This is a genomic window from Agrobacterium sp. 22-3639C2, assembly GCF_053522105.1.
Genome location: NZ_JBNWDB010000001.1, coordinates 1,293,834 through 1,406,267, shown reverse-complemented (window position 1 = coordinate 1,406,267; position 112,434 = coordinate 1,293,834). Strand labels below are relative to the sequence as shown.

Below are 112,434 nucleotides of genomic sequence, written 5' to 3'. Positions count from 1 at the left end.
GCGTTGCTGGTGATGCCGCGCGCACCATATTCGACAGCGATTGCGCGCATCAGCCCGGTCAGCCCCTGCTTGGCAACGGGATAGATCGCATCGCCCGGCCTGACGATGTGGCCGAGAATGGAGGTGATGGTGATGATGCGGCCGTAACCGTTGGTATTCATGGCTTGCGCGGCATCTCGCGACAGCGAGACGGAGGAGGTGAGGTCGGTGCGGATAAGCTCCAGCACGTCCTCGTCGCTGAATTCGGAAAGTGGGCGGCGGTCGCGTGCGCCGACATTGTTGACGAGGATATCGAGATGGCCGAATTCGTCCATGATGCGGTGGACGAGGGCAGTTCCGGCGGCGGTATCGGCAATGTCGAAAGCGGCATAATCGGCTTTTCCGCCGGCTTGTCGAAGTGTGCCTGCTGCCTGTTCCAGCGCCTCGGCGTTACGGCCGGTCAGCCACACATGGGCCCCAGCCTCGGCAAAGGCCCTGGCGATTTCGAAACCGAGGCCGCGGCCGCTGCCTGTGATGATGGCGATGCGGTTTTCGAGAGAGAATTTTTTGAGAATGCCCATCGCTCACCTTCTTGCTTTAGAGCATCGGACCGAAAACCGTGTCGCGGTTTCGGAAAAGCCGATGCGGTTGGTCAAAGCCACGCAACGTCTTCGAGTTTGCGCATAGGCAAGAATATTCCACGCAGGGCAGAGGGCGAAAGGTCGCCTGTCCGGTCCGGCTGTTCGGTGGACATAAAAAAGGCGTCGCCCGGTTGCGGGCGACGCCATTTCTTGGGTTATCAGGCAGCAGCCGACTTTGCGAGCGGCACTTCTGCAATCGTCTTCAGAACGACGGAAGCGATCTGGTAAGGGCAGCCCTGCGAGTTCGGACGACGGTCTTCGAGGTAACCACGGTAACCGTTGTTGACGAAGGAGTGCGGAACGCGGATCGAGGCGCCACGGTCGGCAACGCCGTAGGAGAACTTGTTCCACGGAGCGGTTTCGTGCTTGCCGGTCAGGCGCAGGTGGTTGTCCGGACCGTAAACGTCGATGTGCTCCTGCCAGTTCTTGGCGAAAGCGGCCATGAGGGCTTCGAAATACTCCTTGCCGCCAACTTCACGCATGAACTTGGTGGAGAAGTTGCAATGCATGCCCGAACCGTTCCAGTCGGTATCGCCGAGCGGCTTGCAATGGAATTCGACGTCGATGCCGTACTGTTCGCAAAGACGCAGCAGCAGGTAACGGGCGATCCAGATCTGGTCGGCGGCGCGCTTGGAGCCCTTGCCGAATACCTGGAATTCCCACTGGCCCTTGGCCACTTCGGCATTGATGCCTTCGTGGTTGATGCCGGCTTCGAGGCAGAGGTCGAGATGTTCTTCAACGATTTCGCGGGCAACCGAGCCGACGTTCTTAAAGCCGACGCCGGTGTAATACGGACCCTGCGGAGCCGGGTAACCCTGCTCGGGGAAGCCGAGCGGGCGGCCGTCCTGGTAGAAGAAATATTCCTGTTCGAAGCCGAACCATGCGTCCTCGTCGTCGAGGATGGTCGCGCGGCTGTTCGATGCATGCGGGGTGACGCCGTCAGGCATCATGACTTCGCACATGACCAGCACGCCGTTGGTGCGGGCCGGATCGGGGTAAATCGCGACGGGCTTCAGCACGCAATCCGAAGAGTGGCCTTCGGCCTGCTGCGTGGACGAGCCATCAAAACCCCAAAGCGGCAGCTGCTCGAGCGTCGGGAATTCATCGAATTCCTTGACCTGTGTCTTGCCGCGCAGGTTGGGGACCGGCTTATAACCGTCAAGCCAGATGTACTCGAGTTTGAACTTAGTCATTACGAACCTCTCATAGGTAACAATGCGAAGCCTTGAGGCTTGCCGTGGCTTTCGCCACCGGAAGCACATTCGCGTTCAAGGGCTGGCCATATAGATGCATGCCGCGTGCCAGATTGGCGATGTTTTGCGAATTCTTCGAAAAATCTTTCAGGCATGCTCAGGGCCGAGGGGGCTGATATGGCCATTAACCGCTCATGCTGCACTGCGGCAGGTAAATCGAACCCTAATGTTTCGTCAGTGATTCCTAACAGATAGCGGGTGGCGTCGCTCAAAATGCCCTGTTGCGATGCAATGTTTTCGATTGCGAACGACGGATCGGCATTTGCCCCAAAAACCGGCGCTTCCGGAATGGTTTTTCTTGCTGAATGACCATTTAATGCCTATATTTTTCGCAACGTGATTTTTTTTTAATCAGATGGAGCTAAACCAGAGCTAATGGGTTTGCTTCACAACCAAAGTGCTTCGATGCAAACAAAGTGAGATGTTCGATATGGCAACTGGCTTTCATCGTGAAACGGCAACGATCTTTCAATTTCCGGTCGGCGGACGCGCGGGGCTCTCAAAGTTCCGTAATATCGGGCTGAGCGATCTGGAGCGCGAGGCACGTCAGCCGCATGTCGATTTCGGCTCCTGGTATCATGACGATGCGATCCGCGACGAAGAGCGGGACGACAAGCCGCACGCCTGATGTGAAGCGTCGCTGATCGTTTCTTCTCCCCTGCCGGGGAGAAGATGGCGCGAAGCGCCGGATGAAGGGACGACTTCTCAGTCTGTCTCCGACCTCGCACCCTCGACCCGCTGCCGCTCGAGTCTTCCCTGCCGGAGAAGAAGCATGTTGAAACGCCAGGTTTCACATCGGTTGCCCCGGCCAGGATTTCCCTCTCCCCAACACCCCCTGCAGCTTTCGCCACCCCGCCTACGTCAATTGACGTATACGGTTTCTCGCCCGCGAGATCGATAGTCCCTTCCAGCAGCGGTCAACGATGCCGCTGAAGCCCCATGAGGGCTAAACAAGGAGAGGGGTTCTTCCGATGACATTCCGCAAGACGCTTAGCGCCGCGCTGCTCGGCGCAATCATGTCCACCACCGCCTTCCATGGCGCATTTGCCGCCGACGATACGATCAAGGTAGGCGTGCTGCATTCTCTTTCCGGCACCATGGCGATTTCAGAGACGACGCTGAAGGACGCCATGCTGATGCTCATCGACGAGCAGAACAAGAAGGGCGGCGTTCTCGGCAAGAAGCTCGAAGCCGTCGTGGTCGACCCGGCCTCCGACTGGCCGCTGTTTGCCGAAAAGGCCCGCCAGCTGATTTCGCAGGACAAGGTCGCCGCCGTTTTCGGTTGCTGGACATCTTCGTCGCGCAAATCCGTGCTGCCGGTTTTCGAAGAGCTGAATTCCCTGCTGTTCTACCCGGTGCAGTATGAGGGTGAAGAATCCTCCCGCAACATCGTCTACACGGGTGCAGCGCCCAACCAGCAGGCCATTCCGGCCGTCGATTATCTCGCCAAGACCGAAGGCGTCGAGCGCTGGGTTCTGGCAGGTACCGACTATGTCTACCCGCAGACCACAAACAAGATCCTGAAGGCCTACCTGATGTCGAAAGGCGTCAAGGAAGAAGACATCATGATCAACTACACCCCGTTCGGCCAGTCCGACTGGCAGACGATCGTGTCCGACATCAAGAAGTTCGGCTCGGCCGGCAAGAAGACCGCCGTTGTCTCCACCATCAATGGTGACGCCAACGTGCCCTTCTACAAGGAGCTTGCGAACCAGGGCATCAAGGCCGAGGACATTCCGGTCGTCGCCTTCTCGGTCGGTGAAGAAGAGCTTGCCGGTCTCGATACCGCGCCGCTGGTCGGCCACCTTGCCGCCTGGAACTACTTCCAGTCTGTCGATACCGAGGTCAACGCCGAATTCATCAAAACCTGGCATGCGTTTACCAAGAACGACAAGCGCGTGACGAACGACCCGATGGAAGCCGCCTATATCGGTTTCAACGCCTGGGTTAAGGCCGTCGAAACCGCAGGTACGACCGATACGGACGCAGTTCTTGACAGCATCATCGGCGTTTCCGTGCCGAACCTTTCTGGCGGTTACTCCACCGTCATGCCGAACCACCACATCACCAAGCCGGTGCTGATCGGTGAAATCCAGGCCGATGGGCAGTTCGAAATCGTGCAGCAGACGCCACAGGTCGTGGGTGACGAATGGTCGGATTACCTGCCTGACTCGAAGGATCTGATTTCGGATTGGCGCAAGCCGATGTCCTGCGGCAACTTCAACGTTGCAACCGGCAAGTGCGGCGGCAAGGGCAGCTGATAAGGAAACGAACGCCGCCCCTCTTTGGAGGGGCGGATTGTTTACAAACTGAGCCAGAATTACCCCCCTCTGTCCTGCCGGACATCTCCCCCTCAAGGGGGGAGATCGGCAAGATGCTCTCCCGCCATTTCATCCTTGAACGTCGAGATGGACGGGACCTTGCCACGGGTCGATCTCACCCCTTGAGGGGGAGATGCCCGGCAGGGCAGAGGGGGGGTGAAGCCGCATATTCAGGTCGTGCCACACGCAACCGCAGAGTCGCAAACCGCTCCAAGGAACCCGACATGACGATCCGATCTTTTCTCGGAGCCATCTTCCTCTGGCTCACCCTGGGGATCGCCGCCCAGTCCCTCGCGCAGAGCGATCCGAAGGCGCTGATCGACCAGCTCGGCACGGCTGACTTCAAGCAGGCCGAAACATTGATCGGCCAGATTGCTGCCACCGGCGACGCGCGGGTGGTGCCGGCGCTTGAGGCTTTTGCATCAGGCGATCTTTACGTGCGCAAGGCCGACAATCTGGTGTTCATGACCAAGCCGTCGGGTTCCAATTTCACACTCATCGATCCGCTGACCGGCGAAAGTGCTGGCGAAGCCCCGAAGGCGGCGGTTACCAAGATCAGGGTCAACAACAATCTGCGTCGCGTCATCCGCGCCGCGATGGGCGGCCTGACGTTGCTCAGTCCGGAACGCTCGGTGCGGCTTTCCGCCGCCGATGCGGTTCTGAAAGCCCCCAGTGCCGAAAATCTGGAATTGCTGGAAGCGGCCATATCCAAGGAAACCGACAAAGAGGTGCGGACGCGGATGGAGGAGGCGCGGGCTGTCTCGCTGCTTTCCTCCGACCGCCCCCTTGAGGTGAAGAAAGAAGCGATCGCCACCATCAAGGCGCTTGGCGGGCGCGATGCGATCAGCATTCTGATGGCGGCGACGCCCACGGTTGATCCGAGCCTGAAGCCGGATGTGGACGAGGCGATTTCGAGCATCGAGAGTTCCCTTGCCTTCTGGGATTACGCACAGAATGTCTGGTACGGCCTGTCGCTCGGCTCGGTGCTGCTGCTCGCCGCCATCGGTCTTGCCATCACCTTCGGCGTCATGGGCATCATCAATATGGCGCATGGCGAGATGGTGATGATCGGCGCTTACTCCACCTTCATGGTGCAGGAGTTGATCCGCAGCCATTTCCCCGGCCTGTTCGACTGGTCACTGGCGATTGCCCTGCCGGCCGCCTTTCTGGTCACAGCCTGCGTCGGCCTCATCATGGAGCGCGGCGTCATCCGCTATCTCTACGGGCGACCGCTGGAAACGCTGCTCGCCACCTGGGGTATCTCGCTGATCCTGCAACAGGGCGTGCGTTCCATCTTCGGCCCGACCAACCGTGAGGTCGGCAGCCCGAGCTGGATGTCCGGCTCGTTCAGCGTCGGTTACCTCAATTTCACCTGGAACCGGGTGTGGATCGTCTGTTTCTCGCTTTCCGTCTTCTTCGCGCTGCTGGTGCTTTTGAAGCGCTCCGCCTTCGGCTTGCAGATGCGCGCTGTGACCCAGAACCGCCGCATGGCCTCTTCCATGGGCATCCGCACGCCCTGGGTGGATGCCTTCACCTTCGCGCTCGGTTCCGGCGTTGCCGGCCTTGCCGGGGTAGCGCTGTCGCAGATCGACAATGTCTCGCCCAATCTCGGCCAGAGCTACATCATCGACAGTTTCATGGTGGTGGTATTCGGCGGGGTCGGCAATCTCTGGGGAACGCTCGTGGGTGCGCTGTCGCTCGGCGTGCTCAACAAGTTCCTTGAGCCGACGGTGGGCGCCGTGCTCGGCAAGATCCTCGTGCTCGTTCTCATCATCCTGTTCATCCAGAAGCGGCCGCGTGGTCTCTTCGCACTCAAGGGAAGGGCGATCGAAGCATGATTACCGGCTTCCTCCTGCGCGCGCTCGATCGCCGCATTTCCATCGCCATCGGCATCATCCTGGCCATCGCCGTGCTGGTGCCCGCCTCCAATCTGCTGTTGCCGGCTGACAGCGCGTTCCGCATCCCGACCTACATCATGTCGATGCTCGGCAAATATCTGGCCTATGCGCTGCTGGCGCTGGCGCTTGATCTGGTCTGGGGATATTGCGGCATTCTCTCGCTCGGCCACGCCGCCTTCTTCGCGCTCGGCGGTTATGCCATGGGCATGTATCTGATGCGGCAGATCGGCACGCGCGGTGTTTACGGCCATCCCGTGCTGCCTGACTTCATGGTGTTCCTCAACTGGAAGGAACTGCCGTGGTTCTGGCATGGCTTCGACATGTTCTGGTTTGCAGCACTGATGGTGCTGGTGGTGCCCGGCCTGCTCGCCTTCGTGTTCGGCTGGTTCGCCTTCCGCTCGCGCGTCAACGGCGTTTACCTCTCCATCATCACGCAGGCCATGACCTACGCCCTGCTGCTTGCCTTCTTCCGCAACGACATGGGTTTCGGCGGCAATAATGGTCTCACCGATTTCAAGGATATTCTCGGCTTTTCCGTGCAGGCGGATGGCACCCGTGCCGTGCTGTTTGCGATGACGGCCGTGATGCTGGCGCTTTCGCTGCTGATTGCATCTGGCATCGTCAATTCCAAATTCGGCAAGGTGCTGGTGGGCGTGCGCGATGCCGAAAGCCGGGTGCGCTTCCTCGGTTTCCGGGTGGAAAACATCAAGCTCTTTACCTTCGTCGTCTCGGCCATGATGGCGGGCATTGCCGGTGCGCTGTTCGTGCCGCAGGTGGGCATCATCAATCCCGGCGAATTCTCCCCCGCCAACTCCATCGAGGTGGTGGTTTGGACCGCAGTCGGCGGGCGCGGCACGCTGATCGGGCCGATCATCGGCGCGCTGCTGGTCAATGGCGGCAAGAGCTATTTCACTGGCGCTTTCCCCGAATTCTGGCTGTTTGCGCTGGGTGGGCTGTTCATCGCGGTGACGCTGTTCTTCCCCAAGGGCATCGTTGGCACCGTGCAGCATTATCTGGTCGGCCGGCGCGAAAAGCGTGTTGCGCGGGCGGCAAGTGCGGCCGGACAACCGGGCAATGACAGTGCTGCAACAGCGGCGCAACAGGCGGCGGAGTGAGGCTGATATGAACACGGTTTCCGAAAACAGAACCAAAAGCCTGCTTTATCTCGACGGTGTTTCCGTTTCCTTCGACGGGTTCAGGGCGCTCAATTCCCTGTCCTTCGTGGTGGAGCCGGGCGAGCTGCGGGCCATCATCGGTCCGAATGGCGCCGGCAAGACGACGATGATGGATATCATCACCGGCAAGACCCGGCCGGATACGGGCACGGTGCTGTTCGAAGACAGCATCGACCTCACGAAAAAGGACGAGGCGGACATTGCCCAGCTGGGCATCGGGCGTAAATTCCAGAAGCCAACGGTGTTTGAAAGCCATACCGTCTGGGACAATCTGGAACTGGCGTTGAACCGCAAACGCGGCGTCTTCGCCACGCTGTTCTACAGGCTGACAGCGGAGGACAAGGCGCGTATCGAGGAAATCCTCGCCACCGTGCGTCTCAGCCACCGCCGCGGCGATCTCGCGGCCAACCTCTCGCACGGCCAGAAACAGTGGCTGGAAATCGGCATGCTGCTCGCGCAGGAGCCGAAGCTGCTTCTGGTGGACGAGCCGGTGGCGGGCATGACGGATGCGGAGACGGCGGAAACTGCCGTACTCCTGAAGGAAATCGCCAAGACCCGCTCGGTCGTGGTGGTGGAGCACGACATGGGCTTCATCCGCGAGCTGGGCGTGAAGGTGACGTGTCTTGCCGAGGGCTCGGTGCTGGCCGAAGGGTCGATCGATTTTGTGTCCAGCGATCCGAAGGTGATCGAGAATTATCTGGGGCGGTGATGGAAGCGTCTGCGGCTTCACCCCCCTCTGCCCTGCCGGGCATCTCCCCCACAAGGGGGGAGATCGGCAAGCGGCTAACACCCTGCCCCAAGACCAGTAGGCGATGGGACGAGCGGGAACGGCATCTGATTTCCCTCCGTGTGGGGGAGATGCCCGGCAGGGCAGAGGGGGTAGCGCCGCCCACCAAAGCATCAATGGAGTTGCACCATGCTGAACGTCGAAAACATCAACCTCCACTATGGCGCAGCCCAAGCCCTGCGGGGCGTGTCTCTGAAAGCGGAGATGGGCAAGATCACCTGTGTTCTCGGCCGAAACGGCGTAGGCAAAAGCTCGTTGTTGCGCGCGGTCACCGGCCAGCATGCCATCAGTGGCGGGTCGATCAGCTTTGAAGGGGCAGCACTGGATGGGCTGGCACCTTACCACCGGGCCAAGCGCGGTGTCGGCTACGTGCCACAGGGGCGTGAAATCTTTCCGCTGCTCAGCGTGCAGGAAAACCTTGAAAGCGGTTATGCGCCGCTCCCGCGCAAGGAGCGTTTCATTCCCGACGATATTTTCAGCCTGTTTCCTGTGCTGCAATCCATGCTGGGCAGACGCGGCGGCGACCTGTCCGGTGGCCAGCAGCAGCAGCTCGCCATCGGCCGGGCGCTGGTGACGAGGCCGAAAATCCTCGTTCTCGATGAGCCGACCGAAGGCATTCAGCCGTCGATCATCAAGGATATTGGCCGCGCAATCAAATATCTCAGGGATTCAACCGGTATGGCGATCCTGCTGGTCGAGCAATATCTGGATTTCTGCCGTGAGCTTGCCGACTATGTCTACATCATGGACCGGGGCGAAATTGTGCATGAGGGGCTTGCCGAAACGCTGGATACGCCCGAGGCGCGTCGCCATCTGACAGTATAAATCGAGACTAGAAGCCACGCACGCCGATCACGGTGTGCAAACGGCCGATTAATATTTTGAAAGTCTATGCGTGTCTGCATGGCTTTTATGCGCAATTTTAGCATTTCATTGAATAAACGCCTGTGATATTGGCAGCGAAAATGCTGCATGCGAGACACAGACGAAGTCTATTCGCACGCCGCGACAGTTGATCCCTTACATTCCACGCGCGTCCGACGTATCGTCGGGGAAACCGTGCCCAATAAAGGCGTGTCAATGCATCAAGACTTTGCCCTTGGCCGGGCTGCCCGGCTGTTCCGCTCCGCCCGTACCCTGTTTCTGGGTCTTGCGATCTGCGCGAGCGCGAGTGTCGCAGCGTCGGCCTCGACCTGCGGTCAGCTTGCTCAACCCGGCGTGGAACCGGGCAGGCATGATTTTTCCATTCTTTCCAGTGGTCAGAAACGCGAAGGCGTTTATTTCGTTCCATCCGCCTATGACGGAAAAAAACCGGTGCCTGTGGTGTTCGATTTCCACGGCTCCAACAGCAATCCGCACGGACAGCTGAACCGCAGCGGCTGGGACAAGCTTGCCGAGCGCGACGGCCTGATGGTGGTGGCGCTGGCGGGCAGCCTCAATGGCGAATTGCCCGGCACCCATGCCTGGAATGTTCCTGGTGTTACCACCCGTCCCGACGGGCTGGATGAGGTGAGCTTCATTCGCGATGCAATTGCCATGGTGAAAGGCAAGTTCTGCGTGGATGAGGAGCGCTTTTACGGTTCCGGGTATTCCGGCGGCGGGCGCATGCTGTCGCAATTCATCTGCAATGGCAGCGCGGATTTCACCGCTGCCGGCTTCGTTGCATCGTTGCGCGCGGGTTATCCGCTGGAGACCGAGGGCAAATGGGGACCGGATGCGGCAAGCTGCAAGCCGGCGCGGCCGATGTCGATCATCGCCTTTGCGGGTCTGAAGGATCCGGCCAATCCCTATCAGGGTGGTGGCAAGTCCTACTGGCAATATGGCGGCGAGACGGCGCTGAAACGCTGGGCGGAAATGGACGGCTGCAAGGGCGGCGCGAAAACCAGACCGGGCGAGAGCTTCACCGTTAATTCCTATGACGTCTGCAAGGGCGGGGCACGTATCCAGTCCTATGTCATTGACAATTGGGACCATGCCTGGCCGCGCGCCACCATGAAGGCGGAAGTGCTGGCAGCGTCGGCGGTCCTTACCCGCAAGCCGGGTGGCGAGCAGACGCCGAAGGCGGAACCTGCCGTGGAGCGCAAGATGCCCACAGGCGAAGTGACGCGCACGGTTGATGCGGCGGAAAGAATGTGGGATTTCTTCCGCAACACGGAAGGACAGATGGTAGTGGATGCCGTCGTCAAAAAAGATTGCGGCGCCAAGGCCGGGTCCGCTTCCGCAACCGTTTCGGAGACCGCGTGCAGCCAGAACAGCAAGCCATCCGCCCTTCCGGTCTCGAAGACGGCGAACCTGCCCGGCAGCAGCGCGCCCGTGGCAGAGGACGCATTGTAACCAAGGCTGTCGAAGGTCGCAGCCGGCTGGACCAATTGTTCCAGGAAGGTTGCGCCAAGATCCGCCTGCCGGATACGTTTTCCAACGAGATTGAGGCCATCCTCATCAACTCCTCCGGCGGATTGACCGGCGGAGATGAAATGGAATGGCAGGCTGTTGCCGGAGCCGGCACCTCGCTGGTGGTGACGACGCAGGCCTGCGAGAAGGTCTACAAGGCATCCTCCGGAACCGCCACCGTCACCGCCCGCGTTTCCGCAGGGCCGGGCGCCCGGTTGCACTGGCTGCCGCAGGAAACCATTCTTTTCGACCGGGCGTCGCTGACCCGCAGGCTGGAAGCCGATCTCGACGCAACCTCCGAATTCATCGCCGTCGAAGCCGTGCTGCTCGGGCGTCAGGCCATGGGCGAAGCGATGCAGCATGGCCTGTTCCGGGATCGCTGGCGCATTCGCCATGGCGGCCGGCTGGTACATGCCGAAGAGCTGCTGCTTGCGGGAGAAGTGGCGGAGCTGACTGCAAAACCGGCGGTGCTTGCCGGGCAGGTGGCCTTTGCCACGCTTCTTTATATCGGGCCTCTGGCCGAGGCGCTTTTGCCTAAAATCCGGGCTATTGCCGGGGAAAGCGGCGGCGCCAGCGAATGGCAGGGCAAGCTTGTCGTGCGCGTGTCCGCCGCGGACGGCTTCTCCCTTAGAAAAATACTTTTTCCGATCATTTCGCTCTTGCGAAACGGCGCGCCAGTGCCGAAAGTCTGGAATCTGTAAAGCTCCGGATCGCCCGCGACATGCGACCTTCCGGGGTCTGTCAAACAAGTCGGATCAGCCCCCGAAACACTGTGTTTTGCGGGACAGGTGCGAAAGCTGCGGGACGACGATGAACCTTACTCCGAGAGAAAAAGACAAGCTGCTGATTTCCATGGCCGCCATGGTGGCGCGCCGCCGGCTGGAGCGTGGCGTGAAGCTGAATTACCCGGAAGCGATTGCGCTGATTACCGATTTCGTTGTCGAGGGCGCCCGCGATGGTCGCGCGGTGGCCGACCTGATGGAAGCCGGCGCGCATGTCATTTCCCGCGATCAGGTTATGGAAGGCATCGCCGACATGATCCATGATGTGCAGGTGGAAGCAACATTTCCCGACGGCACCAAGCTTGTGACCGTTCACGAACCGATACGCTGAGGGGGACGATATGGCGCTGGAGCTTCGGCCCAATTGCGAATGCTGCGACCGTGATCTTGCCCCCGACAGCCGGGTTGCGATGATCTGCTCGTTCGAATGCACCTTTTGCGCCGATTGCGCGACCGATGTGCTCAAAGGCGCCTGCCCGAATTGCGGCGGCGAGCTGGTTCGCAGGCCCATCCGCCCGGCGGCCAAACTCGTCAACAATCCGGCATCGACGACACGGGTGCTGAAGGCTGAAGGCTGCGCGGCAGCCACCGCTGCTTGAGAGAGACAAAGGGGAGCACCATGAAACCAGGCGAAATCATTGCCGCAGAGGGCACCATCGAACTCAATGCCGGCCAGCCAACGGTGACGATCGAGGTGGCCAATACCGGCGACCGGCCGGTGCAGGTGGGCAGCCACTACCATTTCTTTGAGACCAATGCGGGTCTTGTCTTCGACCGCGACAAGGTGCGCGGCATGCGTCTCGACATTCCGGCTGGTACTGCGGTTCGTTTTGAACCCGGCCAGAAACGGGAAGTGACGCTGGTGCCGCTTTCCGGCAAGCGTGAGGTTTACGGGTTTCGTCAACAGATCATGGGGAGGTTATGAGATGGCGACGGCACATTATCACGGAAGTTGCCAGTGCGGCGACGTGAGCTTCGAGGTCGATGCCGATCTCGACCACACGGTTGTGTGCAATTGCTCGCGCTGCAAGCGCTTGGGCTCGACGCTTGCCTTTGCGCCGCGCGAAAAATTCACCCTGCTTTCCGGCGACGACAAGCTGACGGAATATCTCTTCAACAAGCACAAGATCCATCATCTGTTCTGCGCCACCTGCGGCATTGAGAGTTTTGCCTATGCCGATGGGCCGGATGGGACGCCGATGGTGGCGGTGAATACCAATTGCCTTGATGGTGTCGATCCGCGTGCGCTGAAGCCGCAGGCTTTCGATGGCGCGGCTGCCTGAGTGATGGCCATGACTTTGAAAAAATTCTGTTTCGGTGCGGCTGTCCTGCTGTCTCTTGCGGCGTCTTCCGCATTTGCCGATGACGCGCCCGATTGCACCTCGCCGCAAACGCAGGCCGATATGACAATCTGCGCCGGCAAGGATTACGAAAAGGCCGACAAGCAGTTGAACGCCGCCTACCAGAAGGTTCGCAAGCAGCTTGCGGAGCGTGACAAGACGGCAGACGAAAGCGGCAAGGGTGCCGTGGATGCATTGGTTGCCGCCCAGCGTGCCTGGGTGGCGTTTCGCGATGCCAATTGTGATGCCTTCGGGTTTCAGGCGCGTGGCGGCACGATGGAGCCGATGCTGGTTTCCTCATGCCTGGCCGATATGAGCAACAAGCGCGCTGACGAACTGCGCCAGTTGTCCGAAGGTTTCTGAACGGTATGGGGCGGCGGATCATGATTGTCGGAAACGGAGAAATGCCGCAGGGCGTGGCTGATCTCATCGACCTTTCCGACATTGTCATCCGCTTCAACGATTGCCGTTCGCTGGGCGCTGGCGGCAGCCGCACGGATGTGGTGGCCGTTTGTAACACCGGCCGGCCGGGCCGCGAGATGAGCGAAGGGGCCGCGTGGCGCGACAATGAGGGGGTGCAGCAGGCTTCCGCTATCTGGTCGGTGCGCGATCCCGCGAAATTTTCGCAGATGGAGCCGGATATCCGCGCTCGCTGGCCCGAACTGACCGATTTTTGTGCCGATTATACCGCCGGTTTCGTAGCATTAGCCGAAGAGACCGGCAAGAGCCACCTCGTCATTCCGCGCGGGGTGCATGAGCGGCTTGATCACGCATTGCAGGTCTATGCGCCGGCCCCTTACGTCTGCCCGAGCACCGGGCTTCTTGCCATCGCCCATGTTCTGGAGACCGTGAGCGGCGGTGATGACGAGGTGGCGATTGCGGGCTTTGGTCATCACGGCTGGAACGGGCATCCGTTTGCCGCCGAAAAACAGCTTGTAGAGGCCCTCACACACGAGGGCCGGCTGACACGAATTTCTCCCATATCGATTTTCTCCGCGTCCGAAGGAGCCTGAACCCATGCCTTACAAGATTTCCCGCGCCGCCTATGCCGGCATGTTCGGCCCGACCGTCGGCGACAAGGTGCGTCTTGCCGATACCGAACTCTTCATCGAGATCGAGAAGGACTACACGACCTATGGCGAGGAAGTGAAATTCGGCGGTGGCAAGGTCATTCGCGACGGCATGGGCCAGAGCCAGGCGACGCGGGCCGAGGGCGCTGTCGATACCGTCATCACCAACGTCGTCATCGTCGACCATAGCGGCATCTACAAAGCGGATGTGGGCCTGAAGAACGGGCGCATCCACGCCATCGGCAAGGCGGGCAACCCCGATACGCAGCCGGGCGTGACAATCATTGTCGGCCCTTCGACAGAGGCGATTGCCGGCGAAGGCAAGATTCTGACTGCCGGTGGCATGGATGCACATATCCACTTCATCTGCCCGCAGCAGATCGAAGAAGCGCTGATGAGCGGCGTTACCTGCATGCTGGGCGGCGGTTCCGGCCCCGCGCATGGCACGCTTGCCACCACCTGCACCGGCGCGTGGCACATCGAGCGGATGATCGAGAGCTTCGATGCTTTCCCGATGAACCTCGCATTGGCGGGCAAGGGCAATGCTTCGTTGCCCGCGCCGCTGGAAGAGATGATCCTTGCCGGTGCCTCATCGCTGAAGTTGCACGAGGACTGGGGCACGACGCCCGCCGCCATTGACAATTGCCTGACGGTGGCTGACGAATATGACGTGCAGGTGATGATCCACACCGATACGCTGAATGAGAGCGGTTTCGTGGAAGACACGGTTGCCGCCATCAAGGGCCGCACCATCCATGCCTTCCACACCGAAGGGGCAGGCGGCGGCCATGCGCCTGATATCATCAAGGTCTGCGGCAATCCGAACGTCATCCCGTCTTCCACCAACCCGACGCGGCCCTACACCATCAATACGCTGGCCGAACATCTGGATATGCTGATGGTGTGCCACCACCTGTCGTCGTCCATCCCTGAGGATATCGCGTTCGCCGAAAGCCGCATCCGCAAGGAAACCATCGCGGCGGAGGATATTCTCCACGATATCGGCGCGTTCTCGATCATTTCCTCCGACAGCCAGGCCATGGGCCGTGTCGGCGAAGTGGCGATTCGCACCTGGCAGACGGCTGACAAGATGAAGCGCCAGCGCGGCCGTCTGAAGGAAGAGACCGGCGAAAACGACAATTTCCGCGTCCGCCGTTACATCGCCAAGTATACCATCAACCCGGCCATCGCGCAGGGCGTCAGCCATGAGATCGGCTCCATCGAAGTCGGCAAGCGTGCCGATCTGGTGTTGTGGAACCCGGCATTCTTCGGCGTGAAGCCTGAGATGGTGTTGCTTGGCGGTTCCATCGCCGCGGCACCCATGGGCGATCCGAATGCCTCCATTCCCACGCCGCAGCCGATGCATTACCGCCCGATGTTTGCCGCCTATGGCAAGCTGCGCACCAATTCCTCGGTTACATTTGTCAGTCAGGCGTCGCTGGATGCCGGCCTTGCAGGGCGTCTTGGTGTTGCCAAGAAGCTGATGGCGGTGAAGAACGTGCGCGGCGGTATTTCCAAGGCCTCGATGATCCACAATTCGCTGACCCCGCATATCGAGGTTGACCCGGAAACGTATGAGGTGCGCGCCGATGGCGAGCTTCTGACCTGTGAACCGGCGACGGTGCTGCCGATGGCGCAGCGTTATTTCCTGTTCTGACGGCGTTTCGTGGTGAGATTTATCACAAGGTGGATCGGCGGTGGCCTGCTGCTGACCATCCTGCTTCTTGTGCTCGGCACCGTCGTGCCGCGACCCTTTTTTGCCGATGAAACAAGCGGCGTGAGGGATCGCGAGATATTGCTATTGTCCAATCCGATACATACCGATATCGCCCTGCCTGTTGATGACGATCTGCGGCGGGTCTTTTCCGAATTGCAGGAGGGCGGTATCGCTGTCAACCATCCGGCTGCTGCCTATCTGGTGTTCGGCTGGGGTGGCCGGTCGTTTTACATACAGACGCCGACATGGGCCGACCTGAGGCCGATGCCGGTCGTGCGCTCTCTGACACTCGACCAGTCGGTGATGCATGTGGATGTGACGGGGGATTTTCCCGCCGACCTTGCCGGGGTGAAGCGCCTTCGCATTTCCGAAGCTGGATATCAGCGACTCGTGGCGGGCATTCGTGCGAGCTTCCTGCGGGACAATAACAAAGTTCAGCTTATACCCGGAGCTTCCTACAGCCTGACGGATGGATTTTTCGAGGCTAATGGCTGGTTCAATGCGCTGGCCGGCTGCAACACGTGGTCTGCCGCCATGCTGCGGCAAGCCGGCATTCGCACCGGCTGGTGGACACCGTTGCCGCCACTGTTGCGCTGGTCGGTAGCGCTGCACAATTGATCTTCCCGCGGTGCGACGTTTCGTTGATTTGACGTCTGGTAATCCGATTTTTATGCTGCACCGCAGCGCATCTTGCGCTAAAGAAACGGCAAAAGAATTCCGTGCGGATCGGTCCCAAGCGATCCGTGCAAAACGCCAGAAAATTGAAGACAGATCAGGAGACAAGACATGCTCGGCAAAAAAGTGCCCGCCGTTACCTTCCGCACGCGTGTTCGCGACGAGGCCGTTGGTGGCCCCAACCCTTTCCGTTGGCAGGACATGACCTCCGACGATTACTTCAAGGGCAAAAAGGTCGTTCTTTTCTCGTTGCCCGGCGCTTTCACGCCGACTTGCTCGACCTACCAGCTTCCCGATTTCGAAAAGCTCGCGGGCGAATTCCGCGCGCTCGGCGTCGATGAAATCTATTGCCTGTCGGTCAACGATGCCTTCGTGATGAACGCCTGGGCAAAAGGCCAGAACCTCGAAAACGTCAAGGTCATTCCTGACGGTTCGGGCGAGTTCACCCGCAAGATGGGCATGCTGGTCGCCAAGGACAATCTCGGTTTCGGCATGCGCTCCTGGCGTTACGCCGCCGTCATCAACGACGGTCTGGTGGAGCAGTGGTTCGAGGAAGAGGGCTATTGCGACAATAGCGATACCGACCCTTACGGCGTTTCCTCGCCGCAGAACATTCTGGAAAACCTGAAAAGCCGCGCTGCGGCCTGATTGCGGTTTGCTTTTTTTGACAAGGCCCGGCAGCGATGCCGGGCTTTTTCGTTTTCCGAGACGCGTTCGACCTGAAAACACGCCTTGAAATCGGCCGGGCTATCCGTCAACAATCGGAACCCCAAGACTGTTTCTGAAATGGATCATCCCATGCTGCGCGTCACGTCCTATCACCCCGCCGGAACTCCAGCCGACGAACCTTCCGGTTATGTCACTCTCGCGCATGACCAGCGGCATCTGCGCCGAAAACTTCTGCATTTGCAGAATGACGAGATGGTGATGTTGGATTTGAAGGAAGCTGTGCTGTTTGCCCATGGCGACCTGCTGGTGGTGGAGAACGGTGATCTGGTGGAGGTTCGCGCTGCGGACGAAAAGCTGTTCGAAATCAAGGCGAAGGATCGTCTTCACCTGATCGAGCTTGCCTGGCATCTGGGCAACCGGCACCTTTCGGCGCAGATCGAGGAGGAGCGTATTCTCATCCTGCGTGACCACGTGATCCGCGCGATGCTGGAAGGCCTTGGCGCAACAGTGCGTGATGTGGAAGAACCTTTCCAGCCGGCGCGCGGTGCTTACCACGCCCATGGCGGCCATTCCCACGGTCACGGGCATGACCATGGTCACCATCACGACCATGGCTGAGGCATGAGCGAAGATCGCGGCGTTGCCGCGCTGCTGCGGCTCATGGCCTGGATGTCGCCGGCCTTTCCTGTCGGCGGCTTTTCCTATTCTGGCGGACTTGAAAAGGCGGTGGAGGACCGGCGCGTCAGTGATGCCGCCGGCCTTTACGGCTGGGTGGAGGTGCTTCTGCGTTCCGGCAGTCTGTGGAACGATGCGGTATTTCTGGCTGATGCCTGGCGCAATGGAACGGACGCCGTCGCCCTGAGTGAAGCGGCGGATCTGGCTCGCGCGCTCGCCGGTTCTGCGGAGCGCTACCGCGAGACGGTGCTCCTCGGCGATGCCTTCGTTGCCGCCGCCGGCGCCTGGCCGAACGCGGTTCTTGAGCTGTTGCCGAAAGAGGTTCCTTATCCTGTTGCCATAGGTGCGGTGGCGGCAGGGCATGGCGTGCCGCTTCTGGAAACGGTTGCCGCATTCCTGCATGCCGGTGTCTCGCAGATCGTCTCCGCCGGTATCCGCCTCGGCGTCGCGGGGCAGAAGGATGGCGTTGCCATTCTCGCCGAAAGCGAGGCGTCGATCGGCGAAATGGCGGCACGGGCCGTGCAATCCACGCTCAACGATCTCGGCAGCGCCACTGTTATCGCCGACACCGCGACCATGCGGCACGAGATGCAGGGAACGCGGCTTTTCCGCTCCTGAATATCTCGCCGCGATGCAGCATTGCCGCCCTTGAAGCGGTCGTGCGAAGCGTTATGGTGGGACAACATCAAAGCATATTGAAGGGAACATGGTTGTGACATCGGGCATGAAATCGGGCAACGGTCCACTGCGCGTCGGCATTGGCGGGCCGGTCGGTTCCGGCAAGACCGCGCTGACGGAAAAGCTTTGCAAGGCGATGAGCGCCGATTACTCCGTCGCCGTCGTTACCAACGATATCTACACCAAGGAGGATGCGGAAGCGCTGGTGCGCATGCAGGCGCTGCCGTCCGAGCGTATCGTTGGAGTGGAGACGGGCGGATGTCCGCATACCGCCATCCGTGAGGATGCGACGATCAATCTGCAGGCGATTGCCGGTCTCAATGCGCGCTTTCCCGATCTCGATGTTGTCTTCATCGAATCCGGTGGCGACAATCTTGCGGCGACTTTCTCGCCCGATCTTGCCGATATCACCATCTATGTGATCTCCGTCTGTCAGGGCGAGGAAATTCCGCGCAAGGGCGGGCCGGGCATCACCCGCTCGGACCTGCTGGTCATCAACAAGAAAGACCTTGCCCCTTACGTCGGCGCTGATCTGATGGTGATGGACAGTGACGCCACCCGCATGCGCAATGCCATGCCTTTCGTCTTTACCGACATGAAGCGCGGCGAGGGTGTCGATCGCATCGTCGGTTTCCTGAAAGAGCAGGGCGGTCTCTGAGATATGACCACGCCCCTCCGTTTTGGTTCCTGTGACGTTTCCCGCTTTGTCGATGGTGTCTACAAGGCGCCTGTCGGCCACCTCATCCACCGGCAGGGCGCGGATGCGCTGGCGGCGGCGCTTGCCGGGCATGAGGGCGAAACGGTGGATATGGACGTCAACTGTTTTGTGCTGTCAGGGCCTGATGGTATTTCGCTGATAGACACCGGTTGCGGCACGGCCTGGGGGCCGACCTACGGCCATGCCCGTGCGGGGATGATTGCCGCTGGGATCCAGCCTGATGATGTCAGCCGTGTTATCCTCACCCATATTCACGGCGACCATGCGCTGGGACTTATCGAAGGCGACCAGCCTTATTTTCCCAATGCGGACATATGGGTGCCCGAGGCCGATCTTGCCTTTTTCACCAGCGAGGATGCACGCAAGAGATTGCCGCCTGCGAGGCAGGGCGCCTTCGATATTGCCGACCGGCTGCTCGACATTTGTGGTGCCATGCTGCGGCCAATCCCCACGGGCAGGATTGCCGAGGGTATGGAGGCCATCGCCATGCCCGGCCATACGCCTGGCCATACCGGCTATCTCATCGGTAACGGCGATGACCGGCTGTTATTGTGGGGCGATGTGCTGCATGTGAGCGCGTTGCAGGCGGACGATCCGGGTATCGGTTTCGTCTATGATATCGATTCCGAAACTGCCTATTCGACACGTCTCGATGCGCTGACCCAGGTTGCCGATCACGGCTGGCTGGTTTCCGGCGGCCATCTTGGCGGGTTTTTCCGCGTCGAGCGAGAGGGCGATCGCTTCCGCTTCGTGCCGCAGCCGGTCTGATGTCCTGCTCGACAAAAGATTAGAGGACGGGATACCCGTAGGCGTCCCGTCCTCTTCCTCTCCCCGGTACTTCTTCAAATCTGTTTCAGCGCCGCGACATCATTGACCTGCACGATGCGGCCGCGAACGGTGACGCCCGCCTTTTTCAGTGCGGAGAAAGCGCGCGACAGCGCTTCCGGCGCAAGGCCGAGCTTGCCGGCGAGCAGGCTTTTCTGGAACGGCAGACGCAGCGAAAAGGACGTAGCGTCGCGCGGCCCCTGATTGATCAGGTAATGGGCAACGCGTTGCGGCGCGGTTTGCAGCCGGTCGTTGGCAATGCAATCCATGGTGCCGAGCAGGCTGTTGGAGAGGCAGCGCATCACGGCCTTGGCGATTGCCGGTTCCTGATCCACAAGGCTGCGGATTCTTGCCAGTTCGAAACGCGCCACGGTGCAGCTTTCCGCCGCCTGCGCGCTGTAACGATAGCTGTCGCTGCCGAAGATCAGGCATTCGTTGAAGGTATCGCCCGGACCGCTGACACGCACATCCGCCTCGCGCCCGTGCCTGTCCAGCCGGTAAAGGCGGACATAGCCCGACAGTACACAGTAGAAATATTGCGCTGCCTCGCCCTCCTTGAAGAGTACATGGCGGGCATTGAGATTGGTGACGGTTGCCGCCTCCATCAGTTTCAACGCCGCCGCTTCATCCGCAATCCCTATCAGGGGCACGCGCAGCAGAATGTTCCTGTCCCTGTTGCTCAGCTTTACGGTCTTGTTCACGTCCATCCGGCTCCCGCTCAAACCTTTTGCCGGGTTGTCCGAAGCGATACGAAACCGGGGATGTTCCTTTTCCCTCACGCCTATCTGAAAAGAGCTCATCGCATTATCCTTCGACCGGCAATTCCCGATGCGAGGGAGATTAGCAGTTCACCTGAAAAGCGAATTGATTTCGATCAAATGGGTTTGGCGTTGTTGTGCGGGGAGCAGGGAAATGTGGAGCGAGCGGGTGCGGCCTATCTCTTCTCCTCGGCGTGCAGAAGAAGCCAGCCGCAACGCAGTCGCGACCAAGCAAACGCACCACAAAAGGAAACGCCGGGCACTGGACCCGGCGTCTCAACTTTCACTCGGCAGCGAGCGGCGGCAACCGCAATATATTGCTGCCCTTGTCACCGGATTTTTCACCGGAGCCTTTTTCCATGCCGGCGACGCGCGCTTCCAGCGAGGAGAGCGCCAGGCTGTTTTCGCGGGCGATCTCCGAGAGTTTTTCGTTGGAGAGCGACTCTTCCTCCTCTTCCTTCTTGCCGACGAAGCGGCCGAAGAGGTGGGCGAGCAGGCGCGACAGGTCATCCATGATCAGGAAGAAGGCGGGGACCACGATCAGAGACAGCACCGTGGAGACGATGATGCCACCGATCACCGCAATCGCCATCGGCGCGCGGAAGGAGCCGCCTTCGCCGACGCCAAGTGCCGAGGGCAACATGCCCGCCGACATGGCGATGGAGGTCATGATGATCGGTCGGGCGCGCTTGCGGCCGGCCTCGACCATGGCATGCACCCGTTCCATGCCGTGCCGGCGCATTTCAATGGCGAAGTCCACCAGAAGGATGGCGTTTTTCGTCACGATACCCATCAGCATCAGAATGCCGATGAGAACGGGCATCGAAAGCGCGTTCTGCGTGATGATGAGCGCCACGGCCACGCCGCCAATGGCGAGTGGCAATGAGAACAGGATGGTGAAGGGCTGGATGATATCCTTGAACAGGAGGATAAGCACCACCAGCACCAGAAGCAGGCCGAGCAGCATGGCGTTGACGAAGCCCTGCTGCATTTCGCCCTGCACCTTGGCATCACCGCTTTCGGCAAGGCGAACGCTTGCCGGCAGTTCGGTTTCCGAAACGATCCGCTTGAACTCCGCCGTAGACGTATCGAGCGCTGTGCCGAACGGTACATCGGAGCCGATGGAGACGACGCGGTTGCGGTCGTTGCGCTTGATCGAGCTTGGACCTTCCGAATAGTCGATATCGGCAACACTGTAGAGCGGCACCAGCGAACCGGATGCGGTCTTGACCTTCAGCGCGCGGATGGTGGCGAGGTCACGGCGGGTATCGATAGATGCCTGCACGCGGATCGGGATCTGCCGGTCGTCCAGCGAGATTTTCGTCAACTGTGCGTCGATGTCACCGATGGTGGCGACACGCACCGTCTGCGAAATCTGCTGCGGCGTGATTCCGAGGCGGGCGATCTCGTCCTTGCGCGGGCGGATCTGCAGTTCAGGACGGGGAAGCGCTCCCTCGGAGCTGACATTGGCAAGGATGGGCGAGGCGCGCAGGCGGCTTTCGAGAATGCCGACGGCATCGTTCAGATCCTTCTCGTTAGACGAGAGGAAGTTGAAGCTCAGTTCGCGTTCCGCGCGGTCGTTAAGCTTGATGATGCGCACATCCGGAATGCTGCGGACCTTGGCGAAGATATCCCGCTCCACATCCCACTGCGGACGGACACGGCCCTTTTCCTCGATCTTCGGAAGATATTGGCCGACAAGCGGAAGCGAGCCGAGACCCTTGTTGACAAGGGTTTTCAGCAGCGAATGGTCGATATGCTGGAGAATGACGTTGACGGTGGCGCGGCGAAGCTCCAGATCGCCCTTGGGCGAGGCGCCGCCGAGGATGAAGACGCTTTCCACACCGTTGATATCGCGGATGGCGTGGAAGATTTCGGTCGTCGTCCGGTCTGTCTCGTCCAGCGTCGCATTGGGCGGCAGTTCCACCGAAAGCGTTACGCGCGAGGCGTCGTCCGGCGGCAGGAAGCTGCCCGGCACCTGGCTAAGAAGCATGACGGAAGCAATGAGGAAGCCGATGGCGCCGACCAGCGTCAGGTAACGCGCCCACCATTTGGAGGTGGTGGCGGAAACCATGCGCGTATAGGCTTTCATCAGCCAGCCGTCATTGTCGGCATGGTCATCCATCGCGTCTTCGGCGCGCATGAGATAGGCGGCCATCAAGGGCGTGATGAGACGGGCGACCGCCAGCGAGAAGAACACCGAGAAGGCGACCGTCAGACCGAACTGGATGAAGTACTGGCCGGGAATGCCGGGCATGAACGACACGGGCACGAAGACGGCGATGATGGTGAAGCTGGTGGCGATGACGGCAAGGCCGATTTCGTCTGCGGCTTCCAGCGAGGCGCGATACGGCGTCTTGCCCATCTTGATGTGGCGGGCGATGTTCTCGATTTCCACGATGGCGTCGTCCACGAGAATACCCGTGGCGAGCGTCAATGCGAGGAAGCTGACGAGGTTGAGCGAGAAGCCCATGATGTCCATGATCCAGAATGTCGGGATCGCGGAGAGCGGCAGGGCCACGGCGGCAATCAGGGTAGCGCGCCAGTTCCTGAGGAACAGCAGAACCACGATGACGGCGAGGACCGCGCCTTCGATCAGCGTATCGAGCGCTGCCGTATAGTTGCCGTAGGTGAAGTAGACGGCGTCATCGACCATCTGGATCGCGACGTCGGGATGGTCCTTGCGGACCTGATCGAGGCTTTCGGCCACGGTTTTGGCGACCGAAACCTCGCTGGCGCCCTTGGAGCGGAACACCGCAAAGGTAACGGCGGGGTTGCCGTTGAAGCGCGAGAAGGACTTCTGCTCCTCATAGGTGTCCGTGACGGTGCCGAGTTCGGCGAGCTTTACGAAACGGCCATTGGAGAGCGCGATGGTGGTGTTGGCAAGCTGGGTGACATCGCGGGTGTCGCCGAGCGTGCGGATCGTCTGTTCGTTACCGCCAACCTGGCCGCGGCCGGAGCCGAGGTCGATATTGGTGCCGCGCAGCTGGCCGTTCACTTCGCTTGCGGTGATGCCGTAGGCGTCGAGCTTTTCGGGGCTGAGCGAAACGCGCACTTCGCGGTCGGCGCCGCCATAACGGTCGACCTTGCCGATGCCGGACTTGCCCTGCAGCGAACGCTTGATGGTGTCATCCACGAACCAGGACAGTTCTTCCAGCGTCATGTTCGGCGAGGAGACGGCAAAGGTCTGGATTGCCTGGCCTTCCACGTCGATCTTGCTGACAACAGGCACTTCGATATCAGATGGCAGATCGCTGCGGATCTTGTCGATAGCGTCCTTGACGTCCTGAACCGCCTCTTCCGTCGGCTTTTCGATGCGGAAGACAACGGTTGTCAGGGATTGTCCGTCGGTGACGGTCGACTGGATTTCGTCGACGCCGCTAATGGCGGCGACAGCGTCTTCGATCTCCTTCGTCACCTGCATTTCCAGCTCGGACGGCGAAGCGCCGCTCTGGGTCACGGTGACGGCAACGACGGGAACGTCGATATTCGGAAAACGGGTGATCGGCAGGGCGTTGAAGGCCTGGATGCCGAGGAACATCAAAAGCGCGAAGCCGAGAAGCGGCGCAATCGGGTTGCGGATTGACCATGCGGAGAAGTTCATTTCATTCCCTCAGTCAGTTGGACGCAGCCGTCTGGGCTTCCACCGGTCTTATCCGGTCACCATCACGCACGAATGCTCCAGCTTTCTCGACAACCTTGTCACCAGCGGCAAGTCCGCTGACAATCTCGATGAAACCGCTGTCTTCAATGCCGGTCTCGATCTTCACCTGCTTGACGATGTCGCCTTCCACCTTGCGGGTGGTCGAGCCTTCACGCCCGGAGGTGACGGCCGAAAGCGGCAGGGCAAGCGCGTTCGTCTCTTTTACGATGATCTCAGCGCTGGCATACATGCCCGACCGTGCCGGGCTGTCCGTCGGCAGCACCACATGCACGGAACCAAGGCGCGTTGCCGGATCGACGGTCGGCGAAACGAGACGCACCTTGCCCTCAATTTTTTTGGCTCCGCCGGCAACCGTCAAGAAAGCTTTCTGGCCGGCCTTCACCCGCTGGATGTCGGTCTCGGAAAGATCGGCGACGAGCTCGATCGCGCCGTCCTTGATGATCGTGAAAAGCGGGTTTCCCGCACCGCTGGCGATGGCGCCGACCTTGGCATTCTTGGCGGAAACGATGCCGGTGACGGGGGTCTTCACACCCGTGCGCGTCAGTTTCAGATTGATGTCGTCAATCTGCGCGTCCACGACCTTGATGTCTGCCTCTCCGGCGGAAACGGTCTGTTTGGCGGCATCAAGGCGTGCCTGCGCAACCTGGGCAGCGGCCTCGGTTTTTTCCGTCTCGGAGACGGAACCGGAACCGCTCTGGCCGAGCTTGGCGGCGCGGTCGCGCTGGCGAAGGGCATCCGCCTTGTTGGCCTCAGCCTCCAGAACCTGCGCCTTGGATTGCGCAACGGCGGCCTGCGCCTTGGCCCTGTTGGCCTCAAGCTGGCTTTTTTGCAGGAGAAGACTGTCCGAGGAAAGCACGGCCAGAACCGCATTGGCCTCAACCCTGTCGCCGATATCGACGTTCAGTTCGTCGATCGACAGGCCGTCGACCAGCGGCTGTACATAAATTTCGTCCACGGGCCTGATGGTACCGGTGGCGATGATGCGGTCCACGAGATCGCGTGTTGCGGCGTGTGCGACGATGATGGAAGGCAGGTTCTGCTGTTTGACCGGTTCCGGCACTTCTCCCTCGGCCACGGCCGAAAATGGCAGGGCCGTTGCGGAAAGAAGAAGGAAAACAAAGCGGTTAAACTTGACTTTATGCTGCATGTGTCTTGGCTCGCGCAATATTCGATCGCATGTCCTTCAGCCTGAAGGCGTGTTTTAAAAGGTCATGCGGCAACGAATGTGAAACAAGGGATCACAATACTTCCTTCTCGATCCTCCCGATTCAAACGCCCCTCAACGCGAATCTTAAGCACCTTTGCCTCGTGCTTTTTTACAAGATCAAATTCGGCAGTCTTGTTGGCGGGGACTCTAATTGTTGTTGCTATACAAATCAATCCGCATAGCCCCGAGGGTTGATATACATTTTTGTATATGGCCGAGTGTTGTAATTCATCAAACGGGTCACCAGCGCGCAAAAAAACGCGCGGCGATGGCCGCGCGTTTCCATGTTTTCGGCTTCGACGTGGCTATTTCAGCGCCGCATCGGTGATTTCAGTGGTGTAGGCGCCTGTCGGCTCCTTGGTGATGACGGGATCGGAACCGCCGCCGAGCAGCGTCTTGACGGTGCGCTCGTAATCCGCCTTGTCCAGCGCGCCCTTCGAGCCTGCGGTCAGCTTGGCGACTTCGCCCATCATGCGCTTCTGGTGCTTTTCGGTCTGGGCGCCGGAGGCGTCATTTTCAAGAACGATACCTGCTGCATCGTCAGGGTGTTCTTCCGCCCACTTCCAGCCTTTCATGGAAGCGCGGACGAATTTGACCATGTCTTGTTTGAACTTGGCGTCCTTCAGCTTGTCTTCGAGAACGTAGAGCCCGTCCTCCAGCGTTGCCACGCCCTCGTCCTCATATTTGAAGGTGACGAGTTCCTCCGGCTTGATGCCGGCATCAATGACCTGCCAGTATTCATTATAGGTCATGGTGGAAATGCAGGCGGCCTGCTTTTGCAGCAGCGGATCGACGTTGAAACCCTGCTTGAGGACGGTGACGCCATCCGCGCCGCCGGTGGTCGGGATTTTCAGGTGCGCCATCCACGAGAGGAACGGATATTCATTGCCGAAGAACCAGACGCCGAGCGTCTTGCCCTTGAAATCTTCCGGCTTGGTAATGCCGGTTTCCTTGAGGCAGGTCAGCATCATGCCTGACGTTTTGAACGGCTGGGCGATGTTGACGAGCGGCACGCCCTTTTCGCGGGTGGCGAGTGCCGATGGCATCCAGTCGACGATCACATCCGCGCCACCGCCGGCCAGAACCTGCGCAGGCGCAATATCCGGTCCGCCCGGCTTGATATCGACATCGAGGCCTTCGGCTTCATAAAAGCCCTTGTCCTTGGCGACGTAATAACCGGCGAACTGCGCCTGGGTGACCCATTTCAGCTGCAGGGTGATCTTGTCGGCCGCCTGAGCCTCAAATGCGCTCAGAAGTGACGCGCCGGCAAGAAGCATAGAGGCAAGTTTCATTTTCATCGCTGTTCCCTTTTTCGTTATTTACGTTCGTCCCCCACGGACGGACGGATGCCAGAAGGTGACGGCGCGCTCGATGAGCGCCACCAGACCATAAAATCCTGAGCCTGCGAGCGCCGCCACGGCAATTTCTGCCCAGACCATATCGACATTGCTGCGGCCCATTTCCGCCGAGATGCGAAAACCCATGCCGACGATGGGCGTGCCGAAGAATTCCGCGACAATGGCGCCGATCAGCGCCAATGTGGAATTGATCTTCAGGGCGTTGAAGATGAAGGGCCAGGCGGCGGGCAGGCGCAGCTTCAGCAATGTCTGCCCCCAGCCTGCAGCATAGGTGCGCATCAGGTCGCGTTCCATGTGGCTGGAGGCGGCAAGCCCTTGAACCGTATTCACCAGCATCGGGAAAAACGTCATGATGACGACGACAGCCACTTTCGACTGCCAGTCGAAACCGAACCACATGACCATGATGGGAGCAATGCCGACGACAGGCAGGGCGGAGACGAAATTGCCGATGGGCAGAAGCCCGCGTTGCAGGAAAGGCGAGCGGTCGATGAGGATGGCGACGATGAAACCTAGGCCGCAGCCGAGCACATAACCCGTCAGCACCGATTTGAGGAAGGTCTGGCGGAAATCCGCCCAGAGGATCGGTAGCGATCCGAGAAGGCGGGCGAGGATGGCGCTCGGGGCAGGCAACAGGATGGGTGGGACGGAGAAGCCGCGCACCACACCTTCCCAAAGCGCGAGAATGGCCAGCCCGAAGAGAAGCGGTACGGCCATGCGGCTCATTCGCTTTGCCGACTGTGATGCGAAGGTGTGGCGCACCAGCCATTCGTTGCAGGCCCAGGCGGCAAGCCAGAACAGGATTGCGCCAATAAACCAGACGGGATTTGTCATGGCCGCGCTCCCATTCTCTTGAGGACGGCTGCGTGGGCGATGCCGATGATCGAGACCAGAATGGCGGCCACACCGGCGGCCATGAACAGCGCTGCCCATATCTGCACCGTCTGGCCGTAATAGGAGCCGGAGAGCAGACGCGCACCGAGGCCTGCGACGGCGCCCGTCGGCAATTCGCCGACGATGGCCCCGACCAGCGCAATCGCGATGGCGATCTTCAGCGAGGTGAAGAGATAGGGCAGGGCAGACGGCCAGCGCAGCTTCCAGAAGATTTGTGCGGGCGAGGCATTATAGGTGTGCATCAGGTCCAGCTGGATGGTTTCGGGGCTTCTGAGGCCCTTCACCATGCCGACGACAATCGGGAAGAACGAGAGATAGGTGGAAATCAGCGCCTTTGGCAAAAGCCCGGAAATGCCGATGGAATTCAGGACGACGATGATCATCGGCGCGACAGCAAGGATGGGGATGGTCTGGCTGGCGATGATCCACGGCATGACCGAGCGGTCCATGGCGCGATTGTGGATGATGGCGACGGCAAGCAGGATGCCGAGCACCGCGCCAATGGCGAAACCGAGGAGCGTGGCCGAAAGCGTGACGCCCGCGTGATAAACGAGGCTGCGCTTGGAGGTGATCGCCTTGTTGACGGTGGTGTCCCACAGTTCCGCGATGATCTGGTGCGGGGCGGGGAGAACCGGGCGCTCCTGCGTGAAGGTTTGCGGCAGAAGCTCCATGAAGCTCGGCGTCTGGCCGGCGCGGTTTGCCTGATCGCGGACGAAGGGCATGTTGAGGTAGATGACGGAAAGGTGCCAGACGATGAGGATGGCGAGGAGGACGGTGAGGATGGGGAGGACGCGGTGGCGGAGGAGGGTCATCGCGGCGCCCTCGGTTGATGGGGGGTAATGCTGGCGATGACGTCACCCCTCATAGCTATGCCCCGCCTTCAGCCCCTCACGCACGCGATGCGCAATTGCCAGAAATTCCGGAGTCTCCCTGATCTCAAGCGGTCTTTCCCTTGGCAACGTGGATTCGATGATATCCGTCACCCGGCCGGGCCGTGGTGACATCACGACGATTTTGGTCGAGAGATAAACGGCTTCCGGGATGGAGTGGGTGACGAAGCAGATGGTCTTGCCGGTCGTATCCCACAGTTTCAGCAGCTGTTCGTTCAGATGGTCGCGGACGATCTCGTCCAGCGCGCCGAAGGGTTCGTCCATCAGCAGCAGGTCGGCATCGAAGGCGAGCGCGCGGGCGATGGAGGCGCGCTGCTGCATGCCGCCGGAAAGCTGCCATGGGTATTTCTTGCTGAAACCGCTGAGATTGACGAGATCGAGCGTGCGGTCGATGCGCTCCCTCTGTTCGGCCTTCGTATAGCCCATGATTTCGAGCGGCAGCGCAATGTTCTTTTCGATGGTCCGCCACGGATAGAGTGCGGCGGCCTGAAAGACATAGCCGTAGGACCGGTCCTTGCGGGCGTTTTCCGGCGTGGTGCCATTGACGGTGATATCGCCGGATGTGTGCTTTTCGAGATCGGCAATCACCCGCAGGAACGTGGTCTTACCGCAGCCGGAAGGGCCGATGAAGGAGACGAACTCGCCCTTGCCCACTTCCAGATCGACATTGGAAAGCGCGTGCACCGGGCCATCGCCGGTTTCGAAGGTGAGGCCGAGATTTCTGGCGGAAACGACGGAATAGGACGAGGCTTGGTTCATCGTGGCTTTTTTCCACTTTCCGTCAGGGCTGCGCGTGCCAGCGGCAGCATACGTGTTTCCGTGAGTTTGGCGATCGGGAGATTGGAGGCCGCATCCAGATCGAGCCAGCGCACCTCCTCTATCTCGGCCTGTGGGATAACGTCCATATTCAGTTGGGCGACGAAGGCATGGGCCACGACCTCCGCCCCTGCATTGGCGGCCTCCTCCCGAAAGATGCCCTCGTATCGCGCGGCATTTTCAGGAAGCGTGAGGCCGATTTCCTCGGCAAGTTCACGGTGAAGCGCCTGCTCAGGCGTTTCACCCGGATCGATCTTGCCGCCCGGCTGCATGAATTGCGTGGTGCCGCGCTTGCGCACGACAAGCATTTGCCGCCGCGCATTCAGGAGAACGGCGGCAGCGATGACGATTTCGCGTTTCGGATCGGTGCTCAAGGTCATACACCCGATGCCGGGATGCCGCTGCGTTCCACCTTGCGTGGCGCGACGAGCTCTTTCCATGTGGACAGCGCCTTGCTGACGGCGGGATAGGGATCACGGGCGACGAACGTGCCGTGACCTTCCTGCGTCTTCACCGTGCTTTCCTCGATGCTGACGATGCCGCGCGACAGGGTGAAGCGCGGCAGGCCCTTCACCTTCTGTCCTTCGAACACGTTGTAATCTATGGCCGATTGCTGGTTTTCCGCGCGGATGGTCTTTTCCCGCGCCGGATCCCAGACGACGAGATCGGCATCGCTGCCGACGAGGATCGCGCCCTTTTTCGGATAGATGTTGAGGATTTTCGCAATGTTGGTGGAGGTGACGGCGACGAATTCGTTCATCGTCAGCCAGCCGGTCGCCACGCCATGGGTCCAGAGCAGCGGCATGCGATCTTCCAGCCCGCCGGTGCCATTGGGGATCTTGCGGAAGTCACTGAGGCCGAAGCGTTTCTGGTCGGTGGTGAAGGCGCAATGGTCGGTCGCCACGCATTGCAGCGAGCCGGAGGCGAGACCCGCCCAGAGGCTATCCTGATGCTGGCGGTTGCGGAAGGGTGGCGACATGACCCGGCGGGCAGCATGGTCCCAGTCGGCATTGGCATATTCGCTTTCGTCGAGGATGAGGTGCTGGATCAGCGGTTCGCCATAAACGCGCATGCCGTTCTGACGCGCACGGCGGATGGCTTCATGTGCCTGCTCGCAGGATGTATGAACGACATAAAGCGGCGCACCGGCCATATCGGCGATGATGATGGCGCGGTTGGTCGCTTCGCCTTCGACGGAGGGCGGCCGGGAATAGGCATGCGCTTCCGGACCGACATTGCCTTCCGCCATCAGCTTTTCCTGCATCTGCGCGACGATATCGCCGTTTTCCGCATGAACGAAGGGAATGGCGCCAAGCTCGGCGCAGCGCGAGAAGGAGGCGAACATCTCGTCGTCATTCACCATCAACGCGCCCTTGTAGGCCATGAAGTGCTTGAACGAATTGATGCCCTTTTCCTGAACCACAGTCTTCATCTCGTTGAAGACCTGCTCGCCCCACCAGGTAACGGCCATGTGGAAGGAATAATCGCAGTTGGCTCGCGTTGCCTTGTTGTCCCATCTTTGCAGGGCATCGAGCAGCGACTGGCCGGGATCGGGCAGACAAAAATCCACCACCATGGTCGTGCCGCCGGCAAGGGCGGCACGCGTGCCACTCTCGAAATCATCGGCGGAATATGTGCCCATGAAGGGCATTTCCAGATGCACATGCGGATCGATGCCGCCGGGCATGACGTAACATCCCGTGGCATCGAGCACTGTGCCGCCGGTCAGATCGGGTCCGATCTCTGTGATCTTGCCGCCTTCGATTTTAACATCGGCCTTGTAGGTCAGGTCGGCGGTGACGATGGTGCCGTTCTTGATAATGGTGGCGGTCATTGCACGATCTCCGCAGTTTCCAGCACCGCATGCAGCAGCACATCGCAGCCCGCGGCGGCCCATTCGGAGGAGATGTCTTCGGCTTCATTGTGGGAAAGACCGTCCACGCAGGGGCAGAAGATCATGGTGGAGGGGGCAACCCTTGCCGTCCAGCAAGCATCATGGCCAGCGCCGGAAATGATGTCCATATGGCTGTAGCCCAGCTTTTCGGCAGCAGCGCGCACGCGGCCCACCAGCACCGGATCGAAGGTGACGGGATCGAAATGGCCGATGGCCTCGATTGAGCAGCCGACGCCGAGTTCTTCGGCGATAACGGGCACCTCGCGTTCGAAGATGGCGCGCATGTTGTCGAGTTTCGCCTGCGAGGGGGTTCTGAGGTCGATGGTGAAAACCACCTTGCCGGGCAGCACATTGCGGGAATTGGGCGTGAAGATCATCTGGCCGACGCCGGCGACAGCGCCCGGCTGGTGGGCCATCGCCACTTCCTGCACCTTTTCGAGGATGCGGGCGGCGGCGAGGCCAGCATTGACGCGCATGGCCATCGGCGTCGAGCCGGTATGCGCCTCCTTGCCTGTCAGCGTGACTTCCAGCCACCACAGGCCCTGACCATGGGTAACGACGCCGATCTGCTTGCCTTCCGCCTCGAGGATAGGCCCCTGTTCGATATGATATTCGAAATAGGCGTGCATCTTGCGGGCGCCCACCTCTTCCTCACCCAGCCAGCCGATTCGCTTCAGCTCGTCGCCATAGGTCTTGCCGTCGGTATCGGTGCGGCTATAGGCGTAATCGAGATCGTGAATGCCGGCGAAAACGCCGGAAGCCAGCATGGCCGGGGCAAAGCGCGCCCCTTCCTCGTTGGACCAGTTGGTAACGACAACAGGGTGTTTCGTCTTTATGTTGAGATCGTTCAGGCTTCGCACGACTTCCAGTCCAGCCAGCACGCCGAGAACGCCATCGAACTTGCCGCCGGTAGGCTGGGTGTCGAGATGGCTGCCGATATAGACCGGCAGTGCATCCGGGTCCTCGCCGGGGCGGGTGGCGAACATCGTGCCCATCTTGTCGACGCCCATCGTGAGGCCGGCCGCTTCGCACCAGCGCTTGAACAGGCTGCGGCCTTCAGCATCTTCATCCGTCAGCGTGCGGCGATTATTGCCGCCGGCAATGCCGGGGCCGATTTTCGCCATGTCCATCAGACTGTCCCACAGACGGTCGCCATTGACCGTCAAGTTCTTACCCGCTGCCATGAAGTGTCGTCCTCACCTGTTTTGTTTTTATCGAAGCAAAGCTTGTGCCGTTCCCGTTTTTGCCGGTTAAGATAACAGCCATTGCCTTGTGATGGCGATGGTGGATAAATTGACCGGCTGGTAAACATTGCAAATTCGCCATGACGTCAGCAAGGGATTTTCGTGACGAATCGCACTAATTTTGCCTAAACTGTACGCGGCGATTATTTTTTAAGCATACTGTAGCGGCAATTGCACCGAAAAGAAACACAGAGAGCAGAGTATGGCCATACCGCGCGCAGCGAAAACACAGAAGCGGACCCGCATTCAGGAAGAAAAGCAGGAAGCGATTCTTGAGGCCGCGCTGAGTGTGTTTTCCACCAACGGCTTTCGCGGTTCCACCATCGACCAGATTGCCGAGGCGGCCGGCATGTCGAAACCGAACGTACTTTATTATTTCCGCACCAAGGAGGCGATGCATCGCGCGTTGATCGAGCGGGTGCTGGATACCTGGCTGGATCCGCTCAGGGCTTTCGATGCCGAGGGCAATCCTGAAAGCGAAATCCGCTCCTATATTCGCCGCAAGCTGGAAATGTCGCGCGATTTTCCGCGCGAGAGCCGCCTGTTTGCCAATGAAATCCTCCAGGGTGCGCCCCATATCGAGGATGAGCTGAAGGGTCCGCTAAAGCAACTGGTGGATGAAAAGGCGGAGGTAATCCGTGTCTGGATCAAGGCCGGACGGATGGCGAAATGCGATCCCTATCACCTGATTTTCTCTATCTGGTCGACCACGCAGCACTATGCGGATTTCGACGTGCAGGTGCGGGCCGTGCTGGGCGACAAAAACGGTGGCGAAGGCCGGTTTGAGGATGCAGCCCGGCACCTGGAGCAGCTTTTCATGGGTGGATTGAAGATCAACAACTGATCTGGTGAGGTTATCGCGAATATGTGATCGATTCTTTATGTCAAAACATGAGGAAAATTATCACCTTTATACTTTACTCCAAAACTCATCTTTATTATGGTGCCGGCATCCCGAACGTCGGGGCATGAAAAAATCAACCGGCAGGTGAGGGAATGGCACGCAAGGAAAAGAAGAAAGCCGAACGCGGCGGCAAGCAGGGCAAGGGCGCGCCTCAACCTGAAAAGGATGTGGCCGAACAGCAGCTTTCCGGTCCGAAGAGCTTTCTTTATGTTGGCGGCCGTGACTGTCAGGTTGCCCATCTTCGCCAGATCGCCAGCAATTTCGGCGCCGAGCTTATCCATCACGATGGCGGATTGCGTGAGGCGGTCTCGCGTATCGACACTGTTCTTCCCTCCGTCGACTGCGTTTTCTGCCCGATCGACTGTATCAGCCACGATGCGTGTCTGCGGGTGAAGTCCGGTTGCAAGAAATTCGGCAAGACGTTCATTCCGCTGCGCAATGGCAGCAAATCCAGTCTGGAGCGAGCGCTGCAGACGATGAATGAACGGACCTTAAACGATGAGCGACGAGCGCAATAATTTCAAGGATGCAGAGCAGGCGGTGGCTGAGGCCTGCCGCGTGGAGCTGCACAAGATGGCCGATCAGGGCGCCGATCCGGCCCTGACGGAGATGTATGAAGTCGTCGGCGAACGCGAGCGGCGCAACCGCGCCGCAGCTGACGGCGGCAATGTGCTGGCTTTTCCCTATCTGCGCACCCGCCAGCCGGGCGAAAAGCCGTTCTTCGAAATCGGTGACGCGGCTCAACGTGGCGGCAACATCCTGTCGTTTCGCTGGAAACGGCGTTGATGCCGATTTAGCCCCTCGGCTTCAAAAATGCACCGGCGCAGAGCACCAGCCATCCCGCGATCATGCCGAGGCCACCCAAGGGGGCCGCGTAGGGAAACAGGCTGTGACCGGAAAAATGTCTGGTGACGAGATCACCAACAAAAACCGCCGTGCCGAAGCCAAGAATCAGCCCTGCCGGAATGGCGGTTCTGATGCGGTCCGCGCCGATATGCAGTGCCACAAGCACTGGCGCATGGGCGAGCGCCATGGTCGAGGCGTTGCCAAGCATATAGGTTTCGCCGGTATGGGTGGCGGCGGCGGCAAGCATGACGCCGGCAGCACCCAAAAGGCTGCCCAGCAGCAAAATCAAGGCGCGCAATCTTTCCGTCGTCATGGGTTATTCGCTTCCTGATTTTGCATGTGAAAGGCCAGCCGCTCCACCGGTCCCCAGATGATGTCCCGGAGCTTTGCGTTCTCGATGGTCTCGTCCATCGCGCGGCGAAAGCAGAGCAGCCATTCGTCCCGCTCGGCGGGTCCGATAGGCGCCACGAAATGACGCCTGCGCAACATCGGGTGGCCGTGTTTTTCGACATAGACCGGCGGTCCGCCAAGATATCCGGTCAGATAATCGTAGAACTTGCTTTCGCTGCCGGAAAGATCGGCTGGATGGATGGCGCGGCAATGCACCGCCTCTGGCAGGGTGTCCATCAATTCGTAGAAGCGCCGGGTCAGTGCTCTGACTGTGGCATCCCCGCCGATCGCTTCATAAAGGGTAATGGTCTCGCCGCTCACATCCCGCCTCCTTGAACCCTGCGGCCCTTATCGCTTTCCGGAGCGGGAAGAGCAACAGGCAAAGACGGGATGCGACATTTGCGACACTGGAACATTCATGGTGGCCGTCCGCTTCAAGCGTTCAGCGCCATCCACTCATCCAAAGTTGCGGATAAGATCGAGGCCCTTGCTGAGCAGCGTTTCGGCTTCGTCCTGATTGGCGGCCTCGACGTAGCAGCGCATTTCCGGAGCATTGCCGGACGGGCGGAAATGGATGGTGCTGCCGTCTGTCAGCGCCACGCGCAGGCCGTCAATGTCGCTCAGCGCCTTGACCGTGCCGACGGGGGCGAGGAAGGTTTCGAGATTATCCCGCGAGGCGCGCAGATGCGTCATCAGGGCAGCGCTCTTTTCCTGTGCGAAGTTTTCCAGACGATCGGCAGCCGCGACCGGCAGGTTATAGGCGGCGGCAATCTGCGATAGCGGCTTTTTCTGCTCGGCGGAGAGAAGCAATACGGCGAGGATGGGCAGGAAGCTGTCCCGCGTCGGCAGGGGCGATAGCGGTTTGCCGTTCAATGTGAAGGTGGAGGCCGTCAGAAGGCCGCCATTGGCCTCGAAACCCATGACGCCGTTGTTTCCTTCGGCAAGGGCCTGCACCATGCCGGCGATCACGAAAGGCGAACCGACCCTGGTGCGGATGACCTTGAACGAACCGCTCGCCTCAATGCCGGAATTGGAGGTGACGGGGGTGACGACCACGCCGGCATCGAGAAAATTCGCTGTGATCAATCCGATCAGGTCGCCGCGCAGCGGCACGCCGTTTTCATCGGCAAGCAGGGGCCGGTCGCCGTCACCATCGGCGGAAACGATGGCATCGAGGCCGTGTTCCGGTGCCCATTTTTTGAGAAGCTCCAGCGTTTCAGGGGAGACCGCCTCGGTATCGACCGGAATGAAGGTCTCGGAACGGCCGAGCGACACAACTTCGGCGCCATAGTGGGCGAGAACGTCGACGAAGAGATCGCGCGCCACCGTGCTGTGCTGGTAAACGCCGATCTTCAGGCCCGACAGCGCCTTTGCCGGCAGGAGTGCGGCATTGCGCTCATAAAAGAGCTCGGCTGCAATTGCAGAATGGTCGTCCGCCGTTGCGGCCTCGTCGTTAATCCCTTCAGCCTCGACTTCGGCTGCGAGTGCGGCGATCGCCGTTTCGTCCTGTTTGTCGATTTCGCCGTCCGGGCGGTAGAATTTGATGCCGTTGCGGTCGGCCGGAATATGCGAACCGGTTATCATCAGCGCGCCGGCCTTGAGGGAAAGTCCGTAAAGCGCCAGTGCCGGTGTCGGCACCGTGCCGCAATCGAGCGGTGTGAGGCCGGCCTTTTTCAGCGCGGCGATACAGGTTGCGGAAACATCCGGGCTCGAATCGCGGAAATCGCGGGCCACGAGAATGGGGTCGCCCGCCTTTGCCTGACCCGATGTGAGAAGGTGCCTTGCAAATGCCGTTGCGTAGACGGCCGAGGCCTTTCCTTTCAGATCGACAGACAGGCCGCGAAGGCCGCTCGTTCCAAATTTCAGGCTCATGCCAAACTCCGTTTCGATAAAATCTTTGAGGTTCAAATGGATAATACAAAAATATAACGCCAGAAAGAACCGTATCGATCCATTCAAGTCAATCATCTCTTTCATGGACGCGGCGAATAGGTGATGATGGCGGGGATGATGCGGGTAACCTAAAATTCACCCGTTATATCTAGACTTGCCGGTTAATAGTGGTTCTGGCGACGATGAAAACCATCTGTTGCAGGCCTTTTTTGTGGTTCGTTCAAGTTGGATTGGCTGATGTACAGGCTTCAAAAGGCGGGACATAAGCAGGCACGTCCGCTGGATGAAAAAGCGGCGCCCGCCGCCAGACCCCACGGTTCCCTGCTGGACGATCTGGTGGATGAGGATGAGGTTTTCGAGCGCACGGTGCTGAAAGAGCATCTTGAGCCGAAGCCGGCAGCTGCCGTTGCCGAACCCGCTCCGGCTGAAAAGCCCACAAGGCCGGCCTCGCCAAGCAACAGTCTCGCGGCCACGCTGCCGGGCCTGAAATATATCGACCGGATCGGTGTCGACGAGGTGCTCGGCTGGCTGCGTGCCGGGATCGTCTGGATTGTGCTTGCGATCATTCTCTGCGTCGCCGCTGCACTCGCCTACGCCTATATGACGCCGCCGCGTTACACCGCCTATACGGATATCGTCGTCAATCCCTCCAACCTGAATGTCGTCAATGACGGGGTGTTTTCGCCCAACCAGCAGCGCGACACCCAGATTCTCGAAGTGGAGAGCAAGCTGCGCACCGTCACGTCGCGCAACGTGCTGGCGCGGGTGGTGGACGAGCTGAAACTGGATGAGGACCTGGAATTCATATCCCCACCGCCTCTTGCGCGGCTGAAAGCATTTTTTTCACCCAAGCCGGAAGATGGTGACAACAAGGTCGGCGCGCTTCGTTCGCTGGGCGAACGGGTTGCGGCGGAACGGGATCCGCGTTCCTTCGTGGTGACGCTTGCGGTCTGGACCAATGATCCGGACAAATCCGTGACAGTCTCGAAGGCGATGGTGAAGGCTTTCGAAAGCGAGTTGTTCCAGACGACCTCCGACAGCAGCCTGCGTATCGTCGATGATCTAAAGAAGCGGCTTGAGGAAATGCGTCAGAACGTGACGGTTGCCGAAAAGCGCGTCGCCGATTTCCGCCGCGAAAACGGCCTGCAGGAGAATAACGGCCAGCTGGTCAGCAATCTGGCGTCCGGCGAGCTGAATGCGCAGGTTCTTGCCGCGCAGCAGCGCGTCATTCAGGAGGAGTCGCGCCTCAAGCAGATGCAGGCGGCGATTGCCCAGAACCGCACCCAGAGCGACGCGATCTTCGACAGCCAGACCATGAACACCATTCGTGCGCAATACAGCACCTTGCAGCAGCAGATCGGGGCGATGACGCTGACCTATGGCGCCCGCCATCCGCGTCTGGCGACGGCGGGGGCGGAACGCGACATGCTGGAACGCGGCATTGCGGATGAGGCGCAGCGGATTTTGCTGGCGGCCAAGACCAATGTCGCCGAGGCCCGCTCCTCGCTTGATGCCCTGCGGCTGAAGGCGGTTGCGGAACGCGCCAACGTCTTCACCGACAATGAGGCGCAGGTGCGGCTGCGCGATCTGGAGCGAGACGCCAACTCAGCTGCCGCGATCTACGAGACCTATCTCAACCGATCACGCCAGATCGCCGAGCAACAGACAATCGATTCCACCAATGTGCGGGTGATTTCGCAGCCGGTAGCGCCCAATTCCAGAAGCTGGCCGCCCGGCAAGCTGATCTTCCTGATCGCCGGTGGCGTGGGCGGTCTGTTCCTTGGTCTCGGAATTGCCATCGCACTGGGGCTTTTGGGTTTTCTGCGCCGGACAGACCACGCGGAACGCTACGCCTGAGGGCTGCGACCGCCGATTACTCCTCGGACATCAGGCCGTCATAGACTTCGAGCAGGGCGGCGGCGATGGCGGCACCCAGCGCATTACCCGCATCGCGAATGCCTGTCTCGTCGCCGTCACGGACCGAAACGGCAAGATCGGACGCCTCGTTGGCGACGATTTCCTTTGCCCGTTCGATGGCCCAAAGGCCGAAATCGCCGCGGTTGTCGATCGATATGGTTTCCATGGCCGGGACCTTTTCTGTGGTGTGGTTTCGTCGTCCCTTAACCCATCAACCGCAAAACCGGAATAGGGGGAGGAGAGGTTGGGGTGGTCACTCAACCCCCGGGCGTATAATTGTTTGATTCAAGCGTCAGATTTATAAGAATATTAATGATAGTTATTCGTAGTGTTTGAAGCCTTATACCTTAATCCTATGCGTGAATATAACAGTGAAACGATGCCTATCTTGGACACCGGACAGAATATGACAGGGAGAGATGTCCCGCATGCGGAAGGGCCTGGCACACACTGGCCGGTTGTTCCGCTTGCGGCTTTGCCCATCACCGATGCGACCATCGAAGAGACGGCGCAGGATTTTATCCTGCGGGCGGAACGTGAACGCGCGGCCGGCGCAAAGCCGTTCTATTCGACATCGGCGAACGGTCAGGTCATCGCACTCTGTCACCAAGACAAGGAATTCGAAGCCCTGCTGCGGCAGGCGGACCAGATTCATGCCGACGGCATGTCGCTGGTGATCTTTTCCCGCCAGTTCTGCGTGAGGGCGCTGCGGGAACGTGTGGCGACGACGGATCTCGTTCATGCGGTGGCCCGGAGGGCTGAGGCGACCGGCACGCGGTTCTATTTTCTCGGCGGTTCCGAAGAGGTGAACCGCGCGGCAGTCGAGGAAATGCAAAAGCTCTATCCACGGCTTGTCTTTGCCGGTCGGCGCAATGGTTATTTCAGACCCGGCGACGAGGAGGCGATCCTTGCCGATATCGTCGCATCGCAGACCGATATTCTCTGGGTGGGCTTCGGCATACCGCTGGAGCAACGTTTCGTCGCGCGCAATCTCGACAGGCTTTCCGACATTGCGGTGATCAAGACCTGCGGCGGTCTGTTCGATTTTCTCGCGGGCAAGAACAGCAGGGCGCCACAATGGATGCAGGATATGGGGCTCGAATGGCTCTACAGGGCCATGCTTGAGCCGAGGCGTCTCGGCAAGCGCTACCTGCTGACCAATCCCATCGCCATATATTCGCTGCTGAAGCATCGCTACGGGTTCGGGGCCGGCAAGGTCTGAAATCTGCGCATTCTCATTGATTCTTTACGGAATTGCCCCTGACCGTCCGGCCGGTTCACGATCGATATCATGTGAGTGGCATCTGCCGGCGCATGCAATCATCATATGGAGTCGCGCTATATGAGGTCGCTCTAACGTATCGGGGTGGAGGTGTCTTTCCGCCGAAAATCGTTGCAAGTGGGCGTAACGGCGGTACACTGAGCGGATATTACATATTTATTCGAATCAGAAATATATTGAGGACAGCGATGGTAATTACGTCCATTTCTCTTTTCGTATATGGGATTGGCACCGTTACTTCTCTTGCCATGACCTATATAGAAGGCGCCCGCCGCGACAAGGATTGGGACTTTTACCGGGTGACCGGTATCATCCTTTGTTTCTTCTGGCCGGTTCTTGTGCCGCTTCTCATTCTTGCCGCCGTTTTTTCGTCATTCACTTCCCAGAAACGGCATGTGAATGGGATATCTTTGCGCAGGGAAAAAACCCTGAGCTGAAAAACTGATATTAACTGTCGGAACGAGCCCGTGTTCAGGCCTTTTTCGCCGGCGCCTTATAGGGCGTGAGCGTAATACCGAGGCTCGCCATGACGCGGCCGATGGACATCAGCGGTGGATGCGTGGCGGGCAGCAGCGCACCGGTTTTCAGGAATGCGGAAACTGCGCGGACCAGTGACAGGCAGAGGCTGACGACGTTTTTGGCGGCAAGCAGCAGCCCGCCCTTCAGGCCGGGGCGTCGGGCGCGGTCGATGCTGTAATTGATGATCCCGGTTCGGAGCGAGCGCTCCATGATCCAGCGCGGCGCCATGCGGTTTTCCGGCACATATTCGATGATGAGGGCTTGAGCGTTCCAGGCGAATTTGAAACCCGCCTTTCGGCAACGGGTGAAGAAATCCATGTCGCCGCCGCCGAGGAAGTTGAACCGTACATCGAATTCCGGCTTTTCCAGCGTTTCGAAAACCCGCCTCGAGATCAGGCAATTGCCAGACCCATGGATTTGATCGACTACGCCGGTGGGTGCCTCGATGGAACCGAACAGCGGGTGTGCCAGAACCGCCTTGGGTGCGGGCGCATCGAATTCGCGATCGACCGGCCCGCCGACGATATCGACGCCGAAGGATTTTGCGGCAGAGACCATTTCAGCGAGCCAGACGGGCGAGGCCGCTTCGTCGTCATCGATCATCAGAAACCACTGCGCGGATGGATAGCTCTGCCGCGCCGTGCGGAATGCCGTGTTGATGGCGTAACAATTGCCCTGCGTCGGCTCGACCAGCGTCTGGCCCATCATTCCGCTCTCGGAGAAAAACGCACGCGCGACCGCCAGCCCCGCCTGGCCCACCCCGTCATTATCGACAACGACGATGGCGAAGGGGAAATCGACCTTCTGGGCTGCCAGCGAGTTCAGCGTCTTCTGCAAACCTGCAGGCCTGCGGAAACTCGGAATGCACACCACCGCTTCCGGCATGATTTCGGACATGGACACTCCTAAATTCCGGCAAGGGCTGCGGCGGAAAACACGACGGCGCGCAGGCTTTGGCGCGGGCGATTGACAAATGTATCGGCAAGCGCCGAAAAGGCCTCGCGATAGCGCCGGGCGCGAAAGGCCTGCGCCACGGTATAGGCATTCATGTGATTTTCGGATTTTCGGCGAAGCCGGCGCAATTCCTGCGGCGCAATGGCGGCGACGATGGCGGGATCGGAAAACACCGCTTCGATCGCCGGTTCGCAATCCCGGAAGGTCAGAAGGCGGTTCATCATCACGCTTGTCCGGTGCACCCGGTAATCCAGCACGTGGCGGCCGGGCAGATAGGCGAAACGGCCGGAGGCAGCCAGCCGGCACCAGCCATACCAGTCTTCCGCATAACGCAATGTCTCGTCGAAACCGCCAAAATCCTGAAAGATGCGGGTTTTAACCAGCATGATGCCGCCATTGACGATGAAGTTTCCGCCCAAAAGCGGCTGGAGGATGAAACCATCAGGTTTTTCCCGCCGTCTGATGAGGTTGCGCCGTCCGATCTTGGCGCCATTCTCGTCAATGCGCTCATAATCGCCGTAGACAGCAACGACATCCGGTCCGGAGATGCCGGCGCATAGGGCGGCGATCGCGCCCGGCTTCACGCGGTCGTCGGCATCGAGAAACATCGTCCATTCACCGCGCGCCTGCGACAGGCCGAAATTGCGCACGGCGGAAACGCCCTGCCGTCCCTGCGGCCGGGCCAGCAGTTTTACGCGGGGATCGGCGAAACTTTGCACCTTTTGCGCCGTTGTGTCGGTGGAGCCGTCATCGACGACGAGCACTTCGCAAACGGTTTTCCCCTGAGACAACACGCTTTCGATCGCTTCCACGATGTAACGCTCGCCGTTGCGAACGGGAATGACAATCGAAACGGAAACCAATATTTTTACTCCATCAGGGGCGGGTCAATAATTCTCACACTGAAGTTACTACCGGATTAAGCCGGCTTGCGCCAATTGTGACGTGGTATAGCGTCAGTTAACCTTGCAAATCTTTAATATCCTTTTGGCATGATCAAGATGTTATATTTTGAGAATTAGAGCGCCGTGCGGCCATTGGGACGCATCAGCGACGTTCTGACAGTTGTGATATGCGCATCGTCCCTTTCGAAAATCGCTTTCGATTTTCAGGCCGATGCGCCGGGGTTGTGGAGGCGGGCGAATGCAGATCGGGCGGCGGAATTTTCTGGGTGGTGCTGCAAGCGCGGGCCTGTTGCATGCCATGGCCGGGCAAGGCGTTGCCGCGACCAGGAAAACGTCGACAAAGATTGCCCCTTACGGTGCGGCCATCTATCTGCCGGACCTTACCGCCGATAGCCGCATCGGCGAAGCGGTGGTCAAATATTGCTCTCGCATCACACCCGTTACTGAAATGAAATGGGAGGTGATGCGGCCTTCGGCAGAGGTGTTCGATTTTGCCGCTGCCGATGCGCTTGCGAACTTCGCGCGCCAGAACAAACTCACCATGCATGGTCATCCGCTTATCTGGTACGCTTCCAACGCGCCCTGGCTTGCCAGCATCGGCAGCGGCGCGAAGGTCGAGAAGTTGATGGAAACCCACATCGTCAAGGTGATGGAACGGTACAAGGACGTGATACACAGCTGGGATGTGGTCAATGAGCCTATCCCCGACGTGCCCGGCAATGTGCGCTCGCGCCGCGACGCCTGGTATTATGGCGCAGGCCCGGACGCCATCAAAAAGGCCTTTGACATCGCCCATTCCGTCGATCCGAAGGCCCAGCTCGTCCTCAACGAATATGATGTGGAATTTGCGGTCGAGAAATCGCCGGCCAAGCGCGCGGCCTTCCGCAATCTCATTCTCGAGCTGCTAGAGAAAGGCGCTCCGATCAACGCTATCGGCCTGCAGGGGCATCTGCGCGGTGGCTGGCCCATTGCGAAAGACGAGCTTGCCGCCTTTACCAAGGAAATGCGCAGTTATGGTCTTGCCGTTCTGGTGACGGAACTGGATGCGATGGACCAGACGCTTCCCGCCCCGGAAGCCGAGCGCGACATGCTGATAAACGGTCAGGTCCGCGATTTTCTCGAAGCGGCGTGCGAAGGCGGCCCGCTTTCCTCCATCACCACATGGGGCATTTCGGACCAATATACCTGGATCCGCTGGGCCTATCCCCGCCGGGATGGCACCGCGAACCGGCCGCTGCCGCTCGACTGGAGCTTCAACGAAAAACCCATGATGGCTGTCATCAATGAATTCCGGAACCGTGGTGCGTAATTATGACTGCTGAAATGCCGCTTCCTCCCGTACAAAAGGCGCTGCAAATCAATCTGCATCCCTTCGACGCACCGCATGCGGCACTGACCGTTCCGCATCAGCTGCGGGTCTGGGGCGGGCAGGTGGACCGCATTCTCCTGACGGTGGATACCGGCCAGGTTGGAGCCGGCCGCTACAAGGGCAACGGTTTCGAGGCCGCCAGCAAACGCCTGTTTGACATGCTGGAGGAAATGCAGGCCAACTATCCGCATCTGCATGTGGATATTGCCGACTATAGCGATGCGGCGCGCAGTGCGGTGGCGGAGACGTTCTTTTCGCGCTCGCCGGTTCCTTATCCCGCCAAGGCTTTCGACGGCGGGCCTTTCCATGTTTATTTCCACGGGTTGAAACGTGCCAACGCCCGTTATGTGCTGCATATGGACAGCGACATGATGTTTGGCGGCGGCAGCCAGAGCTGGTTCAACGAAGCCATTGCGCTGCAGAAGGCCAACCCGGACGCGCTCTGCATCACGCCGTTTTCCGGGCCGCCCACCGTGCGCGGCGATCTCGATATCTCCCGCCATGTCGGCATGCCGGGGGTGAAAAACATTCCCGAACCGCGCAAGCTGCCGAGCCGCGTTCCCACATGGCGGTTCGCGACCGTTTCCACCCGCCTGTTCATGATCGACATGGACCGTTTCGCCAAGCGTATCGGCTCGCTCGAACTGCTGAGACCCGACGTCAAACGGCGCATCCGCTCCTATGCCTATAATCAGCAACCGGTCTCAATGCCTGCCGAAGAGGTGCTGAGCGACAATATGATGCGCATCGGCGTATACCGGCTTGATTTTCTCGGCACGGGCAAGGGCATGTATTCGCTGCATCCGCCCTATCGCTCGCCCGAGTTTTACGCGGCGCTGGGCTCCATCGTCGAGCGCATCGAAAAGGGTGACGTTCCCGAGGGCCAGCTCGGAGATTTCGATATCAACGGATCGATGGTGGACTGGTCGAGCGCCCTTGCGGCCAAGACGCGCTCCAAACGTTACGCGAAGGCGCTGCGTCACCTGATTTCAGCGAATGTCCAGCGCTTCACTGGGGCATAGAAGGCTCGGCATTTTCTTCACAACCGGCGCAAGTGCCTTAGAAATCTGTGATGAGCTTGCTCCAGCTTTCCGAGCTTAGCCCGCCAATATAGATGTCGCCGGCAAGCGCCCGATCCCGGAGGGCTTCATCCCGGGTGGCCATGCAGAAATAACCGCGATGATGGAAGGTCACGTGGTTCTGACGGTAGAGCGCGTTCATGAGAAACGGTTGCGACATGCCGGTGACATGGGCATAGTTCTCATCATCGAAATGGCGGAACAGCGCACCGAGCACGTCGTTTTCGCGACCGGCATCGCAGACGAGGTTCAGCACATAGGCGGTCCGTCCCGCCTGTCCGAAATACAAGGCAGCGCCGATGATGCGGCCTTCGACATTTTCGATCGCCAGGCTGCTCAATTCACCAAGGGTGCCGTTGGTTTTACTCATTTCGATCAGCCAGTGGAATTCCTCGTGGGACCATTCCGGGCGGACGGAAAAACGCTCGATCATTTTCAGCGCGTTGCGTCGGAACGTCTCGAAATCCACCGGTCTGACCGTGGTGCCGGCAACTTCATTAGGCCTTATGCCCTTTTTCCACGATCGCAGGATACGGTCCACAAATCCAAGCGCCATAAGTCCGGGCCTGGATTTGACTACTTGCGAACGGCGCGGCATGCGCAGGGCAATCGCGCTGAAAGGCTTGAGCGCCTTGTGCCATTGCAGGCTTTCCATCGGCAACATGCTGCCGCCGATCGCAAGCCAATGATCGGCGCTGACGGGGGAGGCCGTGTCCGAAAACAGCATATCGTGTTTCGTCGCGCGCATGCCGCGGGACAGGCGCGCGGCGCCGAGTGCGCCGAGTTTTCCTTTCGACGCGAAAGCACATAACAACCTTGCGGTAATGGGTTTTCCGTTCGCGACAAACCGCATGGGGACGGCAAGGATAACGCTTGTAACGCCGCTCTCTCCAGCATCGTAGACAACGCTGCCATATTCGGGATCAAACACAGGACTGCTGAAAAACAATGTTTCGACGTAAGCGCCGAAGTCGAAGTTTCTATCAAGCCCGGTCTTTTTGAACGCGCTGTTGAGCACAACCTCGACAGCCGGAAGATCGTCCCTGCGCATGGGTCGAACGCCGGGCGCAGCTGGCTGAACCGGGCGTTGTGTCGCCCCTTCGTTGTTGCTATCGTCCATATTGGTGTGTATCGGAACGTCCACCGTCGGTTTCCAGCTATTTACGCGTTTATGAAATCAACCATAGGCAGTGTAGATTTTAATATCTTAATATAGGTATAAAACTTGCAATTCTGCGGTACCGCAATATCATCCGGAGAATAAAACGCCTTGTTTCAATCTGTTAGTGGATGCCGCCCGTATTGCGTTAGGTTAACAAAATATACTTAAACAAGCAACTAATGGACGAAATATGGAGGAATTTTGCTGTTATTTTTGAGTTTTGGAATTTAACTTCCAGATGCGAGGGTGGTGTCCCTCGTCTACCGATTCCGATTTCCTGAAGTAAAAAGCGGCAAGTCCCGGCGCTATTCCTCCGTGTATTATGGATAACTAAAAAATAGGGTTTTGACGGGATATTCATTTTACCGAGACGAAGCATCGGGTACGATGTGAGAACGTATGGAAAAAGGTAGAGAAAATTACCTGATGGATGCAGCGCATGATGAGCAGGCGAGTGCCGCCTGGCGGAATGCACTGTTTTATGTGACATTCTTTTATTTCACGGTCGGCTTCTCGCCCTATATCTCGCTTTCCTCGACCTATCTGGGGTCCGCCATGGCGGCCGGGTCCAACCTCCTCAACCAGCTCACCGCGATCATCCTGCTCATCAGTTTCGTGGCGTTCATGGCAAAGGAGCGGTCGTCTTCCATTGTCTTTACGCCGCGTTTGCTGATGCTCGCGATCTTCGGCTGGTATATTTTTACCTCGGTGGTGGGCGGCGCGCCGGTGTTTTCGCTGCGGCGGCTTGCCATGTGCGCCATCATCTGCGTGCTTGCCAGCTGCTTCCTGCAATTGCCGCGCACCGAGCGGCATTTCACCACGCTGCTTGCCACATGCGTGCTGATCATCCTGTTCCTCTGTTATTTCGGCGTTGCTGTCCTGCCGTCGCGGTCGATCCATCAGGCAAGCGATGCGCTGGAGCCGCTCCTTGTAGGCAACTGGCGCGGGGTCTTCCGCCACAAGAACGAGGCAGCCTCGATCATGGCGGTGCTGATGATCGTCGGGATTTATTTGTGCAAGCGCTGGTCCCTTATCGGCGGCCTGGCGGTTCTGTTGCTGTCGTTGATCTTTCTCGTCAAGTCGGGTGGCAAGACCGCGCTCGGCCTGATGCCGATCATCATCGCCACGGGCTGGTTCATCGTGGGCTGGCCCAGATGGCGTTACGCTGTTGTGACCGTGCTTCTGGGAACCTTCGCCGTGGTGATCGTCGGCACGACCGTTGATCCGGTCTTTTCACAGATGCTGACGAAACTGGGGATCGACGCCAGTTTCACCGGCAGAACCGATATCTGGACCGTCTCGATAGATTATATCCGCCAAAGCCCGATCGTCGGATACGGCTACCAGGCCTTCTGGCGCAGCGACACCCTGATGACGAGCTTCACCGAGAACAATACCTGGGCAACGACGGCGCCGGATTCCCACAATGGCTATTTCGACCTTGTGCTTGGCGGCGGCGTGCCAGGTCTTATTCTGGTGCTGACGTGGATTTGTCTGATGCCGCTTCGCGATCTCGGCAAGATGGATGAGGCCACGCGCAAAAGCCCGCTGACGAAGTTGTATGTCGGCGTCTGGCTTTATGTCCTGCTCTACGGCTTTCTGGAAACGATGTTCTTCCTCAGTACCGGTTTCGTCTGGTTTTTCCTCGTCGTTGCCGTGATGGGCCTGCGTTTGCAGGCGAATGCCAGCCTTGTCGAGGATGAGGCGCAGGCGGAACCGCAATTGGCCCTGACTGGCAGTAACGCGGCCAGCGTGGCGAGGCGCATCAGGGGCAAATCGCGCAGATCGTTGCTTGCGGATGATATTTTGAAATGATTTTTCGTTTCAAATGTGTAAAAGAGCCTGATATTGCGCGCGTTTGCAGCGGGTTTCGCTAAACATGCGTGGCTTAAGTCTTTGTTGTTATGCATGTCCTGTCGCAAAACCGCTCCGCATTTTGCTCGACACGCAATGAACCGGATCGGCAAGGTCAATAAATGGCAGATACAGGCGCCTGTGCGCTCGAAGCGGATGACATCCACAAGAGCTTCGGCACACACGAAGTTTTGAAGGGCGTTTCGCTGAAGGCCCACAAAGGCGATGTGATATCGATCATCGGCTCGTCCGGTTCCGGCAAGAGTACCTTCCTGCGCTGCATCAACTTTCTCGAAACGCCGGATCGCGGCCGGGTCATCGTCAATGGCGAGGAGATCGCCATGAAGATTGGCAGGGACGGCAAGGCTGTGCCGAAAAGCTGGCGGCAAGTGGAAAAGCTGCGTACAGGGCTTGGCATGGTGTTCCAGAATTTCAATCTCTGGGCCCACCGCACCGTTCTGGAAAATGTCATCGAAGCGCCTGTTCACGTTCTCGGCGTCAAGCGGCAGGAGGCGGTGGAAAAGGCCGAAGCCCTGCTGAACAAGGTTGGCCTTTACGACAAGAAAAATGCCTATCCGGCGTTCCTCTCCGGCGGGCAGCAGCAGCGCGCCGCGATTGCGCGCGCGCTCTGCGTGGAGCCGGCGGTGATGCTGTTCGACGAACCCACCTCGGCGCTCGATCCGGAACTTGTGGGCGAGGTGCTGAAGGTCATCCGCGATCTGGCCGAGGAAGGCCGCACCATGCTGCTCGTTACTCACGAGATGCGCTTTGCGCGCGATGTTTCCACCGAGGTGATGTTTCTGCATCAGGGCCGGGTGGAGGAAGCGGGGCCACCGGCGCAGGTGTTCGGCAATCCCGCAAGCGCCCGTTGCAGGGAATTTACGGGCGCGCTGGCGTGATGGCCGTTTCGCTTCGCCGTTTGTTTTAACAGGAGAGACTTTAAATGAAATTCTTCGCCACGCTGCTTGCCGGAACGGCATTTGCGGTTTCCGCCTTCACCGCCAGCGCCGATGTCCGCTTCGGCATCATGAACGAATCCTACCCACCCTTCTTCGCCAAGGATGCCAGCGGAAAGTGGCAGGGCTGGGAAATCGATCTCATGGACGCCGTCTGCGCGGAAATGAAGGAAAAATGCTCGATCGTCGAGCTTTCCTGGGATGGCCTCATCCCGGCTCTGCAGACGAAGAAGTTCGATGTTATCTGGTCGTCCATGTCCAACACGGAAGAACGCGAGAAGGTCATCGATTTCACCAACAAATATTACAACACGCCGAGCAAGCTGATCGGCGCCAAGGATGGCAAGCCGGGTGCGGCGCCGGAAGACGTCAAGGGCAAGACCATCGGTATTCAGGTCGCGACCATCCAGTCCGAATATTACAAGAAATATTTCGCTGCTGTCGCAGACGAAAAGACCTATCAGACGCTGGACGAGGCGTTTCAGGATCTCGCAGCCGGCCGTATCGACTACGTGTTCGGCGACTCGCTCGTTCTCGATGCCTTCGTGAAGAGCGATGCCGGCAAGGATTGCTGCGCCGACATGGGCAACGTTGCGGATGACAAGGAAATCCTCGGCCTTGGCGTTTCCGGCGGCCTGCGCAAGGACGACACCGAACTCAAGAACAAGCTGAACGCTGCTCTCGCTGCCGTTCGCGCCAGCGGGAAGTATGACGAGATCACCAAGAAATACTTCAGCTTCGATATCTACGGTAAGTAATTTCTCCTGACCGGTCACATAAATGGCAAGCCTTGAAACCACGCTGCAACTGCTGTCACCCTATCCTCCGGGATGGGGCGGCACCCTTTTGAAGGGTGCGGCGTCGACGCTTGCCATTTCCGCCGGTGCCTATCTGATCGGCATCGTCATCGGGCTTGCCGGTGCACTTGGCAAGCTCTCCGGCAACAGGCCGCTTGGCCTTCTGCTCAATCTCTACACGACGGCAATCCGCGCCGTTCCCGAACTGATCCTCATCGTCGGGCTTTATTACGCCGGCACTGATGGCCTGAACCGGCTGCTACAACTGGCAGGCCTGCCGCCTTTGGAAGTGAACGGTTTCGTTGCCGCTGTTGCGGTTCTGGGTTTCGTGCAGGGTGCCTATATGACCGAGGTGCTGCGCGGTGCGATCCTTGCCATTCCGAACGGGCAGATCGAGGCGGCGCGCGCCTTCGGCATGTCGCCGGCCTTGCGTTTCCGCCGTGTGGTCTTGCCGGCACTGTTGCCGAACGCCCTGCCGGGCCTTGCCAATCTCTGGCTTGCGGTAACGAAGGATAGCGCGCTGGTGGCGGTTGTCGGTTATCAGGAGCTGGCGCTTGCGACACGGCTGGCGGGCGCCAGCACCAAGCAATATTTCCTGTTCTTTCTTGCCGCAGCCCTGCTTTACCTTGCCATTACGCTGGTTTCCAACCTCGTCTTTTCGCTCCTGGAGCGCCGTGTGCGGCGCGGCCAGCCGGCGTTGGCATAAAGGGGAAGCGGCATGGATTTTTCATGGATCGCCAAATATTGGCCGCTGCTTCTGTCCGGTGCCTGGCAAACGCTGGCGCTGCTCGTGATCTCCGTCAGCATTGGTTTTCTTCTCGCTATCGGGCTTGCCTTCGCGCAGGTCAGCGGCGGGCGGGTGACAAAAATTCTGGCGCGCGCCTATTGCACCTTCTTTCGCGGCACACCGCTTCTGATCCAGCTCTGGCTACTCTATTATGGCGTCGGCTCGTTTCTGCCGATGATCCCCGGCTTACGTCAGAGTTTCATGTGGCCGGTGCTGCGCGAGGGCTTCTTTTTCGCCGCCGTCAGCTTCACACTGAATTACGCGGCCTATGAGGCCGAGGTTCTGCGCGGCGCGTTGCTGGCTGTGCCAAAGGGTGAGCTGGAGGCGGGCCGGGCTTTCGGCATGGGCCGTTTCACCCTTATTCGCCGCATCTGGCTGCCGCGCGCCATCCGCATCGCGCTGCCGACAATTGCGGGCGAGGTGGTGATGCAGCTCAAAGCCACGCCGCTTGCCTTTACCGTGACGGTGATGGACCTCTATGCCGTGGCCTACAAGGTGCGGCAGGACACGCTGCTCGTTTATGAGCCGCTGATCGTCGTCACCGTCTTCTATCTCATTCTCACCGCCATCATCGCCCGCTGTTTCGGTCTCATCGAACAGCAGGTGCCGGTCCGGCGGTAAACCGTTCAAGGAGCATGAACATGGGCACTATCCGTATTCTCGACGGCGGCATGAGCCGCGAATTGCAGCGGCTCGGCGCCGAGCTGAAACAGCCGGAATGGTCGGCGCTGGCGCTCATCAATTCACCTGATATCGTGCGGCAGGTGCATCAGGAATTCATCGAGGCCGGTGCCGATGTCGTCACCACCAATTCCTATGCGCTGGTGCCGTTCCATATCGGCGAGGAGCGTTTCCAGAAGGATGGCGCATCGCTGATCGCCCTTTCCGGCAGGCTGGCACGTGAGGCTGCGGATGCCTCCGGCCGCGACGTGCTGGTGGCCGGTTCGCTGCCGCCGATCTTCGGCTCCTATGAGCCGCAGAATTTCGATGCCACGAGGGTGCAGGACTATCTGAAGGTGCTGGTCGACAATCTCGCGCCCTTCGTCGATGTCTGGCTGGGTGAGACGCTGAGCCTGATCGCCGAAGGCGAAGCGGTGCGGGAAGCCGTGGCCGCAACCGGCAAACCGTTCTGGATTTCCTTCACGTTGAACGACGATGCGGCTGCGACAGGCGGTGGCGAGCCTGCGCTGCGCTCTGGTGAAACGGTAAAGGCGGCGGCCGAATGGGCGGCGCAATCTGGTGCTGCCGCCCTTCTGTTCAATTGCAGCAAGCCGGAAATCATGAAAGCCGCCGTGGAAACGGCATCCGCTGTCTTTGCGGAAAAGGGCGTTTCGCTTGAGATCGGCGTTTATGCCAATGCCTTCGAAGGTGAACAGGGCGATTCCGCCGCCAATGAAGGTCTGCACGGCACGCGCACCGACCTGACCGACGATGTCTATTCGCGGTTCGCCTGCTCCTGGGCGGATGCCGGCGCAACCATGATCGGCGGCTGCTGCGGCATTGGCGCTGCCCATATCCACACGGTTGCAACGGCATTGCGGCGCGCGGCCGCCTGACGCTACCGCGAGCGCTCCCAACGCCACTATCGGGAATGCATGCGGCAGGCTGAAAGGCCTGCCGTTTTTTTGTCCCGTGCAAATTCGAAGCAGATCATGCGGCATAAAGGAATTTTAAAGTTTTAAAGTATAATTGTTGTATTTGTAAGTAAATAAAAGAATATTATAAAGTACTGTCCCTTGATCTTCTTCCTGTTGCGGCCAGTCTTTTCCGTCTGTCGCGTAGCCGCCGGATTCCCGGAACAGGTGCTTGCATAAATTTCAGGGCAGGCATCCCCCTGCGGGCCAGATGCATGATGCAGTTTGCGACAAGGGCCGATGATCCGGCTGATGGGGCCTTGATGATCAAGGCTTTAGACGTGCAATGTCATTTTTGCCGAACACCTCCGGCACGGGAAAGGAGCGGCATCCATTTCAGGAGCTTCCCGTGTCCTTTCTTCAAAATGCCCGTATCCGCACCAAAATCCTGTCACTCATTTTGCCACTCTGCATCGTCGGTCTCGGGGCCACCGCGTTCATGGCAACGCGTTACAAGGAAGCCGACACGCTTTATTCCGAATTCATCGCCAGCGATAATGCTGCGCTGGTGGAGCTTGCGCGGGCAAACCGTAATCTCGTCGCCCTGGCATATGGCGCCTATCAGGTCATGGCTTACGATGCGAATGCTGCGGAAATCAACGTTGCCAAGCAGGCTTATATTGACAGCAAACGCGAGCTTCTGGAGCGGCTGGGCAATGTCAAGACAGTGTTTCCGGAAGAGAGCGCTGCTGTCGATACCTTGATCGCGCAATCCCAGTCCATCGCGCAAATTACCGACAAGGCTGTCGAGTTTGGAATGGCGAACAGAAATGCGGAATCCGCCGTGCAACTCGCCCACGCAGACGTCTCCATCCAACGAACGTCAGCCATCATAACGGCATTGCTGGACAAGCTTGCCAAGGGTGTTGCGACAGGCAGCGACGATCTGAGTGACCAGACGAATTCCACGATCCTGACCTCGCTTGTTGTGGTTGGCATCAGCTTTGCAGCCGGCATCATTCTCGCGCTGTTCGTGGCCTCGCGTGGCATCACAACGCCGATCGCCCGCCTGCGGGAGCGTATGGTGTCGCTGGCAGGCGGCGATACGGCAGCCGAGATCGATGGCATGGACCGCAAGGACGAAGTCGGCCAGATGGCGATTGCCGTTCAGGTGTTCCGCGAGAGTGCGATCGAGCGCATTCGTCTCGAACAGGAAACCGAAGCCAATCGCAGCCTTTCGGAAAAGGAACGCATCGCGCGCGAGCAGCAGAAGGCCAAGGAAGCTGCCGACGTCAAATTTGCCGTCGACAATCTTGCAACCGGTCTTTCGAAGCTTTCGGATGGCGATGTGTCCTACCGCATCGGCCAGCCGTTCACGGCGACACTCGACGGCGTTCGTAACGACTTCAACATGTCCGCCGAAAAGCTGCAATCGGCATTGACCCGGGTTGCGCAGAATGCCGGTGGCATCGGCGCGGGCGCAAACGAGATCAAATCGGCCGCCGACGATCTGGCCAAGCGTACCGAACAGCAGGCAGCAGCCGTGGAAGAAACCGCTGCCGCTCTGGAAGAGATCACCACGACAGTGAAGGATTCCACCAAGCGAGCGCAGGAGGCCGGCCTGATCGTCAGCCGCGCCAAGGCAGGTGCCGAACAATCCGGCGAAGTGGTACGCCGCGCCGTGGTCGCCATGGAGCAGATCTCCAAATCCGCCAACGAGATCAGCAACATCATCGGCGTGATCGACGAAATCGCCTTCCAGACCAACCTTCTGGCGCTTAATGCCGGCGTGGAAGCTGCGCGTGCGGGCGAGGCGGGCAAGGGCTTTGCCGTTGTCGCGCAGGAAGTGCGCGAGCTGGCGCAACGCTCCGCCAATGCGGCCAAGGAAATCAAGGCGCTGATCACCACCTCGAACGATCAGGTGCAGCAGGGCGTTCAGCTGGTGGGCGACACCGGCAAGGCGCTGGCGACGATCGTATCGGAAGTGCAGGAAATCAACCGGCACGTCGTCTCCATCGTGGAATCCGCGCAGGAGCAATCCTCCGGCCTCCAGCAGATCAATACCGCGGTCAACCAGATGGACCAGGACACGCAGAAAAATGCGGCGATGGTGGAAGAGACCAACGCTGCCAGCCACAATCTGGCCAAGGAGGTCGCTTCGCTCAACCAGCTTCTCGCGCAGTTCAAGCTCGCCGATACCGCCTATCAGCAGAAGAGCCAGCCCGCTCCGGTTCGCAATGCCGGCGGCAACGACAGATACGTGGCATCCCCCGTACGCGCGCTTGGCCGCAAGATTGCATCCGCATTCTCCGGTAACGCTGCTGTCGATACGTCAAAGGACGACTGGCAGGAGTTTTGATCGCCATACGATTGGCATCATGCCGATCCACGCCCGGAGATGACGCAAGGCTTGCGGGCCTGACATCCGGGCCGTGATTTAAAAACATGCCGCGCAGGGTCCGATTGCTTGCGCGGCATGGCTGAAGGAGGCGCGTGCCGCCGCGTCGGTAAATCAGTCTGGCATCAAATCGGAAATCTGCCCATGTGAGACCAGCAGGCGCGGGTTTGTCATGCTGCCGCTTTCCTCGTCGACGGTAACAGCATAAGCCGCAACGCCGATGTGGCGCGATGCCATGGCGCTCGCTATCTTTTCGGCGGACGCCGCATTGGAAGCCTGCCGCATTTCGCCCGGCACAATGCCCCCGCGTCCCTTTTTGAACTGCACTACAATAATCTTTTCAGCGTCTGACATATCTCGTGCACTCTCGTTTGTTCTTTAAATGTTCTAGTTATATAAGAGATTCAACATGGTGTTACGCCCCGTTTTTGGGGCCGCCAAAGTTCTACAGTACTATTGGAAGCATTGGGTGAATTTCGACGCGAACGGGAGAGTTTTACACGTAACAGGTTGAAGTCGTTACGATGGGCCGAGCTTCCCAATTACATGCTTACGAACTCAACATTTTCTAACGCTGAGCGTCCGTTATATTCGGCTCAGTGTTTTCGAGGTCGTTCTTTATTCCGTACTCTGCAATAAAATGGCGCACCCGACAGGATTCGAACCTGTGACCTTTGGAATCGGAATCCAACACTCTATCCAGCTGAGCTACGGGTGCAGCGGTCACGCTTGAATCGCGTGCAGCGGTTGGTTCATACCCCAGCTTTCTTTCCGCATCAATGTCTAAAAATCAAAGATTTACGAAATGGGGCCTGTTTTCCGGTGTGGGGGAGAGCCTGGGTTGCTGCGAGGGCTGCTGTCTGCATGTTTGCGATAGCAGGGCGGTATGTTGTTTGCGGTATTGCGTTTCTTCCTGATAAGGCGTTTCCCTTTTAAGTAGTATTTTACGTCCGCATCCAGCGGCTGTCCTGGCACTTTTGTACACAGGCGGGTTGATTGTCGTATTGCCTTTCAAACAAGGCGGGGGAGATGGTTTTTGACCCTAAAAATCGGTGGGTAAATAATCATACTTTTCTTTTGCGCCCGATGGTGATTACGAGACAGGGGTTGTCGCAATGGGTATTAACTGTCAAATTATTATACAATATTAGTATCATCTACATTTATTTGGGATACAGTTTAGTCCTGTTGTCGGTTATCATTCCGGCAGGGTTAAGGAACGAATCAGGCGGGGGATCGGATGGCTTTGCAATTGGCACATAGCAACGGGCCACGGGCGGAAAAGGCCGAAAGCGGCGGCACGCAGGCGGAACATTTAAACGCTATCGACTATGGATTGTTGACGACCGCGATCGGTTATCATTTGAGGCACTCGCAACTTGCCGTGGCAAACGGCTTTTCCGACGTGCTGGCGGAGATGGGATTGCGGCCGGCCGATTTTTCCGTTCTCGTCATAGTCGGCGGCAATCCGGGCCTCAAGCAGAGCGATGTGGCCGAGGCACTTGGCATACAGCGTGCCAATTTCGTCGCGATCGTCGATAGCATGGAAAGCAAGGGATTGCTTGTCCGCCGCAGGTCGGAAGAGGACAGGCGCGTTCATTTCCTCGACATGACGGATGAGGGCAGCAGCCTTCTTGAGCGCCTTTCCGATGCATGGCGTGACCGCGAGGAAAAGCTGATCGACCGGATCGGCGGCAAAAAAGCCCGTGACCAGCTGCTGGCCCTGCTTGGACGCCTGCGGGACTGAGCGGTATCGGTCAAGCCGGTCGGCAATCCCCCTGCCTCTCCCTTTCACAAGGGTCTGATTGTTAGCGGGTCGATTTGCGTTGCAATTTTCCTGCGAAACGGCCAAGACGCCTTGGACGTGCCAACGCCTTTCGCGCGCGTCATGCCGCAACTGCGCAATGTTCTGGAGAGGCCCGAAACGGGAACGCCATGCTGATTATCGACACGAGCCATCCGCTTTATCGCCGCTTGTGGGTCAGATTGCTCATCGTCGGCTTTTGCGCCGCCTGGTCCGTCATCGAATTCGTCAATCGCGAATTTTTCTGGGGAACGGTTGTCGGCGGCGTGGCGGTCTATGCGGCCTATGAGTTGTTGCTGAAGTTCAAGCCCGCCAGCGAGGAGAACGCTGGAGGCAAGGCTGACGCGGCCAGGGACGATTCAGACGAGCCAGTGGAAAGCGCACCCACGGATAGAAACGACGCCGGCTGAGGCGAGCTTTCCTGGTGTAAAACCGCTACCTGCCTCTATTGGAAATGTTCACGAGTTCGCAGCATCCGTATCGCCTGGTCAATCAGGAGATTTGCCGCTGTCATGCGCAGCGTCGCATTGTGCCGGAATTCCGGTCTCACTCCGTCGGGATGATTGAGCCTTGCGAAGGCGCGGCGCTTTTCCGCAAGAGTTGCGGCGGTGTCGGTTTCATGGATGGCCAGTTCTGCTGAAACATCCGCGAGCGAGGTCTTTTCGAGATGGGCCGGCATAGGTTCGGGTTGGGGTTCCGGCTGGGGCTCGGCAAGCGCAACGGGCTCCGGCAGAAAGGCCAGATAGGCGTCGAGACTGGCGTTTCCCGGTTGCGGTGCATCCGGATAGGTATCCACGACGAAGCCAGAACTGAAACCCACAATACGATGACCGGCGGGCGGCGTCGGCTCCGCGCTTTCGTCTTCTTTTTCCTGTCTCAGTCTTTCAACGACCGACTCGAAGACGGATTGTCCGAAAAGCATGCGGCTATTCCCTGGGCAAGTCCCGATAAATCCGGCCTCTATATACAATGAAGTTGGCGTCTGGCTTGCCTTCCTCAAAAGCCCGTCAGTTTGCGGCTTTCATCCAGAACCAGATCGTAGAGAAGCCGGGCGCTGGGCGGCAAAACGCGGCCTTTGGTGGTGATGATGCTGTAGGGCTTGACGACAAGCTCGAAATCCGTCGGCAGGATGCGGGTGCGGCCGATATCGGCCTGCTGGCCGGCCACGAACTCGGCCATGTCCTGCGCGATTGGCGCAATTGCATCCGTGTTGCAGATAAGGGCAAGCGTCAGCACCACGGATGGCGTGTTGATGACGTTGCGCGGCATGGCGACGCCGTGAGTGAGGAACACGTCTTCCATCGTTCTGCGCAAAAGCGCGCCGGGCGGCTGGAAGACCCAGTCGTAACCGGACAGATCCTGCAATGTCACGGGTTCGCCGTGGAGCAGGGGGTGGCCCTCGCGAACCACCAGGCAGGCGCGCTCGATGCCAATTTCATGGATGGAGAACAGGCCGGGGTCGAAATCATCGGGGATGCGGCCGATGATGAAATCGTGACGTGCGGCCAGAAGTTCCCGCGCCAGCACGTTGCTACTTTCCACCTGCACGTTGATCTCGATACCGGGATAGGTGTCCATCGCCCGTCTTATGGCGGGCACGACCAGGCTGATGGCCGGTGCGGTGACGGCGCCGATATAAACCGATCCGCCGCTGCCGGATTTCATCTGGTTGAGTTCGCGGCTCGCCTCACGCAGCTCCAGCAATATGGTGCGGGCGCGCCGCGCCAGCGCCTCGCCGAACTTGGTCAGCACCACACCACGCGACGCTCTCTGACAGAGCGGGCTTTTGACGATTGCTTCCATTTCCGAGAGCATGCGCGATGCCGCCGGCTGCGTCATGTTCATGGCGGCGGCGGCAGCGCTGACCTGCCCGTGCTCCTCGATCATGACCAGCATGCGCAGGTGGCTCATCTTCAAGCCGGCGCGCAGCAAAGGGTTGTCTTCGAAGACGAAGAGCGCATCCGCTGTTTGCGTCTGCTCATACACTTTTTGGTTGCTCATTCGCCGGTTTATACCCCTCAATGGTTATTGTATCGATTTAATATATCATAATTGATATACGTAAACTGATTTATTCTATTTGACAGTTATATGGATTCAGAACAATTTGCGGAATGCCGGGGAGGAGCGGCATCTGTTCCATTTCGCAGTTGCGAGATCGGAACGGGCGCAATGCGGCTTCTTCCTCTGATGGCATGAATTTTATGGTGCAACGCAACAAGCGGGTACCAAAGAGGGTTCAAGGGAGAGAGTTAATGAAGTCCATTATTTCGCTGATGGCGGCTTGTGCCATCGGTGCTGCTTCCTTTGCAGCGCCGGCTTTCGCGCAGGACAAGGGTTCTGTCGGTATCGCCATGCCGACAAAGTCTTCCGCGCGCTGGATCGATGACGGCAACAATATCGTCAAGCAGCTGCAGGAAGCCGGTTACACGACCGATCTGCAATACGCCGACGACGATATTCCGAATCAGCTTTCCCAGATCGAAAACATGGTCACCAAGGGCGTTAAGGTCCTCGTGATTGCTTCGATCGACGGCACGACCCTGTCGGACGTTCTGAAGCAGGCTGGTCAGCAGGGCATCAAGGTCATCGCTTATGACCGTCTCATCCGCAACAGCGGCGACGTCAGCTACTACGCCACTTTCGACAACTTCCAGGTTGGCGTTCTGCAGGCAACTTCGATCGTCGACAAGCTTGGCCTGAAGGACGGCAAGGGCCCGTTCAACATCGAGCTGTTCGGCGGTTCTCCTGACGACAACAACGCCTTCTTCTTCTACGATGGCGCGATGTCGGTTCTGAAGCCTTACATCGACAGCGGCAAGCTGGTCGTAAAGTCGGGCCAGATGGGCATGGACAAGGTCGGTACGCTGCGTTGGGATCCGGCAACGGCCCAGGCTCGCATGGATAACCTCCTGTCGGCTTATTACACGGACGCGAAGGTTGACGCTGTTCTGTCGCCCTATGACGGTCTGTCCATCGGCATCATCTCCTCGCTGAAGGGCGTTGGTTATGGCACGAAGGACCAGCCGCTGCCGGTCGTTTCCGGTCAGGACGCTGAAGTTCCGTCGGTCAAGTCGATCATTGCTGGCGAACAGTATTCGACCATCTTCAAGGACACTCGCGAACTCGCGAAGGTTACTGTTGGCATGGTCAACGCCGTTCTGCAGGGCAAAGAGCCTGAGGTGAACGACACCAAGACCTATGAAAATGGCGTCAAGGTTGTTCCGTCCTACCTGCTCAAGCCGGTTGCCGTGACCAAAGACAACTACAAGCAGGTTCTCGTCGACGGTGGTTACTACACCGCAGATCAGCTGAAATAAGCCTGCAACACATGCGGGGATGGCTTGGCGCCGTCCCCGTTTTTCCATAAAAATAAAAACGCCTGAATTAATCGGGCGCTGGATTGCGATATGGCCAATACCATTCTCGAAATGCGGAACATCACCAAGACGTTTCCGGGCGTAAAAGCGCTTGAGAACGTCAACCTTAAGGTAAAGGAAGGTGAGATCCACGCGCTCGTTGGCGAGAACGGCGCTGGAAAGTCGACCTTGATGAAGGTCCTTTCCGGTGTTTATCCCGCTGGTACCTATGAGGGCGAGATCCACTATGAAGGTGCTGTGCGAAATTTTCGCGCCATCAACGACAGCGAAGATATTGGTATCATCATCATTCACCAGGAGCTTGCGCTTGTGCCGCTCCTGTCGATTGCCGAAAATATTTTCCTTGGCAACGAGGTCGCTTCGGGCGGCGTGATCAACTGGCAGCAGACCTTCAACCGTACCCGCGAACTTCTGAAGAAGGTGGGCCTGAAGGAATCGCCGGAGACGCTGATTACGGATATCGGCGTCGGCAAGCAGCAGCTGGTCGAAATCGCCAAGGCGTTGTCGAAGAGCGTGAAGCTTCTCATCCTTGATGAGCCGACCGCCTCGCTCAACGAGAGCGATTCCGAGGCTCTGCTCAACCTTTTGATCGAGTTCCGCAAGCAGGGCATGACGTCGATCATCATCACCCACAAGCTCAACGAAGTGCGGAAGGTGGCCGACCAGATCACCGTGCTGCGCGACGGCATGACGGTGAAGACGCTCGACTGTCATCAGGAAGAAATCAGCGAGGACGTCATCATCCGCAACATGGTGGGACGCGATCTAGAAGATCGTTATCCGCCGCGCGACGTGCCGATCGGCGAGACCATTCTCGAAGTGAAGAACTGGAACGCCTATCACCAGCAGCACCGCGACCGGAAGGTCCTGCACGACATCAACGTCACCGTGCGCAAGGGCGAAGTCGTCGGCATTGCCGGGCTGATGGGGGCAGGGCGCACGGAATTCGCCATGAGCGTGTTCGGCAAGTCCTACGGTCACAAGATCACCGGCGACGTTCTGATCGACGGCAAGCCCGTGGATGTCAGCACCGTTCGCAAGGCAATCGATGCCGGTCTTGCCTATGTGACCGAAGACCGCAAACATCTCGGTCTGGTGCTCAACGACAACATTCTGCACAACACCACGCTTGCCAATCTGGCCGGCGTGTCGAAGGCCAGCGTCATCGACGACATCAAGGAAATGAAGGTGGCGAGCGATTTCCGCACACGCCTTCGCATCCGCTCTTCAGGCATCTTTCAGGAAACGGTCAATCTTTCGGGCGGCAACCAGCAGAAGGTCGTGCTTTCCAAGTGGCTCTTCTCCAATCCTGATGTCCTGATCCTCGACGAGCCGACACGCGGTATCGACGTTGGCGCGAAATACGAAATCTACACCATCATCAACCAGCTCGCTGCCGACGGCAAAGGCGTTCTGATGATCTCATCGGAAATGCCTGAATTGCTCGGCAATTGCGACCGCATCTACGTCATGAACGAAGGCCGCATCGTCGCTGAATTGCCGAAGGGAGAGGCGAGCCAGGAAAGCATCATGCGCGCTATCATGCGCTCAGGGGAGAAGAACTCATGAGTTCGGCAAACACCACAAACGAAGAAAGCAACGTCATCTCGGTCGGGTCGTATATTCGCTCCAATATCCGCGAATACGGCATGCTGATCGCGCTCGTCGCTATCATGGTTTTCTTCCAGTTCTATACCGGCGGCATTCTGTTCCGGCCCGTTAACCTGACCAACCTCATCCTGCAGAACTCGTTCATCGTCATCATGGCGCTTGGCATGCTGCTGGTCATCGTTGCCGGACATATCGACCTTTCGGTCGGTTCCATCGTCGCCTTCGTCGGCGCGATTGCGGCCATATTGACCGTGCAGTGGGGCATGAACCCGTTTCTCGCGGCGCTGATTTGTCTTGTCATCGGCGGCATCATCGGTGCTGCCCAGGGTTACTGGATCGCCTATCATCGCATCCCGTCCTTCATCGTGACGCTGGCGGGTATGCTTGTGTTCCGCGGCCTCACGCTTTTTGTGCTCGGCGGCAAGAACATCGGCCCGTTCCCGACGGATTTCCAGATCATCAGCACCGGCTTCCTGCCTGATATCGGTGGCATCGAAGGTCTGAACACGACGTCGATGATCCTGACATTGGTGATTACGGTCGTGCTGTTCTATCTGGCGTGGCGCCGTCGCGTGGTGAACGTGAAGCACGGCATTGACGTGGAGCCGTTCGGTTTCTTCATTGTGCAGAACCTGCTCATCTCAGGCGCTATTCTGTTCCTTGGCTACCAGCTGTCCACCTATCGTGGCCTGCCGAACGTCCTGATCGTGATGCTGGTTCTGATTGCGCTTTACAGCTTCGTGACGCGCCGCACGACCATTGGCCGCCGCGTTTACGCCATGGGCGGCAACGAGAAGGCGACCAAGCTTTCCGGTATCAACACCGAACGCCTGAGCTTCCTAACCTTCGTCAACATGGGTGTACTGGCCGGTCTGGCCGGCATGATCATCGCGACACGCCTCAACTCGGCAACGCCGAAGGCAGGCGTTGGCTTCGAGCTTGATGTGATCGCGGCCTGCTTCATTGGCGGTGCTTCGGCCTCCGGCGGCGTTGGCAAGATCACCGGTGCTGTTATCGGTGCCTTCATCATGGGCGTCATGAACAACGGCATGTCGATCGTCGGCCTCGGCATCGACTTCCAGCAGATGGTCAAGGGCCTCGTGCTGCTCGCTGCCGTATTCTTCGACGTCTACAACAAGAACAAGGGCTGATTGCCCAGCCAATATAGCAAGTCAAAAAAGTGGCCGGTTTCCGGCCACTTTCATAAGGTGAAGGCGCAGCGCGCCGAAGAAGATAAGGCGCGTTGCGCCGCAGGAAGGAAATCCCGTGCTCATTTCACAGATCAAGGATGCCAGTGGCAAAATAACCGTCGCCGTTCGCGAAGAAGGCGGACAGGCGCACGCCGTCAACGGCGCTCAATCGGTTTACGCGCTCGCCATGGAAGCTGCCAATGGTGGCAAGAGCCTTGCCGATGTTGTGTCCGCCCATGGTCTCGGCGATGCCGTCGATCTTGAAAAGGCTTACGCTGAAGGTCGCTTTCTGCCGCCGATCACCCATCCCGATCCGGCGCATCTGCATCTGACAGGCACAGGCCTGACCCATCTCGGCTCTGCCGCTACCCGCGACAGCATGCACAAGAAGACCACGGAAGCCGCCGAGGAAAGCCTGACGGATTCCATGAAGATGTTCCGCATGGGTCTGGAAAATGGCAAGCCGAAGGCTGGCGAAAAGGGCGTTCAACCCGAGTGGTTCTACAAGGGCAACGGCTATGTCGCAGCGGCACCCGGTGCTGCTCTCACCTCTCCGTCCTTCGCGCTTGATGGCGGCGAAGAGCCGGAAATGGCCGGCATCTACGTGATCTCCGACAAGGGCGAACCCGTGCGCATCGGCTTTGCCGTGTCGAACGAATTTTCCGATCACGTCACCGAGCGGATCAACTATCTCTACCTCGCCCATTCGAAGTTGCGCCCGGCAAGCTTCGGCCCGGAAATCCGCGTCGGCGTTGCGCCGTCGGATATTCGCGGCACCTCGCGCATCCGTCGTGGCGACAAGGTCATTTTCGAAAAGCCGTTTGTTTCGGGTGAGGACAACATGTCCCACACTTTCGCGAACCTCGAATATCACCACTTCAAATACGGCCTGTTCCGCGCACCTGGTGACGTCCATGTGCACATGTTCGGCACCGCGACGCTCTCTTTTGCGGAGGGCATCAAGCCGGAAGCGGGTGACGTGTTCGAGATCGAGGCCGCTGGTTTCGGCCTGCCGCTGAGGAACCCGCTTGCGGTTAATGCGGAAGAAGAAATCACGGTTCGGCAGATCTGATCTACCGGGGCTGCACGTTAAACGGTTGAGGGAGGGGGTCGCTCAGCGTCCCCCTCTCGACGTCATCCCCGGCTTGTCTTCAGGTGGGACACATCCGCCAAAGCGATAACGCCGCGGTTTTGCCAGTAATCGTCTTGTCTTAGGTGCGTAATGCTGCCGGAAGACGCCGGAAAGCTGACATAACCGACGCTGTCGATCGGCATTTTGATCCATGCCGCGATGACGAAGGTAAGAGCGAAGCCATGGGTAACGATGATCTGCGTGGGGCAAGGACGCGATATAATCGTGTCCACGGCGCGGTACACTCTTTCGGCCAACTCTCGTCTCGTTTCGCCATCAGCAATTCCGCCACGATGATCCATCCGGTCGTGATGGGGGGCCGGTATCTGACGGGCGTCGAGCCATTGCTGCGGTATACCACCCGCCGAACCGTAGCTGATTTCCCGCAGGCCATCCGTGGTTTCAAAAGGGGACTTGAGGTGTTCAGCAATGATTGCCGCAGTCTGGGAGGCCCGCAGAAGATCGGAACTGAAGATTTCGACTGATGCGTTGCCGATCAAGGCCACAAGTTTCTCGGCCGTCGCCTGCGCATCGGCTTTTCCCTTGGGTGTCAGTTCGGTATCATACCAGCCACCAACCTTGTTCTCGACATGATGGACGGACTGGGTGTGCGTGACGACAAAAATGTTCTTCATAGTGTTCTTCCGGGTATCTGGGGCTTACTCGAACCCCCACAGCCTGCCTTCGCCCACCTCCACGGAATTGCCGGCCGGGTCGCGGATGTAGACGGAATAGCTGTCATTCGGCCAGCGGTGATAGTGTTCGATGGGAATTCCAAGCTCCTCGAAGCGGGCTTTCCAGTCGTCCACTTCCGACTTGTCTTTCGCATAAAAACAGAAATGGCCTTGTCCGGTGGCGCCGTGGCGCGGGATCGGATTGTCGGGGGTGGCCGTGCGCGATTGTTGCGGATCGAAGACCAGCAGCATCTGGCGGCCACATTTGAAGAACACGAACTGGCCCGGCAGCCTGCGCACCACCTCCAGCCCGAAGACATCGCGATAAAAGGCCTCGGCGGCGTCGAGATCGTTGGCGTAGATCGCCGTTTCCATAAGGGCGGTTGGCGGTTTCATGGTTCCTCCCTGATGTCCGGCAACGGATATAGCGGACAGTCTATGTTTTCGTGCTGTAGGTCAGCACCGTCAGGTCGTGCTTGCCAACACCACGTTCCAGAACGGTCCAGCCGCAGTTCGTATAATAGGTTTCGAGACGGCGCTGGCAGCACAGGTAGCTGATGTCGTGACCAAGTTCGGCGGCCCGTTGTGTTGCGGCCTGCATCAGCGCCCGGGCGACACCTGAGCGTCTGCTGTTTTCCTCCACCCAGAGTGCGGCAACCCATGGTAGATATTGTGGCCGCTCCTCCAGATCGCAATGGATAAGAAAGGCGGAGCCGACGTAACCCTTGTCGTCATGGGCGACGAAGCCGGTTGGCAGGGCATGGGGGTTCACCATGTCCTTCAGATGTTCAGCCACATCGCCGACCTGGAGGCCACTATCCTGCCACCATGCCGTCCAGACCCGTTCCGCAATGATGGGTCCATGGGACTGGCAGTCGCGATAGTCGGAAATACTGTACAAAAAGCCCTCTCCCTGATCGGTTGCTGCGGCGATTTAACCGGTCACGGCGGGCTTTCGCAACCCACAGGTTGTTGAAAGCGGATCAGGGTTTCGTTGCCGTCACATGCAGCCAGTCGGTTGGCAGCTTGTCGTAACCGCTGCCGTGCCGTGCTTCTATTTCCACCCCTGCCCAGGCGAAATGCCCGTACAGGTCCTCAAGCCAGGTTTTCGAAGGATAGTTGTAATAGCGGCCGAACGTGTCGCGGCCTTCCGCTTCTCCGGCCTTGAAGCTGGCGTAAAAAACGCCGCCCTGTTTCAGCGCCGTATGGATGCGGCGGATGATGCCGGAAAGAGCGGGGCGGGGGACATGCAACAGGCAGGCATTTGCCCACACGCCGTCATAAGTCTCCACGTCGCAGATATCTTCGAACAGCAATGTTGCGACGGGAATGCCGAGCCGCGTTTCGGCCGCCTTGGCGATTTCGGGTGTGCCGTCCGTCGGGCGCACGTCGAAGCCTGCAGCGAGCATGAATTCACTGTCCTGCCCGCCACCGCACCCCAGTTCGAGGATGGTCGCGCCTTTGGGCAGGCGCGTCAGGAATTTTTCCAGATGGGGAAGGTCCGGCGTCTGCCCTCTCGACGTATAGGCTCCGGCATTATCCGTATAAAAGCCGATCGTTTCGTCGTCTCTGCCGGCCATTGTCTCAGCTTTGCGATTGGCTCTGCGATTGCTGCACGGTCACCGAAACGTTCAGCGTTTCGCCGGCCGGGCCGATCCGCATGCCCGATATCGGCGCGCAGTCGCGGTAGCAGAGGCCAAGGGCAATGCGCACGTAGCGATCGTCAGGGCAGATATTGTTGGCGGCGTCAAAGCCAACCCAGCCGAGGCCCTGCAGATGCACCTCGGCCCAGGCATGGGTTGCCGTCTGCTCCGCCACGTCTTCCATCATCAGATAACCGGAAACATAGCGGGCGGGCAGGCCCATCAGCCGGGCGGCGGAAATGAGGATATGGGCATGGTCCTGGCAGACGCCCTTGCCGGCTTCGAGTGCGAGTTCGGCGGTGGTTTCCGTGTCGGTCGAACCCGGCACATATTCTACCTTGCTGTTGATCTTCTCCATCAGGTCGTGCAGGCGCTCGAGCTCGCTGTTGCCGGTGCTGGCCTTCGCCAGTTCGCGCACGAGTTTGCCGGGCTTCGTCAGCGGCGTCTCGCGCAGGAAGAGCCATAGCGGCGCACTGCCGGTATGGGGGCCGACCATGCCGGCCCTGTCTTCGGTTATGACGAGGCCACCAGCCACGACCTTGACCCTGCGTTGCGGGCCTTCGGTCTCGACCAGTGCGACACGGTTGCCGAAATGGTCGTCATAGCTCACTTCGACGGTGGCGCCGTCGACCGATACATCCCAGTCCTCCACCGTCTGGCACGGGCCGGTCTGTGGCGTCAGGCGCAGCCGCTGCAATGCATAGGGCATCGGCTCGTCATAGACATATTCGGTCGTATGGGTGATTTTCAGACGCATAAGCTGTCCCCGTCCACGCGCTTACAGATAAAAGCGGTAGCCTTCCATGATTTCCTGCCCCAGCTGCCCGTTCCGGTTGACAAATCTCTCCAGAAACTCGTGCAGGCCTTCATCCATGACGCGATCGATCGTTGTCTTGCGCAGACTGTCGCGAATGCTCTCCGCCGTTTCATGCGCCTTGTGCTTTTCACCGTAATCCTCAGCTATGTAATTGAGGTTGCTGGTGATCTTCTCATAGCAATAGGCGAGCGAGCGCGGCATGCGGCCGTTGAGAATGAGGAAGTCGGCGATGTTGGCGGGCTTGTATTCCGCATCGTAGACCCAGCCATAGGAGCGGTGCGCCGAGACGGAGCGGAGGATGGATTCCCATTGGGCATTGTCCAGCGAGGAGCCGACATGCGCCACGGCCGGCAGCAGCACGTAATATTTTACGTCGAGAATGCGGGCGGTGTTGTCGGCGCGCTCGATGAAGGTGCCGATGCGGGAGAAATTATAGAGATCGTTGCGCAGCATCGAGCCGTGGAAGGCGCCGCGCACCAGACCGGCGCGATGCTTGATGACATCGATGGTCTGCGGCAGTTCGGCATGGCTGAGCTTGCGGCCGAGGATGTTCTTCAGCTCGATCCAGAATTCGTTGGTGGCTTCCCATGTCTCGCGCGTCAGCGCGGTGCGCACCATGCGGGCATTGTTGCGGCCTGCCTCGATGCAGGACATGACGCTCGAAGGGTTTGCCTTGTCCCGCAGGAGATAATCGATCGCATTGGCCGCCGTCACTTTCTCGCGCGTTTCGAGAAAGGCTTCGTGCACGCCGGCACTCTGCAACACGCCGTCCCAGTCCTCATCGCCGCTGCCGCTGCGCGTCAGGGAAACGCGCAGGCCAGCATCGATAAGCCGGGCGATGTTTTCAGCGCGCTCAATATACCGGAACATCCAGTAGAGCCCGTTTGCCGTTCTGCCCAGCATGGCTTAGTCCTCCAGTACCCATGTATCCTTGGTGCCGCCGCCCTGGCTGGAATTGACCACCAGCGAGCCCTGCTTGAGGGCAACACGGGTCAGTCCGCCGGGAATGATCTTCACCTTGTCTGAAACCAGCACATAAGGACGCAGATCGACATGGCGCGGCGCGATGCCGTTTTTCACCATGATCGGCACGGTGGAAAGCGACAGCGTGGGCTGCGCGATGTAATTGGAGGGGCGGGCTTTCAGCTTTTCGGCAAAAAGCGCCCGTTCCTTTTTCGACGCGGTGGGGCCGACCAGCATGCCGTAACCGCCCGAACCGTGAACTTCCTTGACAACCAGTTCGGCAAGGTTGTCGAGAACGTATTTCAGGCTGTCCGGCTCCGAACAGCGCCATGTCGGCACGTTTTCCAGAAGCGGCTTGCGGCCGGTGTAGAACTCGACGATCTCAGGCATGTAGGAATAGATTGCCTTGTCGTCGGAAATGCCGGTGCCCGGCGCATTGGCGATGGTGATGTTGCCGGCGCGGTAGACATCCATGATGCCGGGTACGCCGAGCGCCGAATCCGGCCGGAAGGTGAGCGGATCAAGGAAATCGTCGTCGACGCGACGGTAAAGCACGTCGATGGCCTCGTAGCCACGGGTAGTGCGCATCTTGACCTTGCCGTCCATGACGCGCAGGTCGGACCCTTCCACCAGCTCCACGCCCATCATGTCGGCCAGGAAGGAATGTTCGTAATAGGCGGAATTGTAGATGCCGGGGGTCAGCACCGCGACGCGCGGCTTGCCGGTGCAGCCGGGGGGTGCAAGCGAGGCGAGCGATTGGCGCAGCTGATAGGGATAATCCTCCACCCGCTGCACCCGGTTTTCATGGAAGAGTTCCGGGAACATCTGCATCATCGTTTCACGGTTTTCCAGCATGTAGCTGACACCTGAAGGCGTGCGTGCGTTGTCTTCCAGAACATAGAACTGGTCTTCGCCGGTGCGGACGATATCCGTGCCGACAATGTGGGTATAAACGCCGCCGGGTGGCGTGAAACCGATCATTTCCGGTAGGAATGCGACGTTCTTCTCAATGATTTCGCGGGGAATGCGCCCGGCGCGAATGATTTCCTGCTTGTGGTAGATATCGTCGAGGAAAGCGTTGAGAGCGAGAACGCGCTGTTCGATACCCTGGGCCAGTTTGCGCCACTCGCGCCCGGAAATGATGCGCGGAATGATATCGAAGGGGATCAGTTTTTCTGAACTGTCGGCGTGGCCGTAGACTGCGAAAGTAATGCCGGTTTTTCGAAAGATGTTTTCCGCGTCTTTAGACTTCTGGATCAGGTGTGCCCTGTCCTGCCGGCTGTACCACTCGTTATAGTTTTCATATGGGCTTCGCGGCGCGTTGTCCGCATTTATCATTTCGTCAAATGCCAACTTCGATGTCCCCTTTTTTGCCATATGAATACAACGACAAATGCAATGCAAGAACTATGCGGAGGCCTCCGTGAAGATTTTTTACCGCCCTAGAGTTTTAAAAAAGAAGCGTTTTTTCGCTTTCAGCCTATAAATGCGGCATTGGCAAATTGGTTGCAGGGCAAGGTGGGGTGGAACGGGGTGGTGGCACTGTGTGCGCCGTGGGCGAATGCACAAATTTTGTTCGTTCGCTTTCGGTTGATGGGTTTTGGGTGTGGCATCAGAAAATCTGAAAGATGCGATCACCAAAACACTTTTGACCTTTTGCGGGGATGGGGATACCGGCTAGCTTGGACGGCTGTGTTTCGCCAAGGGGTGCGCGCCGAGATCCGGCCGGGTAGTTCACCGGTTGCTTCAAGTCGTAAAAATGTCAATTCGCCGCATGCCTTATGTCCCGGGCCCATGTCCGGTTGCGGGGCATCACGCGGCACAGGGGAATTCCCATGTCGCTCGACCGTCTGGCTCCGGCCATCTTCGTCTTTCTCTGGTCGACCGGCTGGGTCACCGCGAAATATGCCGTTTATTATACTGGTCCGCTGACCTTCCTCTGTCTGCGTTACCTGTTGGCGGGTGCGATATTGTGGGCGATCTGCCGGTTTTCCTCCATTCAATGGCCTGAACGGCGCATCGATGTTTTCCGGGCAATCTTGTCCGGCGTGTTCCTGCACGGCCTTTACCTTGGCATGATCTGGTGGGCGATAGGGCAGGGCGTGCCGGCGGCGATCGGCGGCATTATTGCCGGTTTGCAGCCGTTGATGACGGCGGTTGCCGCCCGTTACATGATCGGCGAAAAGATCTCTCCGGTGCAGCGTGCCGGCTTGCTTCTCGGCTTTGTCGGCATTGCCATCGCCGTGCTGCCGAAGGTCATGGCGTCAGGCGCGCTCGGCCTTTCCGTGCCGCTTTATGCCGTGGCGGTGAATGTGCTGGGCATGACGTCCGTGACCTATGGCACCCTCTACCAGAAGAAATACGTCCATGGCGGAAACATCATGGCGGTCGCCACGCTGCAATATGTCGGCGCCCTCATCGTCACCGTTCCCTTCGCGCTGTTGCTGGAGGATGGTCATGTGGACTGGAGCCTCGGGCTTGCCGCCACGCTCGTCTGGTCGGTAGGCGCGATCTCCATCGGTGCGGTGGCCCTGCTGCTCTATCTCATCCGGCGCGGGCAGGTCTCGCGCGCTGCCTCGCTGATCTATCTCGTGCCGCCGCTTGCCGCCGTGGAAGCGGCCCTGCTTTTCGGGGAAACGCTGACGCCTGCCATGATTGCCGGCACGGTCCTGGCGGTAACGGGGGTGTATCTGGCCAACCGCCGGCCCGCAGCGCCGGTTGAGGCACATTAATTCCTACAACCTCATATTAGAGATTTGTTAACCATAAAATTATACCTCTCGTTAATCTAGAGATTTGGCGGGGGTTACATGTCTATTTCACGTCGTGGTGTTCTGTTCGGATTGCCGCTGTTGCTGGCCGGCTGCGCAAGTTCCGGCATCGGGCAGCAAAGGCTTAATTATGCGGCGAAGCCGGACGAGAAGTTTCCGCTTCCGGAAATGCATCTCGAAAAGGTGAAGCCCGAGCTGCGCCGGCAGGAAGTGGCATACGATACCGCGCATCCGGCTGGAACGGTGATTGTGGATACGCCCGCGCGGCGTCTTTACTACGTACTTGGCGATGGACGGGCAATGCGTTACGGCGTCGGCGTCGGTCGCCAGGGGCTTGCGCTGAAGGGCGACGCCTATATCGGCCGGAAGTCGGAATGGCCTTCCTGGACGCCGACCGCAAACATGATGCGCCGTGATCCGCGCAATCTGAAATACGCCGGCGGCATGGAGGGGGGGCCTAACAATCCGCTCGGCGCACGGGCGCTCTACCTCTATCGCGGCGGCAACGACACCATGTTCCGTCTGCACGGCACCAACCAGCCGCAATCCATCGGCCACGCCATGTCAAGCGGCTGTATCCGGATGCTGAACCACGACATCATCGATCTTTACAGCCGCGTGCCGGTTGGCTCCAGGGTCGTGGTGCTTCAGGCCTGACGTAGAGGCGGATTTTTCCGCCTTTGCCACTCGAAAAAATGCCTGTATCCTTGGGTTGATTTTTTCCACATGGGCGCAGTTTTATGGTGGAAAATCAACCATGTGTAGAATGACTTCCTTTATGTATTTAAGGGAGTTCTGCTATATCGGAAATGTGATTTTCGGTGTTCGAGACGTGTATCCATAAAGGCATGATTGCGCTGTATCGAGCGTCGCACCACTTCAACGGGGACACATGAACATGGCAATTTTCGACAATCTCTCCCGCTACCGCCCGCAGGCACTCGGGGCGCTGCGCATCATGACGGCGCTGCTTTTCATTTCGCATGGAACGCAGAAGCTGTTCGGTTTCCCGGCATCACAGATGGACGGCTCCCTGCCGACGATGCTGCTGGTGGCGGCGCTTCTGGAAGCCGTTGGCGGCATTCTCGTGCTGGTCGGCCTTTTCACGCGTCCGGTTGCCTTCATCCTGTCCGGCCAGATGGCTGTTGCCTATTTCATTGCGCACGGGCCTAAGAGCTTCTTCCCCGCTCTCAATGGGGGCGACGCCGCGATCCTGTTCTGCTTCATCTTCCTTTACCTCGTGTTTGCCGGTCCGGGCGCTTTCTCGGTGGATGAACGCCGGGCCTGATCGGCCGCTGCAATCACCGGTCTGTCATTGAAGCCCCGCATGGCTGGTACCGTGCGGGGCTTCATGCTTTTGAAGCGGTGGAAACTTCGGCCGTCACCGAAGCATAGATGCTTGTTTTCGGGTTAGGAACGGTTCATCCTGAACGCAGTTGGAAAATTGATCCGTGACCAGTCAAAACCCTATCGCCCGCGAATTGCTGCTGCTTGCCCTGTTGTCCACTCTGTGGGCCGCATCCTACACTTTCATCAAGATCGGGGTGGAAACCATACCACCGCTGACCTTCATTGCCGCAAGAACCCTGATTGCCGGTCTGTTGCTGCTGGCGGTCATTCGCCTGCGCGGGCTGCGGTTGCCGCGGGATTTCGCCACATGGCGGCTCTTCTTCGTTCAGGCCTGCATCAACAGCGTATTGCCTTTCACGCTGATCGCGTGGGCGGAGCAGAGCATCGATGCCGGTCTCGCCGTCATCCTCAATGCGACGACGCCGATCTTCACCTTTCTTCTCACTGCGCTGATCATCCGGCATGAGCAGGTCAGCGGGCGCAAGCTGTTCGGCACTGTTGCGGGCATGACAGGTGTCTGTCTCATCATCGGTCTGGATGCGTTAAACGGGGCGGGTGAGGCGCTGTGGAGCCAGATTGCCGTGCTGACTGCGGCCTTTTCCTACGCCTGTGCCGCCATCTTCAGCAAAAACTTCAGGGGTCTCGATCCCGTTATGCCTGCCGCCGGCTCGCTGATCTGCGGCGCCGTGCTTCTGCTGCCGGTGAGCGTGATCGTTGACCGGCCCTGGACATTGTCGCCATCTCCGGCGTCGCTCACCGCACTTGTGTGCCTCAGCGTCTTTTCAACCGCGCTCGCCTTCATGGTCTATTTCCGGCTGATGCAGACGCTCGGTTCGGTCGGTACCACGTCGCAGGCGTATCTGCGGGTTCCGATAGGTGTCGCCATTGGCATGGTGTTTCTTGGAGAAGTGCCGACGCCTGCCATGTGGGTGGGTCTTGTCTGCGTGATTGCCGGGGTGCTGGCCATGACCCTGCCGTCGCGGCGCCGGTCTTTGGCGCAGGGCGGTTGAGAGCAAAAAGAAAACCCCGCAAGCCTGCGCTTGCGGGGTTTGAAGGTAGACACGCGATACCGGGGAATCGGCTCGCGCAGAGTTAAGTTACTTAGCGGTTACGGCCGCGATTGCCGTTTCCGTTGCCGGAAGCGCGCTTTTCCTGACCGTTGCCGCCAGCAGGAGCGTGACGGTTGCCACCGCTGCCGCCGGGCTTGCGGGCAGGGCGGCGCTGCTTGCGAGGGCCGGCCGGGCGACCTGCGTCACCTTCCGCCGTCTTCACGCGCTTGAAGTCTGACGTGACTTCCAGATCGTTGTCCGCATCACGCGGGGCGTGGTGACGCGAGGGACGGGGCTCGCCATTGTGGCGTCCGCCTTCGCGGGGTCCACGCGGCTGGCCGCCATTGTTGTTGCGACCACGGTTGTTGTTGTTCGGGCGCGTCGGGCTGGCAAGACCGGCCGGACGTTCACCGGATGCAACCGGGATATCGATCTTCATCAGCTTCTCGATATCGTGCAGCAGACGTGTTTCGTCCGGTGCGCAGAACGCGATGGCAATGCCGTCGCGGCCGGCACGGGCGGTACGGCCGATGCGGTGGACATAGGCGTCGGGCACTTCCGGCAGGTCGTAGTTGAAGACGTGCGTCACGGCCGGAATATCGATGCCGCGGGCAGCGACGTCGGTTGCGACCAGAACCTTGATCTCACCGTCCTTGAAGCCCTTCAGTGCCCGCTCGCGCTGTCCCTGGCTCTTGTTGCCGTGGATGGAAGCGACCTTGAAGCCGATATGTTCCAGATGCTTGTAGAGCTTTTCCGCGCCGTGCTTGGTGCGCAGGAAAACGATCGATCGGCCATCCGGGTTTTCGTTGAGCGACTTCTTCAGAAGGTCGGTCTTGTCATTCTTGCCGGCGACGAAATGCACGTACTGCTCGACCTTGTCGGCGGCCTTGCCCGGAGGTGTTACCTCGACCTTGATCGGGTCCGTCAGGAAGTTGCTGGCAAGCTCGGAAATCGCCTTCGGCATCGTTGCCGAAAACAGCAGGGTCTGGCGCTTGGCCGGAACCATCTTGGAAATCTTGCGCAGATCGTGAATGAAGCCCAGATCGAGCATCTGGTCGGCTTCATCAAGCACCAGATAGGTGACCTTGGAAAGCGAGATCGCGTTGCGGGCGATGAGGTCCAGCAGGCGGCCGGGTGTCGCCACCAGGACGTCCGTGCCTTTTTCGAGCTGAAGCTGCTGCTTGTTGATCGACGCGCCGCCGACAACCTGGTTGATGCGCAGCGGCGTCTTCTTCACGAAGGAGCGCAGGTTTTCGCCGATCTGGTTCACCAGTTCGCGGGTCGGTGCAAGGATGAGGGTGCGGGTGGTGCGGTTTGCCGGGCGGTCGGCTTGCTTCATCAGCATTTCGATGATGGGCAGGCCGAATGCTGCTGTCTTGCCCGTGCCGGTCTGTGCGAGGCCGATGAGATCACGGCCTTCAAGCAGCAGCGGAATGGCCTTTGCCTGAATGGGGGTGGGGGTTGTGTAGCCGAGCTGGGTAACGCTGGCCACAATCTTTTCAGAGAGGCCGAGTTCGCTAAAACTGGTCAATAGTAATGCCTTTCGGGGCGCCAAAAACCAATCGTCCGGAGCAGTTGCTGCTGTCCGGCGGTTTCGGCGTCAAGAACCCCGCGTGAATTGGGAACTTGTGGGTTGGAATAACTTTCTGCGCATCAGTGCGGCAAAACGCCGTCTTCTGTATTCGTTGCGCTTTTCCTTCATGCGGGCCAAGTCATCTTGGTCATGTGCTGCAGCTCACGCGGCTGCCGAAGGTGAAAGCTTGACCGGCATGTGGGCGTTTTATGGCGTAAAGTCAAGCAATAGTTTTGTAACGCTGCCGTCCCGCGGCGCATGGCTGCCATGCAGAAGGAAGGCTGGCGATTACCGGCGAGGCGCGGAGGCTCGCGAATAATTATGGTTAAAAAAGGGTAAAGCGACCATTCCGCACATAGCAAATAGCGGTTTTCTCACATAACGTTTTTGCAACGACGTCTGGAAATATTTGATTCGACAAGGATGGAACTGCACGGTGTGGAGTATCGCTTGACCCAAGGATGCGGGTTGCTGGAAAAAGCTTACGGGGCAATCGCCGCCCTGGATTTGCCCGCGTGCATCAAGGACAGCGAGCTTCACTACCTCATGGTCAATGCAGCCTATGGCCGGGTCATGGGGCGTCCGCCCGCCGCGTTCACGGGCCACACCAGCCTTGCCCTTTCCGCCGATATTCGCGATGCCGAGCGCGAGGACAGGGAGCGCCGCTCGCTGGTCTTTGCCACGGACGAAGTGATTTCATGCCATGGTGCAGCATCTTCAGGGCCTTACAAGCTGCGTTGCGAACGTTTCACCGGCGATGACGGCAGTCTGTTCCTGTTTGAGGTGTTCGAAGAGGCGCCCTCTGTCGTGAAGGGTGTTTCGGACGGCGGCAGCGCCGACCTGCTGTTCGACAGCGGCGTTATCGACCTCATCGATGCCGGCATCGTAATTTATGACCGTGAAAACCGGCTCGTCTATTGCAATGCGCGTTTCGTGGAATTCTACAGTGATTTCAACCTCCAGCTAAAGCCCGGCACCCGGCTTGAGACGCTGATGGAGGCGGTCTATTTCTCGAGCGGCTACCGCAGCGTGAAATCGGACGATCCGGATTATCAGGCATGGCTGCAGAAGCAGTTGCGGGATTTTTCCCTGCCCTATCTCGAAAGGGTGGAGCAGTTTGCCGATGGCCGCTGGGTGCGTATGGTCAACAAGCGGCTGGAAAACGGCATGCTGGTGGGGCTTCGCGTCGATGTGACGGAGTTCAAGGCGCATGAGACCCTGCTTAGCAAGCAGATCCGCGAGACTTGGCTGCTGCGCGCCGCGCTTGAGCAATTGCCCGTGGGCGTGTTCCTGCGGGATCAGGACAGGCGGCTGACCTTTGCCAATGCGGCCTTTGAGAAATTCCGGGGCGGCAGCCTCGCCGACTATTTGGGCAAGACCGAATGCGAGATGTTTCCGGAGGAGGGCGCAGAGTTCCAGCGGGAAAACGAGCATATCCTGCAAACCGGAGAGGCGATTGAAAAGACGGGAACCATTCCGCTTTCGGATGGCGGTGCCGTTCCGGTCATAACCCGGCTCGGCCGGGTCACGACGCCCGATGACGAATATTATCTGGTGGGTTCAGTCACCGATGTCAGCCTGCTGAAGGAGCGGGAAAATGCGCTGATCGCGGCGCAGGCGCAGGCCGAAGCGCTGCATCGCCAGTTCGAAACGGTTCTTCATGCCCTGCCGGTTGGCGTACTGCTCCTCAACGCGGATCTCGTCATCGAATATGTCAATCCGTGCTTCGACACGTTATGGGGCGAAATCGGCGGCGAGAAGTCGCTTGTCGGCAAAAGCTATCGCGAATTCATGGAGGCGAATTTCGAAAGCGGCCTTTATGACTATGGCGATATACCCTTCGAGGAGCTCTACAACCAGCGCGCAGAACGGCTGCTCAACGACAAGGTCTTCACGCCGCGCGAGGTGCGCAGCAAAAGCGGCAAGGTCACCGTCATTTCCAAGACCCGCCTCGACGGCGGAAAAATCCTCAGCACCTATGCCGATGTGACCGATGTGCGCATGCGCGACGCCGAGATCAGTGAGGCAAAGGCCGAACTTGAGCGTGTCGGCGAATATATGCAGGGTGCCACGCGCGCCATGGCGCAGGGGCTGGTGCTGGTCGAGCAGGGAACCATCATCATGTCCAACGAGGCTGTGGCGCGAATGTTCGATGTGCCGCCGCAGCTGCTGGAAAAGGGCTGCAACTGGTCGGGGTTCTTTGCCCATTGCGCCGGGCGCGGAGATTTTGGCACCAAAGAGGAGGCGGCCGCGACGCTGACCGCCTGGAGAGAGCACATAGCCGCCAACAGGCCGTTCTCCTGGCTGATCCATATTGCCGGAAAGACGTGGCTCAATCTGGAAGCGACCAACAGTTCCGGCAATTACTGGCTCATCATCGTCACCGACGTCACCGAGATGAAGATGCGCGAGGAGGAGTTGCAGCGGCTGCTTTCCCGCGCGGAAGCGGCAGATCGCGCCAAATCTGAATTCCTTGCCAATATGAGCCATGAAATCCGCACGCCGATGAATGGCGTGCTCGGCATGGCGGAACTTCTGGCCAAATCCAATCTGGATACGCGGCAGAAAACCTTCACCGATATCATCGTCAAATCCGGCAATGCGCTCCTGACGATCATCAACGACATTCTCGACTTCTCCAAGATCGAGGCCGGGCAGATGAAGCTGCGCAGCGTGCCTTTCGATCCGGCGGAAGCGGTGGAGGATGTGGTTTCCCTCCTGTCCTCAGCGGCGCTGGAAAAGAACATAGAACTGGTCGTCCGGATCGATCCGTCGGTTTTCGGCAAGGTCATGGGGGACGCCGGGCGGTTCCGCCAGGTCGTCACCAATCTTGTTGGAAACGCCGTCAAGTTCACGGAAATGGGGCATGTGCTGATCGAACTTTCGGCGCAGTCGGCGGAAGCTTCGGAGACCATTCTGTCGCTGCGCGTCGAAGATAGCGGCATCGGCATTCCCGCAGACAAGCTCGAAACCATCTTCGACAAATTCAGCCAGGTCGACGGCTCAGCGACGCGGCGGCACGAGGGAACGGGATTGGGACTGGCGATCACGGTCGGTCTTGTCGGTCTTTTCGACGGTACGATCAATGTGGTGAGCGAAGTCGGCAAGGGATCGACCTTCGAGGTCAATATTCCGTTTCACGTTACGGAAAAACGGCGCGACGCTCCGCTTCTTGCCATGGCGATCGAGGATATACGCGTACTCGTCATCGACGATAACGACGTCAATCGCCGCATATTGACGGAGCAACTGAAGACTTGGGGTATCGACGGCCATGCTGTGCAGGACGGGCCATCAGGCATTGCCGTGCTGCAGGAGGCTGCGTCCCTCGGTTTTGCCATCGACGCCATCATTCTCGATTATCACATGCCTGTTATGAACGGGCTGGATGTGGTCGAGCGGATCAGGGCGGATAGCCGTTTCGACGATATCGCCATCGTGTTCCTGACGTCTATGGATGTCGTAGGTGACGAGAGCCTTTTCACCGATCTCAGCGTGCAGGCGCATCTGATGAAGCCGGCGCGGGCGCGTCTGTTGCGTTCCACCCTGTTCGATGTGGTGCGGGATGTGCGGCAGAAACGCGCCCGGCAGGATCCGCAGGGGCTGGGGTCAGGCGGCAGCGATGCGCCGGTGCGGCCAGACAATGGCCCCACGGACAAGAAGCGGCGGGTTGTGTCACCTCCGACGACGGTTCCAGACCGGCGCCGACCCTGCCTTGTGGATGTGCTGGTGGCCGAGGACAACGACGTCAACCAGATCGTCTTCACCCAGATATTGCAGCAAGCGGGTTTGCGGTTCCTGATCGTCGGCAATGGCAAGAAGGCCGTTCAGGCGTGGGAGGAGCACAATCCCGCCGTCATCCTTATGGATGTGTCGATGCCGGTGATGAACGGGCATCAGGCGACACTGGCCATCCGCGCTGCCGAACAGGCGGCTGCCGACGGCCGGCATGTTCCGATCATCGGCGTTACCGCGCATACACAGGACGCGGACCGCGAGCTTTGCATCGCAGCAGGCATGGATGATTATCTGTCGAAGCCCATCAGCCCCGAAATTCTCGAGGACAAGATCGCGCAATGGCTGGGAGACGCGATGCCACGCCGCGACGTGCCGACCGCCTGACAGTGAAGGCCGGTTGCTGCTGTGGGAGCCGTCTCAGTGGGATGGCTTGGTGCCGCACAGCATCTCACGCTTTCCGGCAAACCCTTTGCGGCGCTCCAGTTCAAAACCGGCGGCGATGAGGTTGCGGCGGACGAAGCCAGCGGCGGCATAGGTGGCGAATGTGCCCCCCGGTACCGTTTTGCCGAACAGCGTCTGCATGATTTCCAGCGACCACATGTCGGGATTGCGGGCAGGGGCGAAACCGTCCAGAAACCAGGCGTCGAAGCCTTCGCTTCTGCCGGAAATGCCGGTGAGCGCTTCGCCGCACACCACTGTCAGGCGCGTCTGGTCGTCCAGTTCGATATCGACCTCGCCTTTCGGGTCCGCCGGCCAGCGGGCGACCAGTGCCTTGCGTTCGGTATCAACTTCCGGCCAGCGGGAAAGCGCCCGGTCAATCTCGTCCGCCTTCATGGGGTAGAGTTCGAAGGACATGAAATGCAGCTTGGAGTGACCGTTGCGCACCTCTTTCCATTGACGCCAGGTCTCGCAGAGATTGAGACCGGTGCCGAAGCCAAGTTCGCCGATGCGGAAGATGCTCTCTCGCTCAAGCCAGCGCTGCGGCAGGCCGTTTCCGGACAGAAAGACATGGCCGCATTCCAGCCTGCCATCCGTCTGGCAATAAAAATGATCGTCAAAGGCTAGCGAATAGGGCATATCCCCCTCACGCCAGTCGAGCGCGGCGGGCGGATTGTCGGCCGCCGAACCGAGATCTGCGGTGTTTTCCTTGGAATGTGTCATGACTAATGCCGATAGTCCCGCTTTCGAATCTGGTCAATCACCAAGATTGCGGGCGCCAAGATTGCCTGGCTCGGTGCCGCTCCTCATCGTCGGTGGCGGCATTTTGGGACTGTGGGCTGCCGTCAAGGCAGAGAGGATGGGCATAAACGCCCTGCTGCTGGAAGCGGGCTGTCTTGGAGATGGTGCAAGCGGCGGGCTGTTGGGCGCACTGATGCCGCATATGCCGGACCGCTGGTCGGACAAGAAGCAATTCCAGTTCGACGCTCTCGTCGCGCTGGAAAAACAGATCGCCGAGTTGGAAGCCGAGACCGGGCTTTCCGCCGGTTATCGGCGCTGCGGCCGGATCATTCCCCTGCCGAAACCACATTTGCGCAGCATTGCCGAACGGCACGAGCGGGATGCCGGGGAAAACTGGGTTTCAGACGGGCGCCGGTTCCACTGGCATGTCGGTGACAGCCCTTCCGTTGCCGGATGGGTGGACGATGCGGCGGGACAAGCGGGCTTCGTGCTGGATACGCTGGCTGCACGGGTTTCTCCCCGGGCGATGATAACCCTTCTGTCGGCTTTCCTCCGCAACGCCGGGCATGTGCGGGTGGCGGAACAGTGCCGCGTCGTCTCGCTCGATCCGGATAAAGGGTGGGCGGTGCTGTCGTCGGGCGACGAGGTCGCCTTCGATCATGTCATCGTCGCCAACGGCCATGGTTCCTTCACGCTGATCCGCGATGCCATAGGTCTGGAACCCGGCATTGTGCTTGGACAGGCGGTGAAGGGGCAGGCCGCCCTTCTGGATGCTGCGGCCGATCCGGCCATGCCGGTCGTTTTTCTGAACGGCCTCTACATCGTGCCGCATGAGGATGGCACCGTCGCCATCGGCAGTACCAGCGAAGATTGTTTTTCCGATCCATTCAGCACCGACGAAAAGCTGGAAAAATTGCTCGCGGATGCATGCGCCGTGGTGCCGTCGCTTGGCCGTGCGCCGGTGATCGAACGCTGGGCCGGGTTGCGGCCGAAGGCGGTTGGACGGGACCCGATGGTGGGTACACTTTCCGAATATCCGCGGCTCGTGGCGTTATCGGGCGGCTTCAAGGTCAGCTTCGGCCTTGCCCACTATCTTGCAGATGCTGCGTTGCAGGCCGTGTGTGGCCACACGCCGGACGTGCCTTCCGGTTTTCGCCTTCAAGAACACGTGAGTATTGCCGTCCGGACTTTAGAAACTTCTGATTAGTTTGGTCCACGTCGTTAATCTGTCACGCAAATCGCTTACTTGCTGGCCTGCAAAGAGCCCCGTTTGGCCGCATTTGCGGCGAGGTGATAGCGCATGCGATACGCCATCCATTTCACGCCTTCCCCCAACGACCCGCTGACGCAGGCGGCTGCCGCGTGGCTGGGACGCGATGCCTATTCAGGCCATGCGGTGGAGCCGCCGGGCACGATCGATCTCGGCATGCAGGAGATTTCCTACCATACTGCCCTGCCGCGCCGTTATGGTTTCCACGGCACCATAAAAGCCCCGTTCCGTCTTGCCGAAGGTCATTCCGAGGCCGCATTGTTGCGCGACCTGATGTATTTTTCCGGCAGGCAGGACCCCTTCATGCTGCCACAACTTATAGTGGCGCGGCATGACAATGTCTTCAGCCTCGTTCCCGAGCGCCCCTGCGAAGTGCTGAATTTTTTCGCAGCCCGTGTGGTGCAGGAATTCGACCGCTACCGCGCGCCGCTCTCCGAGGCGGAAATCGAGCGGGCGGATCCCGACCGGCTTTCGGCTTCGCAGCTGACCAATCTGCATCGCTGGGGCAGTCCGCATGTGATGGACGAGTTCCGTTTTCAGATGTCGCTGACGGGCGGTGTCGAGCCTTCCAGCAGCCAGAGGATCGAGCGTGCCGTGCGCAAGGTTTTCGAGCCGCTGCTCACTCGGCCTCTGTCATTTTCCAGCCTTGCGCTTTTCATCGAGGATGAACCCGGTGCGCCTTTCCGGGTGCACTCGCTGCACCCCATGGGTCGTGTTTCCGCCCGAAAGATCGCCTGAGAAGCGCCCCACAGAAATCGTACACAAAAAAGCATCGGAATGTCGGCAAAATTGCTCTCGACATTCCGAATGCGGATGCTACCGTCCGTGCATCGCATGTCTGAAGCGTGTCGTGTTTACCCGTGTCGGGCAGACACCTTCGGATGGTTGTTTTGCTCATGTCTTCCAGAAGCGGGTTCCGCGTCGGGAGAGGTGTTTTGGGTGGCTGAATGATTTCCGAGAATTACTCCCGCAATCTGGTGGGCTACGGCCGCAATAGTCCCGATCCGAAATGGCCGGGCGGCGCACGCATCGCCGTGCAATTCGTCATCAATTACGAAGAGGGCGGCGAAAGCTGCATTCTCGACAACGACAAGGCGTCGGAATCGCTGCTGTCGGAAATCGTCGGCGCGCAGCCCTGGCCCGGCCAGCGCAACCTGAACATGGAATCGATCTACGAATATGGCTCACGCGCCGGTTTCTGGCGGCTGTGGCGCATGTTCACCGATCTCGGCGTCACCACAACTGTTTATGGCGTGACCGCTGCCATGGCGCGCAACCCGCAAGCCGTTGCGGCAATGAAGGAAGCGGGTTGGGAAATCGCCAGCCACGGTTATCGCTGGCTGGAATACAAGGATTTTTCCGAGGAGGAAGAGCGCAAGCATATTGCCGAAGCCGTGCGCCTGCATACGGAGCTGACGGGCGAGCGCCCCTTTGGCATGTATCAGGGCAAGCCTTCCGACAATACGTTGCGTCTCGTCATGGAAGAGGGCGGTTTTCTCTATTCGTCCGATTCCTATGCCGACGATCTGCCCTATTGGGTGAAGGGATTGCAGGATGAACCCTTCCTGATCATTCCCTACACGCTCGACACCAATGATATGCGTTTCGCCACGCCGCAGGGTTTCAATTCCGGCGACCAGTTCTTCGCCTATCTGAAAGACGCTTTCGACGTTCTTTATCAGGAAGGGCTTGAAGGCGCGCCGAAGATGATGAGCGTCGGCCTGCATTGCCGTCTCGTCGGCCGTCCCGGCCGCGCCGCAGCCCTTCGCCGTTTCATCGAATATGTGCTGGGCCATGAAAAGGTGTGGATCCCGCAGCGTATCGAGATCGCTCGTCACTGGCATGAAAACCACAAGCCGGGAACGCTCTGATGCTGACGCGAGATGAATTTGTCAGCCGTTTCGGCGGTGTGTTCGAACATTCGCCTTTTATCGCCGAACGGGCCTATGATGTCGGAGGCGCAGGTCTGGAGTTAACGGCGAAGGCGGTTCATGGCGGATTATGTGCGCAGTTTCGTGCCGCCTCCGAAGCGGAACGGCTGGGTGTTTTGCGCGCGCATCCTGATCTTGCCGGCAAGCTCGCAATAGCAGGTGGGTTGACCGCCGATAGCCGCAATGAACAGGCAGGCGCAGGGCTTGACCGGCTTTCGCCCGAGGAGCATGCGCGCTTTTCCGAGCTGAACTCCGCCTATACGCAAAAATTCGGCTTTCCGTTCATCATTGCGGTCAAGGGGCTGAACAGGCACGATATTCTCTCCGCCTTCGAGACGCGTATCGGCAATGATGCGGCGACAGAATTTGCGACGGCGACGGCGCAGGTGGAAAAGATCGCCTGGCTACGCCTTTCCTCGATGCTGCCCGAGGGTTGAATTGGCGAGCGGCGGTCGTTCCGCTATACTCGTGCTATCTGGAGATTGAGGCCATGAGACCTTCCGAGGTGCTGGAAAAGAACAGGGAAGCGATCCGCGAAGCAACGAAGCGCTTCAACGCGGCAAACCCGCGCGTGTTCGGTTCCGTCGCCCGTGGCGAGGACAGGCCGGACAGTGATCTGGATATTCTGGTGGATGCGTTGCCGGGGACCACTCTGTTCGATCTTGGCGGATTGCTGGAGGAACTGAAGACTATCCTCGGTGTCGAGGTTGACGTCGTCACCTCAGGCGGCCTGCACTCGGATATCCGGGCGCGTGTTCTGATGGAAGCCAAGGCAGTATGAGTACGGATCGACTTCTGCTCTACCTGAAGGAGATGGATGTTGCCGCCTCCCGAATACGGGATTTCATTCAGGATATGGATGAGGCCACTTTTTCTTCCGATACGCGAACCCAGATGGCGGTGATGATGTGCCTTGCCCTGATTGGCGAGGCGGTCGCAAAACTGGACAAGCATTACCCCGCGTTTTTACAGCAGCACCCGGAAATCCCCTGGATAAAGATGAAGGGTATGCGCAATTTGATCGTGCATGATTATTTCCGGGCGGAACTCTCGGTGGTCTGGAAAACGATAACGCAGAGCATTCCGGATTTGCAGGCGCGTCTCTCACTCCTCCGAAACTGGCATGCCCAAGGTGAATGACATTTGACTGATTTTCTCGAGATCAAGCCTCTCACCAAAGAGGCGTTCGCATCCTTCGGTGATGTGATCGAAATTACACCCTCTTCCATGCGCCACATCAATGGCGGCCAGACCGAGCGGCATCATGCGCTTGCGGCACCCGAGGCCGCGGGCGAGGGTGCGCGCATCATCCTCAATATTTTCCGCGGACAGCCGCGTACCTTTCCCCATACAATCGAGATGATGGAGCGGCATCCGCTCGGCAGCCAGAGTTTCTCGCCGCTGTCCGGCAGGCCTTTCCTTGTCGTCGTTGCCGAGGACGAGGGCGGCAAGCCTGGTCGGCCGCAGGCTTTTCTGGCGGGCGGCGATCAGGGCGTGAACTACCGCCGCAACGTATGGCATTATCCGTTGATGCCGCTGCAGGCGATTTCGGATTTTCTGGTTGCCGATCGCGAGGGGCCGGGCAACAATCTGGAAGAGCATTTTTTCGATGCGCCCTACATGATCGCGGAGCCTAGCCTATGACCGGTTTGACCACCCACGTCCTCGATGCCGCCCATGGCACGCCCGCCGAAGGGCTGACGATCGAGCTTTACCGGCTCTCGGGTGATCGTCGCGAGAAGATTAAGACGGTTAAGACCAATAGCGATGGCCGCGTTGATGGCGGGCCGCTACTTGTGGGCGACAGTTTCAAGGCCGGGGAATACGAGCTGGTTTTCCATGCGGGCGATTATCTGCGTGGCAAGGGCGTCACCCTGGCGGAACCCGCCTTTCTCGACATCATCCCCATCCGTTTCGGCATTGCCGACGAGAGCGGCCATTACCATGTGCCGCTTCTGCTTTCGCCCTATAGTTACTCCACCTATCGAGGAAGCTGACCGCCATGATCTTTGCCGCCATAGCCGATATTCATGGAAACTGCGCCGCACTGGAGGCCGTGCTTGAGGATATCGCGAGGCTTGGCATCAAGGACATCGTCAATCTCGGCGATTGCTTCAGTGGTCCGCTGGAAGCGGGTTTTACCGGCGATGTGCTGGTTGGCAACTGGATACCCAGCGTTCTCGGCAATCATGATCGCGAATTGATCGAGCGCGCGCCGGAGGAGATGGGCAGCTGGGAGAGGCCGGCGCATGCGCAGCTGACCGCCGCGCATCTGGACTGGCTGCACACCCTGCCGTTCAGCATGGTTTTCAAGGACGTCGCCTATTGCTGCCACGGCTCGCCGCGCGGTGATCTGGAATACTGGCTGGAAACGCTTTCGACGGAAGGGGTGCTGAAATTGCGACCGCTTTCCGAAATCGAGGCCATGGCTGATGGCATCACCCAACCGCTGATGTTGTGCGGCCACACACATATCGCCCGCACCGTGCAGCTCTCCGATGGCCGCCTGATCGTCAATCCTGGCAGCGTCGGCTGCCCCGGCTGGAAGGATGGCACGCCGTTCGACCATCATGTCGAAGTCGGTCATCCGCTTGCCAGCTATGCCGTGCTCGAAGAAACCGCACGCGGCTGGCAGGTCTATTTCCGGCAGATACGCTACGATAATCTTGCCATGGCCGAGATGGCGAAGGTCAACGGCATTCCGTATCTGGCCGATGCGTTGGAAAACGGTTGGCTCAAGCGGTAGAACTCACCCTTCGCTGTTCATGACAACGCAGGCATAAGACTGCGCCTTCAACTCCTTACAGGCGGAAACCGCCGAGGACTGGTCTTCAAAGCCGGTAAAGCGGGCGCGGTAGAGCGTTGCCGATCCGCTTTGCACCGCTTCGGTATAGGGCGCGATGCCGGAGTAGCTGCCGGCGATGTTGGAGCGCGCATTGGCGAGCAGCGAGCGGGCGGCAGCTTCGCTGTCGGTGGCGGCGATCTGCACTTCCCAGCGGCTGCGTTGGCCGGTCATTTTTGCAGCGGGTGCGGGCCTCGGAATGGCAGAGACCTGGATCATATCTGCCATCTGGCTGTTCGCCGTGGCGATCTGCATGGCGATCGGATCGGCGCGACGCTCGGCAAACATCGGTAGTGGTACGGCTGCCGGAGGGACGGCTGCGGGCGGCACATCGAAGGTGCGGCTGACATTGGCGCTTGCCACCAGCTGTTCGGTATTACGGCTTCTCGAGGCCTGCGGCATCGCCTTGTCCAGCAGAGCAGCCATCTGCGCATCGCGGCCGCGCGCGGTTTTGCCGCCCAGCACGACGCCAACGACACGGCGGCCATTGTGATTGATGGCGCTGACGAGGTTGAAGCCCGACGCATTGGTGTAACCGGTCTTGATGCCGTCCATGCCCTGATAGCGATACATCAGATTATTGTGGCCACGGATGCGCTTGCCCCGGAAGCTGAAGGATTCCATGGCAAAGAGGCCGTATTCTTTCGGAAAATCGCGCTGCAACGCAAGGCCGAGTTTCGCCATGTCGCGCGCCGTCGTCACCTGCGATTTGCTGGGCAGGCCGGAGGCGTTGCGGAAAAACGTCTTGGTCATGCCAAGCTGGCGGGCCTTACGGGTCATCATCTGCGCAAATTGCGCCTCGGACCCACCGAGATGGTCACCCATGCCTTCCGCCATGTCATTGGCGGATTTGACGATCATGCCGTAGACGGCTTCGCGCACCGTAAACGTCTGGCCCTCACGCACATAAAGCTTCGAGGGGATGACGGCTGCGCCGTTCCTGGACATCCTTATCTTCTGGTCCCAGCGAATCCGGCCGGCGTGCAACGCCTCGAAGGTCATATAGAGCGTCATCATCTTGGTCAGCGATGCCGGGTGGTTCAGCACATCGGCGTTCTGCGCGGCGAGGACCTTGCCGGTATTGGCATCCATGATGAAATGGGCATAACCGGCCTGCGCTGGCGATGCCTGCAATGAAAGGATCGCGCAAAAGAAGGCGAGTGCGAATACCCATGCGCCCGCCATTCCCCGTTTGATCGTTCCCGACATGGTCCACCCCTTTATGTTCGATCGCCGCGATGGGCGAAGTTTTACTGACACTTTCCGGCAACAAAACCGCTAAAACTTTAGAGATCGCTTTCATGCTTAATTAAGTATGAAATTCAAGTCGGCCGTCGCCCTCACAATTTCCTTGCAAAGAAACCAACCATCCGGTATGTTTGCGACCATGACAAATGCACATGAACGCAAAAAGCAGCCTGAGATCGTGCGCCGCAATCTTCTCGATTGCGCGGCGAAACTCGCTGCCGAGCAGGGGGTTGCGGCGCTTTCCGTGCAGGCAGTGGCCGATGCCGCCGGGGTGACGAAGGGTGGGTTGTTTCATCATTTTCCCTCCAAGCAGGTGCTGCTGGAAGCGGTGATGACTGACCTTCTGGCGGCTCTGGACACTGAGATCGACGACCTCATCTCACAGGATTGTGAAGCTTTTGGGAGCTTCACAAGGGCCTATGTGAACGCGGTTTTCTCGGATCGGGGCAGGGATTCGGGCAGGCAATGGGCAGCGATCTCGGTTTCCATGGTCGGTGAACCGTCGCTTCGGCGCATGTGGAACAGCTGGATTGAGGGGCGCCTTGCCCGTCATAAAGAAACGGATGACGGGGTGGTGCTGGAGATGGTGCGGCTTGCGGCTGACGGCATCTGGTTTGCCGATCTACTGGCCGACGACGGTAAAGCGGGTGGCGACAGGGCGGCTCTGAGGGCCCGGATGATCGCCCAGACGAAAAAGGAAGTGGAACGATGAACGCGGCTGTTTTGACTTATGGGGCGCTTGTCGCGGCTATCGTCTGCGAGGTCATCGCAACTTCCTTTCTGCAGCAATCGCAGCAATTCACCAAGCTGTTGCCGACGGTGCTGATGGCGCTTTTTTACGGTGCGGCTTTTTATCTCCTGTCGTTCACGCTCCGGGCGCTGCCGGTCGGCGTTGCCTATGCGATCTGGAGCGGGCTTGGCATCGTGCTGATTTCCGGCATTGGCTATTTCGTGTTCCGCCAGACGCTCGATATTGCTGCGGTGGTTGGTCTTGGGTTCATCGTGACCGGGGTGGTGATCGTCAATGTGTTTTCGAAGACGATTGGGCATTGAGCGGACTTCTCCACCTCATTCCTGTTCTTGTCAGAGGAATCCAGCCGGCGCGCGTCTGCGCGACGAGGATAGTCCGTTCAGCCCAAGGGCTTGGGCTCGCTGGATCCCTGTGACAAGCACAGGACTGAGGGAGGCGGCGTAAAGGCGATATTCTTACCGAAGCATCGGCTTCGATCTTTACGTTGTATGCCGTGTCGTCACCATCACGCCAGAATGCTGCGATCGACGTCCGTAATCAGCCGCTTCCCGCAAAGCGCCATGCTGATATCCATTTCCTTGCGGATGATCTCGAGCGCCGTCGTCACGCCCTGCTTGCCATCCGCGCCGAGGCCGTAGAGGAACGGGCGGCCGATGTAGGTGCCCTTGGCGCCGAGTGCTACCGCCTTCAGCACGTCCTGGCCGGAGCGAATGCCGCCGTCCATATGCACCTCCACCCTGTCGCCAACGGAATCGACGATCCTCGGCAGCATGGCGATCGAGGAATGCGCGCCGTCGAGCTGGCGACCGCCGTGGTTGGAGACGATGATGGCGTCCGCGCCGGTATCGAGCGAGGCGCGCGCATCTTCCTCGTCAAGGATGCCCTTGAGTATGAGCTTGCCGCCCCAACGCTCCTTGATCCATTCGACATCCTTCCACGACAGGCGCGGATCGAATTGCTCGGCCGTCCAGGAGGAGAGCGACGAGAGGTCGGAGACGTTCTTGGCGTGGCCGACGATATTGCCGAAGCTGCGGCGCTGGGTGCGCAGCATGTCGAGGCACCATTTCGGCCGTGTGGCCATCTGCCAGATGTGTTTCGGGGTGAATTTCGGCGGGGCGGAGAGGCCGTTGCGCAGGTCCTTGTGGCGCTGGCCGAGAATTTGCAGGTCGAGCGTCAGCACCAGTGCCGAGCATCCGGCGGCTTTGGCGCGATCGATGAGATTATTGACGAAGTCGCGGTCCTTCATCACGTAAAGCTGGAACCAGAAAGGTTTGGAGGTGACGGAGGCGACATCCTCGATGGAGCAGATGCTCATGGTGGAAAGCGTGAAAGGCACGCCGAATTCTTCCGCCGCTTTTGCCGCCAGCATCTCGCCATCGGCATGCTGCATGCCGGTTAGTCCAGTGGGGGAGAGCGCCACCGGCATCGAAACCTTCTGGCCGATCATTTCGGTGGCGAGCGACCGGTCGGTCATATCCACCAGCACACGCTGGCGCAGCTTTATCTTCGAAAAATCCTCCTCATTGGCCCGGTAGGTGCCTTCCGTCCAGGCGCCGCTATCGGCATAGTCGAAAAACATCTTCGGCACACGGCGCTGAGCCTGTTTCTTCAGGTCCGCTATGGTGAGGATTTTGCCCATGGATAAAGCCTTCACATTTGAATGATGGCTTCACATAACATGGTAATCGCGTTTACGCGATGGCAATCGTCTTTGCAGCAGTGCTTTTTGCACTCGCAAATGGCTAGGAATTATGCTTGAAATATACTGTATTTCGATAATAATTCAGATGGTTTCTCAAATAATAGCGTATTTTAATATGTTAAATTATTTGCTCAGATTACTTATCGCAGTTCTTATTTCGCCCGCGATTGTTTTCGCCGCCGAGTGCCCCTCCGGTAAAAATGATGGAGATGAGTTTGTTCTTGCCCACGGTCAGGTGCGCAGCGAATTCAGGCGATCCGGACCGATCGTCTTGGTGGAGAATGATTTTCAAGGCGCAGGCAAACAGAGGCTTTTTCTCTTTCGGGGGTTAATCGAGCTGGCGCGTTCGGGCGATGACGGCAATTACAGCCAGCACTTTACGTCAAATCTGGAAGCATTCTGGCCTCTGAAAGTTGGCGCTCGACGCACTTTTGAATTTCTGCCGCTCGAAACTACCAAAATCGAGGATAAGTGGTCACTGACCCTTGCAGTTACGAAGCGGCGCGCCTTTCCGATTAAATTCTGCAATTATGAGGTGTTTTATGTGACCTACGACATTCGTAAAAACGGCAAAGAGGAAGAACGATGGACAGCGGTTTATTCGCCGGATCTGCGCGCCACGGTGGCGAAGATTTACGATGAGGGGACGGAAGACGAAGAAATTGTCGCCTATAATTTGATTGCGCCTCTGAAGCGGTGACGGTTCTACTGCGCTTGAATCAGCTCCAGAATGCTCGCAAAAACAGCTCAGCCCCAAGCAACAACAGGCAGATTAGGAACCAGCGCCTGAATGTCGCGGGAGTGACGATGCGGCGGATATTCTGACCAAGCCACATGCCGAGAAGCGCTGGCAGGACGGCGAGTGCGGAAAGCGACATGTGCTCGACGCGGAAGGCGTCCTGAGAGGCAAGGCCGGCAGCAAGCGCAACGGTGGAAACGGTGAAGGACAGGCCAAGCGCCTGCACGAGATCGTCGCGGCTGAAGCCAAGCGACTGGATATAGGGCACGGCGGGGACCACGAAAATTCCGGTGCCGCCGGTCAGAAGGCCGGTCGCCAGCCCGACGGCCGGGGAGAGTTTCGGTTCCAGCCTTGCGGGAACGGCGAAGGGCTTTGCAAGAAGGCTGTAGGCTGCGTAAGCCGCGAGGCATAATCCGAGTGTCGAGGTAGTCCAGACGCCGGTGCCTGATGTCATCAGCCGGATGCCGAGAAGCGTGCCGACGGCAATGGCGATCATCATCGGCCATAGTCGCGAGACGACCGCCTTGAAATCGGGTCCGGCCAGCAATTGCCAGATATTGGTGATGAAGGAGGGCAGAATGAGCAGGCCAGCGGCAACGACCGGCGGCATGAAAAGGCCGAGAACGCCCATGGCAACGGTCGGCAGGCCCATGCCGGTGACGCCCTTGACGACGCCCGCGACGATGAATGTCGCGACAATCATGAGCGTTGTAGTTGTCTCAAAATCCGGCACGGCGCACTCCAGAGGTCATTCGCATTTCGGCTGACTTGGGCTGTCAGGCGATCATATGAAACGGGCGAGTGCGGCCTGTTTCTTTTCCCGGCGGCGAGAGAAAAACAGGCGACGCCCGCTCGTTTCAATATGTACTGATATAGATGAGGCGACGACCTGATGTTTCGGCCTAAACCGAACTATGCAAGCGCGCTTTTCATCGCCTTGCCGGCCACGTAGGTTTCGACGACGGTGCGGTCGTCGCCCATGGTCAGCATCAGGAACAGTTCTTCGGTCAGGCTTTTCACCACTTCCATCTTCAGCGCCATGGCGGGCGTGGAAGAGGCGTTGAGAACCGTGATGTCGGCATCCGTGCCTGCGTCCAGCGTGCCGATGCGGTCGACCATGGAAAGCGCTTCGGCGTTGCCGCGCGTCATCAGATACCAGCTTTCCAGCGGGTTCAGGCGTTCGCCCAGCAATTGCTGGATCTTGTAGGCCTCATCCATGGTGCGCAGCATGGAATAGCTCGATCCGCCGCCGATATCGGTCGCGACTGCGATGCGCACCGGCTTTTCGCGCCGTTGCAGCTTTTTCATCGGGAAGAGGCCGGAGCCGATGAAGAGGTTCGATGTGGGGCAATGCACGGCGACTGCACCGGTTTCCGACAGCACGTCCGCCTCACGTTCCGAGAGGTGGATGGCGTGGCCGAGCAGGGTCTTGTTGCCCATCAGGCCGTAACGCACATAGATGTCGGTGTAATCGGTCGCTTCCGGGTAGAGCTCGCAGGTATATTTGATCTCGTCCAGATTTTCGGAAAGATGCGTCTGGATGAAGAGATCGGGAAATTCCTGCGCCAGCGCCTGGGCTGCTTCCATCTGTTTCGGCGTAGAAGTGATGGCGAAACGGGGCGTGATGGCGACGTGGTTGCGGCCCTTGCCGTGCCAGTCGGCGATGACGGCCCGGGTCTCGTCATAGGAGGTTTCCGGCGTGTCCAGCAGGCCCTGCGGGGCGTTGCGGTCCATCATCACCTTGCCGCCCACCATCAGCATGCCGCGCTTCAGGGCCTCAGTGAAAAACGCATCGGCTGAGGTCTTGTGCACGGAGCAATAGGCGACAGCCGTGGTGGTGCCGTGGCGCAGAAGCTCATCGTAAAAATGTGTGGCGATGCGCTGGGCATGCGCGCTTTCGACGAAACGGCATTCTTCCGGGAAAGTATAGGTATTCAGCCATTCCAGAAGGTTGGCGGCATAGGAGCCGATGACCTGCATCTGCGGGAAATGCAGGTGCATGTCGATCAAGCCCGGCACGATGAGATGAGGGCGGTGGTCCTTCTCCTCAATGTCATCAGGTGCCTGCTTGCGAATATCGGCATAGTCGCCAATGGCGGCGATCTTGCCGTTTTCGATAAGCAGGCCGCCATCCTCGATGTAGAGATAGCTTTGCGTATCGTCGATTGCGAGCGGCGCGCGGCGGAAGCTTAACAGGCGGCCACGCAGCAGAACCATGCTCATTCGGTTTTTTCCTTGGCGTCTTTGCCCGCGGAAACGGCGCTTTCGTACCATGCGGTCAGCACTTTGCGCTCCTGCGGGGTGATGGCGGTGATGTTGCCGGGAGGCATGGCATGGCTGCGGCCGGCTTGCAAATAGATTTCGCGGGCGTGTGCGGCGATCTGCGCGTCGGTTTCGAGCTTCACAGATTTCGGCGTGAAGGGCACGCCTTCCCACACCGGCTCGGCGGCGTGGCACATGGAACAGCGGCCCTGAACGACATCGCGGGCGCTCGCGAAATGGGCGTCGCTGACGAATTGCTGCTGCATCGGCGAAAGCGTTGCCGCCTTCTGTTCTTCTTCGCCGGTCAGCACCTTCGGCACGGTGGAAAGCCACATGATGACGATGAAGATGAGCGCGGTCAGCAGCCAGGTCCATGTCGGCTTGCCCTTGCGGGCATGGGTGGTGTTGAACCAGTGGCGGATGGTGACGCCCATCAGGAAGACAAGTGCTGCGATGATCCAGTTGAACTCGGTCGCAAAGGCCAGCGGATAGTGGTTCGACAGCATGAAGAAGATGACGGGCAGCGTCAGGTAGTTGTTGTGCAATGAGCGCTGTTTGGCGATGCGGCCATATTTCGGGTCCGGCGTGCGCCCGGCGATCAGGTCGGCAACGACGATCTTCTGATTGGGAATGATGATGAAGAACACATTCGCCGACATGATGGTGGCGGTAAAAGCGCCGAGATGCAGGAAGGCGGCGCGGCCGGTGAAGACCTGCGTATAGCCCCACGCCATCGCCACCAGCGCGACGTAAAGCACCACCATCAGGCCCCAGGTGTTGTTGCCAAACGGCGATTTGCAGAGGAAATCGTAAAACAGCCAGCCGACGGCAAGCGATGCCAGCGACAGACAGATGGCTTGGAACTGGGTGAGCGCCAGCACCGAATGGTCGATGAGGAAAAGGTCGGCGCCGCCGTAATAAACGATGCACAGCATGGCGAAGCCGGACAGCCAGGTGACGTAGCTTTCCCATTTGAACCATGTCAGGTGTTCGGGCATCTGGGCCGGGGCGACCAGATATTTCTGGATGTGGTAAAAGCCGCCGCCATGCACCTGCCACTCCTCGCCATAGGCCCCCGGCGGCAGATGCGGCCGTTTGACCAGCCCAAGATCGAGCGCGATGAAATAGAAGGACGAGCCGATCCAGGCGATGGCGGTGATGACGTGGAGCCAGCGGACGGCAAAGGCCATCCATTCCCACGCAATGGCATATTCGTACATTCGGTTCCCCTGATCCTTGTGCAGCGCACCTTGCGAGAAATTTGACCGTTAGGAAAGGGAAAAGCAAACACCGCACTATGATTGTTCACAATCCCGTACGCTCGTGTCCACAACTTTGGCGCAGGCGCGGCGACGCCCCGCTTCCGGCCCCGCCCAATCGTCAAGGAGCCGTCCTGCCGCTGAGTTTGTGCTTAGCTGGCTAACGCGACTCAGCTATTATCCGTTGAGCAGTCTGCTGATGTGCAAAACTATTGGGCTGCGGGGCCTTGGAGCGACCTGCGTCCGAAAGGACGCTTCGAAGGGCACTCTGACACATTTATGTTGCGCATGTTCTTTCCGGTTTTCGGTCAGAGGCGCAGGGCTTCAATGACATGTTTTCGCTGGCGGTTCATTCCGAAAGCGGGTGCTGCGAACCCTGGGGGCGGGGGCAGATCAGGGGCAGGTGTTGCAGTTCCCGGTGCCGTTGCGTCCGGGTATGCGTTGATGCTTGGATTTTGAATGAAGTGACGCAATGACCTTCCGGCAGCCGCCGTTGTTTTCAACGGAGACCGTGCCGATGCGCCTTGTTCTGACAGTTCTTTTCCTGCTGATGGCGTTCAACGCCACGGCGCTTGCGCATGAATCCCACAAGGGGTTCAAATATGAAAGCTACTGCTGCAATGGCGACGCCGAAACCGGCGATTGCCAGATGATCCCTACGCGAAGTGTTCGTGTCACGCAGGATGGTTACGAGGTCTCGCTTGCGCCCGGCGATCATCGTCTGGTGACGCGGCGCCATGTCTTCAGCTGGTCGCAGCGTGAGGCAAGACGATCCGAGGATGGAGAATATCATCTCTGTCTGTTCCCGGACGAGGACACGCCGCGCTGCTTTTATGCGCCTGATATGGGGTATTGAGATGTTTGCGGCCGGTTTTCGTCGATCCGCTTCAGTATCCAGTCGCGAAACAGCCTTATCTTGCGAATGTTCCTGCGGTTTTCAGGGTAGACGAGCCAGTAGTTCTTACCTTCGTTGCTGAGGTGCTCGAAGGGCTGATAAAGGCGGCCGAGGGCAATCTCGTCCGCATAAAGTTCAGGGGTGAGCATGGCTACCCCCTGGCTGGCAATTGCCGCTGCGGCTTCGAAAGCCTGCACGCTGAGGCGGCTGCGCGGATAACGGTCGAGGCCCGGATTTTCGATGCCGACTTCCCGGAACCATTGGCTCCACCAGATGTCACCCGGATCGATGATGCGCAGGCGCAGAAGATCCTCCGGCTTTTTCAATCCGCCGATGCTTTCGGCAAGGTTCGGATGCAGCATCGGCGTGTAAACGCCCCGCAGCAACTGATGATAGATCAGTCCTTTGCCATCGTCGCTGCTCCAGCGGATGGCGACATCGCAATCGGACTGCGTAAAATCGATCAATGCGCTTGATGTGTCGAGCCGTACGGCGATCGAGGGATGTTCAAGCTGGAAAGCTCCCAGATGCCGCGAAAGCCAGCGCGATGCGAAAGTCGCGGTGGAGTGAATGGTCAGGGTGGAGTCAGAGGTGTCACGGACATTGTCGACGGCCTCCCGTAAAGTGTTGAAGGCTTCCGCAACTTTCGGCGCCAGTTTCTGCCCGGCCTCGGTCAGCACAACCTGCCGCGCCTTTCTGATGAAAAGCGGCTCGCCAACATTCTCTTCCAGCAGTTTCACCTGATAGCTGACCGCCGTCTGCGTCATACCCAGTTCCTCACCGGCCTTGGTGAAGCTGAGATGCCGGGCGGCGGCTTCGAACACGCGCAGGGCGTTCAGGGGGAACTGGCGGGACATTTTCATGGATAAGTTCTCTTTATGCCAACTGCCAAAGGTTTCATTGGTTTTTATCCGGAAAACAGAGCATTTTTAGCTCAATTCATCAACTGAGCTTCTGACATTTTTTAAATGGAGACGAACATGCGCACAGCACTCTTGCGCGCGTGGTCCCGCCTGCGCGCGGGTCTGCGGACCGCGGAACGGTTTTTCCTTGAAAGCCTTCGACCGGACAATCTGGTAGATGAAAGCCTGCCCGACGGGATCAGGCGTGATCTTGGTCTTGAGGATGGCCGCGCTGATTTTCGGTGCGACGGGTTTCGGCAGCGGAAAATGCTTGCAGCAACTCGGCTGCCACAAGGGCCGCTATGACGGCGGGGCGCTTGTCCCTGACGCTACTTCCACCGATCGGCAGGATGAGTTTTTGAAGGCGGGTAGTGGGTTCTCCCTCCCGCTCCAGCCAATGGGCGAAGGTGGCGCGTTTGGTTTTCGAGCCGATCATGCCTACATAAGCGAGATCGTCGCGGGCAAGCGCTTCCTTTGCAATCAGGAAATCGAGTGCGTGATCGTGGGTGACGATGATCGCAGCGCCGTTTGCGGGAATTTTCGCGATCAGCGCTTCCGGCATGGGGGTCAGCACGGATACGACACCGGCTGAAAGATCGCGCAACTCGTTTTCACGGGTTTCCACCACGGTCAGTGTCAAAGGCAGAAGGGACAGAGCATCTGTCAGCGCCTTGCCGACATGGCCCGCCCCGAAAATGAAGACGGCCTGCTGCTGCTCGGTTTCAGCCTTAAGCCTTGCCTCGAGTGCTGCCGCGATGTCCGGCGTTACCAGCCGGAAGCGGAGCAGGGTGCGGCCGCCGCAGCATTGGCCGATTTCGGGGCCGAGCGGAATATCCATGCCGTCTTCGGTCGTACCGTTCTTCAACATGGCACGGGCATGGTCTATCGCCATATATTCGAACTGCCCGCCGCCGATGGTCTCCCACAGCGCCTTCCGGCTTACCAGCATGAAAGTTCCCGCCTCGCGCGGCGATGACCCTTTCACGGCCTCGATTTCCACGAGGATTGCAGGTCCGGAGCTGGCGAGGAAGCGGGAGAGGGACGTCATTATGTCTCCCCTCACACCTTCTTCAACCGTTCCACCGCCATCAGCACCCGCTCGGGCGTTGCCGGCGCATCGAGGCGTGGGCAGACCTTGTAGTCGGCGATGGACGCGACGGCCATGGAGAGTGCTTCGAGAACCGAGATCGCCAGCATGAAAGGCGGTTCGCCCACGGCCTTGGAGCGGCCGATGGTGGGCTCGGCGTTTTCCGACCATTCCGCCAGTTGAACGTTGAAAATCTTCGGCCGGTCGGAGGCAAGCGGGATCTTGTAGGTGGAGGGAGCGTGGGTGCGCAGCCGCCCCTTGCCGTCCCACCATAATTCCTCCGTCGTCAACCAGCCCATGCCCTGTACGAAGGCGCCTTCCACCTGCCCGATATCGATGGCCGGGTTCAGCGACTTGCCGACATCGTGGAGAATATCGGTGCGTTCCATCATGTATTCGCCGGTCAGTGTATCGATCGACACTTCCGAACAGGCCGCGCCATAGGCGAAATAATAAAACGGCGTGCCGCGGCCTGCGGCACGATCCCAATGGATTTTCGGCGTCTTGTAAAAACCGGCGGCGGAAAGCTGGACGCGGGCGAAATAGGCTCGTTTGATGAAATCGTTGAAGGCGACTTCCTCAAGCCCGATGCGCACCCGGTTTGGCAGGAAGACAACCTCTTCTTCCGGCACGTTCCAGTTCTCGGCGGCGAATTTGATGAGCCTTTCACGGATCTGGCGGGCAGCGTCATAGGCCGCCATGCCATTGAGGTCCGTACCGGACGAGGCGGCCGTGGCCGACGTATTGGGCACCTTGCCCGTGGTCGTGGCGGTGATTTTCACCCGGCCAATATCCACCTGGAAGGCATCGGCCACCACCTGCGCCACCTTGGTGTAGAGGCCCTGGCCCATTTCGGTGCCGCCATGGTTCAGGTGGATCGAACCGTCATTATAGATATGCACCAGCGCGCCCGCCTGATTGAAGGCGGTCATGGTGAAGGAGATGCCGAATTTTACCGGGGTGAGCGCAATGCCCTTGCGGATGATCGGGCTGGTCTTGTTGAACTCGACAATTGCCTGCCTGCGCGCGCGGTATTCACTGGATGCTTCCAGTTCCTCAACGATGCGGGCGATGATGTTGTCCTCGACCTCTTGATGATAGGGGGTCGTGGTGCGGCCCGAACCGGTCTCGCCGTAGAAATTGAGCTTGCGGACATCGAGCGGGTCCTTGCCGACGGCATAGGCGATTTCCTCGATGAAACGCTCAGCCCCGAGCATGCCCTGCGGGCCGCCGAAACCGCGAAAGGCGGTGTTGGAGACGGTATGGGTTTTGAGCGGCCGGGAGGTCAGATGCACATGCGGATAGAAATAGCTGGAATCGGCGTGAAACAGCGCGCGGTCGGTTACCGGGCCGGACAGGTCGGAGGAAAAGCCGCAGCGGGCCGCATAGGTGGCGTCGACGGCGTGGATGCGGCCTTCCTCATCGAAGCCTAGCTCGTAATCGACGCGGAAATCGTGGCGTTTGCCGGTGGCGGTCATGTCTTCGTCGCGGTCGGGGCGGATTTTCACGGCCCGGTTCAGCTTCTTGGCGGCAATGGCGCAAAGGGCTGCGAAATGGTTTCCCTGGGTTTCCTTGCCGCCGAAACCGCCGCCCATGCGCCGCACCTGCACCGTGACGGCATTGGACGGCACCTGAAGGATGTGGCTGACAATGTGCTGGATTTCGCTCGGATGCTGGGTGGAGCTCCACAGCGTCACCTCATCGTCCTCGCCCGGTACGGCCATGGCGATGTGGCTTTCGAGATAAAAATGCTCCTGCCCGCCGATCCGCATCGTACCGGTCAGGCGGCGGGGTGCCACGTCCATTTCGAGCTTCGCATCACCACGCTTCAGCGTCATCGGATCGATGACGAGCGCGCCGCCATTTTCAATCGCCGTGTCGATATCGGTGAAATGCGGCAGGTCCTTGTAGACGATTTTCGCCTTGCGGGCGGCCTTGCGAGCAATATCGCGGCTTTCAGCAAAGACCGCGAAGATCGGCTGGCCGTGAAATTCAACCTTCGTTTCGGCCAGTAGCGGCTCGTCATGACGCCCGCCGGAGGAGACGTCGTTTTCGCCGGGCACGTCTTTACCTGTCATCACCCATAACACGCCCGGCGCAGCTTCCACTTCCGAAAGGTCCATCGAGACGATTTCGGCATGGGCCCGGTCGGAAAGGCCAAGCGCGCCGTGAACGAGGCCGGCGGGTTCGGGAATATCGTCGATATATTCGGCGCTGCCCGTCACATGTTTATGGGCAGAATCGTGCCTGAGCGAGGCGTGTACAGGGCCGTCGATTTCGGTCTTGGTCTTATCGAAGCTTGTCGTGTCCATGGTTCAAGCCTCCTCCAGCGAGAAGCGGGCAAGTTCCTGCTTTTCCCCTGATGTCTCGAGGAAAAACCGTGTCAGCAAATTCTTGGCTGTGAGTTGCCGGTATTCGGCGGTCGCGCGCCAGTCGGTTAGCGGGGTGAAATCATCGTCCAGCGCATCGCGTGCCGCATCGATCGTTTCCTGAGACCAGGGCTTGCCGAGAAGTGCCGCCTCCAGATGTGCGGCGCGTTTCGGCGTGCCGGCCATACCGCCAAAGGCGATGCGGATGTCTTCGACCGTGCCATCGGCCTCGAGCGTCAGATTGAAGGCGGCGCAGAGAGCGGAGATATCCTCGTCCCGGCGCTTGGAAATCTTGTAGACGGCGTAGTGACTTCCCGGCGTCTGGAACGGAATGAAAAGCTTTTCGACGAATTCGCCGCTCAGCCGGTCCTGTTTGCCATAATCGATGAAATAGCTTTCCAGCGGAAAGGTGCGGCTGCCGGAAGACGAGCGCAAGGTGAGCGTGGCGCCGAGCGCGATCAGGGCCGGGGGCGTGTCGCCGATGGGCGAACCGTTGGCGATGTTGCCGCCGATGGTTCCCATATTGCGCACCTGTTCGCCGCCAAGACGATCGAACAGCCGGGCAAGCGGCGGGAAATGTTCTGCAATGGTCTTGAAGGCCTGGCTGTAGGTGACACCTGCACCGAGCGTCACGCCGTTCTCATCCACGGCAATACCCTGCAGATCGCCGAGGTTGTTGATGAAGATGACAGGGTTAAGCGCCCGCATCTGCTTTGTCACCCACAGGCCGACATCAGTGGAACCGGCAACGATGGTAGCCTTCGGCTCGGCGGCATAGATATCGGTCAATTCAGCAAGCGTTGCCGGGATGATGGTCCGATCTTCGCCGCGGGTAACCGTAATGGTTTCATTGGCGCGGATCGCCCAGAGCCTTGCCATGATATCGGTGCGGTCGCGTTGCAGCGGGTCGAACAGCGCACTCGGGCGGGCGGCTGCAATCTTTTCGGCAGCCCGTACAATCGGCTCGTAACCCGTGCATCGACAGAGATTGCCTTGCAGTGCCTTTTCAATATCGGCGCGGGACGGGTTTTCGCTGGCAAGCCACAGGCCGTAGAGCGACATGATGAAGCCCGGCGTGCAGAAACCGCATTGGGAACCGTGGAAATCCACCATTGCCTGCTGCACGGGGTGAAGCGTGCCATCGCGGCCGGCCAGATGCTCTACCGTCACGATATGGGTTGCATGCAGCGAGCCCAAAAAGCGGATGCAGGCATTGACGCTTTCATAACGCAGCGAGCCATCAACAAGCCGCCCGACCAGCACCGTGCAGGCGCCGCAGTCACCTTCAGCACAGCCTTCTTTCGTCCCGGTCAGCCGTCTTTGAAGGCGGAGATAATCGAGAAGCGTGTCTGTTGGTCCGAAACCCTTAAGCGAAATGGTTTCGCTGTTGAGGATGAAGCTGATCGCGTCGTTCATGCACTGCCTTGCTTTTTGTCCGGTTGAGCCGGTTCCCAATCTGCTATCTATGCACGCCCGCGCGCGCATATCGATTTCCGTTTTGGCAATTCATTGTTTCCAAAACGGAAAGAGATGTCATCGATTATTGCGCTGTCCAGCCGCCATCGACGGAAATATGCGTGCCGGTAATGTTGCTGGCGGCATCGCTTGCCAGAAACAGCGCCGCTGCCGCCACGTCATCGATGGTGACGAATTGCTTTGTCGCCTGCAATTCCAGCATCACGTCGTTCTTCACCGCCTCTTCGCTGATGCCGCGCACCTTGGCCATTTCCGGTATCTGCTTTTCGACGAGCGGCGTCAGCACATAACCGGGACAGATGGCGTTGACGGTGACGCCCGTCTGCGCAAGCTCGAGCGCCGCCGTCTTCGTCAGGCCCATGATGCCGTGCTTGGCTGCCACATAGGCCGATTTGAACGGCGAGGCGACGAGACCGTGGGCAGAGGCAATGTTGATGATACGGCCTTTGCCGGCCTTCTTCATCAGGGGTATCGCAACGCGCATCGTATGGAAGGAACTGGTCAGATTGATGGCGATGATCCAATCCCACTTTTCCGTCGGAAACTCCTCGATCGGAGCGATATGCTGAATGCCGGCATTGTTGACGAGCACATCGACCGAACCAAGCTTTTCATGCGCGGAATTGATGAGATCGGCAATCTCGTCCGGTTTCGTCATATCTGCCGGGTGGTAGAGCACACGCCCGCCACTTTCGGCTTCCAGCAAGAGGCGGAGTTTTTCAATTTCGTCTTCGTCGCCGAAGCCATTCAGCACGATATTCGCGCCCTCCCTCGCAAATCTCTGTGCGATGCCAAGGCCGATGCCACTTGTGGAGCCTGTCACGATAACTGTCCGATGCATGCTTTCCCCTTTTTGCATTACTTCGCACATATTTAAGCAGGTTATGCCCAAAGGGGGCGGGCTGGCAATCGCGATTTCGGGCGCGATTTCGGGGGAGGCCGGCATGGGGCATAATGCGCCGGCGCCCATCCACTTTTTCGAAGCTAAGCATCCAGATTTTACGCCAGATTTTGCATTTGTCTGGAGGGCCGTCCGTGCCTATCTCTCAGACAATCAAACAGAGGTATCGTCTATGGAACTCGGTCTTTACACTTTTGCGGATGTCAATCCCAACCCCGCCGATGGCCGTGGGCCGGAAGGTGCGCGCCGGCTGCGCGAACTGCTTGAGGAAATCGAGCTTGCCGATCAGGTCGGACTGGATGTGTTTGGGCTGGGTGAACATCACCGCCCGGACTATGTCGCGTCCTCACCCTCCACCGTGCTTGCGGCGGCGGCGGTCAAGACGAAGAATATCCGCCTGACGAGCGCTGTCTCGGTTCTGAGTTCGGATGATCCGGTCCGGGTCTTCCAGCAATTCTCCACCGTCGATCTCCTGTCGAACGGCCGTGCCGAAATCATGGCCGGGCGCGGTTCCTTCATCGAATCTTACCCCCTGTTCGGTTACGACCTCGAAGACTATGACGTGCTGTTTGCGGAAAAGCTCGACCTGCTCTTGGCGCTGCGCGAGAACGAAATCGTCACCTGGTCCGGCACCAAACATCCGGCCATCAATGGGCGCGGGGTCTATCCGCGTCCTCTTCAGGAGCGTCTGCCGGTCTGGATCGCGGTTGGCGGCACGCCGCAATCGGTGGCGCGGGCCGGCGCCATGGGGCTGCCGGTGGCGCTCGCCATCATCGGCGGCGAATATCGCCGCTTCGCGCCGCTGTTCGATCTCTATCACGAAGCTGCACGCCGGGCGGGGCAGGAAAAGACCAGGCTGCGCACCAGCATCAACGTGCACGGCTTCATTGCCGACACCACCGACAAGGCAGCGGACCAGTTTTACGGACCGCAGGCGGAGGTGATGAACCGCATCGGCCGCGAGCGCGGCTGGGGTCCGACAAACCGCGCGCATTTCGATGCGGCGCGTGGGCCGGAGGGCAACCTCTTCCTTGGAGAACCTGAGCTGGTGGCGGAAAAGATCATCAAGGCGCATGGCGTTTTCAAGAACGACCGTTTCCTGTTGCAGATGGCAATCGGCCTGATGCCGCATGACCAGATCATGCGCGGCATCGAGCTTTATGGTACGAAAGTCGCGCCTGTTGTCAGAAAAGAATTGACGGGGAGTGCCGATCCGGTGAAAGCCACGGCCTGATTATTACCAAGGCGGGCGTCTTCAGACCCGCCATTTAGAACGACGGACAAAAACATGGTCATCTCCACCGACGAAGAACTGGTTTTGCTAAAGGATATCGGTCGCATCTGCGCCGTGGCCATGCAGACCATGGCGGATGCGCTGGAACCCGGTATCACCACGGCCGAACTGGATGCGATCGGCCGAAAGGTACTGGAGGATAACGACGCGCAATCGGCGCCGGAGTTCTGCTACCAGTTTCCCGGCGCGACCTGCATCAGCGTCAACGAAGAGGTTGCGCATGGCATTCCCGGCCCGCGCATCATCAAGGCGGGCGATCTCGTCAATATCGATGTCTCGGCGGTGAAGAGCGGTTTCTTCGGCGATACGGGTTCGTCTTTCGCCGTGCCGCCGGTGAAAAAGGAGATCGAGCGGCTGTGCCGCGATGGCAAGCGCGCCATGTGGACGGGCTTGCAGCAGGTGAAAACCGGTCGGCCCTTTGCCGATATCGGCAATGCCATCGGCTCCTTTGCAAAAAAGAACCGCTACACGCTGATCACCAATCTGGCGAGCCACGGCATCGGCCGCTCCCTGCATGAGGAGCCGAAGGAACTGGCGACCTGGCCGGACAAGGGTGAGCGGCGCATCATGCAGGAGGGCATGGTCTTCACCGTTGAACCCTTCCTGTCGACGGGTGCCTATTGGGCCGAAGATGGCGACGACGATCCGTGGACGCTCTATAGCGATCCGAGCGCGCCGACCGTGCAGTATGAACATACCGTGGTTGCTACGAAGAACGGCCCGCTGGTGCTGACGCTGGTTGAGTGAGTGGTGAAGACCGCCACTTTACGAGACACCAAGTTTCGTAGCTGAGTGCGCCAATTACGACGTTTGCCGCATTCGTTGACCTTTCTCCTCCCTCATCCCTGTGCCTGTCACAGGGATCCAGCCAGCCCAAGTCCTTGGGCTGAAAGGACTTCTCTCGCCGCGCGGACGCGCGTCGGTTGGATTCCTGTGACAAGCACAGGAATGAGGGTGGATAAGGATGCGCAGACAACAAGGTCCTTGCATCTCGTACCAACAAAGACGGCTTATGCTGCCGATCAAAATAACTCGCTTGTTCCGTGGCAGTGCGGTTGCGATAAGCCGTACATGAGCATCGACAAGCCACTTTCCCCCAAACATCTGACTGCACTCGGTTTCGCCGGCGCCTTGATGATGGCGTCCGCCATGGGCTTCGGCCGTTTTTCCTTCACCCCCATTCTTCCCGGCATGATGGCTGATGTTCCGCTATCGGCGGGGGATGCGGGTATCGTCGCGGCTGGAAATTTCGCCGGTTATCTCGCGGGGGCGGTTCTCGCCGCCTATTCATGGGGCTCGGGACGGGAACGGCTGGTCGCCCTTTGCGGCTTGTTTTCCACGGGCGCGTTGCTGCTCGCCATGGCCGCATTCAACTCCGTTGCGGCCTTCACCCTGATCCGGTTTTTCGCCGGCGTTGCCAGTGCGATGACCATGATCTTCACGTCGCAGATCGTCATCGGCCACGCCATGAAAGCCGGCAAGGACCATATTCAGGCGCTGCATTATGGCGGCGTCGGTGCCGGCATCGCGATTTCCTCGCTTGTGGTCTATCTCATCGGCGTCGTTTTTGATGGCGGCGGTGCCTCCTGGCGGGAGGAGTGGATTGCCGGTGCCGTCTTTTCCTTCGCTACGTTTCTTCTCGTCTGGCGGGTGCTGCCCGCCGGGCCACCCCGGCATGCCTCTGCGCTGTCGGAGCCGCCGCTCAAATGGACGAAGCCGCTTTTTCTGACGACGCTCGCCTATGGGCTGTTCGGCTTCGGTTACGTCATCACCGCCACCTTCATTGTTGCGATTGCCCGCATGGCTGCTGCCGGCGCTTTCGTGGAGTTTCTGGCCTGGTTCGTGACGGGATGTGCCGCCGCCATTTCGCTTTTCCTCTGGAAGCCGGTCTTGAAATCGCAAGGGCTGAAGCGCGCTTTCGTGATCGTGCTTGCCGTGGAAGCCGTCGGCGTCTTCGCTTCCGTCATGCTGCCACCCGTTCCGGGCGTGCTTGCCGGCGGTCTGCTTCTGGGGCTGACCTTCATGGTCATCACCGCCTATGGCCTTCAGCTCGGCCGGGAATTCGCAGGCCCAAGCCCACGCCGCGCCTTTGCCCTGATGACGGCAGCCTTCGGTACTGGACAGATCGTCGGACCACTCGCCGCCGGCTGGATTGCCGAGGTGACGGGAAGTTTTACTGCACCAAGTATTCTCGCCTCTGGCGTGCTTGTCGCCAGCATTCTCTTGATGCTACCGGTTCTCGCCACGGAGCGGCGGCGCTAAATTCGCCCGGGCATATTGCGCCTCCAAGGGGCGATTTCAGGGGTTCCTTGCGGGATCGATCCGCCTTTTGCGCCTTACATCTTGTTAAGGTCGTCGCTTCTTCGTTGCTGTGCACAAATTTCTGCCCTAGGTTCGGGCCATCTAGTGCTTCGCCAATAATGGCTGACTTCAAACGCGCGTGAGTTCTAAACGTGTTTCATTCTTTCTTTCCCAAACCGAAATTGTTCTTCACCTCCGCCATCGTCTGGGCCTTTGTCGCCATTCTTGGATGGTACTTCATCGTTGAAGGGCTAGGCAGGTCTTGGGGCTACGTGATGCCCGAGCAAGAACCTTACGATCTCAGCTATTTTCTGGTTCCCGCCAATCTGTTCTTCTACGCCTATCTGGCATTGTGCCTGGTGTTGTTCGGGGCTGTCTGGACCGTTCTCGCCAAGGATCACCCCTGGAAGTTCTGGTCCATATGGGGATCGCTGCTGATTATCGCGGTGACCTATTTCGGCGTTCAGATTTCCGTCGTCATCAACAATTTCCGGCGGCCTTTCGGCGATCTCCTGCAAAATGCGCTGTCAAAACAGCCGGGTATCGAAGTCTGGGATTTTTACAGTCTTCAGATTGTCTTCGCCAAGATCGCCTTTCTCAGCATGGCTGTGTCGATCCTCACGGATTTCTTCACCAGCCATTATATCTTCCGCTGGCGCACCGCGATGAACGACTTCTACATGTCAAAATGGGAAAAGCTGCGCCACATCGAAGGTGCCTCGCAGCGCGTTCAGGAAGATACGATGCGGTTCTCCTCCACGCTGGAGGGATTGGGTATTACCCTGATCAATTCGGTCATGACGCTTGTTGTGTTTCTGCCGATCCTGTTTGCGCTGTCGTCGTACGTCTCCGAATTGCCGATCCTTGGCGAAGTGCCGCACGCGCTGTTCTGGCTGGCGATTGTCTGGTCCGTGTTCGGCACCGTGCTTCTGGCGACGGTCGGCATCAAGCTGCCCGGCCTGAATTTCCGCAACCAGCGTGTGGAAGCGGCCTATCGCAAGGAACTGGTCTACGGTGAGGATCACGCCGACCGCGCCCAGCCGCCGACTGTCAAGGAGCTTTACTCCAATGTGCGGAAAAACTATTTCCGCATGTATTGGCACTACCTCTACTTCAACGTCGCGCGGTATTTCTACATTCAGGCCGATGCCGTGTTCTTGCTCCTGATGCTTGTTCCCACCATCGTGGCGGGCAAGATCACCTATGGTATCTACCAGCAGATCGCCACGGCCTTCGGTCAGGTCAGTAATTCGTTCCAGTATCTGGTCAATTCCTGGACCACGATCATCGAGCTGCTGTCCATCCACAAACGTCTTGTGGCTTTCGAGGCCGCGATCGATGACAAGCCACTGCCTGAAATCGACGAGCGTTATCTTCAGCGGGAAGCGGAAGCCGGAGAGCTGGCGGCCAACAAGCCCTGACGGAAAACAAAAAGGGCGGCCGACTGGCCGCCCTTTTGCATTGTATCCGGGGACCTTAGCCCTCGGTCTTCTGCTTCCTGCGCGCCTTGATGATCGGCATGGCCTCGGCGTAACTCACGCAGGCGACATCGTCCCTGCGGCAGACTTCGCGCAGCAGCCGCTCGTAGGCGTTCCAATAGGCGCCGCCATTCATCTTCACGAAATGGAAGCCCATCTGCAGAGGGATGCGTTCGCCATTATACTGCTTGTCGAACGCGGTGCGGAACGCCGCATAGGCGCGGTCCTCGAATTCCTGCGCGCGGTCCGGCGTCTCGATGCCGATGGAGTGGCGGATGAAGAGATTGTAGTCCATGGCGATGATCGGGCGATTGCCGGGGCCTTCCGGAACCAGCGGCAGGCCGAAATGTTCGATGCCGTCGCGCTCCACCGGCCATTCCGGTCCCTTGGTGATGCTGGTGGCGTCATAAACGAAGCCGTGTTTCTTCTGAGCCGCGGTCAGCGCCGGCCCCTGCGAAAGATAGGGCGCGCGGAAACCGTCGATGTTTTTCACCATGTCGCGCCAGCCTTCGGGTTCTTCACCCTTCTTGCCAATCATCTGCCAGGCATTTTCCAGCGTGCTGGTGAAGGTGGTGAACTCGCCGTCCCATTGCTCGGCGGTCCATTGGCCGCCATCGAAATGCCCGCAGGTGTGATTGCCGATCTCGTGACCTTCGCGATAGGCCGACCAGATGTTGCGCAGCCGCGTCTCCACCTCTTCCGGCGACTGGCCAAAGCCGACATTGGAGCGCCCGGCCTTCTGGCCGGGGCCTTGATAGGTCTTGGCGCTGGTCTTGCGGTCCATCACCAGTGTGCAGGCAAGGAAATAGGTGAAATGCGCGCCGACCTCCTTCGCCGTCGCACGACTTCTTTCCCACAGCGAATTGTCGCCCGCACCGTCGAAAGAAACGATGACGAGCTGCTTCGGCTTCTCCGCATTTTCGGCAAAAGCGGGAAGGGCAAGGCAGAGCGACAGGGAAAAAGCAGTCAATGGGCGAAACATCAGGCATCCGTCATGTGAAACACCGCTGCCTTTTGCGGGTGGAATAAGGCGAAGCTTTGAATAAACTGGCTTTTTTACGTCTTTCAGCCTAATTCCTTTTCTGCGTCGCGGTAATGAGGCCGCATTCCGTTCCACCGGGGGACCGTGTTCCATGCTTTTTCTCGTACTCTGTCTTGCCTTGTTTTTCCTGACGCATCTTTTGAAGGTGTTTGCGCCGCGATTTCGCGCGCGGATGATCGCGAAGATGGGAGAAGGACCGTTCAAGGGCGTCTATTCTCTCGCAAGCCTCATAACGCTCGGTCTCGTCATCTATGCGTTTGGCGAGGCGCGACAGGAAACCGGCGTTCTGTGGAACCCGCCGGTCTGGACGAGCCATCTCGCCGTGACCCTGATGCTGCCCGCGATGATCTGTCTTATCGCCAGCCTCATCCCGGCTGGCCACATCGCAACCAGAACCAAACATCCGCTCATTCTGGCGGTCAAGATCTGGGCGCTCGCCCATCTTCTGGCGAATGGAGAGACCTCTTCGATTCTTCTCTTTGCATCGTTCCTCGCCTGGGGTGTGGTGATGCGAATTTCGCTGAAGCGCCGGGAAAGAGCGGGTGAAAAAGTGGTCCGTCCCTTCGTCTCGGGCCGTTACGATCTGGTGGCCATCGTCGGCGGCATCGTTCTCTGGGGCGCTTTCATCCTGAAACTGCACGAATGGTTGATCGGCGTTCAGCCCATCGCCATGTAGGAAATCAACGTTTCCCCCTTACATATCAGGCAAAATAGGCTAGAAGGCCGACCATGACCCGTCGGCCGGACTTTTGCTGACCCGGGTAAGCGGCTTGGTATGTCTGCGAACGGATGGATCGGCGACGATCTCCGCGCGGGTAACGGAGAATTTGATGGCAAACGAAAATGATACCTTTATCCGCGAAGTGAACGAGCAGATCCGTTCCGAGCAGCTTTCCCGTTTCTGGGGCCGCTACGGTATCGTGGTCGTTGGCGCAGCCGTTCTCGTGGTTGTGGGCGCCGCCGGTGCTGGCATCTACGAATACTGGAACACCAGCCGCGCTTCCAATTCCGGCGACCAGTTCATTGCGGCGCTGAAGCTTGCTTCCGACAACAAGACGGACGAAGCGCTGAAGGCCTTTGCCGATCTTGAAACCTCCGGTCATGGCAATTATCCGGTGCTGGCGAAGTTCCGTTCTGCGACGCTGCTTTCGCAGAAGGGCGATGCGGCCGGCGCCATCGCTGCCTTCACCGCGATCGGCAACGACACGTCTGCCCCGCAGGTCTTCCGCGATACGGCGAAGGTGCGCGCGGCGTGGCTGCTGGTTGACAACGGTACGTATGATCAGGTCGTTGCACTTGCGGAGCCGTTGAGCGGCGAAGGCCAGACCATGCGTGCATCGGCTCGCGAAGCCCTTGGTCTTGCCGCCTACAAGGCTGGCGATTTCACCAAGGCCAAACAATGGTTCGAGCAGATCGTCAGCGACGCGCAGGCGCCACGCAATGTGACGAACCGCGCGCAGATCATGCTCGACAATATCACTGCTTCGGGCAAAGCTGTCTAACACGGCTTTCCCACCTCCAAGGATGAACGATCAATGAGCTTCACCGTCGCCATAGTCGGGCGCCCCAATGTCGGCAAGTCCACGCTTTTCAACCGTCTGGTCGGAAAGAAGCTGGCGCTTGTCGACGATACGCCGGGCGTGACCCGTGACCGCCGCCCCGGCGACGCGAAGCTTGTCGACCTTCGTTTCACCATCATCGATACTGCCGGTCTGGAGCAATCCGGACCGGAGACGCTTCAGGGCCGCATGTGGGCGCAGACCGAAGCGGCGATCGACGAAGCCGATGTGACGCTTTTTGTCGTTGACGCCAAGGCAGGCCTGACGCCCGCCGATGAAACGCTGGCCGAAATGCTGCGCCGTCGTGGCAAGCCGGTGGTTCTGGTGGCCAACAAGTCCGAGGCGCGCGGTTCCGATGCGGGCTTCTACGATGCCTTTACGCTTGGTCTTGGCGATCCGTGCGCCATCTCTGCCGAACATGGCCAGGGCATGATCGACCTGCGCGACGCCATCGTCGAGGCGATTGGCGAAGACGTTGCCTTCCCGCCTGAAGTGGATGAGGCGGAGACCGATATCGTTCTTCCGCGCACTGAGCCCGGCAGCGAGGAAGAGGAAGAAGAAGAGCCTGTTTATGACGAGACCAAGCCGCTGCGCGTCGCCATCATCGGCCGACCGAATGCGGGCAAGTCCACCCTCATCAACCGTTTCCTTGGTGAAGACCGCCTGCTAACCGGCCCGGAAGCGGGCATTACCCGCGACAGTATTTCCGTCGAGTGGGATTGGCGCGGCCGCACCATCAAGATGTTCGACACGGCCGGCATGCGCCGCAAGGCCAGGGTAACGGAAAAGCTGGAGAAGCTCTCGGTCGCGGATTCCCTGCGCTCCATTCGTTTCGCCGAAACGGTGGTGATCGTGTTTGACAGCACCATTCCGTTCGAAAAGCAGGACCTGCAGCTGGTCGATCTCGTTATCCGCGAAGGCCGCGCCGCCGTGCTTGCCTTCAACAAATGGGATCTGGTTGAAGATCCGCAGGCGTTTCTGGCCGATCTGCGTGAAAAGACCGAGCGGCTTCTGCCGCAGGCCCGCGGCATTCGCGCCGTGCCGATGTCCGGCCAGACGGGCTATGGCCTTGACCGGTTGATGCAGAACATCATCGATACCGACAAGATCTGGAACCGCCGCATCTCGACCGCCAAGCTCAACCGCTGGCTCGATGCGCAGACCACGCAGCATCCGCCGCCGGCCGTTTCCGGCCGCCGCCTCAAGCTGAAATACATGACGCAGGTAAAGGCGCGACCGCCGGCCTTCATGATTTCCTGCACCCGACCGGAAGCCATTCCGGAGAGCTATACGCGGTATCTGGTGAACGGTCTGCGCAAGGATTTCGACATGCCGGGCGTGCCGATCCGCGTGCATTATCGTGGCTCCGATAATCCGTTCGAGAGCAAGGCGAAGAAGAGGCGGTAATCGGCTGCTGAAAACCTCCCTCCGTTATTCTCGCGCTAGTCCCGAGAATCTGCAAACTTTCGATTTTGCGACTCGGGAGGTAGATCCTCGGGACAAGCCCGAGGATGACGTTGCGTGGGGCAGAGGTCTCACCAATATCGAGATCGACGGTGAACCGGTCTCTCCCGTTGCCTTCCGATAATCATAAAACTGGCGAGTAAAAAACCATGTTGATCAAGCAGACCGACTATCACCGGATTTACCGCGTCATCAACAGCCTGCTCGTCAACGACAATGCCGACCCGGCTACGGCCTGCATGTATTTCAGCACCTTCGGCGCCTTCATCCTTCAGCAGCATTACAAGGTGAAAGCTGTGCCGAAGGGCGGGCTTGCCGCTTATAATCTGGGCGGGACGGTCATGCTTTTTGCGGACCATCGTGACGATGGTTACGTAACGGGCGCTGGCGATAATTTCCATTGCTGGGTCGAAGCGGACGGATGGGCTATCGATTTCATGGCGCCCGCTTTTTCGCAGAGCGCACGCGAACTTTCCGTGCCCCCGAAGATGTTTCAGCGTCCGCTATCGGCCATGGCGGCTTCTATCAACGATCTCGATCATTCCGGCAATTTCTTCTACCGCTCCGAGCCGGAAGCCACCGCGCGGCGTTTTGCCGACTGGCATAAGCAGGCGATGATTGGCGATCTGGCGAGCGTCGCCGCAAACTGGTTCCGCAAGTCGCCGAAACAGATGTCCCCGTCGCTTTCGGTCACGGAGCGGAACGGCAAGGCGCGGACGGTGCCGCTTTCCGGCCAGGCGCTCGTCGGCGCGTGGTGATCTGAGACGGGATAAGTCTTTGTGAAATTAGGACGGCCAGCGTGATCTCGCGGCAGCCGCCTGACGTCAATCAGCAGCCCGACCCCGTTCTAAAGATAACGGCGGTCGCGTCCAGATCGTCTTGTGACACTCCTGCTTTGTTTCGTCCACCGTTCCCCGATAAAATGTCGGGGATCAATGTGTCTCCACGTCAGGCAAGTCGTGAGCGGGACAAAAGCGGCAGGGATTTTCCGGCGGCGTGAATGACGTTGTCGAGGAATTGCCGCGATGCCTTTTCCCAGCTGTAGCTTTTGGAAAGCGCCAGAGCCTCCTGCGATGAACAATGGAGCGCTGCAAGACACGCGTCGCGAAGATTGTCATTCAGCGCGCCTGCCCCGGGATTGCCGCCGAGAATGTCGATCGGCCCGGTAACGGGGAAGGCGGCCACCGGCACACCGCTCGCCAGCGCTTCCAGAATGGTGTTGCCGAATGTGTCGGTCTTGGACGGGAAAACGAAGACATCGGCCTGCGCATAGGCAGCCGCGAGTTCTTCCCCGGTCTTGATGCCGGTAAACAGCACGTCCGGATATTTTTCCTGTAATTCATGGCGGGCCGGGCCATCGCCGATCACGACCTTCGATCCGGGCAGCTCGAGGTCGAGGAATTCAGGCAGGTTCTTTTCCACCGCCACACGACCGACCGTCATGAAGATCGGTCTTGGCAGATCGAAAGGCAGCGACGTTTTTGGACGTGGATGGAACAGTTCGGCATCGATGCCGCGGCTCCAGCGCTTCAAGTTGCGAACCCCGCGGGCCTCAAGCTCGGTCTCGAGGCTTGGCGTCGCCACCATGCAGGTGTTGCCGCCATTGTGAAACCAGCGCACGAAAGCGTAAAGCCAGCTTTCCGGGATGGGGAAGCGCGCCGCGACATATTCGGGAAAGCGGGTGTGATAGCTGGTGGAAAAACGCATCCTGTTCTTCACGCACCAGCGCCGCGCCATGAAACCCAGCGGACCCTCGGTGGCGATGTGGACGAAGGAGGGCTGGCTTTTTTCAATCTCCGCCGCGACACGGCGATAGCCGGCGACTGACAGGCGGATTTCCGGATAGGTCGGGCAGGGGATGCTGTAGAAACTCTGCGGTGTCACCATGTGCACATCCACGCCCAGCCGCGCGAGTTCCGTATTGGTATTTTCGATGGAACGGACCACGCCGTTGACCTGCGGGTGCCAGGCATCTGTGACAATCGTGATTCTCGTCATGAAACACCGATCCTGCTCGACTGCGCACGGGCGATTCCCCACCACCCGGCTTCCGCCCGTATATGCGGCGTGCGTGTTACAGGATCATGTCAGGGCGGATGAGGGTAGAGAAGTGTCCTTTGCACATACAAGCTTGCTCTTGTCCGTAATGCGCTCTCTTGGTCATCCCTGTGACAAGCACAGGTATCAGGAAGCCGGTTCCGTCTGGCATCATCCGACCAGCGGAAGAAGCTCGGGGCTGATCAGCGCGCCGTGATGGCCGATGACGGTTGCCGCTGCCCGTGCGGCAAAGACGGCGGCGTCATGCGGCGAACTGCCGGTTACATATCGGGCGAGAAACGCGCCGTTGAAACTGTCGCCTGCACTTGTCGTATCCACCACATCCACGGCTTCTACCGCCGGAGCGTGGCTGCGTGCGCCGCTGAAATCGAGTGTCGCACCCTTTGCGCCATCCTTGACGACGATGTTGGCGACGCCGAGCGCACGGTAACGCTCGATTGTGGCCTCGACGGATGTGTCACCAAAATGGCTGGCTTCGTCATCGAAACTCGGCATTACCAGCGTTGCGGCGCGTGCGCCGTTGGTAATCGTCTCCAGCATCGTGTCCTTGTCGGACCAGAGGCGCGGGCGGATGTTCGGGTCGAAGACCACGGGCTTGCCCGCTGCCTTGGCGCGGCGCAGTTCCGCAAGGAAAGTATCTACATCGTGGGGCGAAGCGAGAATGGCGAGCGTGATGCCAGAAAAATAGATGACGTCGGCGCTTTCCACCGTCTTGCGCAGGTGGTCCGCATCTGCTGCGAGTTGCCTTGCTGCGGCGGCGTTGCGCCAATAGCTGAAGGTGCGCTCACCATCCTTGAGGTTGATGAGGTAAAGGCCGGGTGTGCC

The 112,434-nt window shown here is 59.1% G+C and carries 110 protein-coding genes, 1 tRNA gene and 1 pseudogene (2 of these 112 running past the window's edge); 67 read left to right on the top strand and 45 right to left on the bottom strand.

Translation table 11 applies throughout. From position 1 onward, the window contains the following. Both ACQZ6D_RS07060 and ACQZ6D_RS07055 read right to left on the bottom strand, forming a co-directional pair. A protein-coding gene (locus tag ACQZ6D_RS07060; RefSeq protein WP_003510171.1) for an SDR family oxidoreductase crosses the window boundary here: on the bottom strand, positions 1 to 560 show its 5' portion. Its footprint begins 211 nt before the window's first position; the window shows 560 of its 771 coding nt (coding positions 1-560); the start codon lies at positions 558 to 560; its stop codon lies off the left edge, out of view. Between the two features lie 218 nt (positions 561 to 778). Next, on the bottom strand, positions 779 to 1,813 hold the full coding sequence (locus ACQZ6D_RS07055; protein ID WP_003510168.1) for a glutamine synthetase beta-grasp domain-containing protein: 1,035 nt from the start codon (positions 1,811 to 1,813) through the stop codon (positions 779 to 781). A 481-nt stretch (positions 1,814 to 2,294) separates the two neighbouring features. Between ACQZ6D_RS07055 and ACQZ6D_RS07050 the strand changes: the two genes are divergently transcribed. The 21 genes from ACQZ6D_RS07050 (at position 2,295) to aidB (ending at position 19,537) form a co-directional block, all read left to right on the top strand. Then, on the top strand, positions 2,295 to 2,501 hold the full coding sequence (locus ACQZ6D_RS07050) for a DUF2735 domain-containing protein (protein WP_003513926.1): 207 nt from the start codon (positions 2,295 to 2,297) through the stop codon (positions 2,499 to 2,501). Between the two features lie 343 nt (positions 2,502 to 2,844). After that, entirely contained in the window at positions 2,845 to 4,134 is a 1,290-nt protein-coding gene (urtA, locus tag ACQZ6D_RS07045) for an urea ABC transporter substrate-binding protein (RefSeq protein ID WP_003513924.1), read from the top strand. 284 nt (positions 4,135 to 4,418) lie between these two features. Further along, positions 4,419 to 6,032, top strand: a complete 1,614-nt coding sequence (gene urtB, locus ACQZ6D_RS07040; RefSeq protein ID WP_025594332.1) for an urea ABC transporter permease subunit UrtB — start codon at positions 4,419 to 4,421, stop codon at positions 6,030 to 6,032. Further along, positions 6,029 to 7,207, top strand: a complete 1,179-nt coding sequence (urtC, locus tag ACQZ6D_RS07035) for an urea ABC transporter permease subunit UrtC (protein ID WP_003513919.1) — start codon at positions 6,029 to 6,031, stop codon at positions 7,205 to 7,207. The genes urtB and urtC overlap by 4 nt, the downstream gene beginning before the upstream one ends. A 7-nt stretch (positions 7,208 to 7,214) precedes the next feature. Beyond that, on the top strand, positions 7,215 to 7,976 hold the full coding sequence (urtD, locus tag ACQZ6D_RS07030) for an urea ABC transporter ATP-binding protein UrtD (protein WP_003513917.1): 762 nt from the start codon (positions 7,215 to 7,217) through the stop codon (positions 7,974 to 7,976). 207 nt (positions 7,977 to 8,183) lie between these two features. Further along, a complete protein-coding gene (urtE, locus tag ACQZ6D_RS07025; RefSeq protein WP_003513916.1) occupies positions 8,184 to 8,879 on the top strand; it encodes an urea ABC transporter ATP-binding subunit UrtE in 696 nt (231 codons plus the stop codon). 255 nt (positions 8,880 to 9,134) lie between these two features. Continuing rightward, entirely contained in the window at positions 9,135 to 10,388 is a 1,254-nt protein-coding gene (locus ACQZ6D_RS07020; RefSeq protein WP_065702617.1) for a CE1 family esterase, read from the top strand. Continuing rightward, positions 10,295 to 11,146 carry an urease accessory protein UreD gene (locus ACQZ6D_RS07015; RefSeq protein ID WP_003513912.1) on the top strand — a complete coding sequence of 284 codons (852 nt, stop codon included), beginning with the start codon at positions 10,295 to 10,297 and terminating at the stop codon, positions 11,144 to 11,146. Before ACQZ6D_RS07020 ends, ACQZ6D_RS07015 begins: the two co-directional genes overlap by 94 nt. 109 nt (positions 11,147 to 11,255) lie before the next feature. Next, positions 11,256 to 11,558, top strand: coding sequence for an urease subunit gamma (locus ACQZ6D_RS07010; protein WP_003513909.1), 303 nt, complete (start codon positions 11,256 to 11,258; stop codon positions 11,556 to 11,558). Positions 11,559 to 11,568: 10 nt separating this feature from the next. Further along, positions 11,569 to 11,826, top strand: coding sequence for a DUF1272 domain-containing protein (locus ACQZ6D_RS07005; RefSeq protein WP_003513907.1), 258 nt, complete (start codon positions 11,569 to 11,571; stop codon positions 11,824 to 11,826). A gap of 20 nt (positions 11,827 to 11,846) precedes the next feature. Continuing rightward, complete coding sequence (locus ACQZ6D_RS07000; protein ID WP_003491734.1) at positions 11,847 to 12,152, top strand: urease subunit beta; 306 nt, start codon at positions 11,847 to 11,849, stop codon at positions 12,150 to 12,152. 1 nt (position 12,153) lies between these two features. Further along, positions 12,154 to 12,510: a GFA family protein gene (locus ACQZ6D_RS06995; protein ID WP_038492016.1), complete on the top strand. Its 357-nt coding sequence runs from the start codon at positions 12,154 to 12,156 to the stop codon at positions 12,508 to 12,510. A 9-nt stretch (positions 12,511 to 12,519) separates the two neighbouring features. Continuing rightward, positions 12,520 to 12,930, top strand: a complete 411-nt coding sequence (locus tag ACQZ6D_RS06990) for a lysozyme inhibitor LprI family protein (protein ID WP_003513903.1) — start codon at positions 12,520 to 12,522, stop codon at positions 12,928 to 12,930. A gap of 5 nt (positions 12,931 to 12,935) precedes the next feature. Next, positions 12,936 to 13,580, top strand: coding sequence for a Urease operon accessory protein (locus ACQZ6D_RS06985; protein WP_162686683.1), 645 nt, complete (start codon positions 12,936 to 12,938; stop codon positions 13,578 to 13,580). Between the two features lie 4 nt (positions 13,581 to 13,584). After that, on the top strand, positions 13,585 to 15,294 hold the full coding sequence (ureC, locus tag ACQZ6D_RS06980; RefSeq protein WP_013636712.1) for an urease subunit alpha: 1,710 nt from the start codon (positions 13,585 to 13,587) through the stop codon (positions 15,292 to 15,294). 9 nt (positions 15,295 to 15,303) lie between these two features. Then, a complete protein-coding gene (locus tag ACQZ6D_RS06975) occupies positions 15,304 to 15,972 on the top strand; it encodes a TIGR02117 family protein (RefSeq protein ID WP_162686684.1) in 669 nt (222 codons plus the stop codon). A 168-nt stretch (positions 15,973 to 16,140) separates the two neighbouring features. Further along, entirely contained in the window at positions 16,141 to 16,677 is a 537-nt protein-coding gene (locus ACQZ6D_RS06970) for a peroxiredoxin (protein WP_013636710.1), read from the top strand. 150 nt (positions 16,678 to 16,827) lie between these two features. Further along, positions 16,828 to 17,316: an urease accessory protein UreE gene (gene ureE, locus ACQZ6D_RS06965; RefSeq protein WP_162633806.1), complete on the top strand. Its 489-nt coding sequence runs from the start codon at positions 16,828 to 16,830 to the stop codon at positions 17,314 to 17,316. Positions 17,317 to 17,319: 3 nt separating this feature from the next. Beyond that, the gene (locus ACQZ6D_RS06960) at positions 17,320 to 17,991 is read left to right on the top strand and encodes an urease accessory protein UreF (protein WP_448729743.1); all 672 of its coding nucleotides are present in this window, start codon (positions 17,320 to 17,322) and stop codon (positions 17,989 to 17,991) included. A 106-nt stretch (positions 17,992 to 18,097) separates the two neighbouring features. Then, a complete protein-coding gene (ureG, locus tag ACQZ6D_RS06955; RefSeq protein WP_003513889.1) occupies positions 18,098 to 18,709 on the top strand; it encodes an urease accessory protein UreG in 612 nt (203 codons plus the stop codon). A 3-nt stretch (positions 18,710 to 18,712) separates the two neighbouring features. Next, positions 18,713 to 19,537 carry an AidB family quorum-quenching N-acyl homoserine lactonase gene (aidB, locus tag ACQZ6D_RS06950; protein WP_065702621.1) on the top strand — a complete coding sequence of 275 codons (825 nt, stop codon included), beginning with the start codon at positions 18,713 to 18,715 and terminating at the stop codon, positions 19,535 to 19,537. Between the two features lie 74 nt (positions 19,538 to 19,611). Here aidB and ACQZ6D_RS06945 read toward each other — a convergent pair whose 3' ends face one another. The 10 genes from ACQZ6D_RS06945 to ACQZ6D_RS06900 form a co-directional block, all read right to left on the bottom strand. Then, positions 19,612 to 20,301, bottom strand: a complete 690-nt coding sequence (locus ACQZ6D_RS06945; RefSeq protein ID WP_019565122.1) for a Crp/Fnr family transcriptional regulator — start codon at positions 20,299 to 20,301, stop codon at positions 19,612 to 19,614. Between the two features lie 334 nt (positions 20,302 to 20,635). Beyond that, on the bottom strand, positions 20,636 to 23,956 hold the full coding sequence (locus tag ACQZ6D_RS06940) for an efflux RND transporter permease subunit (protein WP_025594318.1): 3,321 nt from the start codon (positions 23,954 to 23,956) through the stop codon (positions 20,636 to 20,638). A gap of 13 nt (positions 23,957 to 23,969) precedes the next feature. After that, positions 23,970 to 25,163 carry an efflux RND transporter periplasmic adaptor subunit gene (locus tag ACQZ6D_RS06935; RefSeq protein ID WP_111784096.1) on the bottom strand — a complete coding sequence of 398 codons (1,194 nt, stop codon included), beginning with the start codon at positions 25,161 to 25,163 and terminating at the stop codon, positions 23,970 to 23,972. A gap of 365 nt (positions 25,164 to 25,528) precedes the next feature. Next, complete coding sequence (locus ACQZ6D_RS06930; RefSeq protein WP_003513879.1) at positions 25,529 to 26,521, bottom strand: ABC transporter substrate-binding protein; 993 nt, start codon at positions 26,519 to 26,521, stop codon at positions 25,529 to 25,531. Between the two features lie 21 nt (positions 26,522 to 26,542). Further along, complete coding sequence (locus tag ACQZ6D_RS06925; RefSeq protein WP_065702623.1) at positions 26,543 to 27,415, bottom strand: ABC transporter permease; 873 nt, start codon at positions 27,413 to 27,415, stop codon at positions 26,543 to 26,545. Further along, on the bottom strand, positions 27,412 to 28,287 hold the full coding sequence (locus ACQZ6D_RS06920; protein ID WP_149910960.1) for an ABC transporter permease: 876 nt from the start codon (positions 28,285 to 28,287) through the stop codon (positions 27,412 to 27,414). Before ACQZ6D_RS06920 ends, ACQZ6D_RS06925 begins: the two co-directional genes overlap by 4 nt. Positions 28,288 to 28,329: 42 nt before the next feature. Next, positions 28,330 to 29,124 carry an ABC transporter ATP-binding protein gene (locus tag ACQZ6D_RS06915; RefSeq protein WP_003513873.1) on the bottom strand — a complete coding sequence of 265 codons (795 nt, stop codon included), beginning with the start codon at positions 29,122 to 29,124 and terminating at the stop codon, positions 28,330 to 28,332. Next, complete coding sequence (locus tag ACQZ6D_RS06910; protein WP_448729742.1) at positions 29,121 to 29,561, bottom strand: NUDIX hydrolase; 441 nt, start codon at positions 29,559 to 29,561, stop codon at positions 29,121 to 29,123. Before ACQZ6D_RS06910 ends, ACQZ6D_RS06915 begins: the two co-directional genes overlap by 4 nt. After that, positions 29,558 to 31,015: a dihydropyrimidinase gene (hydA, locus tag ACQZ6D_RS06905; protein WP_448729741.1), complete on the bottom strand. Its 1,458-nt coding sequence runs from the start codon at positions 31,013 to 31,015 to the stop codon at positions 29,558 to 29,560. The genes ACQZ6D_RS06910 and hydA overlap by 4 nt, the downstream gene beginning before the upstream one ends. Next, entirely contained in the window at positions 31,012 to 32,259 is a 1,248-nt protein-coding gene (locus ACQZ6D_RS06900; protein WP_111784093.1) for a Zn-dependent hydrolase, read from the bottom strand. The genes hydA and ACQZ6D_RS06900 overlap by 4 nt, the downstream gene beginning before the upstream one ends. Positions 32,260 to 32,521: 262 nt before the next feature. Between ACQZ6D_RS06900 and ACQZ6D_RS06895 the strand changes: the two genes are divergently transcribed. The 3 genes and pseudogenes from ACQZ6D_RS06895 (at position 32,522) to ACQZ6D_RS06885 (ending at position 34,009) form a co-directional block, all read left to right on the top strand. Further along, on the top strand, positions 32,522 to 33,163 hold the full coding sequence (locus ACQZ6D_RS06895; RefSeq protein WP_003513869.1) for a TetR family transcriptional regulator C-terminal domain-containing protein: 642 nt from the start codon (positions 32,522 to 32,524) through the stop codon (positions 33,161 to 33,163). A 254-nt stretch (positions 33,164 to 33,417) separates the two neighbouring features. After that, positions 33,418 to 33,741: pseudogene (locus tag ACQZ6D_RS06890) on the top strand (DUF2325 domain-containing protein); the annotation flags it as partial. Next, positions 33,722 to 34,009: a hypothetical protein gene (locus ACQZ6D_RS06885; RefSeq protein ID WP_003513867.1), complete on the top strand. Its 288-nt coding sequence runs from the start codon at positions 33,722 to 33,724 to the stop codon at positions 34,007 to 34,009. The pseudogene ACQZ6D_RS06890 and the gene ACQZ6D_RS06885, both read left to right, overlap by 20 nt. 7 nt (positions 34,010 to 34,016) lie before the next feature. Here ACQZ6D_RS06885 and ACQZ6D_RS06880 read toward each other — a convergent pair whose 3' ends face one another. The 3 genes from ACQZ6D_RS06880 to uppO all read right to left on the bottom strand — a co-directional run bounded on the left by ACQZ6D_RS06880 (position 34,017) and on the right by uppO (position 36,331). Then, positions 34,017 to 34,382 (bottom strand): DUF423 domain-containing protein, encoded by a 366-nt coding sequence (locus ACQZ6D_RS06880; protein WP_019565130.1) that lies wholly within the window; start codon positions 34,380 to 34,382, stop codon positions 34,017 to 34,019. Then, positions 34,379 to 34,780 carry a globin domain-containing protein gene (locus ACQZ6D_RS06875; RefSeq protein WP_025594308.1) on the bottom strand — a complete coding sequence of 134 codons (402 nt, stop codon included), beginning with the start codon at positions 34,778 to 34,780 and terminating at the stop codon, positions 34,379 to 34,381. The genes ACQZ6D_RS06880 and ACQZ6D_RS06875 overlap by 4 nt, the downstream gene beginning before the upstream one ends. A gap of 135 nt (positions 34,781 to 34,915) precedes the next feature. Continuing rightward, the gene (uppO, locus tag ACQZ6D_RS06870) at positions 34,916 to 36,331 is read right to left on the bottom strand and encodes a polysaccharide biosynthesis phosphomannomutase UppO (RefSeq protein ID WP_115061941.1); all 1,416 of its coding nucleotides are present in this window, start codon (positions 36,329 to 36,331) and stop codon (positions 34,916 to 34,918) included. 258 nt (positions 36,332 to 36,589) lie between these two features. Here uppO and uppM point away from each other — a divergent pair, with 258 nt between their 5' ends. Then, positions 36,590 to 38,209: a polysaccharide biosynthesis protein UppM gene (gene uppM / locus ACQZ6D_RS06865; RefSeq protein WP_448729740.1), complete on the top strand. Its 1,620-nt coding sequence runs from the start codon at positions 36,590 to 36,592 to the stop codon at positions 38,207 to 38,209. Positions 38,210 to 38,225: 16 nt separating this feature from the next. Here uppM and ACQZ6D_RS06860 read toward each other — a convergent pair whose 3' ends face one another. Then, positions 38,226 to 38,435 (bottom strand): hypothetical protein, encoded by a 210-nt coding sequence (locus ACQZ6D_RS06860; protein WP_003513853.1) that lies wholly within the window; start codon positions 38,433 to 38,435, stop codon positions 38,226 to 38,228. Positions 38,436 to 38,675: 240 nt separating this feature from the next. Here ACQZ6D_RS06860 and uppL point away from each other — a divergent pair, with 240 nt between their 5' ends. Continuing rightward, positions 38,676 to 39,491, top strand: a complete 816-nt coding sequence (uppL, locus tag ACQZ6D_RS06855) for a polysaccharide biosynthesis UDP-hexose transferase UppL (protein ID WP_034502051.1) — start codon at positions 38,676 to 38,678, stop codon at positions 39,489 to 39,491. A 531-nt stretch (positions 39,492 to 40,022) separates the two neighbouring features. On the opposite strand, the gene uppJ is transcribed toward uppL, so the two are convergent. Both uppJ and uppH read right to left on the bottom strand, forming a co-directional pair. After that, the gene (uppJ, locus tag ACQZ6D_RS06850; RefSeq protein ID WP_448729739.1) at positions 40,023 to 40,967 is read right to left on the bottom strand and encodes a polysaccharide biosynthesis UDP-hexose transferase UppJ; all 945 of its coding nucleotides are present in this window, start codon (positions 40,965 to 40,967) and stop codon (positions 40,023 to 40,025) included. Between the two features lie 8 nt (positions 40,968 to 40,975). Beyond that, complete coding sequence (gene uppH, locus ACQZ6D_RS06845; RefSeq protein WP_013636689.1) at positions 40,976 to 41,887, bottom strand: polysaccharide biosynthesis endo-1,4-beta-xylanase UppH; 912 nt, start codon at positions 41,885 to 41,887, stop codon at positions 40,976 to 40,978. Between the two features lie 280 nt (positions 41,888 to 42,167). Between uppH and uppI the strand changes: the two genes are divergently transcribed. Together uppI and uppG are read left to right on the top strand one after the other, a co-directional pair. Next, positions 42,168 to 43,238, top strand: a complete 1,071-nt coding sequence (uppI, locus tag ACQZ6D_RS06840) for a polysaccharide biosynthesis UDP-hexose transferase UppI (RefSeq protein ID WP_065702627.1) — start codon at positions 42,168 to 42,170, stop codon at positions 43,236 to 43,238. A 2-nt stretch (positions 43,239 to 43,240) separates the two neighbouring features. Then, complete coding sequence (uppG, locus tag ACQZ6D_RS06835; RefSeq protein WP_065702628.1) at positions 43,241 to 44,320, top strand: polysaccharide biosynthesis glycosyltransferase UppG; 1,080 nt, start codon at positions 43,241 to 43,243, stop codon at positions 44,318 to 44,320. 37 nt (positions 44,321 to 44,357) lie between these two features. Here the strand turns inward: uppG and ACQZ6D_RS06830 are convergent, their stop codons facing one another. Continuing rightward, positions 44,358 to 45,428: a hypothetical protein gene (locus tag ACQZ6D_RS06830; protein WP_065702638.1), complete on the bottom strand. Its 1,071-nt coding sequence runs from the start codon at positions 45,426 to 45,428 to the stop codon at positions 44,358 to 44,360. Between the two features lie 510 nt (positions 45,429 to 45,938). Here ACQZ6D_RS06830 and uppW point away from each other — a divergent pair. From uppW to ACQZ6D_RS06795, 7 genes are all read left to right on the top strand, one after another. Next, positions 45,939 to 47,354, top strand: a complete 1,416-nt coding sequence (uppW, locus tag ACQZ6D_RS06825) for a Wzy-type polysaccharide biosynthesis protein UppW (RefSeq protein ID WP_083211522.1) — start codon at positions 45,939 to 45,941, stop codon at positions 47,352 to 47,354. 161 nt (positions 47,355 to 47,515) lie between these two features. Next, positions 47,516 to 48,292 (top strand): ABC transporter ATP-binding protein, encoded by a 777-nt coding sequence (locus tag ACQZ6D_RS06820; protein WP_111784090.1) that lies wholly within the window; start codon positions 47,516 to 47,518, stop codon positions 48,290 to 48,292. A 44-nt stretch (positions 48,293 to 48,336) separates the two neighbouring features. Further along, positions 48,337 to 49,107, top strand: a complete 771-nt coding sequence (locus ACQZ6D_RS06815) for a transporter substrate-binding domain-containing protein (RefSeq protein ID WP_003513835.1) — start codon at positions 48,337 to 48,339, stop codon at positions 49,105 to 49,107. A gap of 22 nt (positions 49,108 to 49,129) precedes the next feature. Further along, entirely contained in the window at positions 49,130 to 49,852 is a 723-nt protein-coding gene (locus ACQZ6D_RS06810; RefSeq protein ID WP_013636682.1) for an ABC transporter permease, read from the top strand. A gap of 12 nt (positions 49,853 to 49,864) precedes the next feature. Beyond that, on the top strand, positions 49,865 to 50,554 hold the full coding sequence (locus tag ACQZ6D_RS06805) for an ABC transporter permease (protein ID WP_013636681.1): 690 nt from the start codon (positions 49,865 to 49,867) through the stop codon (positions 50,552 to 50,554). A gap of 20 nt (positions 50,555 to 50,574) precedes the next feature. Further along, positions 50,575 to 51,489 (top strand): homocysteine S-methyltransferase family protein, encoded by a 915-nt coding sequence (locus tag ACQZ6D_RS06800; RefSeq protein ID WP_065662173.1) that lies wholly within the window; start codon positions 50,575 to 50,577, stop codon positions 51,487 to 51,489. Between the two features lie 427 nt (positions 51,490 to 51,916). Beyond that, a complete protein-coding gene (locus ACQZ6D_RS06795; protein WP_448729738.1) occupies positions 51,917 to 53,866 on the top strand; it encodes a methyl-accepting chemotaxis protein in 1,950 nt (649 codons plus the stop codon). A gap of 153 nt (positions 53,867 to 54,019) precedes the next feature. On the opposite strand, the gene ACQZ6D_RS06790 is transcribed toward ACQZ6D_RS06795, so the two are convergent. After that, positions 54,020 to 54,259: a hypothetical protein gene (locus ACQZ6D_RS06790; RefSeq protein WP_025594288.1), complete on the bottom strand. Its 240-nt coding sequence runs from the start codon at positions 54,257 to 54,259 to the stop codon at positions 54,020 to 54,022. 287 nt (positions 54,260 to 54,546) lie between these two features. Next, positions 54,547 to 54,623, bottom strand: a tRNA-Arg gene (locus ACQZ6D_RS06785). A 522-nt stretch (positions 54,624 to 55,145) separates the two neighbouring features. Between ACQZ6D_RS06785 and ACQZ6D_RS06780 the strand changes: the two genes are divergently transcribed. Then, entirely contained in the window at positions 55,146 to 55,652 is a 507-nt protein-coding gene (locus ACQZ6D_RS06780; protein WP_003513721.1) for a MarR family winged helix-turn-helix transcriptional regulator, read from the top strand. Between the two features lie 188 nt (positions 55,653 to 55,840). After that, the gene (locus tag ACQZ6D_RS06775) at positions 55,841 to 56,119 is read left to right on the top strand and encodes a hypothetical protein (protein ID WP_019565143.1); all 279 of its coding nucleotides are present in this window, start codon (positions 55,841 to 55,843) and stop codon (positions 56,117 to 56,119) included. Positions 56,120 to 56,154: 35 nt separating this feature from the next. Here the strand turns inward: ACQZ6D_RS06775 and ACQZ6D_RS06770 are convergent, their stop codons facing one another. Both ACQZ6D_RS06770 and ACQZ6D_RS06765 read right to left on the bottom strand, forming a co-directional pair. After that, the gene (locus ACQZ6D_RS06770; RefSeq protein ID WP_019565144.1) at positions 56,155 to 56,631 is read right to left on the bottom strand and encodes a hypothetical protein; all 477 of its coding nucleotides are present in this window, start codon (positions 56,629 to 56,631) and stop codon (positions 56,155 to 56,157) included. A 74-nt stretch (positions 56,632 to 56,705) separates the two neighbouring features. Further along, a complete protein-coding gene (locus tag ACQZ6D_RS06765) occupies positions 56,706 to 57,710 on the bottom strand; it encodes a LysR family transcriptional regulator (RefSeq protein ID WP_003513718.1) in 1,005 nt (334 codons plus the stop codon). Between the two features lie 254 nt (positions 57,711 to 57,964). On the opposite strand from ACQZ6D_RS06765, the gene chvE reads away from it, so the two are divergent. The 4 genes from chvE to araD1 all read left to right on the top strand — a co-directional run bounded on the left by chvE (position 57,965) and on the right by araD1 (position 62,962). Beyond that, positions 57,965 to 59,029, top strand: a complete 1,065-nt coding sequence (gene chvE / locus ACQZ6D_RS06760) for a sugar ABC transporter substrate-binding protein ChvE (protein WP_003513717.1) — start codon at positions 57,965 to 57,967, stop codon at positions 59,027 to 59,029. Between the two features lie 90 nt (positions 59,030 to 59,119). Further along, positions 59,120 to 60,658 carry a sugar ABC transporter ATP-binding protein GguA gene (gguA, locus tag ACQZ6D_RS06755; protein ID WP_003513716.1) on the top strand — a complete coding sequence of 513 codons (1,539 nt, stop codon included), beginning with the start codon at positions 59,120 to 59,122 and terminating at the stop codon, positions 60,656 to 60,658. Then, positions 60,655 to 61,851: a sugar ABC transporter permease GguB gene (gene gguB / locus ACQZ6D_RS06750; protein ID WP_003513714.1), complete on the top strand. Its 1,197-nt coding sequence runs from the start codon at positions 60,655 to 60,657 to the stop codon at positions 61,849 to 61,851. The genes gguA and gguB overlap by 4 nt, the downstream gene beginning before the upstream one ends. A 115-nt stretch (positions 61,852 to 61,966) precedes the next feature. Further along, complete coding sequence (gene araD1 / locus ACQZ6D_RS06745; protein ID WP_013636674.1) at positions 61,967 to 62,962, top strand: 2-keto-3-deoxy-L-arabinonate dehydratase AraD1; 996 nt, start codon at positions 61,967 to 61,969, stop codon at positions 62,960 to 62,962. 62 nt (positions 62,963 to 63,024) lie between these two features. Here araD1 and ACQZ6D_RS06740 read toward each other — a convergent pair whose 3' ends face one another. The 7 genes from ACQZ6D_RS06740 to ACQZ6D_RS06710 all read right to left on the bottom strand — a co-directional run bounded on the left by ACQZ6D_RS06740 (position 63,025) and on the right by ACQZ6D_RS06710 (position 68,472). Continuing rightward, positions 63,025 to 63,657, bottom strand: coding sequence for a histidine phosphatase family protein (locus ACQZ6D_RS06740; protein WP_065702268.1), 633 nt, complete (start codon positions 63,655 to 63,657; stop codon positions 63,025 to 63,027). Between the two features lie 24 nt (positions 63,658 to 63,681). Then, a complete protein-coding gene (locus ACQZ6D_RS06735) occupies positions 63,682 to 64,092 on the bottom strand; it encodes a VOC family protein (RefSeq protein ID WP_065702269.1) in 411 nt (136 codons plus the stop codon). A 40-nt stretch (positions 64,093 to 64,132) separates the two neighbouring features. Beyond that, positions 64,133 to 64,597 carry a GNAT family N-acetyltransferase gene (locus ACQZ6D_RS06730; protein ID WP_065702270.1) on the bottom strand — a complete coding sequence of 155 codons (465 nt, stop codon included), beginning with the start codon at positions 64,595 to 64,597 and terminating at the stop codon, positions 64,133 to 64,135. A gap of 82 nt (positions 64,598 to 64,679) precedes the next feature. Further along, complete coding sequence (locus ACQZ6D_RS06725) at positions 64,680 to 65,276, bottom strand: class I SAM-dependent methyltransferase (protein WP_065702271.1); 597 nt, start codon at positions 65,274 to 65,276, stop codon at positions 64,680 to 64,682. A gap of 4 nt (positions 65,277 to 65,280) precedes the next feature. Next, positions 65,281 to 66,096, bottom strand: coding sequence for a transglutaminase family protein (locus ACQZ6D_RS06720; protein WP_003513702.1), 816 nt, complete (start codon positions 66,094 to 66,096; stop codon positions 65,281 to 65,283). Positions 66,097 to 66,117: 21 nt separating this feature from the next. Further along, positions 66,118 to 67,059, bottom strand: coding sequence for an alpha-E domain-containing protein (locus tag ACQZ6D_RS06715; protein WP_003513700.1), 942 nt, complete (start codon positions 67,057 to 67,059; stop codon positions 66,118 to 66,120). Positions 67,060 to 67,062: 3 nt separating this feature from the next. Further along, the gene (locus tag ACQZ6D_RS06710) at positions 67,063 to 68,472 is read right to left on the bottom strand and encodes a circularly permuted type 2 ATP-grasp protein (RefSeq protein ID WP_003513699.1); all 1,410 of its coding nucleotides are present in this window, start codon (positions 68,470 to 68,472) and stop codon (positions 67,063 to 67,065) included. A 482-nt stretch (positions 68,473 to 68,954) separates the two neighbouring features. Between ACQZ6D_RS06710 and ACQZ6D_RS06705 the strand changes: the two genes are divergently transcribed. The 4 genes from ACQZ6D_RS06705 to ACQZ6D_RS06690 all read left to right on the top strand — a co-directional run bounded on the left by ACQZ6D_RS06705 (position 68,955) and on the right by ACQZ6D_RS06690 (position 72,250). Continuing rightward, positions 68,955 to 69,851, top strand: a complete 897-nt coding sequence (locus ACQZ6D_RS06705; protein WP_065687111.1) for a DMT family transporter — start codon at positions 68,955 to 68,957, stop codon at positions 69,849 to 69,851. Between the two features lie 78 nt (positions 69,852 to 69,929). Further along, complete coding sequence (locus ACQZ6D_RS06700) at positions 69,930 to 70,547, top strand: L,D-transpeptidase (protein ID WP_065687112.1); 618 nt, start codon at positions 69,930 to 69,932, stop codon at positions 70,545 to 70,547. A 241-nt stretch (positions 70,548 to 70,788) separates the two neighbouring features. Continuing rightward, on the top strand, positions 70,789 to 71,178 hold the full coding sequence (locus tag ACQZ6D_RS06695) for a DoxX family protein (RefSeq protein WP_025594242.1): 390 nt from the start codon (positions 70,789 to 70,791) through the stop codon (positions 71,176 to 71,178). A 163-nt stretch (positions 71,179 to 71,341) separates the two neighbouring features. Further along, positions 71,342 to 72,250 (top strand): DMT family transporter, encoded by a 909-nt coding sequence (locus tag ACQZ6D_RS06690; protein WP_013636669.1) that lies wholly within the window; start codon positions 71,342 to 71,344, stop codon positions 72,248 to 72,250. Positions 72,251 to 72,341: 91 nt separating this feature from the next. Here ACQZ6D_RS06690 and ACQZ6D_RS06685 read toward each other — a convergent pair whose 3' ends face one another. Next, positions 72,342 to 73,820, bottom strand: a complete 1,479-nt coding sequence (locus ACQZ6D_RS06685) for a DEAD/DEAH box helicase (RefSeq protein WP_003513690.1) — start codon at positions 73,818 to 73,820, stop codon at positions 72,342 to 72,344. 465 nt (positions 73,821 to 74,285) lie between these two features. On the opposite strand from ACQZ6D_RS06685, the gene ACQZ6D_RS06680 reads away from it, so the two are divergent. After that, entirely contained in the window at positions 74,286 to 77,984 is a 3,699-nt protein-coding gene (locus ACQZ6D_RS06680; protein ID WP_065702272.1) for a response regulator, read from the top strand. 33 nt (positions 77,985 to 78,017) lie between these two features. Here the strand turns inward: ACQZ6D_RS06680 and mnmD are convergent, their stop codons facing one another. Continuing rightward, on the bottom strand, positions 78,018 to 78,761 hold the full coding sequence (gene mnmD, locus ACQZ6D_RS06675; RefSeq protein WP_065702273.1) for a tRNA (5-methylaminomethyl-2-thiouridine)(34)-methyltransferase MnmD: 744 nt from the start codon (positions 78,759 to 78,761) through the stop codon (positions 78,018 to 78,020). Between mnmD and ACQZ6D_RS06670 the strand changes: the two genes are divergently transcribed. The 9 genes from ACQZ6D_RS06670 (at position 78,760) to ACQZ6D_RS06630 (ending at position 84,726) form a co-directional block, all read left to right on the top strand. Continuing rightward, positions 78,760 to 79,986, top strand: coding sequence for an NAD(P)/FAD-dependent oxidoreductase (locus tag ACQZ6D_RS06670; RefSeq protein WP_236768930.1), 1,227 nt, complete (start codon positions 78,760 to 78,762; stop codon positions 79,984 to 79,986). The genes mnmD and ACQZ6D_RS06670 overlap by 2 nt on opposite strands. 93 nt (positions 79,987 to 80,079) lie before the next feature. Next, on the top strand, positions 80,080 to 80,787 hold the full coding sequence (locus tag ACQZ6D_RS06665; protein WP_065702275.1) for a DUF1045 domain-containing protein: 708 nt from the start codon (positions 80,080 to 80,082) through the stop codon (positions 80,785 to 80,787). A 209-nt stretch (positions 80,788 to 80,996) separates the two neighbouring features. After that, entirely contained in the window at positions 80,997 to 81,920 is a 924-nt protein-coding gene (puuE, locus tag ACQZ6D_RS06660) for an allantoinase PuuE (RefSeq protein ID WP_003513682.1), read from the top strand. Continuing rightward, a complete protein-coding gene (gene uraD / locus ACQZ6D_RS06655) occupies positions 81,920 to 82,417 on the top strand; it encodes a 2-oxo-4-hydroxy-4-carboxy-5-ureidoimidazoline decarboxylase (protein WP_065702276.1) in 498 nt (165 codons plus the stop codon). The genes puuE and uraD overlap by 1 nt, the downstream gene beginning before the upstream one ends. Positions 82,418 to 82,470: 53 nt before the next feature. Next, positions 82,471 to 82,761: a nucleotidyltransferase family protein gene (locus tag ACQZ6D_RS06650; protein ID WP_003513679.1), complete on the top strand. Its 291-nt coding sequence runs from the start codon at positions 82,471 to 82,473 to the stop codon at positions 82,759 to 82,761. Then, the gene (locus ACQZ6D_RS06645) at positions 82,758 to 83,120 is read left to right on the top strand and encodes a HepT-like ribonuclease domain-containing protein (RefSeq protein ID WP_003513677.1); all 363 of its coding nucleotides are present in this window, start codon (positions 82,758 to 82,760) and stop codon (positions 83,118 to 83,120) included. The genes ACQZ6D_RS06650 and ACQZ6D_RS06645 overlap by 4 nt, the downstream gene beginning before the upstream one ends. A gap of 3 nt (positions 83,121 to 83,123) precedes the next feature. Then, positions 83,124 to 83,624 carry an ureidoglycolate lyase gene (locus ACQZ6D_RS06640; protein WP_019565157.1) on the top strand — a complete coding sequence of 167 codons (501 nt, stop codon included), beginning with the start codon at positions 83,124 to 83,126 and terminating at the stop codon, positions 83,622 to 83,624. Further along, positions 83,621 to 83,977 (top strand): hydroxyisourate hydrolase, encoded by a 357-nt coding sequence (gene uraH / locus ACQZ6D_RS06635; RefSeq protein ID WP_003513673.1) that lies wholly within the window; start codon positions 83,621 to 83,623, stop codon positions 83,975 to 83,977. Before ACQZ6D_RS06640 ends, uraH begins: the two co-directional genes overlap by 4 nt. 5 nt (positions 83,978 to 83,982) lie before the next feature. Then, entirely contained in the window at positions 83,983 to 84,726 is a 744-nt protein-coding gene (locus tag ACQZ6D_RS06630) for a metallophosphoesterase family protein (protein ID WP_003513672.1), read from the top strand. Between the two features lie 3 nt (positions 84,727 to 84,729). On the opposite strand, the gene ACQZ6D_RS06625 is transcribed toward ACQZ6D_RS06630, so the two are convergent. After that, entirely contained in the window at positions 84,730 to 86,007 is a 1,278-nt protein-coding gene (locus tag ACQZ6D_RS06625) for a serine hydrolase (protein ID WP_448729762.1), read from the bottom strand. Between the two features lie 190 nt (positions 86,008 to 86,197). Here ACQZ6D_RS06625 and ACQZ6D_RS06620 point away from each other — a divergent pair, with 190 nt between their 5' ends. Further along, entirely contained in the window at positions 86,198 to 86,782 is a 585-nt protein-coding gene (locus tag ACQZ6D_RS06620; protein ID WP_019565160.1) for a TetR/AcrR family transcriptional regulator, read from the top strand. Then, complete coding sequence (locus tag ACQZ6D_RS06615; RefSeq protein ID WP_038491907.1) at positions 86,779 to 87,123, top strand: DMT family transporter; 345 nt, start codon at positions 86,779 to 86,781, stop codon at positions 87,121 to 87,123. The genes ACQZ6D_RS06620 and ACQZ6D_RS06615 overlap by 4 nt, the downstream gene beginning before the upstream one ends. A gap of 203 nt (positions 87,124 to 87,326) precedes the next feature. Here the strand turns inward: ACQZ6D_RS06615 and ACQZ6D_RS06610 are convergent, their stop codons facing one another. Then, a complete protein-coding gene (locus ACQZ6D_RS06610; protein ID WP_162686687.1) occupies positions 87,327 to 88,460 on the bottom strand; it encodes an alpha-hydroxy acid oxidase in 1,134 nt (377 codons plus the stop codon). A 148-nt stretch (positions 88,461 to 88,608) separates the two neighbouring features. Between ACQZ6D_RS06610 and ACQZ6D_RS06605 the strand changes: the two genes are divergently transcribed. Beyond that, entirely contained in the window at positions 88,609 to 89,223 is a 615-nt protein-coding gene (locus ACQZ6D_RS06605; RefSeq protein ID WP_236762580.1) for a hypothetical protein, read from the top strand. Between the two features lie 19 nt (positions 89,224 to 89,242). Here ACQZ6D_RS06605 and ACQZ6D_RS06600 read toward each other — a convergent pair whose 3' ends face one another. The 3 genes from ACQZ6D_RS06600 to puuD form a co-directional block, all read right to left on the bottom strand. After that, a complete protein-coding gene (locus tag ACQZ6D_RS06600; protein ID WP_083807297.1) occupies positions 89,243 to 89,965 on the bottom strand; it encodes a sulfite exporter TauE/SafE family protein in 723 nt (240 codons plus the stop codon). Between the two features lie 209 nt (positions 89,966 to 90,174). Next, complete coding sequence (guaD, locus tag ACQZ6D_RS06595) at positions 90,175 to 91,485, bottom strand: guanine deaminase (RefSeq protein ID WP_025594223.1); 1,311 nt, start codon at positions 91,483 to 91,485, stop codon at positions 90,175 to 90,177. Next, positions 91,482 to 92,744 carry a urate hydroxylase PuuD gene (gene puuD / locus ACQZ6D_RS06590; protein WP_065702280.1) on the bottom strand — a complete coding sequence of 421 codons (1,263 nt, stop codon included), beginning with the start codon at positions 92,742 to 92,744 and terminating at the stop codon, positions 91,482 to 91,484. Before puuD ends, guaD begins: the two co-directional genes overlap by 4 nt. 556 nt (positions 92,745 to 93,300) lie before the next feature. On the opposite strand from puuD, the gene ACQZ6D_RS06585 reads away from it, so the two are divergent. Beyond that, positions 93,301 to 93,639, top strand: a complete 339-nt coding sequence (locus tag ACQZ6D_RS06585; RefSeq protein ID WP_003513656.1) for a hypothetical protein — start codon at positions 93,301 to 93,303, stop codon at positions 93,637 to 93,639. Here the strand turns inward: ACQZ6D_RS06585 and ACQZ6D_RS06580 are convergent. The 5 genes from ACQZ6D_RS06580 to ACQZ6D_RS06560 form a co-directional block, all read right to left on the bottom strand. Continuing rightward, the gene (locus tag ACQZ6D_RS06580; RefSeq protein WP_065702281.1) at positions 93,615 to 94,541 is read right to left on the bottom strand and encodes a LysR substrate-binding domain-containing protein; all 927 of its coding nucleotides are present in this window, start codon (positions 94,539 to 94,541) and stop codon (positions 93,615 to 93,617) included. The two genes, ACQZ6D_RS06585 and ACQZ6D_RS06580, sit on opposite strands and share 25 nt — an antisense overlap. Before the next feature lie 238 nt (positions 94,542 to 94,779). Continuing rightward, the gene (gene xdhC / locus ACQZ6D_RS06575; RefSeq protein ID WP_065702282.1) at positions 94,780 to 95,628 is read right to left on the bottom strand and encodes a xanthine dehydrogenase accessory protein XdhC; all 849 of its coding nucleotides are present in this window, start codon (positions 95,626 to 95,628) and stop codon (positions 94,780 to 94,782) included. A gap of 11 nt (positions 95,629 to 95,639) precedes the next feature. After that, positions 95,640 to 97,979 (bottom strand): xanthine dehydrogenase molybdopterin binding subunit, encoded by a 2,340-nt coding sequence (gene xdhB, locus ACQZ6D_RS06570; protein ID WP_065702283.1) that lies wholly within the window; start codon positions 97,977 to 97,979, stop codon positions 95,640 to 95,642. 3 nt (positions 97,980 to 97,982) lie between these two features. Continuing rightward, entirely contained in the window at positions 97,983 to 99,452 is a 1,470-nt protein-coding gene (gene xdhA / locus ACQZ6D_RS06565; RefSeq protein ID WP_019565170.1) for a xanthine dehydrogenase small subunit, read from the bottom strand. A 124-nt stretch (positions 99,453 to 99,576) separates the two neighbouring features. Next, positions 99,577 to 100,353 carry a 3-hydroxybutyrate dehydrogenase gene (locus ACQZ6D_RS06560; protein WP_025594214.1) on the bottom strand — a complete coding sequence of 259 codons (777 nt, stop codon included), beginning with the start codon at positions 100,351 to 100,353 and terminating at the stop codon, positions 99,577 to 99,579. 232 nt (positions 100,354 to 100,585) lie between these two features. Here ACQZ6D_RS06560 and ACQZ6D_RS06555 point away from each other — a divergent pair, with 232 nt between their 5' ends. The 4 genes from ACQZ6D_RS06555 to sbmA all read left to right on the top strand — a co-directional run bounded on the left by ACQZ6D_RS06555 (position 100,586) and on the right by sbmA (position 105,429). Next, positions 100,586 to 101,647, top strand: a complete 1,062-nt coding sequence (locus ACQZ6D_RS06555) for an LLM class flavin-dependent oxidoreductase (RefSeq protein WP_003513642.1) — start codon at positions 100,586 to 100,588, stop codon at positions 101,645 to 101,647. Positions 101,648 to 101,701: 54 nt separating this feature from the next. Next, positions 101,702 to 102,454 carry a type I methionyl aminopeptidase gene (gene map / locus ACQZ6D_RS06550; RefSeq protein ID WP_003513640.1) on the top strand — a complete coding sequence of 251 codons (753 nt, stop codon included), beginning with the start codon at positions 101,702 to 101,704 and terminating at the stop codon, positions 102,452 to 102,454. A gap of 324 nt (positions 102,455 to 102,778) precedes the next feature. Continuing rightward, on the top strand, positions 102,779 to 103,969 hold the full coding sequence (locus tag ACQZ6D_RS06545) for an MFS transporter (RefSeq protein ID WP_111796039.1): 1,191 nt from the start codon (positions 102,779 to 102,781) through the stop codon (positions 103,967 to 103,969). Between the two features lie 191 nt (positions 103,970 to 104,160). Then, positions 104,161 to 105,429, top strand: a complete 1,269-nt coding sequence (sbmA, locus tag ACQZ6D_RS06540) for a peptide antibiotic transporter SbmA (RefSeq protein WP_003513636.1) — start codon at positions 104,161 to 104,163, stop codon at positions 105,427 to 105,429. Between the two features lie 55 nt (positions 105,430 to 105,484). Here the strand turns inward: sbmA and ACQZ6D_RS06535 are convergent, their stop codons facing one another. Further along, positions 105,485 to 106,468, bottom strand: a complete 984-nt coding sequence (locus ACQZ6D_RS06535; protein ID WP_065702286.1) for a polysaccharide deacetylase family protein — start codon at positions 106,466 to 106,468, stop codon at positions 105,485 to 105,487. Between the two features lie 151 nt (positions 106,469 to 106,619). Here ACQZ6D_RS06535 and ACQZ6D_RS06530 point away from each other — a divergent pair, with 151 nt between their 5' ends. From ACQZ6D_RS06530 to ACQZ6D_RS06515, 4 genes are all read left to right on the top strand, one after another. Continuing rightward, the gene (locus tag ACQZ6D_RS06530) at positions 106,620 to 107,204 is read left to right on the top strand and encodes an NnrU family protein (RefSeq protein ID WP_065702287.1); all 585 of its coding nucleotides are present in this window, start codon (positions 106,620 to 106,622) and stop codon (positions 107,202 to 107,204) included. Between the two features lie 154 nt (positions 107,205 to 107,358). Continuing rightward, the gene (locus ACQZ6D_RS06525) at positions 107,359 to 108,030 is read left to right on the top strand and encodes a tetratricopeptide repeat protein (protein ID WP_013636645.1); all 672 of its coding nucleotides are present in this window, start codon (positions 107,359 to 107,361) and stop codon (positions 108,028 to 108,030) included. A gap of 33 nt (positions 108,031 to 108,063) precedes the next feature. Further along, the gene (der, locus tag ACQZ6D_RS06520; protein ID WP_003513631.1) at positions 108,064 to 109,494 is read left to right on the top strand and encodes a ribosome biogenesis GTPase Der; all 1,431 of its coding nucleotides are present in this window, start codon (positions 108,064 to 108,066) and stop codon (positions 109,492 to 109,494) included. Positions 109,495 to 109,700: 206 nt separating this feature from the next. Next, a complete protein-coding gene (locus ACQZ6D_RS06515) occupies positions 109,701 to 110,309 on the top strand; it encodes a DUF2026 family protein (protein WP_065702288.1) in 609 nt (202 codons plus the stop codon). Between the two features lie 190 nt (positions 110,310 to 110,499). Here ACQZ6D_RS06515 and ACQZ6D_RS06510 read toward each other — a convergent pair whose 3' ends face one another. Both ACQZ6D_RS06510 and ACQZ6D_RS06505 read right to left on the bottom strand, forming a co-directional pair. Beyond that, entirely contained in the window at positions 110,500 to 111,549 is a 1,050-nt protein-coding gene (locus tag ACQZ6D_RS06510; RefSeq protein WP_013636642.1) for a bifunctional monoglucosyl/glucuronosyl diacylglycerol synthase, read from the bottom strand. A gap of 210 nt (positions 111,550 to 111,759) precedes the next feature. Continuing rightward, positions 111,760 to 112,434, bottom strand: partial view of a sugar kinase gene (locus ACQZ6D_RS06505; RefSeq protein WP_003513625.1) — the 3' portion only. Its footprint extends 246 nt past the window's final position; the window shows 675 of its 921 coding nt (coding positions 247-921); the start codon falls outside the window, past its right edge; the stop codon is at positions 111,760 to 111,762.

Bases quoted from the DNA above. Each gene is read 5' to 3' on its own strand.
- ACQZ6D_RS07055 (WP_003510168.1), bottom strand. From the start codon at position 1,813: ATGACTAAGTTCAAACTCGAGTACATCTGGCTTGACGGTTATAAGCCG.
- ACQZ6D_RS07050 (WP_003513926.1), top strand. From the start codon at position 2,295: ATGTTCGATATGGCAACTGGCTTTCATCGTGAAACGGCAACGATCTTT.
- urtA (WP_003513924.1), top strand. From the start codon at position 2,845: ATGACATTCCGCAAGACGCTTAGCGCCGCGCTGCTCGGCGCAATCATG.
- urtB (WP_025594332.1), top strand. From the start codon at position 4,419: ATGACGATCCGATCTTTTCTCGGAGCCATCTTCCTCTGGCTCACCCTG.
- urtC (WP_003513919.1), top strand. From the start codon at position 6,029: ATGATTACCGGCTTCCTCCTGCGCGCGCTCGATCGCCGCATTTCCATC.
- urtD (WP_003513917.1), top strand. From the start codon at position 7,215: ATGAACACGGTTTCCGAAAACAGAACCAAAAGCCTGCTTTATCTCGAC.
- urtE (WP_003513916.1), top strand. From the start codon at position 8,184: ATGCTGAACGTCGAAAACATCAACCTCCACTATGGCGCAGCCCAAGCC.
- ACQZ6D_RS07020 (WP_065702617.1), top strand. From the start codon at position 9,135: ATGCATCAAGACTTTGCCCTTGGCCGGGCTGCCCGGCTGTTCCGCTCC.
- ACQZ6D_RS07010 (WP_003513909.1), top strand. From the start codon at position 11,256: ATGAACCTTACTCCGAGAGAAAAAGACAAGCTGCTGATTTCCATGGCC.
- ACQZ6D_RS07005 (WP_003513907.1), top strand. From the start codon at position 11,569: ATGGCGCTGGAGCTTCGGCCCAATTGCGAATGCTGCGACCGTGATCTT.
- ACQZ6D_RS07000 (WP_003491734.1), top strand. From the start codon at position 11,847: ATGAAACCAGGCGAAATCATTGCCGCAGAGGGCACCATCGAACTCAAT.
- ACQZ6D_RS06995 (WP_038492016.1), top strand. From the start codon at position 12,154: ATGGCGACGGCACATTATCACGGAAGTTGCCAGTGCGGCGACGTGAGC.
- ACQZ6D_RS06990 (WP_003513903.1), top strand. From the start codon at position 12,520: ATGACTTTGAAAAAATTCTGTTTCGGTGCGGCTGTCCTGCTGTCTCTT.
- ACQZ6D_RS06985 (WP_162686683.1), top strand. From the start codon at position 12,936: ATGGGGCGGCGGATCATGATTGTCGGAAACGGAGAAATGCCGCAGGGC.
- ureC (WP_013636712.1), top strand. From the start codon at position 13,585: ATGCCTTACAAGATTTCCCGCGCCGCCTATGCCGGCATGTTCGGCCCG.
- ACQZ6D_RS06970 (WP_013636710.1), top strand. From the start codon at position 16,141: ATGCTCGGCAAAAAAGTGCCCGCCGTTACCTTCCGCACGCGTGTTCGC.
- ureE (WP_162633806.1), top strand. From the start codon at position 16,828: ATGCTGCGCGTCACGTCCTATCACCCCGCCGGAACTCCAGCCGACGAA.
- ACQZ6D_RS06960 (WP_448729743.1), top strand. From the start codon at position 17,320: ATGAGCGAAGATCGCGGCGTTGCCGCGCTGCTGCGGCTCATGGCCTGG.
- ureG (WP_003513889.1), top strand. From the start codon at position 18,098: ATGAAATCGGGCAACGGTCCACTGCGCGTCGGCATTGGCGGGCCGGTC.
- aidB (WP_065702621.1), top strand. From the start codon at position 18,713: ATGACCACGCCCCTCCGTTTTGGTTCCTGTGACGTTTCCCGCTTTGTC.
- ACQZ6D_RS06945 (WP_019565122.1), bottom strand. From the start codon at position 20,301: ATGGACGTGAACAAGACCGTAAAGCTGAGCAACAGGGACAGGAACATT.
- ACQZ6D_RS06940 (WP_025594318.1), bottom strand. From the start codon at position 23,956: ATGAACTTCTCCGCATGGTCAATCCGCAACCCGATTGCGCCGCTTCTC.
- ACQZ6D_RS06935 (WP_111784096.1), bottom strand. From the start codon at position 25,163: ATGCAGCATAAAGTCAAGTTTAACCGCTTTGTTTTCCTTCTTCTTTCC.
- ACQZ6D_RS06930 (WP_003513879.1), bottom strand. From the start codon at position 26,521: ATGAAAATGAAACTTGCCTCTATGCTTCTTGCCGGCGCGTCACTTCTG.
- ACQZ6D_RS06925 (WP_065702623.1), bottom strand. From the start codon at position 27,415: ATGACAAATCCCGTCTGGTTTATTGGCGCAATCCTGTTCTGGCTTGCC.
- ACQZ6D_RS06920 (WP_149910960.1), bottom strand. From the start codon at position 28,287: ATGACCCTCCTCCGCCACCGCGTCCTCCCCATCCTCACCGTCCTCCTC.
- ACQZ6D_RS06915 (WP_003513873.1), bottom strand. From the start codon at position 29,124: ATGAACCAAGCCTCGTCCTATTCCGTCGTTTCCGCCAGAAATCTCGGC.
- ACQZ6D_RS06910 (WP_448729742.1), bottom strand. From the start codon at position 29,561: ATGACCTTGAGCACCGATCCGAAACGCGAAATCGTCATCGCTGCCGCC.
- hydA (WP_448729741.1), bottom strand. From the start codon at position 31,015: ATGACCGCCACCATTATCAAGAACGGCACCATCGTCACCGCCGACCTG.
- ACQZ6D_RS06900 (WP_111784093.1), bottom strand. From the start codon at position 32,259: ATGGCAGCGGGTAAGAACTTGACGGTCAATGGCGACCGTCTGTGGGAC.
- ACQZ6D_RS06895 (WP_003513869.1), top strand. From the start codon at position 32,522: ATGGCCATACCGCGCGCAGCGAAAACACAGAAGCGGACCCGCATTCAG.
- ACQZ6D_RS06885 (WP_003513867.1), top strand. From the start codon at position 33,722: ATGAGCGACGAGCGCAATAATTTCAAGGATGCAGAGCAGGCGGTGGCT.
- ACQZ6D_RS06880 (WP_019565130.1), bottom strand. From the start codon at position 34,382: ATGACGACGGAAAGATTGCGCGCCTTGATTTTGCTGCTGGGCAGCCTT.
- uppO (WP_115061941.1), bottom strand. From the start codon at position 36,331: ATGAGCCTGAAATTTGGAACGAGCGGCCTTCGCGGCCTGTCTGTCGAT.
- uppM (WP_448729740.1), top strand. From the start codon at position 36,590: ATGTACAGGCTTCAAAAGGCGGGACATAAGCAGGCACGTCCGCTGGAT.
- ACQZ6D_RS06860 (WP_003513853.1), bottom strand. From the start codon at position 38,435: ATGGAAACCATATCGATCGACAACCGCGGCGATTTCGGCCTTTGGGCC.
- uppL (WP_034502051.1), top strand. From the start codon at position 38,676: ATGACAGGGAGAGATGTCCCGCATGCGGAAGGGCCTGGCACACACTGG.
- uppJ (WP_448729739.1), bottom strand. From the start codon at position 40,967: ATGTCCGAAATCATGCCGGAAGCGGTGGTGTGCATTCCGAGTTTCCGC.
- uppI (WP_065702627.1), top strand. From the start codon at position 42,168: ATGCAGATCGGGCGGCGGAATTTTCTGGGTGGTGCTGCAAGCGCGGGC.
- uppG (WP_065702628.1), top strand. From the start codon at position 43,241: ATGACTGCTGAAATGCCGCTTCCTCCCGTACAAAAGGCGCTGCAAATC.
- ACQZ6D_RS06830 (WP_065702638.1), bottom strand. From the start codon at position 45,428: ATGCGCAGGGACGATCTTCCGGCTGTCGAGGTTGTGCTCAACAGCGCG.
- uppW (WP_083211522.1), top strand. From the start codon at position 45,939: ATGGAAAAAGGTAGAGAAAATTACCTGATGGATGCAGCGCATGATGAG.
- ACQZ6D_RS06820 (WP_111784090.1), top strand. From the start codon at position 47,516: ATGGCAGATACAGGCGCCTGTGCGCTCGAAGCGGATGACATCCACAAG.
- ACQZ6D_RS06815 (WP_003513835.1), top strand. From the start codon at position 48,337: ATGAAATTCTTCGCCACGCTGCTTGCCGGAACGGCATTTGCGGTTTCC.
- ACQZ6D_RS06810 (WP_013636682.1), top strand. From the start codon at position 49,130: ATGGCAAGCCTTGAAACCACGCTGCAACTGCTGTCACCCTATCCTCCG.
- ACQZ6D_RS06805 (WP_013636681.1), top strand. From the start codon at position 49,865: ATGGATTTTTCATGGATCGCCAAATATTGGCCGCTGCTTCTGTCCGGT.
- ACQZ6D_RS06800 (WP_065662173.1), top strand. From the start codon at position 50,575: ATGGGCACTATCCGTATTCTCGACGGCGGCATGAGCCGCGAATTGCAG.
- ACQZ6D_RS06790 (WP_025594288.1), bottom strand. From the start codon at position 54,259: ATGTCAGACGCTGAAAAGATTATTGTAGTGCAGTTCAAAAAGGGACGC.
- ACQZ6D_RS06780 (WP_003513721.1), top strand. From the start codon at position 55,146: ATGGCTTTGCAATTGGCACATAGCAACGGGCCACGGGCGGAAAAGGCC.
- ACQZ6D_RS06775 (WP_019565143.1), top strand. From the start codon at position 55,841: ATGCTGATTATCGACACGAGCCATCCGCTTTATCGCCGCTTGTGGGTC.
- ACQZ6D_RS06770 (WP_019565144.1), bottom strand. From the start codon at position 56,631: ATGCTTTTCGGACAATCCGTCTTCGAGTCGGTCGTTGAAAGACTGAGA.
- ACQZ6D_RS06765 (WP_003513718.1), bottom strand. From the start codon at position 57,710: ATGAGCAACCAAAAAGTGTATGAGCAGACGCAAACAGCGGATGCGCTC.
- chvE (WP_003513717.1), top strand. From the start codon at position 57,965: ATGAAGTCCATTATTTCGCTGATGGCGGCTTGTGCCATCGGTGCTGCT.
- gguA (WP_003513716.1), top strand. From the start codon at position 59,120: ATGGCCAATACCATTCTCGAAATGCGGAACATCACCAAGACGTTTCCG.
- gguB (WP_003513714.1), top strand. From the start codon at position 60,655: ATGAGTTCGGCAAACACCACAAACGAAGAAAGCAACGTCATCTCGGTC.
- ACQZ6D_RS06740 (WP_065702268.1), bottom strand. From the start codon at position 63,657: ATGAAGAACATTTTTGTCGTCACGCACACCCAGTCCGTCCATCATGTC.
- ACQZ6D_RS06735 (WP_065702269.1), bottom strand. From the start codon at position 64,092: ATGAAACCGCCAACCGCCCTTATGGAAACGGCGATCTACGCCAACGAT.
- ACQZ6D_RS06725 (WP_065702271.1), bottom strand. From the start codon at position 65,276: ATGGCCGGCAGAGACGACGAAACGATCGGCTTTTATACGGATAATGCC.
- ACQZ6D_RS06720 (WP_003513702.1), bottom strand. From the start codon at position 66,096: ATGCGTCTGAAAATCACCCATACGACCGAATATGTCTATGACGAGCCG.
- ACQZ6D_RS06715 (WP_003513700.1), bottom strand. From the start codon at position 67,059: ATGCTGGGCAGAACGGCAAACGGGCTCTACTGGATGTTCCGGTATATT.
- ACQZ6D_RS06705 (WP_065687111.1), top strand. From the start codon at position 68,955: ATGTCGCTCGACCGTCTGGCTCCGGCCATCTTCGTCTTTCTCTGGTCG.
- ACQZ6D_RS06700 (WP_065687112.1), top strand. From the start codon at position 69,930: ATGTCTATTTCACGTCGTGGTGTTCTGTTCGGATTGCCGCTGTTGCTG.
- ACQZ6D_RS06695 (WP_025594242.1), top strand. From the start codon at position 70,789: ATGGCAATTTTCGACAATCTCTCCCGCTACCGCCCGCAGGCACTCGGG.
- ACQZ6D_RS06680 (WP_065702272.1), top strand. From the start codon at position 74,286: ATGGAACTGCACGGTGTGGAGTATCGCTTGACCCAAGGATGCGGGTTG.
- ACQZ6D_RS06670 (WP_236768930.1), top strand. From the start codon at position 78,760: ATGACTAATGCCGATAGTCCCGCTTTCGAATCTGGTCAATCACCAAGA.
- mnmD (WP_065702273.1), bottom strand. From the start codon at position 78,761: ATGACACATTCCAAGGAAAACACCGCAGATCTCGGTTCGGCGGCCGAC.
- ACQZ6D_RS06665 (WP_065702275.1), top strand. From the start codon at position 80,080: ATGCGATACGCCATCCATTTCACGCCTTCCCCCAACGACCCGCTGACG.
- puuE (WP_003513682.1), top strand. From the start codon at position 80,997: ATGATTTCCGAGAATTACTCCCGCAATCTGGTGGGCTACGGCCGCAAT.
- uraD (WP_065702276.1), top strand. From the start codon at position 81,920: ATGCTGACGCGAGATGAATTTGTCAGCCGTTTCGGCGGTGTGTTCGAA.
- ACQZ6D_RS06650 (WP_003513679.1), top strand. From the start codon at position 82,471: ATGAGACCTTCCGAGGTGCTGGAAAAGAACAGGGAAGCGATCCGCGAA.
- ACQZ6D_RS06645 (WP_003513677.1), top strand. From the start codon at position 82,758: ATGAGTACGGATCGACTTCTGCTCTACCTGAAGGAGATGGATGTTGCC.
- uraH (WP_003513673.1), top strand. From the start codon at position 83,621: ATGACCGGTTTGACCACCCACGTCCTCGATGCCGCCCATGGCACGCCC.
- ACQZ6D_RS06630 (WP_003513672.1), top strand. From the start codon at position 83,983: ATGATCTTTGCCGCCATAGCCGATATTCATGGAAACTGCGCCGCACTG.
- ACQZ6D_RS06625 (WP_448729762.1), bottom strand. From the start codon at position 86,007: ATGGCGGGCGCATGGGTATTCGCACTCGCCTTCTTTTGCGCGATCCTT.
- ACQZ6D_RS06620 (WP_019565160.1), top strand. From the start codon at position 86,198: ATGTTTGCGACCATGACAAATGCACATGAACGCAAAAAGCAGCCTGAG.
- ACQZ6D_RS06615 (WP_038491907.1), top strand. From the start codon at position 86,779: ATGAACGCGGCTGTTTTGACTTATGGGGCGCTTGTCGCGGCTATCGTC.
- ACQZ6D_RS06610 (WP_162686687.1), bottom strand. From the start codon at position 88,460: ATGGGCAAAATCCTCACCATAGCGGACCTGAAGAAACAGGCTCAGCGC.
- ACQZ6D_RS06605 (WP_236762580.1), top strand. From the start codon at position 88,609: ATGGTTTCTCAAATAATAGCGTATTTTAATATGTTAAATTATTTGCTC.
- ACQZ6D_RS06600 (WP_083807297.1), bottom strand. From the start codon at position 89,965: ATGATTGTCGCGACATTCATCGTCGCGGGCGTCGTCAAGGGCGTCACC.
- guaD (WP_025594223.1), bottom strand. From the start codon at position 91,485: ATGAGCATGGTTCTGCTGCGTGGCCGCCTGTTAAGCTTCCGCCGCGCG.
- puuD (WP_065702280.1), bottom strand. From the start codon at position 92,744: ATGTACGAATATGCCATTGCGTGGGAATGGATGGCCTTTGCCGTCCGC.
- ACQZ6D_RS06585 (WP_003513656.1), top strand. From the start codon at position 93,301: ATGCGCCTTGTTCTGACAGTTCTTTTCCTGCTGATGGCGTTCAACGCC.
- ACQZ6D_RS06580 (WP_065702281.1), bottom strand. From the start codon at position 94,541: ATGAAAATGTCCCGCCAGTTCCCCCTGAACGCCCTGCGCGTGTTCGAA.
- xdhC (WP_065702282.1), bottom strand. From the start codon at position 95,628: ATGACGTCCCTCTCCCGCTTCCTCGCCAGCTCCGGACCTGCAATCCTC.
- xdhB (WP_065702283.1), bottom strand. From the start codon at position 97,979: ATGGACACGACAAGCTTCGATAAGACCAAGACCGAAATCGACGGCCCT.
- xdhA (WP_019565170.1), bottom strand. From the start codon at position 99,452: ATGAACGACGCGATCAGCTTCATCCTCAACAGCGAAACCATTTCGCTT.
- ACQZ6D_RS06560 (WP_025594214.1), bottom strand. From the start codon at position 100,353: ATGCATCGGACAGTTATCGTGACAGGCTCCACAAGTGGCATCGGCCTT.
- ACQZ6D_RS06555 (WP_003513642.1), top strand. From the start codon at position 100,586: ATGGAACTCGGTCTTTACACTTTTGCGGATGTCAATCCCAACCCCGCC.
- map (WP_003513640.1), top strand. From the start codon at position 101,702: ATGGTCATCTCCACCGACGAAGAACTGGTTTTGCTAAAGGATATCGGT.
- ACQZ6D_RS06545 (WP_111796039.1), top strand. From the start codon at position 102,779: ATGAGCATCGACAAGCCACTTTCCCCCAAACATCTGACTGCACTCGGT.
- ACQZ6D_RS06535 (WP_065702286.1), bottom strand. From the start codon at position 106,468: ATGTTTCGCCCATTGACTGCTTTTTCCCTGTCGCTCTGCCTTGCCCTT.
- ACQZ6D_RS06530 (WP_065702287.1), top strand. From the start codon at position 106,620: ATGCTTTTTCTCGTACTCTGTCTTGCCTTGTTTTTCCTGACGCATCTT.
- ACQZ6D_RS06525 (WP_013636645.1), top strand. From the start codon at position 107,359: ATGGCAAACGAAAATGATACCTTTATCCGCGAAGTGAACGAGCAGATC.
- der (WP_003513631.1), top strand. From the start codon at position 108,064: ATGAGCTTCACCGTCGCCATAGTCGGGCGCCCCAATGTCGGCAAGTCC.
- ACQZ6D_RS06515 (WP_065702288.1), top strand. From the start codon at position 109,701: ATGTTGATCAAGCAGACCGACTATCACCGGATTTACCGCGTCATCAAC.
- ACQZ6D_RS06510 (WP_013636642.1), bottom strand. From the start codon at position 111,549: ATGACGAGAATCACGATTGTCACAGATGCCTGGCACCCGCAGGTCAAC.